Source organism: Mycobacterium sp. NGS35 (assembly GCF_059812855.1).
The window spans coordinates 1-112029 of the sequence record NZ_JCALDL010000009.1; the positions used below are offsets into that span (position 1 = coordinate 1).

Below are 112029 nucleotides of genomic sequence, written 5' to 3' on the forward strand. Positions count from 1 at the left end.
ACCCGCGACCACCGACTCCAGCACTGCCCGCATCGCGTCGGCGCTTTGGCGCCAGGAGAATTCGAGGCTGCGCGCCTGCGCTTTGCGCCCGAGCTCGTCACGCAGCAGCGGATCGGTGAGCAACTCCTCGAGCCGCATCACCAGCTCGTCGCGGTCGTCCACCAGCACGCCGGTGACGCCGTCGACAACCGAGTCCGTGAGGCCGCCGGATGCGCGGTAGCCGATCGTCGGCACCCCATGCTGAGCCGCCTCCGTGACTGCCAGCCCCCAGCCCTCCTTCCGCGAGGGCAGCACATGCACCCAAGCCTGCTGCAGCAGAACATGTTTGGCGGCATCGCAGACATGCCCGCGAAACGTCACCGAATCGGCGATGCCCAGCCGCGCCGCACGGGCCACGAGCCGGTCCTGCCACCAACCGCCGCCCACGACGTCCAGATGCAGGCCCGGGATCCGGCCACGCAGCACTGCAATCGCTTCCAGCGCGTCCTCGATGTGCTTGTGCGGCACCAGCCTTGACAGCACCACCACCCGCGGCGCCGACGAGCGCGGCGCTTGCGGGCCGGGCGGAAGCGGGTCAAGGCCGTTGCGCACCACGGCAATCCGGCCGGCGTCGACGCCGAGGTCGGTCAGGTCACGCGCCGACGGCAGCGACACCGTGACGTATTGATTACGCCGATGCGCCCGCGGCGATACCGTCGACTCGCAGAACCAGCCCAGCCGCCCCATCACCGGGCCGGCCAGCGGCCACTGCTCGCGGTGACAGTGGTGCACCAGCACCATCGCTCTCCGGCCGAACACCAGCCGGGCGAAGAACGGCCATCCGTTCTGCGTGTCGATCACGACGTCGGGCCTCACCCCGCGCAGCGGACCGACACCCAGGCGGGCGCCGATCATCGCCAGCAGCGCCCACAGGTACACGCTGTAGCGTCCGCCGCCGCGGTTGATGCGCACCCCCTCGACCACCTCGTCGCGCGTGGCGCCGGGGTAGCGCGCCGTGCGCAACGTCACCGCGATCCCGTCGGCGGCAAGGTGCGCACCGATGCGTTGCAGATAGGTCTCGCTGCCCCCACCCTGCGGATGCCCGACGTCGCGCCAGCACAGCATCAGCACCGAGCCGACGCGTCCGGATTGGTCAGCGGCGGACGACATCCGGTTCAGCGTAGCCTCAGCGCGATGCCGCCGACCGACGTCTTCGCCAAACGCGCCACGCTGCGGCGGTCGCTGCGACTGCTGACCGAATTCCGCTACGAGCAGCGTGACCCCGACCGCTTCTACGGCGCGCTGGCGGCCGACACCGCAGCGCTTGTCGACGATTTGTGGCGCGGGCTGCACGCCGAGCCGGCGGCGGGCCGGTTGCTGCTGGACGTCGGCGGCGGCCCCGGCTACTTCGCGTCAACGTTCGCCGAGCGTGGCGTGCGGTATCTGGGCGTCGAGCCTGATCCCGCCGAAATGCACACAGCCCCTCGCGGGGACGGCGGCGGCACATTCGTCCGCGCGTCCGGGATGGCCCTGCCCTTCGCCGACGACAGCGTCGACATCTGCCTGTCGTCCAACGTCGCCGAACACGTCCCGCAGCCATGGCGACTCGGCGCCGAGATGCTGCGCGTGACGCGGCCCGGCGGCCTCGCGGTGCTGTCCTACACGGTGTGGCTCGGCCCGTTCGGCGGCCACGAGATGGGGCTGACGCACTACCTCGGCGGCGAGCGCGCCGCGCGCCGCTACATCCGCAAGCACGGTCGCACACCGAAGAATTACTACGGGTCGTCGCTGTTCGACGTCTCGGTGGCCGACGGTCTGCGCTGGGCGCGATCGACGGGCACACTGGCCGCCGCTTTCCCCCGCTACCACCCACGATGGGCGTGGTGGATGACGTCCGTGCCGGTGCTGCGCGAGTTCGTGGTGAGCAATCTGGTGCTGGTCCTGACGCCGTGACGGCGGCAGGACTGGAACAGGTTCTCGTTTGGCCCGCGGCTGGGTAATGTGGGCCACACCATGACAGTGCCGTCCACACTCACCACGTCACTACGCGAGGTCTTCGAACAGTGGCTGGCCGCTCGGCAGGCCGACGCGGCGGTGGCTGTGGCGGCGCTGTCGGCCGAACGCACGGTGCTGGTGGACGCCGGCTGGGGCGGAGAAGCCCACCGGCTGGTGGTGCGCCTCGGGGCGGTTGGCGACTTCGAGACACGCTTGCAATACCTCACGCTGCGCCGGCTGGGCACGCAGCTGTCACGGCCGGCGGTGCCCCCAGCGCTGTGGTACGAAGACGACCCGACCCTGCTGGGCGCGCCGTTCTTTGTGACGGCCCGCGTCGACGGACTCACGACGGCTAGGTACGAGACGCCGTACACCTTCGCCTCGTGGATCACCGATGCAAGCCCCGCCGAACGCGCCCGCATGCAACGAGCGACGGTCGAGCAGCTGGCGCGCGTCCACACCGCCGCGCCCGCCGACTTCACGTTCTTGGACCGGCGCCGTCGCGGCGAATCGGCGTTGGCCACGATCGTGCGGCGCACCGCCGAGCGCTACGAGTCCGTCGCGTCGCGGGGTCTTCGCGCTCCGCTGATCGAGCGCGGATTCGGGTGGCTGCGCGAGCACTGGCCCGTCGAGCGGACGCCGGTGCTGGTGTGGGGCGACGCGCGGATCGACAACATCACCTACCGCGATTTCACGCCGGTGGCGCTGACGAACTGGGAGCGCGCGACGCTGGGCCCGCGGGAGTTGGACTTGGGCGCGCTGGTGTTCCACCACCAGTTCGTCGACGAGCTGGCGTATGCGGCAGCGCGGCCCGGCCTTCCCGACTTTCTGCGGCCCGACGAGGTCGCCGCCACCTACGCCGACGTCACTGGGCATGAGCCTGAGCACCTCGGCTTCTACATCGTGTTCGCCGCGCTGGAGCATGCGATTGAAAAGATCCGAAGCCCGTTGCGCGCCAACGCTTTCAAGGCACTGACCCAGGCCCTCGAGGACACAGGAGAGAGATGACCGCGCAGTACAAGACCGAGTGGGACAAGTTGTTCATCGGCGGCAAGTGGACGGCACCGTCGACTGCCGAGGTGATCGAGGTCCATTCCCCCGCGACCGGCGAGCTGGTGGGCAAGGTGCCGCACGCGGCGGCAGCCGATGTGGATGCGGCCGTAGCTGCCGCCCGCGCGGCGTTCGACTCTGGCCCGTGGCCGTCGACCCCTCCGGCCGAACGCGCAGCGGTGATCCAGGCCGCGACCAAGCTGCTCGAAGACCGCAAGGACTACTTCACCTATCTGCTGACCTGCGAGACGGGACAACCCGTCACCATCATCGAGACGATGCACTGGGCCGGCTCACTGGGCGCGCTCAACTTCTTCGCCACCGGCGCGGACAAGGTGGCGTGGAAGGAAATCCGCAACGGCGCCTACGGCCAGTCGATCGTCACCCGCGAGCCGATGGGCGTGGTCGGGGCGATCATCGCCTGGAACGTGCCGCTGTTCCTGGCGGTCAACAAACTCGGCCCTGCGCTGCTGGCCGGTTGCACCGTGGTGCTCAAGCCCGCCGCGGAAACACCGTTGAGCGCCAACGCACTTGCAGAGGTGTTCGCCGAGGCCGGCCTGCCCGAAGGGGTGCTGTCGGTGGTGCCCGGCGGGATCGAAACCGGCCAGGCCCTGACCGCGAATTCCGACATCGACGCGTTCACGTTCACCGGCAGTTCCGCGGTAGGCAAGGAGGTGGGCAAGCGTGCGGCCGAGATGCTCAAGCCTTGCACGCTGGAGCTGGGCGGCAAGTCGGCGGCGATCGTGCTCGAGGACGTGGACCTCGCCTCGGCGGTGCCGATGATGGTGTTCTCCGGGATCATGAACGCCGGACAGGGTTGCGTGAACCAGACGCGGATCCTGGCACCGCGGTCGCGCTACGACGAAATCGTCGACGCGGTCAAGACTTTCGTCGAGGCGTTGCCGGTGGGTCTGCCGTCGGACCCGGCGGTGCAGATCGGCCCGCTGATCAGTGAGAAGCAGCGCCAGCGCGTCGAGGGCTACATCGCCAAGGGCATCGAGGAGGGCGCGCGGCTGGTGTGCGGCGGCGGCCGACCGGAGGGGCTGGACAGCGGCTACTTCGTGCAGCCAACGGTTTTCGCCGACGTCGACAACAAGATGACGATCGCCCAGGAGGAGATCTTCGGACCCGTGCTCTCGATCATCCCTTACGACACCGAAGAGGACGCGATCAAGATCGCCAACGACTCGGTCTACGGGCTGGCCGGCAGCGTGTGGACCACCGACGTGCCCAAGGGCATCGAGATCTCGCAGAAGATCCGCACCGGTACCTACGGAATCAACTGGTACGCCTTCGATCCGGGCTCACCGTTCGGCGGCTACAAGAACTCCGGTATCGGTCGCGAGAACGGCCCTGAGGGCGTCGAGCACTTCTGCCAGCTCAAGAGCGTCCTGCTGCCGATGGGCTACACGGTCGAGTAGCTCGCGTCTTTACCGCGAGCAGACGCTCAATCGCACGCTCCCGGGTATTGGTGATGCGATTCCGCGTCTGCTCGCGAGAAAAGGTGAGCTAGAAGATCACCCGCACGATGGTCTCCGCCACCGCCGCCGGCTTGTCGGAGCCGTCGAGTTCGATCGTGTGCTTCACCGTTAGGTTGACCATGCTGTCGCCCACCTTGGCGGCGTCGACGAGCTCGGAGCGGGCCCGGATCCGGCCACCCGACGGGACAGCCGCCAGAAAGCGAACCTTGTTGAGCCCGTAGTTGATTGCCATCTTGGCGTTCTCGACGCGGAAGTTGTCCTTGCTCATCGCCGGAATCATCGACAGCGTGAGGAAGCCGTGCGCAATCGTTGTGCCGTAAGGACTTTCGGTCTTGGCACGCTCGACGTCGATGTGGATCCACTGGTGGTCCTCGGTGACGTCGGCGAACGCGTCGATGCGCTTCTGGTCGATCTCTTTCCACTCGCCGACACCAAGCTCCTGGCCGACCAGACCGACGGCGTCGTCGATGGATGAAATCACCTTCATTGGCGTGCTCCCTTGGCTAACGCAGTGTTGACGAGGGTCACGATATCTCTGCGTGCTGCCCGTCGCGCTAGAACGATTCCTCGCGCATCTCCATGATCGTCAGGTCCACGTTCTCGACGATGCTGCGCTCGGCGGACAGCCGCGGCAGCACGTTCTTGGCGAAGAACTTCGCGACCGCAACCTTGCCGAGGTAGAACGCGCGGTCACCCTCGTCGGGGTCGCCGTCGAGGGCCTGCAGCGCAATCTCGGCCTGCCACAACAGCAGCCACCCGATGAGCAGGTCCCCCACCGACAGCAGGAATTTCACCGACTCCAGACCCACGCGATACAGCTCTCGCGCATTGTTCTGAGACTCGATCAGATAGCCGGTGAGTGCGGCGGCCATGCCCTGCAGATCGGTGACCGCAGTGGCCAGCAGTGTCCGGCTCTCGGCCAGCTCCTGACGCGCCCCGTCGTCGTCGAGGAACTTCTGGATGCGGCTCACGACGTGCTGCAGCGCGACGCCGTGGTCGCGCGCGATCTTGCGAAAGAAGAAGTCCTGCGCCTGGATCGCGGTGGTGCCTTCATAGAGGCTGTCGATCTTGCTGTCGCGGATGTACTGCTCGATCGGGTAGTCCTGCAGGAAGCCGGAGCCGCCCAGCGTCTGCAGCGACTCGGTCAGAATTTCGTATGCGCGTTCGGAGCCGACGCCCTTGACGATCGGCAACAGCAGATCGTTGACCCGCTCGGCCAGCTCGGCGTCGGCTCCGGACACCACTGCGGCCACTGCCGGATCCTGATGCGCGGCGGTGTACAGGTACAGCGCCCGCAACCCCTCCGCGTAGGCCTTCTGGGTCATCAAGGCACGACGCACGTCGGGATGGTGGATGATCGTCACCCGAGGCGCGGTCTTGTCGGTCATCTGAGTCATGTCCGCGCCCTGTACCCGGGTCTTGGCGTAGTCGAGAGCGTTGAGGTAACCGGTGGACAGGGTCGCAATTGCCTTGGTCCCCACGAACATTCGCGCGTACTCGATGACTCGGAACATCTGCGCGATGCCGTTGTGGGTGTCGCCGACCAGATAACCGACCGCAGGTTTGCCGTGCTGACCGAAGGTCAGTTCACACGTGGCCGACGCCTTCAGCCCCATCTTGTGCTCCAGGCCGGTGACGTAGACGCCGTTGCGCTCGCCCGGCTCTCCGGTCTGCGGATCGAAGAGGAACTTCGGCACGTAGAACAGGCTCAGCCCCTTTGTGCCCGGGCCTGCGCCCTCGGGCCGGGCCAGCACCAGGTGCTGGATGTTTTCGAACAGGTCGTCGGTGTCCCCGTTGGTGATGAACCGCTTCACTCCGTCGATGTGCCAGGTGCCGTCCGGCTGCTGGGAAGCCTTGGTGCGGCCGGCCCCGACGTCGGAGCCCGCATCCGGTTCGGTGAGCACCATCGTGGCGCCCCAGTTGCGCTCGATGGCGAGCTTGGCCCAGTGCCGCTGCTGCTCGTTGCCTATGTGGTAGACGATGTTGGCCATGATCGGGCCGGCCATGTACATGAACACCGCGGGGTTGGCGCCCAAGACGAACTCGTTGATCGCCCACGCCACCATCGCCGGCGCGGGCACGCCACCGACGTGTTCGTCGAGCCCGACCCGGAACCACTCACCCTGCTGCCAGGCCCGCAGCGACTGCTTGAATGGTTCCGGCAGCCGCACGGCGTGCTCGGCGACGTCGAACGTCGGAGGATGACGGTCGGCTTCGGCGAACGACTCGGCCACCGGACCCTCGGCCAACCGCGACGCTTCGGCAAGCATCTGGCGCACCGACTCGCCGTCGAGGTCGCCGAATCCTCCGCCGGCCAGTGCCTTGTCGAGCTCGAGGACCTCGAAGAGATTGAACTCGAGGTCGCGCACATTGCTCTTGTAGTGACCCATGCCCGGCACCTTCCGTAGTCGCGCGAAGCGCCGGTTTGAGGTGCTTCGCGTGAAGAGCCGAACCGAGCGTAACCCGCGCTAGGTGACCAGGCGCAACGGCCGCGGGTCACGACGCGAGCGGCGGACCCGCTGCAGCGCCTCGGTCGCCGACCGCACGGCGGGAACCAACTGGTCGCGGTCGCCGACCCGCAGCAGCCGGTGCACGGCGTGGCTGCCGATGACCGCCCATCGGGTGTCGGTGCGCATGGACTCGACGTTCCACGCGAACAGGGCGCGCAGTCCGTCGACGCCGATGAAATCCGTGTCGACCATGTCGACGATGAGCGCGCCGTCCTGGGGTATCAGCGCGATCACCCGGTGACGCAGTACGTCGGCATTGGTGGCGTCGATCTCGCCGCTGATGGTGATGACAGTCAGCCAGCTGTAGATCTGGGCCGTCAAATACGCACGGCCACAATCGATTACTGATGTGCCATGCGGCGCGTCAGACCTGGTATCGGTATGCACAGCAGTCATTGACGTACCCTCGTCGAGTCTGTCGCTGATCTTGTCGAAAACGCCTGGCGCGCAAGGGCTCTAATTGAACAACAGGTAAATTATCCGCCGCGCAGCGCTTTCACGGAGGCTGTGATCTCAACCTGCGGTGAGTGTAGCGCGGATCACGTCGAGCACCCGGGTGCTGACCACCGCGGAACCAGTTCTAACGGTTTCTTAACGGTAGCTTTCGCCACCGCGCGTAGACGAAGTCGCCGTTGACCCCGGATTCCACCAGCGACCACTCCGAAGCCGTGGGCAACAGCCGCCCGCCGCGGCCGAGCGTGCACGGGGCGAAGCTGACCACCAGTTCGTCGACAAGCCCCGCTTCGACGAATTGCGCCGCCGCCTCGCCGCCGCCGACGATCCACACGTCCTTGTATCCGGCGGCCTGGGTCGCACCCATGACCAGCGCACCGACCGACCGGATGAACGCTTCGTAGCCGTACGGGCCGGCCGGGTCGATGTCGCGCGACGTCAACCAGTCCAGGCTGTCGTGTTCGTCGACGATGAACCCGTCGAGGCTCGAGCCGGTGAAGTAGATGGTTGACATCGCTCGACCGTCAGCAGGGGGGTTTGGCCGGTTTGGTGGCGGTGACGTACTGCAGCACCCGCTGGGTCTCCTGGCGGACGTCGGTCAGGCCCGCCTCGGTGAACAAGTCGACGAACTCGCGCTCGTCGAACATGCGCAGGCCCACGGCGTCGGCCAGCGGTGCGGTCACCAGCCGCACCGGCGCCACCGTGCTGCGGCAACTGGTGAGGATCGCGATGCGGCCACCGGGCGCCAGCACGCGCACCATGTCCTGCGCGACGCGCAGCGGCTCGGGCATCAAGTACAGGGCGCCGAAGCAACACACCGCGTCGAAGGTTGCGTCGTCGAACGGCAGGTCCCGCGCGTCGGCGCGCACGTAGCAGGTGCGCGGGCCGCTGTTGTCGACCACGGCCCGCGTGAGCATCGGCTCGGAGATGTCCAGCCCGATCGCGATCCCACCGTCCGCCAGCTCGTCGGCCAGACGGCGCGTGAAATTGCCTGGGCCGCAAGCCACATCGAGCAGCTTGGCGGCGCCGACGGGCCGCAGGTCGTCACGGGCGCGGCGTAGCTCGGCGCCCGTGGTGACACCGCTTGCGACGTAGAACGACAGCGGCCGCCACACTCGCTCGTAGACGCCCGCGACGAACCGGCTGTTCATCGCACGCTGGGCGAACGTCGGCGCAGGCGAGCTCACCGATTCGCCGAGGACGTCGAGGTACCCGTGCCGCACATCCGCGTTGCGGTTGAGCAGGCCGCGGGTCACCTCGATCGGCGACATGGGCGCGCTCAGGATCCGGTCCAGCGCGGCGCGCGCTTCTCGGCGAACGCGATCGCCCCCTCCTTGGCGTCGTTCGACGCGAACACCGGCATCAGGATCTTGGTCTGCTCACGCCACATCTCGTCGGGACTCCAGCCTCGGGACTCGACGATGATGCGCTTGGTCGCGGCCACGGCGAGCGGGCCGTTGGCGGTGATCTTCTCCGCCAGCGCCAGCGCACCGTCCAGCGCCTTACCCGGTTCGGTCAGCACGTTGACCAGTCCCAGCGCGTGCGCCCGGTCGGCGGGCAGGTTGTCGCCGGTCAGCGCGAGCTCCATCGCGATCGCATACGGGATGCGCTGCGGCAGCCGCAGCAGCCCGCCGCCCCCCGCGACCAGCCCGCGCTTGACCTCCGGGATGCCGAAGGCGGAATTGTTGGCCGCCACGATCAGGTCGGTCGCCAGCGCGAGCTCGCAGCCGCCGGCCAGGCAGTAGCCCTCGACGGCCGCGATCAGCGGCTTGGCTGGCGGGCGTTCGGTGAAGCCCATGCCGCGGCCCTCGACGACGACGTTCTCGCCGCGGGCGAACGCCTTGAGATCCATGCCCGCGCTGAACGAGCCGCCCGCACCGGTCAGCACCCCCACCGACAGGCCGGCGTCACCGTCGAGGCGGTCCATCGCGTCGGCCAGACCGCGGCTCACGGCCGCGTTGACCGCATTCTTGGCTTCCGGCCGGTTGATGGTGATCAGCAGGATGCGGTCGCGCTGCTCGACGAGGACGGGGGCTGACGATTCGGCTGACGATTCGCTCATGAGTACCTGAAACTACTCCACGGCCCGTCGGTAGGATTCGACCATGGCAGACGCCGACGTCGACCGTGCCGAGATCGAAAAGTGGGATCCCGAGTTCACCGAGCGTGTCGTCGGCATCCTGCGGCCGCTGCTGCGCCGGTACTTCAGGACCGAGGTGCGCGGCCTGGACAACATTCCGCCCGCCGGCGGAGCGCTGCTGGTGTCCAACCACTCCGGCGGTCAGTTCGCGATGGACGTGCCGATCCTGGCCGTCGAGTTCTACGAGAAGTTCGGCTACGACCGGCCGATCCACACGCTCAGCCACGACATGCTGTTCTTCGGGCCGGTGGCCAACGCGCTGCTGCGCACCGGCTTCATTCGGGCGAACCGGGAGAACGCCGCCGAGGCACTGCGGTCGGGTCATCTGGTGGTGGTGTTCCCCGGCGGCGACTACGACGCGATGCGACCCACGGTGTGGGAGAACGTGATCGACTTCGACGGCCGTAAAGGCTACGTGCGCACCGCAATTGAAGCCGGCGTGCCGATTGTCCCCACCGTGTCGATCGGCGGACAGGAAAGCCAGCTGTTCTTGGCCCGCGGAACGGCACTGGCCAAGGCGCTCGGCCCGATCACCCGGGCGGCGCGCACCAAGATCATGCCGGTGTCGATCGGATTCCCGTTCGGCGTAAGCCTTTTCGGTGTCTTTCCGCCGAACCTGCCGCTGCCCACCAAGATCGTCACGCAGGTGCTCGAGCCAATCGACATCGCCGCGGAGTTCGGCGACGACCCCGACATCGACGAAGTCGACGCCCACGTCCGCGAGGTGATGCAGCGAGCGCTGGACCGCCTTGGACGTGAACGCCGGCTGCCGATCATCGGGTAGACGATGGCTGACTGGTTACGGCGCCTGCGGCGGCCGCGCCCACTTGTGCGTGCGGCCGTGGAGACGATCAACGCGCTCAACGGGTTGACGCCCCTGCGACGCACCGGCTTCAGCAGCGTGGTCGTGTTCTGGTTCGGCTGGCACACCTCGGAGCTGCCGCAGCTGTTTCTGGCCGGGTCGGCCCTCGACGCGATCCGGCGCGGGCGCCGGGGCGACTTCGGCGGGCGGCGCGGAAAGATCGCGCTGGCGTTGACCGTTGTTTCGTGGGCCGTGCTGGCGGTGGTCTACCGGCGCAACGTGACGACACCGGGTCCGGTACTGCAATCGGCGTTGCGCGACGGGCTCGGCGACGACTATCCAGAAGTGGTGTCGTCGCTGCCGACGACGCCGTCGCGCTCCGGGCGGCCGGCGGGCGCGCTGCGCACCAGTCAGATCCGTCGTCGCTACGTCGCACGCGACAACGTCGTGCGGTACGGCCCGCACCGGGCGAACGTCGCCGACGTCTGGCGCAAGCGTGATCTACCACGGGACGGGAAAGCGCCTGTGCTGGTTCAGGTTCCGGGCGGTGGGTGGATGATCGGGATGCGCCGGCCGCAGGCTTATCCATTGTTGAGCCACATGGCCGACCGCGGCTGGATCTGCGTGTCGCTGGGCTACCGTGTGTCGCCGCTGCACACCTGGCCGGACCACATCGTGGACGTCAAGCGTGGCCTGGCATGGGTCAAGGAGCACATCGCGGAGTTCGGCGGCGATCCGAATTTCGTTGCAATCACGGGCGGTTCGGCCGGCGGGCATCTGGCTTCGCTGGCCGCGCTGACGCCCAACGACCCGGTGTGGCAGCCGGGCTTCGAGGAGGCCGACACCTCGGTAGCAGCGGCGGTACCGATCTACGGCCGCTACGACTGGTATTCGATCGAGGGCCGGGATCGCCGCGAATTCGTCCGGCTGCTGGAGAAATTCGTGGTGAAGAAGAGCTACCGCGAGCACCGGCAGGTCTACGTCGACGCGTCGTCGATCACCCGCGTGCACTCCGATGCGCCGCCCTTTTTCGTGCTGCACGGGCGCGACGACACGCTGATCCCTGTGCAGGAGGCCCGCGACTTCGTGCACGAACTACGTGACGTGGCAAAGCGCCCGGTGCTCTACGCGGAATTGCCGCACGCTCAGCACGCCTTCGAGATGTACGGGTCTGCGCGGGCGCATCAAACCGCCGACGCGGTGGCGAACTTCCTGTCCTGGGTGTACGTCAAAACCCGCGAGGACCATAGCTGAGGTAGCTGCGGCGAGCAGACGCGGAATCGCCTTATCACCGGCTGGATTGTGCGAGTTGGTGTCTGCTCGCACGGCTCAGCCGGCGCGGTAGCGCTTCTGCCGACCTCATCCCACCCGGGCCGGCGCCATCGCCGTCTCCACCGGTGTGAGCTCGCTGGAAAGCCCTGCCGCAGCTCGTATTTCAGCGAAGGAATGCACCATCGCGGCTGTGGCCTCGTGCGGATCGTCCAAGGTGACGTCGTCGGTGAGCACAGAGATGTTGAGCTGGTCGACATAGCTCCACACGGTGATGTTCATCCCGCTGCCTGCGACCAGTGGTCCCACCGAATAGATTTCGCTGACGGTGGCGCCACCGATGCGGCCGCGCTCGCGCGGGCCCGCCACGTTGGAGATCGGCAGATTCAGCAGCCTGCTCTGCGCTTCACGTTTGGACAGCCAACGGAACACCGGCGGACCGAGGGTGGGTGGCAGGTACGCCGCCCATTGCGCCACCACATCCGAGCCGAGCAGACGGAACTCCTCTTTGGCGATGCCAGCCGACAGCGCGGTCAGCCGCACCCGCTCCAGCGGATCGTCGACGTGTACCGGCAGCGAGACGTTCATTCCCAGAAACTCGTTGCCCGTCAATCGATCCGGCGACGTATCGAGCGCGGCCGGCACCGACGCAATCAGCGGGGCGTCCGCGCGGCCGTCGTACCGCAGCAACAGCTCGCGCAGGGCGCCGGCCGCGGTGGCCAGCACCAGATCGTTGATCGTGATGCCGAGCTGCTTGCTGGTCTGCTTGACGTCGGAGAGCGCGAGCGTAGCGGTGGCGAACCGGCGGCCCGGTGACACCACATGGTTGATGAATGTCGGCGGCGGCGAGAACGGCTTGGCCAGCTCAGGGTGCTCCCCGCGCTCCCTGGCGCGTCTGCGTACCCGTCCGATGCCCGCGGCGGTCTCCTTCGCCAGCCTTGGCAGCTTGCCGAACTGTTGCAGGTGGTCACGCCACGCGGCCGAAAGCAATTCACTGGTGGACGGTGCCGAGTTGGTGGCGTAGAGGTCGCGCTCGTCTTGGATCGGCCCCTTCAGGTCCATCGCCTTGGCCATCAAGTTCGCCGACGCAACCCCGTCAGCCAGCGCGTGATGAACCTTGCCCACCACGGCGAACCGGTTTTCGGCCATGCCCTCGACGAAGTACATCTGCCACAACGGCCGGCTACGATCCAGCGGGGTGCTCGCGATCTCGCCGATCACCTCGTCGAGTTCGCGGCGCCCACCGGGCGAAGCCACCCGCACCCGGCGCAGGTGATGGTTCAGGTCGATCTCCGCCTTCTCCATCCACATCGGGTGATGCAGTTTGAACGGAATGTCGACGAGCTTGTAGCGCAACGGTTCGAGCAGATGCAGGCGGCGGCGCAGTGTGCGCCGGAACAGTTCGAAGGTGAATTCGCCGTCGAAGTCTGACGCGTCGATCACGCCGATTTTCAACGTGTGCGTGTGGATGTTGGCCGTCTCGCTGTACAACAGCATGGCGTCCCAGCCGTTGAGCCGTTTCACAGCCCACCTCTTTCAAGGTCGACCCGACGGGTGTCGTAGCTAGATGACTTCTTTGGCCCTGCTCTGCAGATAGCTTCGGTGAATCTCGTTGAGGAACAACCCGATGACGGTGGCCACGGATCCAGTGCGGGCACCGTCGATCATGTCGAAGCCGTGGCTGGCGCCCGGCAACTCCAGGTAGCCGACCGTCGAACGCGACACGCCGCGCAGCTTTCCGACGAACGCGCGAGCCTGTTCGACCGGGATCACGCTGTCGCCCGAGCCGTGCACCACCAAGAACGGCGGCGCGTCGGGGCGCACCCGGGCGATCGGCGACGCTTTGAGGAACAGGTCGGGGTGCTTGGCCAGCCGTTTCTTGACGACGACGCGTTCCAGGAAGTCGACGAAGCGGTCGCGTTCCGGGGTGGAGCGGTCCACCCAGTCGTAGCGGCCATAGATGCCCACCACGGCGTCGACGGACGTGTCGGCATCTGAGGACAGCTCCATGTGGAATTCGGTGTCGTCGTGGGTCAGGCCGGCGAGCGCCGCCAGATGGCCGCCGGCCGAACAGCCGGCGATCGTGACGAACTCCCGGTCGCCGCCGAACCGGTCGACGTTGGCGCGCGCCCACGCGATCGCCGCCTTCACGTCGGCGATATGCCGCGGCCAGCGGTGATGCGGCGACACCCGGTAGTCGATCGACAGGCAGACCCAGCCCTGCTCCGCGAGGTGGCTGAGCAGCGTGTATCCCTGCAGCAGCCGGCTGCCGTGCACCCACGCACCGCCCGGCACGAACACCAGCACCGGCGCAGGTCCGGACACATCCGGCCGGCGCCACACGTCGAGCACCTGGCCCGGCGCGTCGCCGTACCGAACCGTGCTTCTGTGCAGGTAGCGACGCCGCTGCGAGAGACCCCGCAGCACCGGGGCGACCCGATCCGGCTGCGGGAACTCGACCTTCTGCCGCTCGGGGGACACGAAGTCCTTCAGCGCGGCGGCTGCCACCTCGTGGGTCATCATCCGGTGTTGCCGGCGCTGCTCTGCAGCGGCGCGATTGCGGCTGCGGATCGCTGCGGTGACGAAGTCCGGCGCGTGCCGATACCCCCACACCCCCATGGCGGCGAGCCCACCGAAGGGCTCGAAATACTTGCCGACCAGCGGTAATCCTGCGTACATCTCGCTGAGGGCCAGCAGATAATCGCCAGGACTTGCGCGGAAGAACCACTCTGCCCGGGACTGCAGACTCGGCGTGCGACGCCCCGGATGCTGGGAAACCATTGCCTCACCGTACCCCCGCGGGGTCCGTTGGAAACGGCATTCTCGGCTGTGCGCTAGCTTCCTTTATTTGTGAGCGCTGCGTTCGACTCGGCGGTTCTCGAGGAAAGGCACCTGGGTTATGGCCCGTGACGACGGCTTTCACCCCGAATTGCGCTGGATAGCACGATTTCTGCCGCCCACCGCGGTGACGCCGAGAACGTTGTGGCTCATGCGTGTGTTGGAGCAGTGCCTGCCGGACAAATCGCAGCACGTTGAGGTGCTGACACTGACATCGGGCCGTAAGGTCCGGCTGTATCGGCCCGAGGGCGCCGCCAGCGGCCCGACACCTGCGGTGTTGTGGATTCACGGCGGCGGATATGTCATGGGCAGACCCAAACACAGCGACGACTTCTGCCTGCGGCTCAGCCGCACATTGGGCATCACGGTCGCCGCGCCCCAGTACCGGCTCGCGCCCGAAAACCCTTATCCGGCCGGGGTGCAGGACTGCTATGCGGCCCTGCGATGGCTGGCGTCGCTGCCGTCCGTCGACGCCAGCCGCATCGCGATCGCGGGCGAAAGTGGCGGCGGCGGCCTCGCGGCGGCGCTGGCTTTCGTCACTCGCGATCGCGGCGAGATCAGGCCGGTGCTGCAACTGCTGAGTTACCCGATGCTCGACGACCGGACGGTCGCGAAACATTCTGTGGCGCACTTGTATCGATTGTGGAACGAGCGCACCAACCGGTTCGCGTGGGAGTCCTATCTGCGCGGCGTGGACCGAGACGTCGCCGTTCCCGCACGGCGGACCGATCTCGCCGGACTGCCGCCGGCCTGGATCGGCACCGGGACCGTCGACCTGTTCTACGAAGAAGACATCGCCTACGCCAAACGGCTTCTCGAGGCAGGCGTGCCCTGTGATCTGGAGGTGGTGCAGGGCGCGTTCCACGGCTTCGACCGCATCGCCAGACGCACCTCCGTCGCGCAGAGGTTCTTCGAAAGCCAATGCGAAGCACTGCGAAAAGCGTTCGCGCTCTGAGCCTTTGGTGCGGCTGCTAGAACTGCAGCGCGGTGAACCGCCAATCCAGCACGGCACGCTCGTCGTCGCCGACTGCGGTGACCAACGAACGTAGCCGCAGCAAACCGCCGCTGTGCGGCAGTGGCTCGGTGGACTCCACATGCAGTTCGCTGACCAGCGTGTCACCCTCGTAGACGGGGCCGGTGTGGTCGCACGACTCCCAGGCCAGCACGGTCGCCACATTCGGCAGCAGCCGGGTGGCTTGGGCCAACGCTATCCCGATGGTGTGGCCGCCGTATACCAACCGTCGTCCGTTGACGCGTGAATCATGATGCACCGCAGCGATATTCAACGTCAAGCGGGCCAGCTCCGGAGCGCTGGAAACGACGTCCGCACTGCTGTGCAGCACCGCGCCGGCCAACCCGGGATCGAAATGCGGGCCCGGTACGCGGGCGCGGAACGCGTCGGCGTCCCAACCGTCGGTCGCTCGGGTCAGCGCGACCGCGTCGGCACCGATCGTCGACAAGTCGTCTGCGGGCGGGTCCCGATCCGGGTCGGCGTCGGAGCTCAGCGGCAGCATTGCGCAGCGGTAGAAGTCCAGAACCAGCTGGCCGAGCTGGTCGATGGTGGTCATCCGCAGTGCCGCCATGCCGGTGGGCGGCCGTCCTGGCTTAGGTGAATTCTGGCGCAGCGCAACCACTTCCGTGCGCGTGAACAAACTGTCGCCGATGACCGGAAACCGGTGGAACACCAATCCCCGGTAGAACAGGTTCGCCTTCACGTGGTGGGTGGCCAACGTCGACTGCCCGATCGCCACGTCACACACCAGCTGCGGATGCGCCAGCGCCGCAGTGGATTCCGTGACCGCGTAGGAAAGATGTGCATCCAGAGGCAGTCTGAGCCGGTCACCGACGATCGCCTGGTGCGCGGCTGCCACACCCGAAGTGAGCGTCATCGACGGCGCCGTGTCGAATACCTGGCCGACGTGCAGATCGTCGAAGTATGGGCTCATTGCACATCCTGTTCTACCGAACGGCCAGTCATGCCACGGTTTCCCGGGCTCAAAAGCGTCCGTCAAACCCTACGCTCGAGCGCTGCGCGACCATCTACGTCGGCGGCGGCTCGGCCTGACCCAATTCCCGGGCGCGCCGGCGCGCCGCATAGACCGCCTCCCACAGGGCAGCGCGCACACCTGCTTTCTCCAGCTCATGCAGACCCGCAAGGGTCGCGCCGCCGGCACTCGACACATGGCCGCGAAGCACCGCGGGGTGCTCACCGCTTTGCGTCAGCAACTCGATGCTTCCTCGGAACGTCTGGACAGTGAGCGCCAGCGCCTGCTCATGTGTGAACCCGAGGCTGACGCCGGCCTCGACCAGCGCCTCGACCAGCAAGAAGATGAAGGCCGGCGCCGGACCGGTGAAGCCGGTCGCCATCTCGACGAAGCCTTCGTTGGGCGCCATGAGCTCCAGGCCGGTCGCCGCGAGGATGGTCCGTGTGAGCTCCAGCTGATTGGCGCTGACGTCCTCGCTGGCCGCCCACACCGTCGCACCCATCGAGATCCGGGCCGGCGTGTTGGGCATCGCGCGCACCAGCCGGCGGTGTCGCAGCCCCGTAGCCAGTGTGTCTAGCGTTGCACCTGCGACGATGCTGATCACCAGCGCTTCGGAAGGCAGGTGTCCCCGCAATTCCTGCAGCACGGCAGGAAGCACCTGCGGCTTGACGGCCAACACGATGACGGTGGCGGCGTCGACCGCGGCCCGGTTGTCGTGCGTCACCCGGACCGCGAATTGCTCGCTCAACACCGTGCGGCGGCGCTCGGCGACATCCGAGACGACGATTTGCTGCGGCGCGACGATGTGGCGCGCCAGCATTGCCTCAATCATCGCTTCGGCCATGATCCCCCCGCCCACGACGGCGATTCGCTGGTCTTTCACGGCACCGTCGTCGGGTTCGGTTGGATGATTCCTTTGACGATGCTGCCGAATTCGACGGCGGTGAGAGCACTATCTACCTGGTCGAGCGAATAGCGGCTACTTACCATTTGCTCCCAGCCGGCTCCGCCGACATCTCCGCCGTGGCGCGTGAGCACGTCGATCATCCGGTAGAAATGGCTGAAATCGACCCCCCAGACCCCCCGAATGTCGAGGTGTTTGCGGTTGATGTCGAGATGGGGATTGAGACTGACTTCACCGGTATCGGTGTAGTGCCCCACAATGCAGTACCGGCCTCCGTCGCGGGTCATCCGAACTCCCTCTTTGACGGCGGCCGGCACGCCGGTGGCTTCGATCGTGACGTCGGCTCCGCGTCCGTTCGTCGCGTCGAGCACCGCGTCGACGTGACTGCCGGGCCCGTCGGCGTCGAGTCTCACCGTTGCGTCGGCCCCGAAAACCTCCGCCATCTGCAAGCGGTTCGGATGCTGGTCGACGACGAACACGGCTCCCGCGCCGGACAGCCGTGCCAGAATCGCCGCGCTCAGGCCCACTGGGCCGCCACCCTGGATCACCACGACGTCGCCGAGACGGATCTGCGCGCGATCGATCGCATGCAGCGCGGTGGGAAGTGCGCAGCCGCCGGCGATCACCCGTTCGGGCGACAGCGAATCCGGCACGTTGAGGATCTTCACGCCGGGCTTCAGGTAGATGTACTGCGACCAACCACCGAGCGGCCCATTCGCCGCCGAGTACGTGACGCCGTACACCCGGCGCGACGGGCAGCGATTGGGCGTCTTGGCCACCAAGCAGAACCAGCAGTTGTAGCAGGTCTCGGCGACGTCGAGGAAAGTGACCACCGAGCCGGGTGTGACCGGGGTTCCGTCGACGTCGCGCACGTCGCCGTTGGCGTCCACGACGCGTCCGACCGAAACATGGCCCGGGACAATCGGATACGGCACGCCCGAAAGCCGGCCGTGGCGCAGGTGCACGTCGGTCCCGCACACTTCGGAGAAAATCGTCTCCAGCAGCACTGCGCCGCGCTCGAGCGGCGGAATCTGCAGACTCTGCAGTTCGAGTGACCGGTGGGGCCCGGTCATCACAGCCGCTAGAGAGCTCGTTACCACCTCAGGACCATAGGCCTACCACGTCGTCGTCGAAAATGCCGATCGCCGACGTGAAGGTGGTGCGTCGCCCGCTACTGGGCATCACCTCGTGGTAGTTGCGCGTGTTGAAGATGTACACGTCGCCGCGCGTCGGCGTGAAGGTGGCCCGTCGCACGTCGCCACCCAGCACTTCGCGCCGGTAGCCGTAGGTGTTCGGGATTTTGAAACTCTCATCCTGCGGCACCCACTGCCTCTCGTAGACGTGGGTTTCACCCGCCCCCGTGGGATCGAGTTCGAGGTAGACGTTCCACGAAAGCTGGATGTCGACGTTCGCCACATGCCAGTTCGGCTCTTCAGCCGGGGCGAAGTCGATGTGCAACATCGTGCCGTCTTCGATTCGGCGCACATTGCCCGCGTGATAGGGACCGTGCTTCGGGTCGACCGCAATTCCGACCTTCCCGCTGACTGCGCCGGAAAGGCGATCCATGAATCGCTGCAGCGGGTCGAACGAGGAGCTGAAAATCTGCTCCTGGGTGGCGCGGGCTTTCTCCACTTCGTCGAAATAGCCGGTCACGCTGGTCTTGTCGTACTCGAATACGGTGATACCGACCCGATTGATCGGTGGCACCACTTCCTCGTAGGGTTCGAACCCGATTTTGTTCGCTCGATCGACGAGTCGGGCGCATTCGTCGTCCGAAGCGAATCCGGGGATCACAATTAGCGGAATTTCATTCGCCAGCAGTTGCTTCCAGGTCGTGTCGCTGAGCATCTGCGGCTCGTCCGTAAGCCACTGTCGCACGCGCAAAATCTATACGAGGCCTACAAGCGGTCGCAACGCGTGTAGCGGTGCGCTTTGCTACTCCGGCTGCTTCGGCGGCGTTCGCGAATATTTCTCAACGAGCTGCTGCTTGTAGAGCTTGCCGGTGTCCGTGCGCGGCAGCTGCGCCTCGAACGAGATCGAGCGCGGACACTTGTAGTGCGCCAAGCGTTCGCGCAGCCAGCTCAGCAACTCCTCGGCGAAGGCGTCAGTGGCATCGGCAGGATCGACGGTCTGCACCACCGCTTTCACCGACTGGCCCATCTCGTCGTCGGGAATGCCGAACACCGCCGCGTCGAGCACCTTCGGATGGGTGACCAACAGGTTCTCGGCCTCCTGCGGATAGATGTTCACCCCGCCGGAGATGATCATGTGGTGGCGGCGGTCGGTCAGGTACAGATAGCCGTCCTCGTCGAGATAGCCGATGTCGCCGACGGTCACCCAGCCCTGCTTGCTGCGTGAGGCGGCTGTCTTCTCCGGGTCGCGGTGGTATTCGAACGACACCTGCCCGATGTCGAAGTAGACCTGGCCGGGCTGACCGGGCGGCAGGTCGTCGCCGCTCTCGTCGAGGATGTGGGCCACCCCGAGCAGCGGCTTGCCCACCGAGCCGGGATGGGTCATCCAGTCGTCGGCGGTGATGAACGTGATGCCTGCACCTTCTGACGAGGAGTAGTACTCGTCGACGATCGGCCCCCACCAGTCGATCATCTGCTTCTTGACTTCCACCGGGCACGGCGCGGCCGCATGCACCACCCGCTGCAGGCTCGACACGTCGTACGAATTGCGAACGGCCTCAGGCATTTTCAGCATGCGCACAAACATCGCCGGGACGAACTGGCCGTGGGTGACGCGGTAGCGCTGGATGGCGTCGAGCGTCTGTTCCGGATCGAACTTCTCCATCACCACCGCGGTGGCGCCCATCGCCAGCGCCGACATCGACCACAGGCAGGGTGCCGTGTGATACAGCGGAGCGGGACTCAGATACACCGCGTCGGGCGTCATCCCGATCGCCATCAGCAGTGCGCTGAGCACATTCGGGGCATCCGCGGGGCTTACGTGCGGCAGCGGGCGGCGAATCCCCTTCGGCCGTCCCGTGGTTCCCGACGAATACTGCAGCAGATCGCCTTCGCGTTCGTCGTCGATCGGGGTGTCGGGTTCGTCGGCCACACACTCCGGATAGCGTTTCCAGCCCGGCACGTCGTCGTCCGCGATCATCAACAACTCGGGCAGCTTCACGTGTTCGGCGATCCCCTCGCACACCGCTCGGGTGCGGCGCGAGCCGATCACCGCCTTCGCGCCGCTGTTGTCGACGATGTAGGCCGCCTCGGCGGCGGTGAGATGCGTGCTGATCAGCGCGTAGTACAGCCCAGACCGGCGCGCCGCCCACATCACCGGATGCACGTGCTCGCTGTTCTCCAAGATGACAGCCACGGTGTCGCCTTCCCGCAACCCCGCCTTGCGGAAGTGGTGCGCCAGCCGGTTCGCGCGCGCCTCGAGGTCCGCGAAGGTCACCACGGTGCCGGCCGGGTGCACGATGACGGCCGGTTTGTCTCCGGCATGCTCGCGGATCTGCATGCGCAGCACTGTAGTTGACGGGTGTCGAGAGCCGTCGTGGCTGGGGCATCCGAACCGGAATGTGAACCGCGCCACACGCCGGCGGTCGGATTGGGTATGTCGGCGATTGCCCTGTCACGCTGTTGCACTGGAGGTGTTTGCAGTACCTATGGGCACGCACAAGATTTCCACAGCAAGCGTGGCAGCGATCGTAGGTGCAGCGCTGGCGTGGCTGGTGGCGACGATCGCGGTCGCGGAGTCGACGTCATGGCCGGTGTGGGCCATCGTGCCGCTGACGTTGCTGTTCGGCCTACTCGTCGGCGCGGTGTCCCGCGCGACTGCCAGCGGTCCGGTGCGGGGCTGGTCGGTGGTGGGCCGGGCTGCGGTCGCCGTGCTGGTAGGCGCCGTCGTGGGCGAGCTCGCCGCGCTGGTGCTGTTCGCCGGCTCGATCGACCGCCACATCGACCAACAGGCTGCGCGCACGTCAACGCCCGGGATTGTGCAGGCCGAGGCCGACCTCGCCCGGGCACGAGACGCACGCGCTGCGCTGGACGCCAGGGTCGACCAGGCCCGCATTCAGCGTGACCAGGCGCTCGTCGTCGCCCGGTGCGAGTTCCATCCGACGCCGAGCTGCCCGCAGACCCACATCACCGGTGTTCCCGGCGCTGGACCCGAAACCCGCACGGCCAATGACGTTCTCGCCGACGCTCAGCGGGAACTGGACAACGCGGTCGCCGCCCGGGACCGGCATGCGCCCGCGCTGGACGCGGCGGTCACCGGCGCCCAGCAGCAGTTGGCTGAGCAACGTCACACCGCGGTCGCCGCTGCGGATCGCGGCCTCGGCGCCCGCTGGGCGGCAATGCACGCAGTCACGCTGGCGAGTGCGGGCGCGCTGGTGGTGTGGACGCTGACGATCGCATCCTTCGTGCTGCTGAGCCTGCTGCCGCTGATCCTGACACTGCTGCGCGGCGAGACGAGCGACGAGCGCGGCGCGGCAGCGCAACTGGCGCGAGAGCGGGCCGAGCTGGACGCCGACACCGCGATCGCGGTCAAGCGGGCCGAGGTGCGCGCGGCCATCGAGACGATGTGGGCCGAGCAGCAGCTGGCCAGCGCCCGGCTAGCCGTCGAGGCGCAGCAGGAGATCGACCGGGAGATGCAGCGGCGCCGCGTCGCCGAGGTGCTCGACGAGCCTGCGGCGCAGGCGAGGCTGGAACGAGCCGCCCCACCAGCCGACGACGACGTCTACCTGCCGATCGCCGCCGAGGCCGAAGCCGCCAGCCTGGCGGCACTGTCTGGCCCCACCCAAAACGTGCCGGCAAAAGCGGACGACGACGCTGTTGCCGCCCGCCCGGCGACCCCTAGCATCACCAGGACCGCCGCCCGCTGGATTCGGCCGCTGGTGCCGCCGATCGTCGCGCGTGCGATCGACACCACCGCTCACCCGCTGCGCACCGCGCGGCAGGTTTTCGAAGAGGTCGAGGAGATCACGTTCTCGTTCAAGCGCACCTACCGCGCGACCGTTTCCGACGAGCGCACTGACGAGCGCACGGCCGAGCCTGGCGCGCAAGCCTATTCGCCCGCCGGCGATGCGGGCGAGTCGTTGGAGTGGGTGAGCGCCGAGGAGACCTACCGGCTGGGAGTGCGTGAGAATCAGCCCGAGCTGCGGCACGCGAACGGCCCGGGTCGTCTTCGCAGTCCGGACGCGCCGCGTGAACTACCACCCGGGACGTAGACCACACAAAAGTCCGCGGATCGTCGAGAATCGCTGCCGTGCGCACGTTCGAGATCACGACCTCGCTCGCGGCGCCCGCCGACGCCGTGTGGAAGCGCGTCGTCACTCCTGAGGGCATCAACGACGAACTCATGCCGCTGCTGCGGATGACGATCCCGCCGAGCCTGCGCGGCGCCACGGTCGAGACTGTGCCGGTAGGCGAAAAGCTAGGCCGCAGTTGGATTTTGGCGTTCGGGATTGTTCCGGTCGATTTCGACGATCTCACCATCGCCGAACTGGGTTCGGGTCGCTTTGTTGAAGAATCCCGGATGCTAACGCAGTCGCGGTGGCGTCACGAGCGCGTGGTCGAACCGCACGGCAGCGGTTGCCGCGTCACCGACCGGCTCGCATGGCAGGGCCGCGTCAAAGCGCTCGGCGTGCTGTTCAGCGTGGTCATCCCCGTCGTGTTCCGGCATCGGCACCGCCGCCTGCGCCGCCACTTCGTGTGATTTCGGTGCGTTAACCGGCGCTTAGCGCACGGTATCGCACCGAAATCGCTGGACCGGGAGCGCGGCGGCCGCAGGCGGCGTCCAACGAGAGTGCTCGATGAATATCTGCGTCTCCAGGATGGCGTCATTACTCTTGCTCAAGCCCAACGCTGCGGGCTCAGTCCTGACGCAGTGCGGCGTCGCGTGCGTTCGGGGCACTGGCGTCGATGCGCGCGCGGCGTCTACTTCGTCGACGATCGTCCGTTCACCCATGCCGCACGCGTTCGCGCGGCGGTGTGGGGGCACGGCTCGCAAGCAGCGGCGAGCGGTCTGGCCGCGGCATGGTGGCTGGACCTCACCCAATTCGCCCCGGACACAATCGAAGTCACCGTTCCGAGGAACAGCCATAGTCGCACGCACCCAGGCTCGCGACTTCGACGACGTGATCTTCACCCGTGCGACACTGTCATCCACCGCCGATTGCTCGTGACCGCATTGCCGCTGACGGCCATCGAAGCCGCGGTAAGGCGACGCGGTGGTGCGAAGTTGATGGACGCCGCGCTGCAGCGTCATACGGAGCTGCAGCAGTTATGGCGTGCACACTTACGCAACAAAGGCCGGTATGGCTCGCCTGCAGCCCGCATACTCCTGCAGTCGGCCGGCGACGGCGCGCGGTCCGCGGCCGAACGTCTCTTGGTGAAGCTGCTGAAAGATGGCGGGATGACCGGTTGGCGGGCGAACTACCGGATCGGTCCGTACAAGGTCGACGTCGCGTTCCCAGAGGCCAAGGTCGCTATTGAAGTCGATGGCTGGGCGTTCCACACCGACGAGGAAACCTTTCAGAACGATCGCAGGCGTCAGAATTACATCGCGCTGTGCGGCTGGCAGGTGCTGCGGTTCACCTGGCTGGACCTCGTCGAGTACCCCGACCGGGTCCTCAACCACGTCCGGCAAGCGATTTCGGTGCGTTAACCGGCGCTCACCGCACGGAAACGCACCGAAATCACTCGGCCGAGAGGCGGTGCTTCAGTGCGTCGAACTCGTCTTTGATGCCGGTGGGCAGCTTCTCGCCGACGAACTCGAACCACTCCTCGATCAGCGGCAGTTCCTCGCGCCACTCTTCAGGCCGGACCGCCAGCGCCTCTTCCACGTCGCTGCGGTCGACGTCGAGTCCCTCGAGGTCGAGATCCTCGGCGCTCGGCACGATGCCGATCGGGGTGGACTGGCCGTTGGCCCTGCCCTCGACGCGGTCGATGACCCACTTCAGCACACGGCTGTTCTCGCCGAATCCCGGCCACAGGAAGCGGCCGTCGTCGCCGCGGCGGAACCAGTTGACGAAGAAGATCTTCGGCATCTTCGACTCGTCGGACTGCTTGCCGATGTCGATCCAGTGCGCGAAGTAGTCGCCGACGTTGTAGCCCAGGAACGGCAGCATCGCCATCGGGTCGCGGCGCACGGTGCCGACCTTGCCCTCGGCGGCAGCGGTCTGCTCGGAACCCATTGTCGCGCCAATGAATACGCCGTGCTGCCAGTCATTGGCCTGCGTCACCAGCGGCACCGTGGTCTTGCGGCGGGCACCGAACAGAATGGCCGAAATCGGCACGCCCTGCGGATCGTCCCATTCGGGCGCCAGCGTCGGGCACTGCGACATCGGGGTGCAGTAGCGCGAATTGGGATGCGCCGCTTTCTCTTTCGAGTCAGGCGTCCAGTCGCGGCCCTTCCAGTCGATGAGGTGTTGCGGGTCGCCTTCCAGGCCCTCCCACCACACGTCGCCGTCATCGGTCAGCGCGACATTGGTGAAGACCGTGTTGCCCGCCGCGATCGTCTTCATCGCGTTCGGGTTCGAGTTCCAGTTGGTGCCGGGCGCCACGCCGAAGAAACCGAACTCCGGGTTGACCGCGTAGAGCCGGCCGTCCTTGCCGAACCGCATCCAGGCGATGTCGTCGCCGATGGTTTCGGCACGCCAGCCCGGAATCGTCGGCTGGATCATCGCGAGGTTGGTCTTGCCACACGCCGACGGGAACGCCGCGGCGATGAAGTAGCTCTTGTTCTCCGGCGAGATCAGCTTGAGGATCAGCATGTGCTCGGCGAGCCAGCCCTCGTCGTGGGCCATCGCCGACGCGATCCGCAGCGAGTAGCACTTCTTGCCCAGCAGCGCGTTGCCGCCGTACCCCGAGCCGTAGCTCCAGATCTCACGGGTCTCCGGGAAATGCGTGATGTATTTGGTGTCGTTGCAGGGCCACGGCACGTCCTTTTGGCCTGGCTCGAGCGGGGCGCCGACGGAGTGGAGGCACTTGACGAAGAACCCGTCGCTGCCCATCTTCTCCAGCGCGGCCTTGCCCATGCGGGTCATCGTGCGCATCGAGACCACGACGTACTCGGAGTCGGTGATCTCCACCCCGAGCTTCGGATCCTCGGCCCCCAGCGGCCCCATGCAGAACGGCACCACCCACATCGTGCGGCCGCGCATGCAGCCCCGGTACAGGTCCGTCATGGTCGACCGCATCTTCGCGGGGTCCATCCAGTTGTTGGTGGGGCCGGCGTCGACCTCGCGTTCGGTGCAGATGAAGGTGCGCGATTCCACGCGCGCCACGTCGGACGGGTCGGACTGAGCCAAATACGAGTTGGGCTTCTTGTCCTCGTTGAGCTTGATGAACGTGCCGGCGTCGACGAGGTGCTGGCAGAGCCGGTTGTACTCCTCCTCGGAGCCATCGGCGAACATGACGCGGTCGGGCTCGGTGAGCTCGGCGACTTCCCGCACCCAGGCAAGCAACCCTTCGTGATCTGTCGGGGCGTTGTCCAAACCGGGGATGGTCGCTGCAGTCATCACTCAACTCCTGCTGTCAGGTTCAATGCCAGGACACAGCCACGCTGCGCCGGCACGGCAGCGGCGGACGTCCCTTGAACTTCAGGTTAACGCGACCGCTATCACTCTGGTTAACCGGTGCGGAGCCGAATTACTCACAGGAACGATTCAGTTCGGCATCGACGGCCTCCAACGCGCGCCGCAACGAGGGCAATTCGCGCTCCCGGCGCACCGTCGCCGCCGCGGCGGCCGCGGCATGTTCGCGGAGCTCGTCGTCGATGCCGGCGACCCGCTCGGCGACGGTTGCCGCCTGCTGTTCGTCGCGCTGGGCCTGCTCGGTGGTCAGCGCAGCTTCGGCCTCCAGGACACGGCTGGCCACGTGCTCCTCGACGACCGGGCGCAGCTCGCCCACGACGTCGGCCACCCAGCGCTCCAGCACCGCCCGATCGCGCAGCGTGCGGCGCATGCCGACCACCCATACGGCGACCGCCAGCCCGACCGCAGCGCCGCCGGCAACACCGCCTGCGGTGTACGCCGGGGCCAGGTCGGTGAACACTCGGCTCAGCGTCAGCGCCACGCCGACGCCCAGGACCGCGCCGAGCAACATCATCAGCCGGCCCTCCAGACCGCCCGGCCGCAGCGGTGCCCGGGTGACCAGCGGCGTCGTCGGCCGCATTCCCTCCTGCGGCGGGGTGAGCCCGAACTCGGACGCCAGCTGGCGCAGATGGGTGCCGACGCCGACGTGGACGTCAGTGATCACCTCGTCGATGCGCCCGGCGACGTACTGCTCGAACTGGGGTAGCCGCCGCCGCGTCATCGAAGCGGCGTCCTCGGCCAGTTCGCTGCGCACCGAGGCGCAGCGGTTGCGGGCGAAATACCCGAGTTGCACCCTGGCCTGCTGCAGGCGGCTGCGCAGACCGATCGCGTGCTCGGACTTCTGCAGCCGGCGCTGGCGCAGCGTGTCGGCGCGTTCGCGCCGCAGCGCGGCCATCCTGGCTTCGCGGCCGACGCCAGCGGCAGCGTCGTCGTAGCCCTGCACAGCGCGGCGCAGCCGGTGCTGCCAGCTGCGCAACCGGTTGCGCCGCGGCAGGTCGGCGGCGGCCAGGCCGTCCGCGAGTGCGTCGGCCAGCTCGTCGATGCGACGTTCACCCCGCTGCGGGGCGGCCGCGACGCCCACCCACACCATGTCGGCGTAGCGGGGGTCGTGCGCGGCGGCGGCGGCACGGTCCGCGGTGAGCACGTCGCGCCAGTTGCGGTGCACGTCGACCTTGCTCACCGCGCCGATCACCAGGTCGGTGTTGGCGGCCGCGGCGTCCAGCAGCGCGCAGTCCGACGCCGTGAGCGGCGCGACCGCGGAGGCGACGAACACCACCGCCGCGGGGGCGTCGCCGTCGGCAAGATCCTCGGCCTCGACGAACGTGTGCTCCGGCAGGCGTTCGCGCAGCGCGGCGACGACGCTGGTGACGCCGGCCAGCCACGGCCCGGCGACGAGCACGACGTCGCGGGTGCGGATGCCCGGGTCGGTGCCGGCGCCGACGTGATGGCGCGTCACCAGCGCGTCGACGGCCGCTTCGTCGGTCACGACGCGGCCCGGCGCCACAGCCGCAGCGAGCCGCGCGCGATGTCGGCGCCGCACGAGCGGTGCACCGCGGTGACCGGTCCGCGCTGATAGCGCTGCCACGTCGCGGCCCGCGACAGGTGGGCGGCTGGATCGTCGCCAGGGTCGACAGCCATACCGGCAGCTTCCACCACGTCGACGGCCGCCGCCATGCAGGCGATCACCGTGTCGTCGTCGCGCAGGAATTCAGCCACGCCAGCCGCCTGCTGCGGCCCGGCCGTCACCGCGAACGCCTCCAGCTCATGGCGTGCCCGCACAATGCGCCGGTAAGCGGCCTCGGCGACCAGCGGCGTCAACGCGGCCACCACGCCCTCGACTCCGCTGCGGATCCGCAGCACCCGCCGCAGCGCGGGCGCGTCCGCGCCCGCGCGTACCGCCTGCACGGCATGCTCGAGCCCGTACCAGTCCAGCGTCTCGAGCAGCCGGTCATCAGGTGCTGCCCGCAGCGCGGCGAGCATGGAGTCGTCGACCTGAACGTCTGCCAGGTGCGCGGCCATCGGGACGGCCGGCACCCCGGTCAGCGCGCGGTATCGGTCGCACAGCGCATGCGCGCCGGAAATCAGGTCGGCCTTGTTCAACACGAGCAACACCGGCCCGTGGGATGCCGCGAGCGCGGCCCGGTCCTCGGGTTTGACCACCTCGGCGACGACGTGCACGTCGACGTCTCCGTTGTCGGCGACCCCGATCCCAGCGGCCCGGAGCGCCCGCGCCACGCTGCCGCGGCCCACGCCCGGCCGGCCATGCACCGCCACCGTGACGGCGCCGGCGACGCGTGCGGCGATGGCGTCGACGCCGGGATCGTCCACAGCGGCCGCGAACCGCGTCAGCCGCTCGGCGAAGATCGCGTGTCCCTGTGTGCTCACCCTTGTTCATCGAAGATCCGCCGTGCGCCGCGGGCAAGTCGGATTCCACAAGCCGGATCGCTGGAACCGTGGTGCTGCCGGCGGCGTCTAAGCAAACTTGCGGTCAGCCTGCCGGCCGACCGGAAGTAGGGTTTACCCATGCTGCGAGTCGTTCCTGACGACCTGACCGTGTCCGGGCTGCGCACCCGTGACCATGCCGAGAACGTCGAAGCCGTGCATGCCGCATCCGATAGCCGCATCGCGTCCGCGCTACCGGGATGGTCGGGCTCGTCGCAGGCTGCGCTGGTTGCCAAGGCCGCGCAGTGGCAGGCAACCAGCACGCTGCTGTCCGCCCGCCTCTTCGACCATGCCCACGCACTGCATAGGGCCGGAAGTGATTACCAGACAACCGAATTGGACAACGCCCAATCGGTGAAAAGAGTGGGCGCAGAGGCCGGTCCCGAGGCGGGTTGAGACTTGGTTCTCAACGTCGCCGACATCGAGCGCTGGAATCCCGAGGATGTCCGTGACGTGTTCCACGCTGCTCGCAACCGCGCCGAAGCGGCGCACCTGGCTGCTGACGGGCTGGCTTCTCTGCCGGCTTTCGCCCAGTGGGGCGGCGACGCGGCCGAAGCCGCCCGCCAAGCACTCGGTAAGACGAGAGCCGACCTCGACGCCCACGGCCAAGAGGCGCTGGCCGTGGCGCTGGCCGCGGACCAGGCCGCCGACGGCATCGCCGACGTCAAGAGCCGGCTGGACCGGTTGCGCCAGCAAGCCGCTGGCCTGCACATGTCGATCGACGAGATCACCAACACCGTGCGGCCCGGCCCTGGCTTCCGCGGTGACGCACGCGCCGCCCAGGCCGCCATCGATGTGCTTCAGCCGCAATTGAATTCGATCATCGAGCAGGCGAACCGGGTCGACGACGAGCTCGCGCACGCCATCAACATGGCCGGCGGGAAAGACCCGATTCCACAGGTGGGCCCCCCGGTGGTCAAGGACGGCCTCACGCCCAGCCAGGTGGACAGCGACGCAAGCCAGGAACGGCTGCGCCAGCTGCGCGCCGACACCCAGGCCAGAGTCGACCAGCTGCAGCCGATCGTCGACAAACTGGCCGCCCACACCTACATGACCGGCGAGGAGTTACCGCCGGAGCTCAACGTCATGGTCACCGAGCTGCAGGACGCGAAGAACCGGCTCGCCGATATCGGCTCGATCGAGCAGGCCCTGCGGACCCCGGAGAGCTACCTCACCCAGCTGCGCGTGCCCGACGACCCGAGCAAGCAGCTGCTCGCCGCGATCGCGGTCGGCAACCCGGACACCGCCCAGAACGTGTCGGTGGCGGTGCCGGGCGTTGGGTCGACCACCCGAGACTCTTTGCCCGGCATGGTGACTGAGGCCAACGCGCTGCGCACCGAGGAAATGCGGCAACTGTTCCTGGCGGGCAAGCCGCCGTCGGCCGCCGCGGTGGTCTGGATGGGCTACGACACCCCACCGAACCCGCTCAACGACCAGGCTTTGGACAACGCCGCCATGCACGACGTCTGGCAGACCATGACCGACGGCACCGCACGGGCCGCCGCGCCGGATCTCGCGAACTATCTACAACAGCTGCGCACCAACAACCCCGGCACGCACCTGACCCTGCTCGGCCACTCGTACGGATCGCTGACGTCCTCGCTGGCGCTGCAGGACCTCAACGCGCACGGACTGCATCCGGTCAACGACGCGGTGTTCTATGGTTCGCCGGGCCTGGAGTTGGTCAGCCCGGCGCAGCTCGGACTCGACGGCGGCAGTCCGTACGTGATGCAGGCCGCCCACGACCCGATCACCAACGTCGTCGCGCCGCTGGCGCCGCTGCACGGTTGGGGCGCCGACCCGTACGCGATGCCCGGGATGATCGAGCTCTCCACGGAATCGGGGCTCGACCCCGGGCGCGTTTGGCGCGACGGCGTCTACAGTCACGCGGACTATCCGCGCATGTTCACCGACGCCTCCGGGCAGGAGGTGCTGCGAATGTCGGGCTACAACATGGCCGCGGTGGCCGCGGGCCTTGCTGATAATGAGGTCAAACAGTCACTTCTGCCGCCGATGCTGGGCGGTGGGATGCCCAGTGCGCCCGCTCCGGGAGGTCGTTGATGCGGTGGTCGGCGATCGGCGCGATCGCGCTGGCCTGCGCCGCGGTGGCGGGCTGCGACAGCAGCACAAACGGAGGTCAGCACGTGAGCCCCGAACAAGCTGCAGCGCTGGAGCAACAGCTGCGCGCCAAACCGCCGTTCGAGACCGCACAGGCGCAATACCGCGAGGCCGCCACCCGGCTGGCTAATCAGATCGCGGCGCTGATGCCCGGAACGACGTGGACCTTCGTCCAGGACACCTGGATGGGTTGCGGAGGCGACTTTGTCTGGACCCGCGGTAAAGCGGCGTACTTCATGGTCGGGTTCTCCGCCCCCATCCCCGACGACAAGTGGGATGAGGCCGTCGACATCGTCAAGAAAGGCACCGAGCAGTTCGGTGCCACCCGCTTCGGCGTCATGAAGAACAACGCCGGCGACCATGACGTCTACTTCTCCGGCCCCGACGGCGTCGAATTCAAGCTCGGCACCCAGAAGGCAGCGGTGCTGACCGCGCGCGGGGACTGCCGGATCAGCCGAACCGACACCGCCACCCCGTCGGCCACGCCTGGTCGCTGACGGTCCGTGGTCGAAGGCAACTGTTGGGTATCAATCTGCACCACATGTTCAGGCCAACCAGTTGATGGGCCACCATGGACGGATGCAAACGCAGTGCGACGGGGCGCCAGAGGTGCAGCCACCGCCGCAGCTGCATCGTCGGGTCACCAGCTTTCGGTCCCGCCGCGCCAGCCTTACCGACGCTCAACAGCGGACCTGGGCGCGGCTGTGGCCGCAGCTGGGCACCGAGGCCCGCACCACTGCGGGTGAGCCGATCGACGCGGACCGCTGGTTCGGCCGCGCCGCACCGCTTGTCCTCGAAATCGGTTGTGGCACAGGCGTTTCCACTGCGGCGATGGCCAAAGAGGAGCCGGGCGTCGACGTCATCGCGGTCGAGGTCTACCGCAAGGGCCTGGCACAGCTGCTCGGCGCGATCGACCGCGAGCAGATCACCAACATCAGGCTGATCCGCGGCGACGGCCTCGACGTGCTCGAGCACATGATCGGGCCGCAGACGCTGACCGGCGCGCGGGTCTTCTTCCCCGATCCGTGGCCGAAGGCGCGCCACCACAAGCGCCGGCTGCTGCAGCCCGGCACCGTCGCGCTGATCGCCGACCGGCTCAGGCCCGGCGGCGTCTTGCACGTCGCGACCGACCACGCCGGCTACGCCGAGCAGATCGCCGCCACCGCTGATGCGGAACCGCTGCTGCAGCGGGTGACCACGGACGCGCCGCTGCCCATTTCGGTGCGACGGCCCGTGACGAAGTACGAGTCCAAAGCTCACCACGCCGGAAGCGCGGTCGCCGAGCTGCTGTGGACCAGGAGGTGAGACGTTGAGCGTCACCGAAGAGATCCGCATCACCACCCCCGCCGACGTCGAAGCGCCGCCGGCGCCGCGGCGGGTGCTGTTGGTATGGGACGCGCCCAACCTCGACATGGGCCTCGGGTCGATTCTCGGTGGCCGCCCCACCGCCGCCTATCGCCCGCGGTTCGACGCGCTGGGGCGCTGGTTGTTGATGCGGACGGCTGAACTTGCCGCCAGGCACCCCGACGTGTCGCTGGAGCCGGAGGCGACCGTGTTCACCAACATCGCGCCCGGCAGCGCCGACGTCGTGCGGCCGTGGGTGGAGGCGCTGCGTAACGTGGGGTTCGCGGTGTTCGCGAAGCCGAAGATCGACGAGGACAGCGACGTCGACACCGACATGCTCGCCCACATTGCCCTGCGGCACAGCGAGGGGCTAGCCGCGGTGCTGGTGGCCTCAGCCGACGGCCAGGCCTTCCGCCAGCCGCTCGAAGAGATCGCCCGCGAGGGCGTCACCGTGCAGGTGCTCGGATTTCGTGAACATGCAAGCTGGGCGCTAGCCTCGGATACCTTGGACTTCGTCGACTTGGAAGACATTCCTGGCGTATTCCGGGAACCCCTGCCGCGGGTGGGCCTAGATTCGTTACCAGACCAGGGCGCGTGGTTGCAGCCGTTCCGGCCGCTGTCGTCGTTGCTGACCGCGCGCGTCTAGGCGACTGTGTAAGAGAGCAGCCCCGGAGGCGGCAAGAAACATATCGAGCGCGGCAATAGAGGCATAAGGAGCATAGGTGTTCGCCTGGTGGGGTCGAATCGTGTACCGCTACCGGTTCATCGTGATCGGGGTGATGGTCGCACTGAGCCTCGGCGGCGGCATCTTCGGGATGAGCCTGGGCAAGCACGTCACCCAGAGCGGCTTCTACGACGACGGCAGCCAGTCCGCCCGCGCCTCGGTCCTCGGCGACGAGGTCTACGGACGTGACCGCACCAGCCACATCGTCGCCACCTTCACCGCGCCGGACGGCAAAACGGTCGACGATCCGGACTGGCAGAAGAAGATCACCGACGAACTGAACAAGCTGCAGACCGACCATCCGGATCAGATTCTGGGCTGGGTCGGCTGGCTCAAGGCCCCGACGACCACCGATGCGACCGTGCAGAAGATGCACACCGCGGATATGCGGCGCACGTTCGTCAGCATCCCCCTCAAGGGCGACAACGACGACGAGATCCTCAACAACTACAAGTCCGTCGAAAGCGCGTTGCGCCAGCTCGACGGCGGCAACGTCGAACTGGCCGGCCTGCAGCCGGTGGCCAGCGAGCTGACCGGCACCATCGCCGAGGACCAGCGGCGCATGGAGGTATTGGCGCTGCCGCTGGTGGCGGTGGTGCTGTTCTTCGTGTTCGGCGGGGTGATCGCGGCCAGCCTGCCGGTGATCGTCGGCGGCCTGTCGATCGCCGGGTCGCTGGGCATCCTGCGTTTCATCGCGATCTTCGGCCCGGTGCACTACTTCGCGCAGCCCGTCGTCACGATGATCGGGCTCGGCATCGCTATCGACTACGGCTTGTTCGTGGTCAGCCGCTTCCGCGAAGAGATCGCCGAGGGCTACGACACCGAAGCGGCGGTGCGGCGCACGGTGATGACGGCCGGGCGCACGGTGGTGTTCTCGGCGGTGATCATCGTCGCGTCGGCGGCGGGTCTGCTGCTGTTCCCGCAGGGCTTCCTCAAATCGCTGACGTACGCGGTGATCGCCGCGGTGATGCTCTCAGCGCTGCTGTCGATCACCGTGCTGCCCGCGGTGCTGGGCATCCTCGGCCGCCACGTCGACGCCCTGGGCGTGCGCACGTTGCTGCGGGTGCCGCTGTTCCGCAACGTCGGCTGGATCAACGCCTACCTGAACTGGTTGGCCGAGCGGCTGCAGCGGACCAAGACCCGCGAAGAAGTGGAGCGCGGCTTCTGGGGCAAGCTGGTCAACCGCGTGATGAAGCGGCCGATCCTGTTCGCGGCCCCGATTCTGGTCATCATGATCCTGCTGATCATCCCGCTCGGAAAGCTGGCGCTGGGCGGCATCAGCGAGAAGTACCTGCCGCCCGACAACTCGGTGCGGGTGGCGCAGGAAGACTTCGACCGCACCTTCCCGGGCTTTCGCACCCAGCAGCTGACGCTGGTGATCCAGAACGCGTCGCCGCCGCAGATCGAGGAGATCGCGAACAAGGCCGCCCAGCTGAGCGGCTTCACCAACCCCACCTGGCAGACCCGGCCCGCGACCAACGAAGGCAACCACGACCCCAAAGTCACGGTGCTGCAGAACGGCTTGGTGAACCAGAACACCGCGGCCGACAAGATCAGTCAGCTTCGGTCGATCCAGCCGCCCAAGGGCGTGACGCTATGGGTCGGCGGCACACCGGCTTTGGAGCAGGACTCGATTCACAGCATCTTCGAGCACATGCCGTTGATGCTGCTGATCCTGATCTCCACCACGACGATCCTGATGTTCTTGGCGTTCGGGTCGATCGTGTTGCCGATCAAGGCGACGGTGATGAGTGCGCTGACGCTGGGCTCGACGCTGGGGATCTTGACGTGGATCTTCGTCGACGGCCACGGTTCGAGCGTGCTGAACTTCACCGCGACGCCGCTGACCGCGCCGGTGATCGGATTGATCATCGCGGTGGTGTACGGCTTGTCCACCGACTACGAGGTGTTCCTGGTCTCGCGCATGGTCGAGGCCCGTGAGCGCGGCATGTCGACAGCCGAGGCGATCCGGATGGGCACCGCGCAGACCGGCCGCATCATCACCGCAGCCGCGCTGATCCTGATGGTGGTCGGCGGCGCGTTCATCTTCTCGGACCTCGTGATGATGAAGTACCTGGCGTTCGGTTTGGTGGCCGCGCTGCTGCTGGACGCCACCGTGGTCCGGATGTTCTTGGTGCCGGCGATCATGAAGCTGCTCGGCGACGACTGCTGGTGGGCGCCACGCTGGATGAAGCGGCTGCAGAACCGCATCGGGCTGGGCGAGATCCACCTGCCCGACGAACGCAAGCGGCCCGCGGTGCGTGAACCCGAAGAGGCACTGGCGGGTGTCGGCGCCCCGGTGCTGCCGCCTCCGCGGCGCCCGCACGACCCGACCCATCCGGCAGTCGAGGCGCCGGCCCGCCCTGGTGCCGCACAGCCCGCGCCGAGGCCCGGCCGTCCGCCGCAGGCGCAGCCGCCGTCGGTGGCCGGGACCACGAGGATGCCGGGCGCTGCGCCGGCCGCCTCCTCTGAGCCGCCCACCACGCGGCTGTCGACAGCCGCAAAGAACGCAGCCAAGGCCGTCATCAACAACGCCGCCGCGATCACCCAGCGCACACAGCGCGCCGCTCCGACGCCGCCACCACCGCGCGAGGAGCGTGAGATCGAGTCGTGGCTCGGCGAACTGCGCGGCACTTCCCCTGGTTCCGCAGCGCCGGCGGAGCGCCCGCCGACACCGCCCTCGGCCGACGCCACCCGTGCGATGCCGGAGGCTGGCGCCGCCGCAGACGACAGCGCTGAGGAAACCACCGCGATCCCGGCGCACAGGCCCGACCCTGAGTCCACCGAGAAGCTGCCCGCGCCGGGTCAAAAGCCCGACGAGCGTCGGCGCGGCGGAGTGAGCGCCCAGGATCTGCTGCGGCGTGAAGGCCGCAGGCTGTAGTTAGTCGTCTGCGGTAGACGGGACCTCGTCGGGTTCGGCGGTGATGCCCACCGGCTCGTCGTAGTCCGATGTTTCTCCCGGCCCGCCTACGTCGTCGTGCCGTTCCAGCAGCACGCGCACGGCGCTGTTGAGGAACGCGATCGTGGGCACGGCCAGCAGCGCGCCGACGATCCCGGCCAGCACCCCACCCGTCGAGATCCCGAGCACCACGGCAAGCGGGTGGATCTGCACCGCACGGCCCATCACCAGCGGCTGCAGCACATGGCCCTCCAATTGCTGCACCGCGATGATCAACCCCAGCGTGATCAGGGCGTAGATGAAGCCCTTCGACAGCAGAGCCACCACCACAGCCAGGAACCCGGCGATCACCGCACCGACCAGCGGGATGAACGCCCCGAGAAACACCAGCGAGGCCAGCGGCAGCGCCAGCGGCACACCCATGATGGCCAGGCCGGTGCCGATGCCGGTGGCGTCGACCAGTGCGACCAGAAACGTCGCGCGCACGTAGCCGATGAGCGAGCCGAACCCGGCCTTGCCGGCGTCGCGCACCTTCTCCCGGACGCTGGCCGGGAAGATGCGGGTGACGAACTCGTAGATGTTGCGGCCGCCGTACAGGAAGAAGATCAGCGTGAACAGCACGACGAACGCGCCGGTGACGATCTCGGTGATCGTGCTGGCGGTCGACAGCGCCCCGCTGGTCAGCTTCTCCTGGTTGTTGCGCAGCGCGTCGACCGCCGACTTCCCGGCGTTGTCGATCTGCTGATTGTTCAAGTGCGCCGGCCCGTGGATCAGCCAGTTCTTGGCCGTGTCGATGCTGTGGGTGACCTGGTCCACCAGCCCGGGCAGGCCCTCGATGAACTGGCTGACGACGAACGCGAGCACCCCGCCGACCAGCGCGATACCGAACAACAGCAGCAGGAAAACGCCCCAGCCGCGTGGCACGCCGTGCCGGTCCAGCCAGTCGACGCCGGGCAGAAACAGCGCGGCGAGCATGGTCGCGATGGCCACCGGTACGAAGATCACCTCGAGGTGCTTGAACAACCACAACCCGGCCAGGACCAGGCCGAAGATGACCAGTAGGCGCCACGACCAGGCGGCCCCCTTGCGCACCAGGGGCGGGACGGCTGAGTCTTCGGGCGCTGGCATTTCCGTAGCGTAACCACCACCGCCGCCGCGAAACCGCGTCGACGTGTGCCGCGAGCCGTGGCCGTCGTGGCGGGTCTGCGGTCTTAACCTGTAGCACGTGTCGCACGACGCCCCGGTCAGCGATGCCTGTAGCGGCGAAGGTCAGTCCCGCGGCAAGTACTGGTGGTTGCGCTGGGCGATCATCGGAATCGCCGCGGTGGTGCTGTTCGTCGAGATCGTGCTCGTGCGTGACCAGCTCGCTCAGGCGTTTCGCAGCATCTCGGCGGCGAAGTGGTGGTGGGTGGCCGCCGCGGCCGCCGCTGCACTGGCGTCGATGCACAGTTTCGCGCAGATCCAGCGCACACTGCTGAGGTCGGCCGGGGTGGTGGTCAAACAGTGGCGTTCGGAGACCGCGTTCTACGCCGGCAACGCGCTGAGCACCACACTGCCGGGCGGACCGGTACTGTCGGCGACGTTCATCTACCGCCAGCAGCGACTGTGGGGCGCCTCGCCGATGGTGGCCTCGTGGCAGCTGGTGATGTCGGGCGCACTACAGGTGGCCGGGCTGGCGCTGCTCGGGCTTGGCGGCGCGTTCCTGTTGGGCGCCAAGAACAACCCGTTCTCGCTGATCTTCACGCTCGGCGGCTTCCTGCTGCTGCTGATGCTGGCGCAAGCAGTGGCGTCACGCCCGGAACTGATCGACGGCATCGGTGTGCGGGCGCTGTCGTGGGTGAATTCGGTTCGCGGCAAACCGTATGACGTCGGGCTCGACAAGTGGCGCGCCATGCTGAGCCAACTCGAGTCGGTGAGCCTGAGCCGCCGCGACCTGTCGGTCGCCTTCGGCTGGTCGTTGTTCAACTGGGTGGCCGACGTGGGCTGCTTGCTGTTCGCGACGTTCGCCGCGGGCGGCCACCCGTCGCTGGCCGGATTGACCGTCGCCTACGCCGCCGCGCGGGCCGTCGGGTCGATACCGCTGATGCCCGGCGGGCTGCTGGTGGTGGAGGCAGTGCTGGTACCGGGCCTGGTGACCAGCGGGGTGTCGCTGCCCGACGCGATCTCGGCGATGCTGATCTACCGGCTGATCAGCTGGATCTTCATCGCGGTCATCGGGTGGGTGCTGTTCTTCTTTCTGTTCCGCACCGAAAGCCAGATCGACCCGGACGCCGCCGAACGCGGCGGCATCGACGCCGAGCCCAAGCCGGCAGGCGGCGACTCCGACGGCGACGGCGCGTCGTGACGCCGTGCTTGGATGTCCGCATGCGACAACGTGTTTGGGCGACGGTGCTCTGCGCAGTCCTGGTCGCCACGTCGTGCGGCACCGGATCGCGGTCAAGTCCTTCGCCCGCCCCGTCGACCGTCACCGTCACCACGGGTCCACCACCGGCGGCACTCGCACCCGCCGGCCCCGCGGCCGCCACACCGGTGATCGGGTCGGTGCTGGCGCCGCCGATGCCCGTGACCGGCAGCGACGGCAAGACGCACCTGGCTTACGAACTGCTGCTGACCAACACGACGGCGCAAGACGTCACCCTGACGTCGGTGGCAGCGACCGCGGACGGCAAACCGCTGCTGAACCTCGACGGTGACGCGGTGGCGGCATGGACGCGGGTGCTGGGCAATCCGGCGCCTACCGCGACGATCGGGCCGGCCCAGACCGCGGCGGTGTGGTTCGACGTGGCGCTCGACGAGGGCGCGAGCATTCCCGCCGCGGTCAGCCACACCGTGTCGCTGTCGCTGCCCCAGCCCCAACCGCCGCTCACCGAGGCGACGATGAGCGAGACCATCGCGCCGACGACCGTGGACAACCGCAAGCCGGTGACCGTCTCGGCGCCGCTGGCCGGGGACGGCTGGGTTGCCGCGAACGGCTGCTGTGACATGAACCCGCACCGGATGGCGCTCAACCCGATCAGCGGTGCCCTGTGGGCGGGCGAGCGGTATGCGATCGACTACGTCCAGCTGACGCCCGACGGCCGGCTGTTCAACGGCGACAAAGGCGACCCCGCGAGCTATGCCTACTTCGGTGCCGACGTGCACGCCGTCGCCGACGGCCAGGTGGTCGCCGTCGTCAACGACCAGCCCGAGCAGGTTCCGGGCGTCCGGCCGACCGGCCTGGCGCTGCAGCAGTATCCGGGCAACCACGTGGTGGTCGACATCGGCGGCGGCAACTATGTCCTGTACGCACACCTGAAGACGGGCAGCGTCAAGGTCACTCCGGGCGAGCGCATCATCACCGGCCAGAGCATCGCCTCGGTGGGCAACACCGGCAACACCGACGCGCCACATCTGCACTTCCAGGTGATGAATACGCCAGATCCGTTGCGCTCCAACGGAGTACCGTTCATGCTCGACAAGTTCCGGCTGACCGGCCGATTGACGTCGCTCAGCGACGAGTTGGTGAGCACCGGCGGACCGGCACCGTTGCAGCAGGGCTTCGCGGCCACAGACAAGACGTATGCGATGCCGCTGGACCTCGACGTGATGAGCTACCCGGGCCGCTGACAGGCTAGCCTCACCAGGTGGCTGTGATGCGGGTGCCGTGGGCGCTGGCCGCCGATGCGGCGTGCGTGCTGGTGTTCTGCGCGGTCGGCCGGCGAAGCCATGCCGAGGGCGTGACCGTGACCGGCGTCGCCGAGACGGCATGGCCGTTCCTCGCCGGGGCGGCGGTCGGCTGGCTACTCAGCCGCGGCTGGCGGGCTCCGCTGGCCGTTGTGCCCACGGGCGTGACCGTCTGGGTGTGTACGGTCGCGGTGGGAATGCTGCTGCGCAGAGTCAACTCGGCAAGTGTGGCAGTCACTTTCGTGATCGTCGCTTCACTGGTGACCGGCGTCCTGCTGCTGGGCTGGCGGGGCCTTGCAACGGCGCGTCGGACGACGGCGCGCCCGCGGTAGCGACCGTCAGCGTCGCCCGTAACCCGCCGAGCGGTCCGTCGCACAACTCGATGCTGCCGCCATGCAGCGCGGCCTGCTGCGCGACCAGCGCGAGCCCGAGCCCGGACCCACCTGTCGCGGCCGTGCTGCCCCGGGTGAACCGGCCCAGCACCGCGCGGTGTTCCTCGGCGGGCAGCCCGCGCCCGTTGTCGTCGACCACGATGTCGAGTCGCTCGCCGTGCCGGAGTGCGGTCAGCACCACGCGGCTGGCCTCGCCATGCGTGATCGCATTGCGCACGAGGTTGTCCACCGCGAGCCGCAGCCCGCTGGGCCAACCGACGATCGCGCCCGCGTCGTCGGCGCGCACCTCGATCTGCACAGGCGGCGACTGTCGCATGTTGTCGCGGGCCACCCGCTCCAAAAGGTCTGCCACATCGATCGTTTCGCGGTCTTCGGCGCGGGCCAGCTGCCCGGACGCCAACTGACCCAGGGCGGTGATGATCGCCTCGACCCTGCGCTGCGCCCGCGACAGGTCGGCGACCACCTCCTCACGCTCTTCGGCGGGCAGGTCGTGGATGCGCAGTGTGTCGAGGTCGGCGCGCATCGCGGTCAGCGGAGTCCGCAGTTCATGCGCCGCGTTCGCGGCGAAGTCCTGCGCTGTCTGCAGCGAATTGGTGGTCGATTCCTGCGCGGCGGCGAGCCGTTGCAGCATGTCCGTCATCGCATCCGAAAGGTCCTCGGCCTCTCGGATGCCCCGCACCGGCGGCAGCGTGTCACTCCCCTTGCCCAGCCTGCGCGTGTGTGCGGTCAGCCGCCGCAGCGGGCCCACCGCAGGCCCGGCGAAAAGCCAGCCCAGCCCGGCCGCCACCAGCACCGCGGCTCCACCCATCAACAGGTACAACGGGATTCGCGTGCGGTCCAGCAGGATGCTGTCGACCCGGATGCCGATGGACACCAGCACGTCGCCGTCCGGGCGGGCCTGTTCGACGGTGCGCACCCGGTAGTTCACCCCGTTCACGCTGACCGTCGTGGTGCCCACCGGTAGCGGTGGCAACTGAAAACCATTGCGGTACAACACTTCTTGTGTGTTCTTTGACCGGATCGTCTGCAGGATCGCGCGCGGTTCAGCTGTGTTGCGGTTCGGCTCGATGCTGGTCTCGATGATCGCGTCGAGCCGCCGGTCCAGCTGGGCCGCATCGTTGTTCACCAACAGCACCGACGTCACGATCGCGAACAACGCGACCACCGCAGCCGCCGCCAGCGCGGCGGCGATGGCCACCCGGGTGCGCAGCGACACCGACCGCAGCCGAATCCGCCTCACGGCTCGCGATCCTCTGGTCGCCTCACGGCTCGCGATCCTCTGGTCGCCTCACGGCTCGCGATCCTCTGGTCGCCTCACGGCTCCGTCCGCAGCACGTATCCGATCCCGCGCACCGTGTGGATCACCCGCGGCACTCCGTCGCGCTCGAGCTTGCGCCGCAGATAGCTGATGAACACGTCGGCGACGTTGGTGTCGACGTCGAAGTCGTACCCCCAGACCAGTTCGAGCAGCCGCTGACGGGTGAGCACCACCCCGGCGTTCTCGGCGAGCACTGCCAGCAGGTCGAACTCCCGCTTGGTCAGCTCCACTCGCTCGCCGTCGACGAACACCAGCCGGCGCGCGGTGTCGATGGTCAACGGGCCGACCGTGATCGCGTCGGAGCGCTCGTCCTCGCTGCGTTGCGCCGAGTGCGACGATCGTCGCAGCAGGGCATGCAGCCGCGCGACCAGCTCACCGAGGTCGAACGGCTTGGTCAGGTAGTCGTCGGCCCCGGCCTCCAGCCCGAGGATCCGGTCGTTGACGGTGTCGCGGGCCGACAGCACGCAGATCGGGATGTCGTTGCCCAGCGCGCGCAGTGCCGTCACCACCGCGACGCCGTCCAACTCGGGCATCTGCACGTCGAGCACCAACGCGTCGTGGGTCTCGCTGGACAACAGGCGCAACGCTTCTTTGCCGGTCGCGGCGACCCGGACGTCGAAGCCCCAATGCCGCAATCCGCGCGCCACCGAGGTCCGCACATCCGGGTCGTCGTCGACCATCAACACCAGGGGGCCCGTGCCGCCGTTACGCGCGGGCGGTTGACCGCCGCCGGGGAGATTGGTTCCCAGCTCGGGCCGCACCGGCTACTGGCAGCGGTTCTTCAGGTCGACGAGCGGTTGGCGGATGCCCTGCAGGTCGGCCCGCACGGTGGGGTTGGCGTCGAGGTAGTTCTGCACGTCGTCGCGGATCTCGCTCTTGGGCTGACCTTTGAGACCGGTGAAGAACGCGTTGACGTCCGGATGGGTGAACAGATAGGCCGACGTGGACGCCGCGACGCCCGACGCCACACCAGCGAGGTCAGCCGCGGTGCAACCTGGCGGTGGGTCGGCCAGCGCGGTGGGAGCGGCGGCCAGCAGCACTGCGCCGGTGATGGCACCGGCACCCAGCAGGCCTGCAACCGCGCGGCGCGCGGCACAACGGGAGAGCGTCATCAGATAGCTCCTTCAGTCACGTGGCAAGTGAACCGTAACCATTGATGGTCATCGACATAGTCAAGCTAAGCAGAATCGACGTCCACTTTCTTGGCTTGCCGCCAAGCTGACGAAGAAAGCCGGCGGTCAGTGACTAGTCGGGCTGGTGGCGCCGCTGCTCGGTGCGCTGACCGGCGATACCGGCGCGGTGGCTGCCGGTCCCGGCAGTGGCCCGGGCGCGGTCGGCGCGCCCGCCGGCAAGCCGGCCCCGTTCTGAGCTGCCTGCACGAATTGCAGCAGCTGCGGGAACGAGATCGGCAGCCGGCACTTGCCGGCCAGCGCCTGCAGCGGTTGTTGAAGCGCCTGCAGATCCTTGCTGACCTGCGGGTTGGCGTCCATGTACGTTTTGACCGCGGCGACGGCCTGCGGCCCCTGCTGCTGCGCAGCAGCGCTCAGCGCGGTGTTGGTGGCCGGATGCGCGTCCAGATAGTTGCCGGTGTTCGTCGCCACCGACCCGATGGTCCGCGCGATCTCGCTCGCCGCACACGGATCGTTGGCGGCGGTGGCCGACGGAACCGTGCTCGCCGCCACGACACCACCGCTCAGGCAGGCCGCGAAGACGCCGGCAAGGGCACGGCGCACAGTCGGGGAAGCCGGGTTCATGGGACAGCTCCTCACAGTTCGCGGACATTCGGGGCAATGCGCATCGCTGCGACGCCGCCGTCGATGACCGCTGCCAGCAAACGACCGATCCACATGGTGCCACCTGCGGTGGGCTGGCCGCCAATCGAAGGACATACGCCCACGTCATGGCAGTCTCCCCCGCGTCGGCCCGGCCGCAGAAAACCCACGTGCGAAGCGTCCAAGCGCAGGTCAGAGTCGCAGTCGCCGCACAGCATCCTGTTGTAGGCTCACGACCACGGGAGAAAGCGGGGGACAGCCATCCAGCAGTTCATGATGCGCTTGAGCAGCAACCTGCGCCGCTACCGCTGGGCGGTGTTCACCACGTGGCTGCTCGTCCTGGTTCCCGCCGTGCTGATCGCGTTGCAACAGTCCAGCAACCTCACCGGCGGCGGGTTCGAGGTCGCCGGCTCGCAGTCGCTGCGGGTGCAGCGGGAACTCGAGAGTCACTTCCCCGACCAGGGCGCGTCGCCGCTTGCGCTGGTCGCCGCCCCGCGTCCCGGCGCCACCGCCGAGGACATGAAAGCCGCCGTGGCTCTGCTGGAGCAGAAGGCCGCCGAAGTGCCCAGCGTGACGGTGGTGCCCAACCCGGCGCAGCCGCCGCCGCGGCCGGACCGGCCCTATGTGGTCTCGCTCAAGCTCGGCTTCGGCAACTCCGGCGCCGTCGACGTCGCCAAGCAGCTGCGCAGCAAAGTCGGCGTCCACGGCGACAGACCAGGTCAACTGAACAACGGCAGAGTCGAATTGTTCGTGATCGGCCAGGGCGCGCTCGGCGCTGCCGCGCAGGCCAACACCAAACACGACATCGCCGAGGCCGAGCGGTGGAACCTGCCGATCATCCTGGTGGTGCTGCTTGCGGTGTTCGGGTCGCTGGCGGCGGCGGCCATGCCGCTGATCCTTGGCATCGTCACGGTGGCCGTCAGCATGGGGCTGATCTATCTGCTGTCGATGTTCACCACGATGTCGGTGTTCGTCACGCCGACTGTCTCGATGTTCGGCATCGCGCTGGCCGTGGACTATTCGCTGTTCATCCTGATGCGCTACCGCGAGGAACTGCGCGCCGGACGTGACGCAAAGCAGGCCACCGACGCCGCGATGGCCACCTCGGGCCTTGCCGTGGTGTTGTCGGGGTTGACGGTGATCGCGTCGGTTACCGGCATCTACCTGATCAACACCCCGGTGCTGCGGTCGATGGCCACCGGCGCGGTGCTGACGGTCGCGGTCGCGGTGCTGACGTCCACGACCCTGATTCCGGCGGTGCTGGCGACGTTCGGCCGGGCTGCCGCGCGGCGGTCCTGGCTGCTGCAATGGTCGCGGCGCCCGGAGTCCACCCAATCGCCGTTCTGGTCACGCTGGGTCGGCTTCGTCATGCGCCGGCCCTGGGCGTCGGCGCTGGCCGCCGCGGTGGTGTTGCTGACCCTGGCCGCTCCGGCGTTGTCGATGACGTTGTCCAACAGCATGCAGCGCCAGTTCTCGCCCGAACACGAGATCCGCGGCGGCGTCAACGCGGCCGCGGCCGCGCTCGGACCCGGGGCGCTCGGCCCGATCCGCGTGCTGGTGACGTTCCCCGACGGGGCCGCCACCAGCGCCGAGCACCGGCAGGCCGTCGACGCGGTCGGCCTGCGGATGCGCGAGGCGCCGAACATCGTCACCGTGCAGCCGCCGGTGTTCGCCGACGACAACCGCAGCGCGCTGCTGTCAGCCGTGCTGGCAGTGGATCCGGAGGACATGTCCGCCCGCGAGACCGTCGACTGGATGCGCGATCGGCTTCCACAGGTGCCCGGTGCTGCCGACGCGCGGATCGACGTCGGCGGCCCCACCGCACTGATCAAGGACTTCGACGACCGCGTGGAAAAGACCCAGCCGTGGGTGTTCCTGTTCGTCTCGACGATCGCGTTCGTGATGCTGCTGATCTCGATCCGGTCGGTGTTCTTGGCGTTCAAGGGCGTGCTGATGACCGTGCTCTCGGTCGCGGCCGCTTACGGCAGCATCGTGATGGTGTTCCAGTGGGGTTGGCTCAAAGACCTTGGCTTTCAACCGATTTCGTCGCTCGACAGCTCGGTGCCGCCGCTGGTGCTGGCGATCACCTTCGGTTTGTCGATGGACTACGAGATCTTCTTGCTGACCCGCATCCGCGAACGTTTCCTGCAGACCAACAACACCCGTGACGCGGTCGCATGGGGTGTGAGCACCAGCGCCCGGACCATCACCAGTGCGGCGCTGATCATGATCGCGGTCTACATCGGGTTCGCGTTCGCGGGCATGCCGCTGGTAGCCGAACTCGGGGTGGCGTGCGCGGTGGCGATCGCGGTGGACGCGACAGTGGTGCGGCTGGTGCTGGTGCCGGCGCTGATGGCGATGTTCGCCCAGTGGAACTGGTGGCTGCCGGCCTGGCTGGCGCGGATCCTGCCGTCGGTGGACTTCGAGCGGCCGCTGCCCAAGGTCGACATCGGCGACGTCGTCGTCATTCCCGACGACATCTCCGCGCTCGGCGTGCCCAACTCCGACATGCGGATGGTGGTCAAGTCCGCCGCCAAGTTCAAAGACCTCGCGCCCGACGTCGTCTGTGTGGCCGACCCGTTGGCGTTCAGCGGGTGCGGCCGCCGCGACGAGGCGCCCGACGAGCCAGCACCCGACGCCGGCCACAGCGGGCTGCGGCGAAACGGTTCAGTGCCGTTGTCGCTGCGGCACCGCGGCAGCCGCAAACGCATGCCGTGGGCCGGTCGCGGCGTGCATCCGGTCACGATGTGGCGGGACAGATTGTCGGTGGCGTTGGACGCGCTGGAGGTCGACGCCCACACCGAGGCCCCGCCCGTCGCGCGGCGCAGCCCGGTGGAGACCACCAACGTCCAGTTGCCGACGGGCGATCGGCTGCAGATTCCGACGGGCGCGGAGACGCTGCGCATGAAGGGTTTTCTGCTGATGTGCCGCAACAGCCGCCGCGACTACGCGGAGTTTGCCGAATTGGTGGACGCCATCGACACCAGCACGGCTGCATCAGTGCTGGCCGGGATGGATAAGTACTACTGTGGGCAACAACCCAGGACGCAATGGGTTGCCACGCAATTGGTGCGCCGGCTGGCCGACCCCCGGCCGGCGGACGACGAGCTGGATCCCGACGTGGACTGGGCGGAAGTCAAGAAGCGATGCCTGTCGGTGGCCGTGGCGATGCTGGAGGAGGCGAGGTGACGTTGGCCCTGGATGCGCATGACGACGCGGCGACCACCATTCGCCTGCCCGGAGCAGCGCAGGCGTCGCCGCTGGCCGCCTACCAGAGCAAGCCCGTCGAGTTCTGGCCCACCGCGGCGATCCGGACCGCGGTGGAAAGCGGCGATCTGGCGATCTGGCAGCGCATCGTGGTGGCGCTCAAACGAGATCCGTTCGGCCGGACCGCGCGGCAGGTCGAGGAGGTGCTCGAAACGACGTCGTCATATGGCATCAACAACGCGCTCGCCGAGGTGCTGGCCCGCAGCCGGGCGCAGCTGGAGGCCGACGAACGCGCAGAGGTGGCCCGCCAGATCCGGGCGTTGATCGACCGCTCCGGACTTTCGGCCCGCGAGTTCGCGTCCCGCATCGGTGTCAGCGGCGACGACCTTGCCGCCTACCTCGCCGGCGAGGTCAGCCCGTCGGCGTCGCAGATGGTCCGGATGCGCCGGCTCGCCGACCGGTTCGCGAAGATGAGGACTCACCGCCCCACCCACCCGCAGTGATTCCGTCGGCTCCGCCCATACGATGTCCGAATGTGGACTGAGCCCGACGACGACGCACTGCGCGAGCTTCTGCAGGACACCCGCACGATCGCCGTGGTCGGGGTGTCGCCCGATCCGTTGCGTCCCAGCAACGGTGTCTACCGCTACCTGAGATCGGCCACCGACTACCAGCTCTATCCGGTGAACCCCACGATCGACGAGCTCGACGGGCAACCGGTGTACCCGGATCTGGCGGCGCTGCCCGTGGTGCCGGACATGGTCGACGTATTCCGCCGTCCGGATCAGCTACGCGGGGTGCTCGACGCCGCGATCGCGGTGGGCGCCAAGAGCATCTGGCTGCAGCAGGGCCTGTGGGACGAGCAGCTGGCCCGCGACGCGGAGGCCGCCGGCATGCGGGTGGTCATGGACCGCTGCCTGAAGGTGGACCACGCGCGGCTCATCCGCCCGGGCCGGCCGGGGCGGGGTTGATCGGCGTGAAATCGAGCACACGCCACTGATCATCGCTGTGCGACAACGTAATTCGCAGTGCGATCACCGCCTTGTCGGCGGGCTGGTTCGGCACGCTGCGGGTCGCACGCATCACCACCGCGACGCTGGCGTCGTCGGAGCTGATCGCTTCGACACCCGCGGAAATCGTCTGCGCTTGCGTCGTCACCTTCTTCGCCGCCTCGTCGGCGACGGTCTTGGCTGACGCGTCACGGAACCGTGTCGCCCGGTCCTGCTCCATCAGGTCGGCGGCCTTGTTGACCGATCCCATCGGATCCTGCGGCGAGAACGTCATCACCGCCTCGGCGAACCTCGATCCCAGCCGTGCCGCCTGGTCCATGCTGGCGGCCAGGTCACGGTCGGGCCGGGTCCACTGCGAGTAGGTCACCAGCATCGCGGCGACCAGCGCCGCGGTGGTCAGCCCTGCCACCGCCAAACGCAATCCGGGCCCGTCGTCGTCGGTGCCCAACGTCACCCGGTCGCGCCGGAACAGGACGAAGTTGACGATCATGGCTTCGACGATCAGCGTGCACAGCACCGCGCACACCGCCACCCACCAGACCCGCCAGTCCAAGGCGTAGCCGATCACCAGCAGCGCTGCGATGGCCGCCAGCGGAGCCGCGATGTCGAACGCGAGCACGCGCCACGCGTTTCTCATCGCAGCAGCTCCAGGTGGGAGACCAAGAGCTGGCCGTCGACGTTCGACACGCTCACCCGCAGGTTCCAGTGCACGGTCTGCGGTTTGGCGCCGGCGTTCTCACTGACCGAGGTGGCGACAATCAGCACGGTGTCGGTGCGCGACGCCACATCCGTCGGCAGCGGTTCGGAGCGGGGCGGGGTCCCGGGCTGACGGTCCAGGTCGTGGTAGAACGCCTCGATCGACGCCGAGTTGATCTGTCCGGTCGTCTTGGACTGCAGCGTCTTCACCAGGTTGGTGTAGGGCTGGATGGCCTTGTCGAATTCGGTGTTGAGCTCCCCGACGGTGCCGTCATGCAGCTTCTGCAGGCTGGCGTCGATGTTGTCCTTGTTCATGTTGATCAGCACGCCCGCCCATGAGGCGGCCACCTGCATGACCCGGGCCTTGTACGCGAGCTCGCCTTCGTCGTCGCGATGGTTGGACCAGATCAGCGACGTCAGCACGATCGCGGCGACGCAGAGCACACCGAGCCCGGCCGATGCGAGGCCCAGCGGCGTGAACACCGGGGCACGGCCGAGCGGGGCCGGTGCCTTCTCGGGAGGGTTCTCGGAAGCGTCGGACTCCTCTGGCACGAAGGCGAGGTTACTTCAGTCGTCTGGAAGGATGGTCCGGTGAACTCCGGTATTGATCTTTCGTACGTGGATTCGGCGACTCGCCCGCAAGACGACCTGTTCGGCCATGTCAACGGACGCTGGCTGGCCGCCTACGAGATTCCGGCCGACCGGGCCACCGACGGCGCGTTCCGCGAGTTGTTCGACCGGGCCGAGGAGCAGGTGCGCGACATCATCACCCAAGCCGCGGCCTCGGACCCCCGGCCGGACACCGACGAGCAGCGGATCGGGGATCTGTACGCCAGCTTCATGGACGAAGACACCGTGGCGCGGGTCGGGTTGGCGCCGCTGCGTGACGAGCTGGCGCTCATCGACCAGGCCGGCGATCCCGCGGCACTGGCGGCGCTGGTCGGGCGGCTGCAGCGCACCGGCGTTGGTGGCGGCGCCGGGGTGTACGTCGACACCGACTCCAAGGACTCCACGCGCTATCTGTTGCACGTCAGCCAGTCCGGGCTGGGCCTGCCCGACGAGTCCTACTACCGCGACGAGCAGCACGCGCAGATCCTGGCCGCCTACCCGCGGCACATCGCCGCGATGTTCGCGCTGGTGTATGGCGGTAGCGCCGACGATCACGCCGACACCGCCGCGCGGATCGTAGCGCTGGAATCCAAACTGGCAGCAGCACATTGGGACGTGGTCAAGCGCCGCGACGCCGACCTGTCCTACAACTTGCGTGCGTTCTCCGATCTGCCCGACGAAGCGCCTGGCTTCGACTGGGCCGGCTGGGTTCGCGCGTTGGGCACCACACCGGAGGCGACCGCGGAACTCGTTGTGCGCCAACCGGATTACCTCACGGCATTTGCGGCGCTGTGGGCGGGCGAGGACATCGAGGATTGGCGGGCGTGGCTGCGCTGGCGGCTGATCCATGCTCGCGCCTTCCTACTCACCGACGAGCTCGTCGCCGAGGACTTCGCGTTCTACGGGCGCACCTTGAGCGGCACCGAGCAGATCCGCGACCGGTGGAAGCGTGGCGTGTCGTTGGTGGAAAACCTGATGGGCGATGCCGTCGGCCGGCTCTACGTCGAGCGGCACTTTCCCCCGGAAGCCAAGGCGCGCATGGACGTTCTGGTGGACAACCTGCGCAGGGCATACCGGGTGAGCATCGAGTCGCTGGACTGGATGACGCCGCAGACCCGTCAGCGCGCGCTGGCGAAACTGGAGAAGTTCACCCCCAAGATCGGCTATCCGAACAAGTGGCGGGACTACTCGGCCCTGCGTGTGGACCGCTCGGATCTGTACGGCAACTTCCGTCGTGGCTACACGGTGAATTACGACCGCGAGCTGGCCAAGCTGGGCTCGCCCGTGGACCGTGACGAATGGTTCATGACGCCGCAGACCGTCAACGCCTACTACAACCCGGGCATGAACGAAATCGTGTTTCCCGCAGCGATTCTGCAGCCGCCGTTCTTCGACGCCAACGCTGACGACGCCGCCAACTACGGAGGCATCGGCGCGGTGATCGGCCACGAGATCGGGCACGGGTTCGACGACCAGGGCTCCAAATACGACGGCGACGGCAACCTCGTCGACTGGTGGACCGACGAGGACCGCGCTGAATTCAGCGCGCGCACAAAGGTTTTGATCGAGCAGTACGACGCCTACACGCCGCGCCAGCTGAGCGGCACCGGACATCACGTCAACGGCGCATTCACCGTCGGCGAGAACATCGGCGACCTCGGTGGGCTGTCGATCGCGCTGCTCGCTTACCAGCTGTCGCTGAGCGGCGCGCAGCCGCCGGTGATCGACGGGCTGACAGGCGTGCAGCGCGTGTTCTTCGGTTGGGCACAGGTGTGGCGCACGAAGTCACGTGACGCCGAGGCCATCCGCCGGCTGGCGATCGACCCGCACAGTCCGCCGGAGTTCCGGTGCAACGGCGTGGTCCGCAATATCGACGCGTTCTACGACGCGTTCGACGTCAGCGAGTCCGACGCGCTCTACCTCGAGCCCGAGCAGCGGGTGCACATCTGGAACTAGCGCGTCGGCGCGCGTCTAGAACAGCTGCCAGTCGTTGGCCCCGTCGGGCTTCTGCGTGCCCACGGAATTCTTGACGACGATCGGGTCGCCGCTGCCGAAGTTGTCGTAGAACCACTTCGCGTTGTCAGGGCTGATGTTGATGCAGCCGTGGCTGACGTTGCGCTTGCCCTGATCGCTCACTGACCACGGCGCACTGTGCACGAAGTTGCCGCTGTTGTCGAAACGCACCGCGAGTTGCACGTGCACCTTGTAGCCCTGCGGCGAGGTGTTGGGCACGCCGTAGGTCGCCGAGTCCATCACGATGTCGGGGAACTTCTCGAGCACGTAGTAGGTGCCGTTCGGGGTGTCGTGACCTGGCATGCCCATCGAGATCGGCATGGTCTTCTCGACCTTGCCGTTGCGGGTGATGGTCATTTGGTGGGTGGCATTGTCAGCCGTCGCCACCAGCTCGTCACCAGTGCGGAAGCTGGACTTGGTGCCCGCCGCGTCGATGTTCACGGTCGCGCGCGCGGGCCAGAACTTCAGCGGCCGCCACCGCACCTGGCTGTCGTTCATCCAGTAGAACCGGCCGGGCACAGGCGGGTTCGACGAGATGTGGATCGCCTGCTCAGCCATCGGGCGGTCGGCGATCGGCACCGCGAAGTTGATGATGATCGGCTTGGCCACGCCGACCATCGCGCCGTTGACGGGGTTGAACGTCGGCGGCCGGAACGGCGGCGTACCGGTGAACGGCGTCGGATTCTGGCCGGCGGGCGTGCCCTCGGGGATCGCGGCGGGTGGCGCGAGCGGGTCAACCGGCGGCGGGGTGGCCGACTCGCCCGGCGGCGGCGCGGGCGCTGCCAGCGGATCGGCCGGCGGCGCTGCCGGCAGCGCGGCTGCGGGCGGATCGGCCGGCGGAGGTCCAGGATCGACGGGGGCGGCGTCCACGGGTTGCGGAGGCGGAGGCAGATTGGGATCCGGCTCGGCCAGCGCCGACGGCGTCGCGACGAGCACCGCGCCAGCCACACCGGCCACGCAAAACACCGAGGTCAAGGTCTTTCTCACGCCCTGCCATGACGCCCAGCGCCCTACGGCTCCGGCTCGTCTACTCATCAACCCTCCAGACCTTCAGGTGCCCCCAGTGTGGCACAGCGGGCGGGGCCGTCCGGATCACTCGCCGGTCCCCCGTCGCTCGACAGCTATCTAGCCCATCCGCGTGAGCTGGGATTTCGTTACACCCGCGAGCTCAGGACCGCACCAGCCTGGCGATCGCCGCCGACGCTTCGGCCAGTTTCGCGTCGGCCTCCTCCCCTCCGGCCGCGACGGCATTGCTGACGCAGTGGCTGAGGTGTTCGTCGAGCAGACCCAGGGCGACGGCCTGCAGCGCGCTGTTGACCGCGCTGATCTGGGTGAGCACGTCGATGCAGTACTTGTCGTCCTCGATCATCTTCGCGATGCCGCGGACCTGACCCTCGATCCGGCGCAGCCGTTTGGCGTAGTCGTCCTTGCGCTCCGAATACCCTTGTGCTGCAGCCATTCACCCTCCCAGCATCTGCTTCATCTGGTCGATCTCGGCCTGCTGCGCGGTGACGATCGACCGAGCCAGATAGATGACGTCCGGGTTCTTTCCGTGCGCGATCTCGTCTTGGGCCATGGCGATCGCGCCGCGGTGGTGGTCGATCATCGACGTCAGCCAGAGCCGGTCGAAGTCGGCACCCCTGGCAGCTTTCAACTTGTCGATCGTGTCCGCCGCGACCATGCCGGGCATCGGCGCGCTGTGGTTGTCGTGGGCGGAGGCGCTGTCACCGGGGGCGTCCCACTGCATCAGCCACGCCCGGAACGCCTGGATTTCCGGTAGCTGGCTGGTGGTGATCCGGTTGGCCAGCTCGATGAGCTGCTGGTTGGAGGTGTTGGTGGGCACCATCTGCGTCATCAGCAGCGCCTGCTCGTGGTGGGCGATCATGTCGCGCGCGAACCTGAGGTCGTTGGCGTTGTGGTCCTGCTCGGCGGCGGCCTGCGAGGTGGTGGAGGTGGCGTGCTGGTTCCCGCCGCAGCCCGTGACGAGGGCGAGCGTCAGCAACCCCAGCCACAGCGCCGTCATCACCCTCATGTTCCCACTCTAACCGGTACCCCCGAGGGGTATGGGCTGCGTCTGGCATGCGCGTCGTCGAAGGCATACTTGAACGCATGCCGGACATCAAGCCTCGCAGCCGCGACGTCACCGACGGGTTGGAGAAGGCCGCCGCCCGCGGCATGCTGCGGGCCGTCGGCATGGACGACGACGACTTCGCCAAACCGCAGATCGGTGTCGCGTCGTCGTGGAACGAGATCACCCCGTGCAACCTGTCGCTGGACCGGCTCGCCAAGGCCGCCAAGGACGGGGTGTTCGCCGCCGGCGGCTACCCGATGGAGTTCGGCACGATCTCGGTGTCCGACGGCATCTCGATGGGCCACGAGGGCATGCACTTCTCGCTGGTGAGCCGTGAGGTGATCGCCGACAGCGTCGAGACCGTGATGCAGGCCGAGCGGCTCGACGGCTCGGTGCTGCTGGCCGGGTGCGACAAGTCCCTGCCCGGCATGCTGATGGCCGCCGCGCGCCTCGACCTGGCGTCGGTGTTCCTCTACGCCGGCTCGATCCTGCCGGGCCGCGCGAAATTGTCCGACGGCACCGAGCGCGACGTCACGATCATCGACGCGTTCGAGGCCGTCGGCGCGTGCGCCCGCGGACTGATGTCGCGCGAAGACGTCGACGCGATCGAGCGGGCCATCTGCCCCGGCGAGGGGGCCTGCGGCGGCATGTTCACCGCGAACACCATGGCCAGCGCGGCCGAGGCGCTGGGGATGTCGCTGCCCGGCAGCGCCGCCCCGCCGGCCACCGACCGGCGCCGCGACGGGTTCGCCCGCCGCAGCGGCCAGGCCGTCGTCGAGCTGCTGCGCCGCGGCATCACCGCCCGCGACATCCTCACCAAAGAGGCGTTCGAGAACGCGATCGCCGTGGTGATGGCGTTCGGCGGATCCACCAACGCCGTGCTGCACCTGCTCGCCATCGCCTTCGAGGCCAACGTGAAGCTGACGCTGGACGACTTCACCCGGATCGGCGCCAAGGTGCCGCATTTGGCCGACGTCAAACCGTTCGGCAAGCACGTGATGTTCGACGTCGACCGCATCGGCGGGGTGCCCGTGGTGATGAAGGCATTGTTGGATGCCGGGCTGCTGCACGGCGATTGCCTGACCGTCACCGGTCAGACTCTGGCGGAGAACCTGCGGCACATCGACCCGCCCGACCCCGACGGCAAGGTGCTGCGCGCCCTCGACAACCCGATCCATCCGACCGGCGGCATCACGATCCTGCACGGCTCGCTCGCTCCGGATGGTGCGGTGGTCAAGTCGGCCGGGTTCGACTCCGACGTGTTCGAAGGCACCGCAAGGGTTTTCGAGCGTGAGCGGGCGGCGCTGGATGCTTTGGAGGACGGCACGATCCAGGCCGGCGACGTCGTGGTGATCCGCTACGAAGGCCCGAAGGGCGGCCCGGGCATGCGCGAGATGCTCGCGATCACCGGTGCCATCAAGGGTGCCGGGCTGGGTAAGGACGTGCTGCTGATCACCGATGGCCGGTTCTCCGGCGGCACCACTGGCCTGTGCGTCGGTCACATCGCCCCCGAGGCCGTCGACGCCGGCCCGATCGCGTTCGTGCGCGACGGCGACAGGATTCGCCTCGACGTGCCCAACGCCACGCTCGACCTGCTCGTCGACCCTGACGAATTCGCTTCTCGCCAGCAGGGCTTCACGCCGCTGCCGCCTCGCTACACCAGCGGGGTGCTGGCCAAGTACGTCAAGCTGGTCGGCTCGGCAGCCCAAGGCGCCGTCTGCACCTAGCCCGCTTGCCTCCCGCTCGCCCCCGCGAGCGGGCGTGTCTGCGCACCGACACGCCGCGAATCAGTGTGCAACTGTGCACCCTCGCGCCGAAGTGAGCGCGTCGCCGTCGCGCCGGCGCGACCACACGTACAGCGCCCACAGCACGATCGGCACCACAATGTCCGCCCACAACGGCACCCCGATGTTGTACGGCTTGGTGTCGTGCTCAGCCACCCAGAAGTAGATGTGCCCGGCCGCGTCGCCGACGTACTGCACCGTCACGACGACAATTGTGGCCAGCCAGAAGTGCCCGCGAAACCAGTAGGCCATCACCCCGACGACACCAATTGCCAAGTCTCCCATCGCGTTTTCCCATTGGAATCCACCGTCGCCGCGGGTGTAGCCGATCAGCTCCGCGGTTCGCGGGCCGTCGAAGATGTGATAACCCGCGCCGACGATCGACGCGATGCCCACGACCCACACCATCCACCACACCATGTGGACGTCGGCAGCCAGCCGGTGCTTGTGCCGTCGACTCGCAACGAGTCCGCCGATCAGCGCAATAACAGCCGCGATGACAGTGCTCACCGCTACAACTCCTTCCTCACGAGAGCCACCAGAAACCCGTCCCAACCCTTGACGCCGACGGTCTGGATGGCCGCCGCGTCCAGCTGCGGATGCTCGGCGATCATCGTGAGCATGTCGACCACACCTTGGGCCTGTCGGTCCTCGGCGGCCGGGGCGAGCACGCGCCCGAACCGAACGACGTTGTCCACCACGATCATCGAGCCGGCAGCACTCAGCTGCACAGCCCACTGCACGTATGCGGAGTTGTTCTCCTTGTCCGCGTCGATGAATACCAGGTCGAACGGCTCGGAACCGGCCAACCGCGGCAGCGTGTCCAGGGCAGCGCCGACTATCACCTCGACTCGGTCGGCGACACCGGCCCGCTCGAGGTTGGTCCGTGCCACGTCGGCATGCCTGGGGTCGTACTCCAAGGTGACGACGCGCCCGGCCGGTCCGACAGCGCGGGCCAGCCAGATTGTGCTGAACCCGCCCAGCGTGCCGATCTCGAGGATGCGCCGTGCCTGCATTGCCGACGCCAGCAGGTACAGCAGCTTGCCGTGCTGCGCCGACACTTCGATCGCCGGCATGCCCGCGGCCGCGGTGGCCGCCCGGGTGGCGTCGAGCACTGGGTCGGCGCCGATCAGCAATCGGTCGAACATCGCGTCCACGTCCGCTGGATCGGGCTCACTCACGGTGCCACGCTAGCCGCGCACGCCTTCTTTCATGTACACGACGCGCAAGACGTGTTCGACCTCCGGCCCCATCACGATGCCGGCGAGCGCACAGAACGCGCCGACGAATGGCGGACCGTGCGCCGGCGTCACGTCGCACAGATGGTGTGCGATCTCATGCAGCACAACGAGTTCCCGTAAGGCCCAGCGGTCGCGGGCAGGCACTGCTATCACCGCGTCGGCACCACGGTGTTCATAGTGCGCGGCGGTCTCACCGCGCCGGGGCCGCACGGACACCACACGTGTATCCGGCCAATGATGTTGCACCGCAGGGTGATTCAGAACAGAGTCGACGTAGCTCTGCACCGACTCCACGGACGCGAACCGCGCTTCGGGCGGAAGCGTCAGCGCGGCGCCGAAGAACTCCACCGACCGTGACCCCCGCTCCTCGGCTCGGTCGAACAGCGTGCGCACGAACTGTTCGGCCGCATAGACCTTGGCCCGCTGGCTGTCTCGAGTCATCGCCTCTGCAGCGGAGTGCGCCCATTGGGCAATTCGCTGCTGCCGCCGAGCCGGGCGCGTCGGCCCGCCTTGTCGCCCGCCCGCCTGGCCGCCGACGAGTAGCCGGCCGACGCCCGGTGAGCCTGCCAGGTACCGCGCGCCTTCGACTCCCGGCCGTAGAAGTCGGTCAGCTCGATCTCTTTGTTGCGCAACGCAAGTGCGGTGCCAGGCCGGGACGAGGCACTGTTTCGCACCTCGCGCGTCGCCTCATCCCGCGCCTGCGCCAGCCGCTGGCCGATGCGGGCGCCGAACGCCAGCTGGAAATTCAGCCTGGCGGTGATGGTGGGCGTCGGCCGGTGTGCACCACTTGCCAGGTACGCCTCGGACGCACGCACCATCTGCATCACCAGGCTGGCGTACAGCGCATGGCTGGCGTCGATGTCCTCGGGGAAGCCGTACGCGTAGACGAACGAGGAGTTGCTGGCAACGTCGACCTTCACGTCGTTTGCGGCGGCGATCACGGCGAACAGCTGAACATAAGTGCGCAGTCCCTTCGTGCCGGCCGCCCCGATGGTGATGGTGCGCTGCACCGGGGCTTGAGCTTTGGTGCGGGTGGCCGCATGCGCGCGCGCGACGGCCAGATCGATGGATGTCGCGGTGGCGAGCCGTTGCGCCGCGGCCATGAACGCCTCGGCTTCGTGCGGATTGTCGGTGCCCTCGGCCTGGCGCAGCAGGGCGGCGATGCGCCCCAGCATCTTGTCGTCGGTCATGGACGCCACGCTAAGCGACCGATCCGACAAAAGCGTTCAGCGCGCTGACCACCTGCGCCGACAGCGGCTGGCCGTTGGCGTAGTCGGTGATGCTGTCGGTGGGGTCGTCCTTGAGCACGTGGTTGACGCCGTGCAGTTCGGCGAAGGTCAGGCGGGTGTGCGCCAACGCGACGGCCAGCGGCCGCATCGCGTCGCATCGGGCCTGCGCGTCGGAGTCGCTGCACGTCAGCAACACGGCGGTGCCGGACGGGACGCGCGCCGCCAGCGCCATCGGGTCGATCGCGTCGGTCGCCAGCACCGCCCTGACGTTGCCGGGGTTGAGGATCGCGCCCAGCCCGTTGGGTAGCTGCGCCGGCACGGTGCCGTCGGCTCGCGCCGACGCGACAGCCGCCGTCCACGCCGCGATCACGTCCTGGCCCTGCTGCGGTGTGGCGCGGCCGGCCTTCACTTGGGCGTCCACGTCCGCCCGCACCCGCACGCTGATCAGGTCGAGGTAGCGGCCGGCCAGCGGTGCAAACAGCCCGAGCGCGTGGATCTTCGGTGCGCCGGAGGCGGTGTCGGAGGTCAGCATCATCGCGTGGACGGCGCCCTCGCCATGCCCGTACACCGCGATCCGGTTCGGGTCGACGTCCCGCTGAGCCGCCAAGAACCGAACCGCGGCCTTGGCGCCGGCGGTGTAAACCGCGCTGTCGACGTCGGCCGGGCGGCCCGCATACGGCCCCAGCCCTGTGCGGCCGCCCACCTTGTCGTATCGCAGACTGGCCACACCCCGATCGGACAGCAGGCTGGCGAGGGTGCGCTGGGTGCCGATCTTTCCGGCGACCGCGTTGTCGCCGTTGCGGTCGGTGTTGCCGCTCTCGGAGATCAGCAGCGCCGCCGGGCCCGACGGCGCGTCAGCGCGGTGCCGGTAGGTGCCGTAGATCGTCAAGCCGTCGGCGACGAAGCTCACCTCGTCGTCCACCCAAACCGGCGCCGGGTGCGTCGACGAGCAGCCGCCCACCCACACCAGCGCCACGATCAGCCAGGAAAGGCCAAGTCTCGCAACCGCTTTCACAAATGCGTTTCGATCCACGCGGTCACGTCGTCGAGCACGCGCTCTTTCTCGGGTTCGTTGAAGACCTCGTGGTACAAGCCGGGGTAGACCTTGAGCACCACCTGCGGCGAGGCAACATGCTCGATCAGCATGCGGCTGCCTTCCACACTGATCAGCCGGTCGTCTTCGCCGTGCACGATCAGCAGCGGAGCCGTCACCTTGGCGGCCAACTGCGGCTGGCGTTCGCCCACCTGCAGCAGCGCGCGGGTGATCCCGGCGGGCAGCCAGCCGTGGTACACCAGCGGGTCGGACTCGTAGGCGGCCACCACCTCGGGGTCGCGTGACACGGCGTCGGCGGGAAGCTTGCGCATCGGCAGCCCCGGGAAGAGCCTGCCCAGCGCCTTGCCGAGGACGGCCAGCGGTTTGGGCGCCTCCAGATGCGCCGCGACCGCCGGTCCCGACAGCACCATCGCGGTGTAGGTGTCCGGGTACTGGGCGCCGTACGCGAACACGATTCCACCGCCCATGCTGTGCCCGACCACCACTCGCGGCAGGCCCGGATAGTCCGACGCCGCAATCGCGACGAGCTTCGCGAAGTCCTCGGTGTAGTGCGACAGGTCTTTGAGCCACGCCCGCTTGCCGCCGGAGCGGCCGTGGCCGCGGTGGTCGAGCGCGTAGGTGACCAGGCCCGCATCGCCGAAACGCTGGGCGACGTGGTCGTAGCGGCGTGCGTGTTCGGCGTATCCGTGGGAGAGCACCACGACGCCGCGTGGACTGGTCTGCGGCGTCCACACGTCGTAGACGATTCGCACCCCGTCGACGCCGTCGAACGACCGCTCGGTTCGGGTGGTGAGCATGGGGCGAGCGTAATGGCGCGCGTAAGCTCGGCGCCGTGAGCGTCCTCGCCCGCGAGTCTGACGACGAGTTCTTGGTCCGTGCGGAGCCACACCGGCGTGAGCTGCTGGCGCACTGCTACCGGATGACCGGATCCCTGCACGACGCGGAGGACCTGGTGCAGGAGACCTACCTGCGGGCGTGGAAGGCGTACTCGGGTTTCCAGGGCAAGTCGTCGCTGCGCACCTGGCTGTACCGGATCGCGACGAACACGTGCCTGACGTCGCTGGAGGGACGGCAGCGACGGCCGCTGCCGAGCGGACTGGGCGGCCCCGACGCCGATCCGGCCGACGAGCTCGTCGAACGCCGCGAGGTGCCCTGGCTGGAGCCGCTGCCCGCCGACCCGTCGGAGGTCGTGGAGAACCGGGAGTCGGTACGGCTGGCGTTCGTCGCCGCGCTGCAGCACCTTTCGCCGCGGCAGCGGGCCGTGCTGGTGCTGCGCGACGTGCTGCAGTGGAAAGCCGCCGAGGTGGCCGAGGCGATCGGAACGTCGACGGCGGCGGTGAACAGTCTGCTGCAGCGGGCACGGGCTCAGCTCGATGCCGTCGGCCCCGACGATGCGCTGGCTGCCCCCGATTCCCCTGAGGCACAGGACCAGCTGGCGCGTTACATCGCGGCGTTCGAGAAGTACGACATCGACGCGTTGGTGGAAATGTTCACCGCCGAAGCAGTTTGGGAGATGCCGCCGTTCGTCAACTGGTACCGCGGACCGCAGGCCATCGGCTCACTCATCCACCTGCAGTGCCCCGCCGAGCAACCCGGCGACATGCGGCTGATTCCTGTCACCGCCAACGGACAGCCGGCCGCCGCAATGTACATGCGCGAGGGCGACAAGCATGTGCCGTTTCAGCTGCATGTCGTGGACTTCACGGCCGACGGGGTGGCACATGTGGTGGCGTTCCTCGACACCACGCTGTTCGCGAAGTTCGGCTTGCCCGACTCCCTGTAGCGACGACGAGGCCGGCGACGACGGAGTCGTTCTACCCTGGGCAGCGTGAGCCCAGACGTGCGCCGCGCTGCCGACCGTGCCGTCACCACGACCGACTGGCTGACCTCACGACACTCGTTCTCGTTCGGCGATTACTACGATCCCGCCAACACCCATCACGGCCTGCTGCTGGTCAACAACGACGACATCGTCAAACCCGGCGCAGGGTTCGACACCCACCCGCACCGCGACATGGAGATCGTCACATGGGTGCTCAGCGGGTCGCTGGCCCACCGCGACTCCGCGGGAAACGCGGGCGTGATCCGGCCCGGTCTCGCGCAGCGCATGTCGGCCGGCACCGGGATTCTGCACTCCGAGAAGAACGGATCGGCAACGGAGCCCGTGCACTTCGTGCAGATGTGGGTGGTGCCCGACGAGGCCGGCATCGAGCCCGGATACCAACAACACGAAGTGGACATCACCGGAAGCTTGGTGCCCATCGCCTCCGGCAAGAACGCCGACGCTGCGGTCGCCATCCACAATCGCCACGCCACCCTGCACGGTGCGCGGCTGAAGCCCGGCGACGCCGTCACGCTGCCGCAGGCGCCCTACCTGCACCTTTTCGTGGCCCGAGGTGCCGTGACGCTGGAAGCAACCGGCGCGCTGGAGGAAGGCGACGCCGTGCGACTCACCGCGTCGGGCGGCCAGCGGATCACCGCGACCGCACCGGCGGAGATTCTGGTCTGGGAGATGCATGCGGGCCTGGCGGCGTAGCGCGGTAGCCATCGCGCTCACCGCAATCGCGGCCGGATGTTCGACGGCGCCGACGCCGCCCGCGGCGCCGGGGCAGAACCCCGCGGGTTTGGTCCGGGTGACGGTGCAGGTTCCACCGCAACTGGCGCAAGCTCCGTTCGATGTCGCCCGCCAAGCGCTCGTACCGCCCGGCTGGACGATGGCGTTGTGGGCCCGGGTCCCCAAGGCGCGGCTGGCCGCGTGGGCTCCGGACGGCGCGCTGCTGGTTTCGGTGCCGGCCGACCGCAAGGTGCTCACGTTGACACCGGGACACCAAGAGGTGTTACTCGACGACTTGTCCGGACCGCACGGGCTCGCGTTTCGCGGGTCGACGCTGTATGTCGCGGAGAGCAACCAGATCGATGCCTACACCTATGCCGACGGCAGGGCCGCTGGTCGACGCGTGGTCGCCGCCGGACTGCCCGACATCAGCAGCCCCGAGCTGCACGGCGCCTACGAGCACACGCTGAAAAGCGTTGCGGTGGGCCCAGACGGCGCCGTGTACTTCTCGATCGGCTCCACCGGCAACGTCTCGGTCGAGGACCGCTCGGCGACCCCGGAGCGGGCGACGATCAACCGGATCCCGCCGCAGGGCGGTCCTTTCGAGGTGTTCTCGCGTGGAGTGCGCAACGGCACGGGGCTGGCGATCGCGCCGGACGGCTCGGTGTGGACGGCGGTGAACAACCGTGACAATGTCGCCGACCCGCGCCCCGGACCGTCGTACGCAAAGGTGATCCAGGACTACGTCGACGACCATCCACCGGAGTCGTTCGCGCGCCTGCGCGCCGGTCGCGACCTGGGTTGGCCGTTCTGCAACCCGGACGGCGAGGGCGGCCCGGTGCCGCTGATACGCGATGTCCAGACCAATCCCGATGGCCGGCAACTGGATTGCGCGCGGCTGCCTGCGATCGAGCAGACGCTCGGCGCGCACGCGGCGCCGCTGGGATTGTCCTTCGTCGACGGGGGCTTGCCGGCGCCGTACTCGTCCGGCGCGCTGGTCGGCGTGCACGGATCGTGGAATCGGCAGTCGCCACGTGCCCCGGAGGTGTCATTCTTTGCGTGGCAGAACGGCACTTTGGGCCGCCAGCAGACTCTGGTCGGCGGATTTCAGGCGCCGGACGGCTCGCGTTGGGGCCGTCCGGTCGCCGCGGTGGTGGGACCCGACGGCGCGGTGTACATCACCGACGACGACGCTGGCGCGGTGTACCGTGTCGCGCCGCCGGGTCGCTGACTGACTACGCGCGCGGCGTTCGAGCGCCGCGACCGGTGACCCCGACGTAGATCGCGATCAGCACGATGGCCGCGATGATCCCGACGAAGAATGGAATCCACTCGAAGCCCGCATTGCTGTTGGAGTACCCGACGGCATGGGTGACCCACGAGCCGATCAGCCCGCCGACGATGCCGAGCACGATCGTCATCAGCACGCCGATGTTCTGCTTACCCGGCATGATCAGCCGCGCCAGTGCACCGATGATGATTCCCACGATGATGGCACCGATTATCGATCCGAACACTGTTGCTCCTTTGCCCGGGCGTCGGGTTGACGCCGACGTCAACGTGTTCCCTTCGCAGCGCCACTTCTAACCCCACGGGCACGCGATCGCGCCACCGGGACCAGACCGTGACGGTTTCGTTACTGAAGTGGCGACTGTTGCTGTTGGGATGGACGCGTGCCGATGTCCACAGCAATCCCGCTGCGCCTGGCGGCCGCCTTCGCCGCGACGACGCTGTTCACGATGCTGTCTGTGACGCCCATTGCGCGCGCTGACGAAGCCCGCTCGGTACTGCTGGCCGCGATCGCCAACACCAAAGGGTCGTATCTGGTCTACAACTTCGGCGGGGATTTCGCGGCCCCGTTCCGCAGCGCCGGCGGTTCGGAGTACACGCTCAGCAACGGCGGGCATCTGATGATCGTCAAGAACGCCTCGACACGCCTGAACCCGCGGCTTCTCGTGGACACCCACCAGGGTTTCCAGGCCCGCTGTGAACGCGACCCCCGGGCGCGCACCAACGAAGGACTGTGGCAGGCGTCGGAAACCTATCCGCCGCTGCAGGCGTGGCAAGTGCTGGGCCGGCCGGTCATCGCCGTCAACGCCAACTTCTTCGACGTGCGCGGCCAGAAAGGCGGGTCGTGGAAGCAGACGAACTGCAGCTCGCCGCTGGGCGCGTACGTCGACAACACCAGCGGGCTCGGCCGCGCGAACGCCGCGGTCACCGGCACCGTCGCGTACGCAGGTAAGCAGGCGCTGTCCGGCGGCGACGAGGTCTGGACGGCGCTGGCCACCATGATCCTTCCGGTGGGCGGCGCCCCGTACGTCGTGATGCCGAAGAACGACCAGGACTACGACGCCGCCTCCCCGGAGATTCAGCGCCTGCTGGACGCAGGCACACGGTTCGTCGCGGTGAGCGGCATCGGCCTACTGGCCCCCGGCGCCACGGGACAGCTGGGCGACAGCGGTCCGAGCGCAGCGCGAACAGCGCTGGGCTACAACCGAACTCGCGACGAACTCTACGTGTTCCAGGGCGGCAGCTACACGCCCGACAACATGCAGGATCTGTTCCGCGGTCTGGGCGCCGACAGCGCACTGCTACTCGACGGCGGTGGATCGTCGGCGATCGTGCTGCGCCGCGACACCGGCGGCATGTGGTCAGGGGCCGGATCACCCAGAGGAAACTGCGATACTCAGCAGGTGCTCTGCGACTCTCACGAGCGCGCGCTGCCGAGCTGGCTGGCGTTCAACCTCTGAGCGCGTCTTTCGCCGCCGCTTCCGCCTGCGCGCGATAGCCGCCACCGAACAGCACGACGTGCGCCAGAAGCGGATACAGCTGATGCAGTCCGACGCGCTCACGCCATCCCGCAGCCAGTGGCCGCACGGACTGATACCCGTCCAGAACGGCGTCGAGATGCGGGCATCCGAACAGCGCGAGCATGGCCAAATCGGTTTCGCGATGGCCGCCGTGTGCCGCGGGATCGATCAGAACAGCGCCGCCGGACGTCCACATCACGTTGCCGCTCCACAGATCGCCGTGCAGCCGTGCCGGGCGGCTGTCGTCGTCGAATTCGCCTGCACCGCAGCGCTTTACGACCTCGGCGACCGCTGCACGGCCAGTGCCCGACAATCGCGGCGCCGCCACCTCCGCCATCGGCGTCAGCCGTTCGTGCGCATAAAAGACTCCCCAGCTGTCGTGCGGTGTCAACGACATCGGCAGCGGGTGTGTCAGCGGCCCGAAGAAGCCCGGCCCGCTCCAGCCGTCAGGCGGGGCGCCGAACGCGGGGGCACCGGCGTCGTGGGTGACCGCAAGCCGGGCGCCGAATTCGCGGGCCGCCGCGCGGGTGGGTGGCGTCGTGTCGAGTCGGCGCAGCGTCAGGCTGGTGTCGTCGTAATCGAGCACCTGCGCGCACGGCACCCCACCGTCGACGGCTGCGAGCCAGCGCAGCCCGGCGGCTTCACACGCGATAAACCCCTGCGGCGCAGCGGGATTGCGTTTGACGAACTCGCCGCTCACCCCCGGCTCAGGGCGCCAGGCGGGTCAGGTCTTTCGAGGTGATCCACGGCATCTTGGTGATCACCCAGTCAGATCCTTCGCGCTGCATGCTCAGTCGGTACGAAACCAAGAAGAGCTTCGGCACATCCTTGGTGCTGGCACTGGTGTAGCTGATGTTGGCGTACACCATTGCGGTGGCATCGCTGCCGTCCACGGACTCCACTGCCGTGCCGACGACTTCGGCGCTGCGCTTGACCTGGTTCTGCTTGTTGGTGGCGGCCAATGCGTCGATCTGCTTGGCGTACGCGTCTTTCAGCTCGCCGCCGAGGTATTTCGACGACCGCGCCGGCAGCTGATCCATGTCGTCGGGGGTGTACGTGAACAGGGTCGTGATCGCATCGGTGGCGGTGCGCGCGATCGTCATCTTGGTCGCGGCCGCCGCACGGTCGGCGAGGTAGGGCTGCAGCATCGAGCCGGCGAACGCTCCGGCGATCACGAACAACACGGCGGCCACGGCTACGGCGATCGTGATCCGCCGGCCGGCGGGCTTGCGCTCGACGAACTCGACGGGCTCGTCGTCGCCTTCTCCTTCGCCCGCGGCCTTGGCCTCAGCCTCGGCCTCAGCCGGCGGTTCAGCATCCGATGCGACCCTGCGTCGGCGAAACCATCTGCGGCCCGTGGCTTCTGGTGAAATCTGCGGATACGCGTCGGATGCCGGCTCCTCGACCGCGGTGCTCTCGGGTTGCTGTGCCGACGGTTCGACGTCACTGGTCGGCGAGCCCTCCTCAACGGAGGTCGGCTCGTCCGCCGATGCCCCGGTGGCCGCAGTGGCCGCCGGTGTGACCGTGCGCGCCCGCAAGTATCTGTGCCGGCCGCCGCGCTTGCCCGTCGGCACCCGACGTGCGGTCGGCTCGCCACCGTCGGTCGCCGACTGGTCGCCGGCGTCGGCGTCGGTCAGATCACTTGTGTCAGTTGGCTGATCTTCCACTGCTGCCCTTCCTTGACGGCCGTGACCACCCACCGGTTGCCGCTTTCGACCGGCTTCCTCGGCTCGCCGGCGGTGGTGTCGATCTTCGTCGCCACCAAAACGCTGACGCTGCCGTCGTCGTGCCACTTCTCGATGCCGGCCTCGATGACCGTGCCCTTGGTCGGTTCGGCCCTGGCAACCTGAATCAGGATTTCGTTCTGCTTGTCCTTGAACTCCTTGGCGAACTGGCCTGTCGCCTCCGCGAGGATGCGGTCCCCGTAGTCGTTCGCGTGGAACGGGTCCAGGCTGGTGTACTCGGTCATGAAGTGCCCCACATAGCCGAGCGCGTCGGCGTCGCGCGCATTGGCCCTCTCGTCGGATACGTGCGACCACAGCATCAGCCCGCCCGCCGTGATCGCGGCCGCCACCACCAGTGATGCCAGCACGCTCAAGCCCGCCAGCCCCAAGACATGGCCGAGCCAGTTCCGGCGGCCGCGCGTGACAAGAGGAACAGCGACCGTCTCTACACCCGGCTCGATCCTGCGCCGCGGACTCATCGCGGACCTCTGTTCAGTGCCGGCTGCGGCAACACGGTCAGCTCCGAGACCCGCCAGGTGCCGTCGCGCGATTTCTCGAACGCCACCTTCGCGGTGGCGGTGATGAAGCGGACTTCCTGCTGCTGGGCTTGCCGCTGCCCCTGCAGGAACACCAGCATTGTCGCGTGGTCCGGTGTGGTGCCGGGAAGAACAGAACTGGTCACGGCCCAGTATTCGTTGTTCGCGGCCGCGTTCTTCTCGACGACGTGCTGCTGCTTCACCAATTCGTCTCGGTAGCTGTCAGTCACCAGGTTCTGCGCGCGCGCGAAGTCGTCCTTCATGGAGCCGGCGTTGTAGGTCAGGATCTGCTCGACGATGTGCGGGCCCTGATCGGCAATCTGACTTCGAGCCGTGTCCACGGCCTTGTCGTGCCGGTACACCGTGAGATACGTCAGCCCGGCGCCGGCCGCGGCGAGCAGCGCTCCGACGGTCAGCACGGCCCCGACGGCGCGGCGCACCCTGGGCTGCTCGCCGACGCGACGGACTTCGGTGCGCAGCAACAGGTCTGCGAACGTGCGGTTGCGTGAATCCCACAGCGGCCAGAGCCAGCCGACGAACAGCGCGGCCGTATCCAGGAGATGGGCCACATCGCGCACCACCAGCCGGCCGATTCCAGCAGCGTCACCGTCGCGGCGCACCACCCTGATGCCCAGCAATGCCCGGCCCAGCGTCCAGCCGGTGACGGCCGGCACCACCAGACGGTTCAGCAGCATCGCCACCAGAACCAATCCGCCGACGACGATCGACCCCCACCACGCCCAGCTGTACATCTGTGCCGTCGTCACCGCCAAGGCCACCGCGGCGACGACGCCCAACGGAAACAGCACGTCGAGCGCGAAAGCGCCCGCGCGCGACCACCACGACGCGACGGACGGGCTTTCGATCTGTTCGGTGACCGACTGCGCGCGCGTCTCCTCGGCGACGAGCACGGTCAAGTCATCACCGGGTCGAGCTTGGCGATTTTGTAACGGCCGTCCTCCGGAGCCATCTGCGCACGCAGCCGCATCCCGGTTTCCTGGTTCTGCGCGTCGGGGTTGGACGGCACCTTGAACCGGAACGCCACCAGCACGTCGATGGTGCCGTCGTCGTTGTGCCGTTCGACCGCCGCCCGCATGTTGGTCACCTCGACCTTGACGTTGGCCGCCTGATACGCCTCGACCATCATCGGGGCCATCATCTTGGCGTACGCGCCGAAGTCCCCGGTGGAGCAGTCGATGATTTTCTGCACGCTGGCGGCCATCGTCGCGGGGTCCGGCGCGTTGGTCGCCGACACGCAGTCCTTGGCGGCGTTCACCGCCTCCTGCTCGGCTCGCGCCGACGCCTCGGCGTTGTCATGCGAGCGCAACGCCAGGTAGCCGCCCGTCGCCACGCAGGCCGCCAAGACGATCAGGGTTGCGAACATTGCGACGAACCAGCCGCGGGTGAGCCGAGACGGTCGATCATCGGACGGGTCCAGCGCTTCGGGAGATTCGGGAGCCGAATCGGCCGCTGCCTCGGTGACGTGCTCTTCGGTCTCGTCGGCCTCGATGTTTGTCGGGTTCAGCTGGCTGGTGCCAGCATCTCCTTCCATCCGTCGTCTCCTGTGTTCGTCGAATCCTTCACGCTGTAGCGCGAGCCGTCGGGCGCTACCACCTCGCCGTTCTGCGGGTTGTAGATCGCTGTGGGCACCTGCGCGGGCGTGTAGGTGCACGGGTTGGGCTGTTGGCCGCTGCAGGTCACCGTACCCTGCCCTGGGCGCGACGGTGCGTCGCTGACCGGCGGAATGGGTGGTGGCAGCAAGTTGGCCGGCAGCGGGTTCATGCCGTTGTTGATGCTCGGTGCCGGGATCACCCGTCCCGGATCCACCGGCTGGTCGCAACGGGCGGCCGGCGCCGGGCAGGTCAGGATCTGGTTCGGGTCGCCGTACCACGGGTTGGTGCCCATCGGCACATACGGCTCGTTGCTGTGGCACTCCTGCGGCGTCGCGGCCCGCTTGCCCGGCACGTCGGCGCACGGATAGTTGCGCGCACCGCGAACGACGTTACCTTGGAAGTCCTTCGGGATCTTGCAATAGGTGCCCGACGGCAACGGCGCTGGCGAGGTGTCGGCAGGCGCGCGCCACTGCGACGGCGGCAAAAAGCCGGTCAGGCACGGCGGCGGACTGTTGAGGGCAGCACCGAAACCCGGCGGCACAGCCTGCAGGGTCAACGCAGAGGCACCGATTCCGACGAACAGGGGACCGAGCGCGAAATTGATGATGCCGTAACCCGGAAAGATGGAGCCGGCCTCTAGCTGTGCTGCGCCTTGCGGGAAGATGACGAGAGACTGTTCGACGCCCTTGTGGTAGCGCTTGAGCATGTCGATGACGATCTCGAGGTTGGCCAGCGTCTGCGGCAGTGAATCGCGCACATCGGAGAACACCGCGTTGAGCTGATCGGCGGTGGGAGCAGCCTGCTGCAAACCGCTGCGCAGCGCCGCGTCCTGCTCAGCGGCCTGGGTGCCGATCGAGTTGAGGTTGGCCGCCCACGTCGAGATGTTGTCGCGCGAGTTCACCTGCGAATCCAGAATCGGCGACGAGTTGGCGACGATGTCGTTGACCGGAGTCAAGTTGTCACGGAAATCGCTGGCGATGTTCGTCGTCGAATCCACCAGCCTCTGCAGCGCCGGCCCCAGGCCGCCAACCGCTTGTGACGTCTCGTTGAGCAGCGTCGCGATCTTGTCCTTGGGCAACGCGTTGAGTCCACGGTTGGTCGCGTCCAGGGCCGGGCCCACGTCCGACGGCACGGTGCTGCGGGTGATGGTCTGCCCGTCGTGCAGGTATTGCTTGACGTTGCCGGTGGACACCAGGTCCAGGTACTGCTCACCGACCGCCGACACCGAGTGCACGTTGGCCGACGCGTCCGCCGGAATCTTGTACCGGTCGTCGATGCTCAACGTGGCGCGCGCCCCGCGCTCGGTGGGCTCCACTGCGGTCACCTTGCCGATGGTGATGCCCCGGTAGGTGACGTTGGCGGTCTCGTACAGGCCGCCGGACCGCGGCAGATCGGCGTGCAGTGTGTACTGGCCGATCCCGATCAACCGCGGGATCCGCAGGTAGTACCAGCCGAGCACCACCAAGGCGATGACGGTCAGCACCGTGAACAGAATCAGCTGGATGCGGATTAACCGAGTGATCATCTCTCACTCATGCCTTTCCACCAGCGGCCCGTTCGGCGCGTCGTGCGGGTTCGGGGTGAACCGCACGTCCGGGATCATCGTCGCCGGATCGCGGCCCCACGACTGCTCGAGCGCGCGCAGCATGCCCGAGATGCCGGTGCCCGACAACTGACCGTTGTCGATCGCGCTGAGCGTCAGGTCGGCGAGGATCGACACGTTGATGTAGTCGCCCCGCACGACTTTCGGCACGTTCTCGATGTTGAACGGCGCGGTGAGCATCAGCTTCAGCGCCCCGATCAGATACGGCGACGCCTTACCCAGCTCACGCAGCGGCCGTTGCAACAGCTGCAGGTTGGTGTGCAGGTTCTCGCGCGCGGGCGTCAGTGTGTTGTCGGCTGCCCTGCTGATCCGGCCGAGTGCCACCACCGCGTCGGCGAACAGACCCTGGGTGTCGTTGAAATGCTTGATCAGCGGCGGGAATTCGGTCAGCACGCGATCCAGCGTCTCGTTGTTGTCGGCGACGATGGTCAAAAGCCGGTTCGACTGGTCGATCGCGCGGGTCAGATCGTCGCGCTGTTGGTTCAGCTCGTTGGTGAAGGTGTCGAGTTTGTTGAGGAACTCGCGGATCTGGGGCGCGCGACCCGTGAGGACGTTGTTGATCTCGGTCTGGATGACCTCCAGGTCCGGAATGCCGCCGCCGCGCAGGATCATCGAGATCGCGGCCAGCACACGTTCGGTACTCGGATACGCCTCCGAGCGCGACAGCGGGATCACGTCGCCGCTCTTCAGGGGCTGCTTCGACGGGTTGGGCGGCACGTCCAGTTCGACGTGCTGAGATCCCAGCAAGCTGGTCTGGCCGATCTTCGCGGTCGCATTGGCGGGTAGCTTCACGCCCGGCTGCAGGTCGAGCGTCAGCCGGGGCACCCAGTTGCGCAGCTCGATTGCCTTGACCGAACCCACGTACACGTCTTTGACGCGGACCCGGCTGTTGACGTTGAGCGCCAACGTATCCGGCATGTCGACGTAGACGGTCATGTGGTCCGGCCCGGAGCCGGGGCCGCCCGGCAGCGGGACGTTGGCGATGCCCCGCCAGGAGCCGCAGGCCGTCAGCGTCAACGCCGTCGCCAGCAGCGCCACACCCCGGCGGCCGAGCCGGGTGATCCGAATACGTGTCATCGGCCGGCCCCCTCAGCTGGATAGCCGCCGGGCGGTGGCGGCGCAGCGGGCGCGGCCACCGGGGCCGGTGCGACCATCGGCACCTGAGACACACCGGGCGCGGGCGCCGGCGGCGGACCGGGCTGCGGATACCACGGCGGCGGCAGCGGTGTGTTCTCGCTGTAGGCGTTCGGCGGACCGGGCAGGTTACCGCCCGGCGGCGCGCCGAACGTCGGCGGCGCGGCCGGCGGCACGATGTCGGGACCGCCCATCAGCTCGGCCAGCGACTCCGGCGTCAGCATGTTCGCGGTGAACGGCTGCACGTCAACACCCTGCATCCCCGGAGCCACCACCCAGCCCGGCTCATGGTTGCCGTGCGAGAACAGGGTGTCGCGCGAGAAGATGCCGGGCACGGTCGTGTCCTTGTAGCCGGGCGGCGGCCGCAGCCGGTCCTCGGAGTAGGCGACCATCTTCGGCAACGTTTCGGCCGTATAGGCCGTGTTCACGCCGAACGGCAGATAGTTGAACTTGATCGCGTCGAGGATCGGTGCCAGGTACTGGGCACACAACTCAGCCGACTCTTGGTAGCCCAGCCGGCTGCCGGCCTGAATCGCACTGCAGATGAACTGCATCGGGTTCGCGAAGTTCGCCAGCACCGGTAGCCCGACGATGCCGCCGGAGATCGGCGACGAGATGTTGACGATGTTGGACGCCAGGTTGGGGAACACGTGCAGACCTGTCTCCAGGCCGTTGCGGGGCTCCGGCTGCAAGATCGCGGTGGTGACATCGGCGAGATTGTTGATGTCATGCACCAGCACTTCGCTGTTCTTGTCCAGGAATGAGCGAGTGGTGGTCAGCAGCTGATTGATGTCGCGCAACGCGTTGGCGACTTCGCGGTCGGTGTTGTTGAACTTGTTGGTGATGCTGGCCAGATCGTTGTTCAGTGCGACGAACTGCTGATCGCTCTTGTACAGCGCATTGACGAACAGCGCCAGACTGCGCACCACGCTGAAGAAGTCACCGCGTCCGGAGTTCAGTGTGGTGAGCGCCTCCGAAAGGCTGTTGAGCGTCTTGTTGATCTGCTCACCCTTGCCGGACAGTCCGTCGGCGAACGACTCGATGACGTCACCGAATGGACCCTTGGGCTGCTGGTCAGTGGGACCCAGCCCGCTGAGGATTCGGTCGATCGCGTTGCGTAGTTCGTCGTATTCGACCGGCACCTGGGTGCGCTCCAGCGGAATGACGGCACCGTCTTTGAGCACCGGTCCCCCGGTGTAGGGGGGCGACAGCTGGATCACTCGGGACGCGACCAGTGTCGGGTTGAGGATCGACGCAGTGGCGTTCGCCGGCACCTTGTACTTGTTCTGGTAGTGGAACGTCACCTTCATCTTGTCGCCGGCCGGCTCGATCTTGTCGATCGTGCCGACGCGAACGCCCATGATCTGCACCTTGTCCCCCGGGTACAGGGCGAGGGCCTGGGTGAAATACGCGACGACGGTGTTGTTGGTCAGCTTCTTGTAGACCTGGAACCCGATGACGGCCGCGACGATCGCCAGCACGATCACCACCGCACCGATAACCAGTGCAGCCCGAGAGACATTGGGCAGCTTGAGATTTCGGATGTTGAAGATCGTCGACATCGGTCAGTGACCTCCAATGTCTACGGGTCCGGGCATGCCAGGCGGGGGACCGTCGGGCACCTGCGGCCCGGGTCCGGCAGGAGGCGGCGGCCCGGGCAGGTCAGCGGGCGGAACCGGCTGCGCCGGGAACGGATTCGACACCGGCCCAAGGGGTTCGGTACGTGCACCCGGCGGTGCCGGCGGCAACGGAACCGGCACACCCTGCAACTCCGGCGGCGTCTGTCCCGGCACACCAGCACTGGTGATGCCCGGCGTGTAGCCCGGGCCGTTCGGATTCGGCGGCGAGGTGGCCACATTCGGTCCGGTGTAGTTCGGGCCGTAGGGGTTGTCGCCGTACGGGCCGACACTCAGGTGCGAGCAGGGCAGCGGATTGGCGGCGGTCGGAATCCCGTCTGCCGGCGGCGTGTACGAGCAGGGTGAGCCGGGCGGCACTGCCGGACCCGGGAAGTCGGGAGTGCCCTCCAATGGGGTCGGCGCCGGCGGCGGTGCACCGTTGGGGAACCGGGCGCCGTTGGGGTCGGGCCAGCGGAATGCCGGCAGACCGGCACCGCGCCAGAAGTTCTCCGGATCGATGCCGCGCTTCTTGAAGGCGGCGTCGACGAACGGCTGAAGGATCTGGTACGGCAGCAGGTTGACCAGCATGACCTTGAAGTAGGGACCCGATGCGATCGCCTCGCCCAGCGACGCGGTGAACTTGCTCAGCGTGGTCAGTGAGTCGGCCAGATCCATCTTCCGCTGGACCAGCAGATCGCTGACTGTGCGCAATTGTTCGAGCACGTGGTTGAGGTTCGGGTTCTCGTCGATGAACGCCTTCACCTGTTCGGAGAACGCCGACACGTTCTCGAGCAGGTAGGTGATCGCCTGTCCCCGTTCGTTGACCGCTGCCAGCAGGGTCTGCGCGTTGACCAGCAGGGCGTTGATCTGCCCGCCGCGGTTACCCAGGATCCCGGCGATCTTGTTGGCGTTGGCCAGCAGCTGCTTGATCTGGTCGTCGCGCTTGCCGATGGTGTCGGAGAACCGTTCGACGCCCTTGAGCGCATCGCTCAGATGCGGGTAGGTCTGGTCGATGGTCTGCGACAGAACATTGAGCGACTGCTTGACGGTGTCGATGTCCCAGCCGGACGCCGCCTTCGTGACGTCGAACACCGCGTCATAGATCTGGTACGGCGTGCTGGTCTGCCCGACCGGCAGAACTCCGTTGGCGCGCAGCCGTTCTGAGCCGCGCGGCTCGATCGAGATGTTCTTGCGGCCCAGGATCGTGTCGGTCCGAATGGCAGCGCGGCTGTCCTTGCCGATCTGGTTGGGACCCAACGTGAAGCCGACGACGATGTGGTCACCCTGGATTTGCAGAGAACGCACCTGGCCCACCGCAACGCCGGCGACTTGGATCTTGTCGCCGGGTTTGATACCGCCCGCATCCTTGAACTGCGCATAGTACGTCGGCTGGGCGAACAACTGCGGAATGCTGACGAAGGTCTGGCCGACGGCCACCACAAGCAGCACCACGATGATGCCCATCAGGCCGACGCGTACGCGGTTTGAGCCCTCCAACGTTCTCATTGCGGTGTGCACCTGCCTGTGGGCTGCGTGGTGATGCGCACAGTGCGCACCGGACCGCCGGGCTGTAATCCGTTGAGCTTCAACGAGATATCGCAGGCGTAGAAGTTGAAGAAGTCGCCGTACACGCCACCGGCCCGGCCGATGATCTTCAGCGACGTAGGCAGCCGCACCAGGATGTCGTTGAGCTGATCCTTCTGGTCGATCAGCGGCCCCTGGATGGTTTCCAGATGCTGCAGCGTGTCGTGCAGCAACGGCCGGTTGTCCGACAGTATCCCGGCGAGTGTGCCTGCGGCATTACTGATTTCAGCGGTCGAGTCGGCGATCGGATCGGCGCGATTCTTCAGACCGGTGATCAGCTTCTCGAAGTTGTCGACGGTCTCGTCGAGTTGCTTCTGGTGGCGCACCGTGGTGTCGAGCACCGTGTTGAGGTTCTTGATCACATCGCCGATGGCCTGGTCACGCTCGGCCAGGGTCGACGTCAATTGTGCGGTCTGATCGAGGATGTCGTTGATGGTGCCGCCCTGTCCCTGGAACACGGTGATGATCGACTGCGCGATGTTGTTGACCTTCTGCGGGTCCAGTGCACGAAACAGCGGACGGAAGCTACCGATCAGCGCGTCGAGATCGAGTGCGGGCTTGGTCCTTTCGATGGGGATGGTGCTGCCGACCGGCATGCGCTTGTTGCCGTCACCGCGCTGCAGATCGAGGTAGCGGTCGCCGATCAGGTTCAGATAGCGGATCGATGCGGTGGTGCCTTCGTACAGCGGCAGCGACCGGTCGATCCGGAAGTTCACCAGCGCCCGCCGGCCGCCGTCGATCAACTGGACGTCGGCGACCTTGCCCACTTCCACGCCGGATGCCCGGACGAACTGGCCGCTGCGCAGGCCGCTGGCGTTGGAGAAGATCGCCGAGTAGCCGTTGGTGCGGTCGAAGCGCATCTGACCGAACACCACGATGATGATCACACTGAAGAGCAGGAGCACCACCGAGAATGCTCCGAGCTTGATCGCGGTCCCTCTGATGCTCATGGGTTTATCGTGTACTCCCCGATTTGCCGGCCCCACACGTACTCGATGGCGAACGGCGAGCCGAGTTCGAAGTGGTTGTACGGCGCAAGCGATGCACCGGTGTCCATCACCAGATAGGGCGCGGGCCACAGGTCACGGTTGACCTCCTGCCAGCAGCCCGGCTTGCCTTCCGGCCCGCCGTGGGCGTTGACCCGCGGCAGATTGTCGGGATAGACGTACGGGTTGCCGGCGCCCACGACTTCTGAGTGGGTCCGCAGCGAATATCCGTTTCCGCCAAGCGAATCGGCGATCTTCGGCGCGACGTCGTGGAACTTGCGGATCGTGCAGAACAGCGCGGGGCTGTACTCGTCGAGCAGCTGTGACGTCGGGATCAGGTCCTCGGCGCCGCGGGTCAGGTAGGGCCCACCGCGTTCGAAGATGTCGGCGCCCGTGTTCCCGAAGCCGATCGAGGCGGTCAGCGCCGCGTCGAGATTGGCTTGCTGCTCGTTGAACGTGTGCGCGGTGGTGACCGCACCGCGCAGGAACGCCCACAGGTCCGGTGACGCGTCGGCGTACACCTCGGCCAGATCTCCCAGCCGCTGAACGTCATAGCGAATCTGCGGCATCTTCGGATTCAGGTCGGCGAGGATGTCGTTGCCGTGGATGATGGACTGCCCAAACCGATCTCCCAAGCCGGACAACCCCTGCGCGGCCGCCGACAGCGTCTCGTTGAGCTTGACCGGATCGACTTTCTCCGAGATCGACAGCAACGTCTCGAACAGCGTGTTGAACTCTGTCGTCACCTGCGATGCCTGGATCACGTCGTTGGACGAAATACGCTGCTTCACAGGGTTTTTCGGCGAAGAGAACGACACGTACTTGTTGCCGAACACCGTGGTGGCCTGGATGGTGGCGTCGACGTTGGCCGGGATCAGGCGGACGTACTTGGGTTTGACGTCCAACGTCAACTTCGCCTTCGGTTCACCGTTGACCGTGGTCTCGGTGACGTCGGCGACCCGTCCGATTTCCACTCCGTTGTAGGTCACCTTGGAACCCGGGTCCATCACCAAGCCGGCCCGCTCGGACATCATGGTCAGCTGCGTCTTCGGCTCGAACTTGCCGCGGAACTGCAGACCGACCAGCACCACGATCAACACGAACGCGAGCACGAAAACGATCCCCGCCACTTTGTACGGCGGGGTGCGGCTGGAGTTCAGGGGTGCTGTCATGGTGCTACACCGTGAGGTTGAAGTTCGGGTTGGTGCCGTAGAGCGCCAACGAGGCGAACAGGACGACGAGCACGATCGCCACCAGCGATGCCCGCATGGATCGGCCCACGGCTTCTCCCACGCCGACGGGACCGCCGCTGGCGTTGTATCCGAAGTAGCAGTGGTTGAGCATCACGATGATCGAGATGATCACCGCCTGAATGAACGACCAGAACACGTCGTCGGGCCGCAGGAAGGTGCGGAAGTAGTGCTCGTAGGTGCCCGTCGACTGGCCGTAGAAGAGCGTGGTGGTGAGCTGTGCGGACAAGAAGGACAGGATGATCGCCATCGAGTACAGCGGCACGATCACCACCAGCCCGGCCAGGATGCGCGTCGAGACCAGATAGCAGACGGACCTGATGCCCATCACCTCGAGCGCATCGATCTCCTCGCTGATGCGCATCGCGCCCAGCTCGGCGGTCGCGCCTGCACCCACCGTGGCGGCCAGCGCCTGGCCGGCGACCAGGGGTGCGACGACGCGGACGTTCACCAGTGCGGCGACGAAGCCGGTGAACGCCTCCACACCGATGTTGCCCAGCGATGCGTAGCCCTGGATCGCAATCAGCGAGCCGCCCGACAGCGTCACGAAACCGACGATCGCGGTGGTGCCGCCTACCACCGCCATTGCGCCTGTGCCCATGCCGATTTCGGCCACCAGCCGCAGCATCGCGCGGCGGTAGTGCAGGATTGCGTTCGGGATCTGGCCGATCGCGGTGACGATGAACCAGGCGAGCCGGCCGGTGCTGTCCAGGAACCTGCCCGGAGCGCTGCCCCACCGGGTCGCGCGGTCGAAGGTCCGCGGGAACCGGCTGCGAAGGACGGTTGCAGTACTCACGTCAGCGCCCCGTTCCGTAGCGGACGCCGATGGTGGTCAGCACCACGTTGACGGCGAACAACGCCACCACCGACAGCACCAGCGTCTCGTTGACGGCGGTGCCCAATCCCTTGGAGCCACCGGACACGGTCAGGCCGCGGTAACAGCCGACCAGCCCGGCGATCAGGCCGAAGGTCAGAGCTTTGACGATCGAGATCACCACTTCGGGCAGGCCCGTGACCAGCGTCAAGGTGGACAGGTAGGCGCCTGCGGAGACGTTCTGGAAATAGACGCCGAAGACGAAGCCGCCGACCAGCCCGATGATGATCACGGCACCGTTGAGCAGGACTGCGACGGCGGTCGCGGCGACCACACGCGGGACCACCAGCCGGTGGATCGGATCGATGCCCAGCACTTCGAGCGCGTCGATCTCCTCGCGGATGGTGCGTGCACCCAGGTCGGCGCAGATGGCGGTCGAGCCGGCACCGGCGACCACCAGCACGGTCACGATCGGCCCGAGCTGGGTGACGGCCGCCAGGCCGGCGCCGGCCCCGGACACGTCGGCCGCGCCGAACTCGACCAGCAACAGGTTGAGCGTGAAGATGATCAGCACCGTGTCCGGTATCGCGAGCGCGACGGTCGGAAGGAACGTCACCCGCATCAAGAACCAGGACTGAAGGATGAATTCCTTGAACTCGAACGGCCATTTCGTCGTCGCTTTGGCCGTCAGCACGCACATCCGGAAGAAGCCACCGACTGCCTCCAGCGGTGGGCCGGCCCGATCCCGCAAATAACCAGTGAACCCGGTCGTTGCGGTCATCAGCGCACCCGCACGTCGGAGCCGCGTGTCCCGCGGCGCAACGGCAGATCCTGTTGCACGCCCCCTCCTAGCCCAGCACCCACGTGATCCCCGTCTCCCTACCGGTTGGTAGTAAGACGGACCACAGGACTGTACCCGATGGATTCTCGGCAGTACACCGCATCCGCGCGATTGACGCTGTATCCGTTAGCAAACAAGTCTCCCTTGCTCAACTGTCCGTCGCCCCGGCAGAAACTGTTGGCGCAGAGTCGCTTTGGCCGGCGACGCCGGCCGCCGCCCCGCCGAACCTTACGCGCAGTTCGGTTTTGAGCACTTTGCCAGCGGGGTTGCGCGGCAGCGCATCGACGATCTCGAGCGCCTTCGGGTGCTTGTACCGGGCCAGCCGCTCCGTCAGGAATTCGTCAAGATCAGCCAGGGTGATCTTCTCGTCAGCAACGGCCGCAACGGCTACCGGAACCTCACCCCATTTGTCATGGGGACGACCGATGACCGCTACTTCGATGATTGCCGGATGCGCCGCCAGCACGTTCTCCACCTCGGCGCAGTAGATGTTCTCTCCACCGGAGATGATCATGTCTTTCTTGCGGTCGACCACCCAGATGTACCCTTCCTCGTCCTGGCGGACGAGATCACCGGAATGAAACCAGCCACCCGCGAACGCCTCGGCGGTGGCCTCGGGGTTGTTCCAGTAGCCGGCCATCAGAGTGGGTGCCCGGTAGACGATTTCGCCGACCTGCCCGACGGCGACGTCGTTCATGTCGTCGTCGACGATGCGCGCGGCGACCGTCGGAATGACCTTGCCGACTGAGCCGAGTTTGCGAATTGCGTCCTCTCCCAACAACATACAAGTCACAGGCGACATCTCGGTCTGCCCGAAGGCCGCCAGGATCTGCGTGCCCGGGAACGTGTCCGACATCTGGCGCAGCAGCGTATCGGAAGCCGGTGCGGCACCCCAGGACAACACCCGCAGCGCGAGGTTGCGCGGCCTGGCCTGCTGTGCGGCGCATACCGCCTGCCACTGAGCGGGCACCAGGAAGATGCCCGTCACCTTCTCGGCCTCGAGCACGTCGAGCAGCTCGTTGGGGTCGAATGCGCCCAACGGGTAGATGACCGTGGGCCGTCCCAGCAACAATCCCGGAATGGTGTTGCCGATACCGGCGATGTGGAACAGCGGGACGCCGATGAAGCCGACGTCGTGGTTGATGTCGGCGCCGTTGGTGAACAGGAACGTCAGCGCCTGGCCGGCCAGGTTGGTGTGGGTGAGTACCGCGCCCTTGGGCCGTCCGGTGGTGCCGGAGGTGTACATGATCAGCGCCGGCGAATCGTTGGGGATGTCGACGACCGGATGGGCTTCGCCGTCTTCGGCGATCAGGTCCTCGTAGCCCAGTACGCCGTCCTCGGTCGGCGAGCCGGCGACGACGACCGTGGCCAGCGTCGGGTCGATGTCGCGCACGGCAGTGGCTACCTTGGCGAGCACCGATTCGGTGACCACCACGTTGGCCTCGCAGTCGCTCACGAGGAAGGCGATCTCCGCGGGGGTCATCCGGAAATTGACCGGCACGGCGATGGCGCCGAGCGTGTTGGCGGCCAGGTACGACTCGACGAACTCGGGCCGATTGAGCATCAGGATCAGCACCCGATCCCCGAAGCCCACCCCGCGCCGGTGCAGCGCGTCGGCCAGTGCGTCCACCCGCCGCTTCAGCTCAGCCCAGGTAATGGTCTGGCCCAGAAACCGCAGCGCGGTGGCATCGGGCTGCATCAGCGCGTGGCGCGCCAGCTGATTCGTCCAGTTCTGGCGACGGGCCAGATAAGGCTGCTCGGTGGCCAACGAGTGGTCCTGCAAAGAGATTCCGTTTGACGGCTGACTGCTCACCTAATCTGCTCCCGCGGTTTCTCAGGGTTGCGCCGACTTGATATTTGATCAAAAATTCTCGTGCCCGGTCACACTATGGCCTCGGCCGCGGAGGGACAAGCCTCTTGCGAGCGTGCAATCGTCATGCGGGGAGGGGCCGGTGAACGCACCCGCGGTGCCGGGCAAGCCGAAGACCGTACGACGCGAACAGCTTTCCGACGAAGTCGCCGCGCATCTTCGCGCGGAGATCATGGTCGGCGCACTGCTGCCCGGAACTTTCATCCGCCTCGACGAGACCGCGGCGCAGCTGGGTGTCAGCATCACGCCGGTGCGTGAGGCGCTGCGCACCCTGCGCGGCGAGGGCATGGTGCTGCTGGAACCGCACCGCGGTCACGTGGTGGCGCCGCTGTCGCGCCGCGACGTCGAGGACATCTTCTGGCTGCAATCCACGATCGCCAAGGAGCTGGCCGTCAGCGCCACCGAGCGGATCACCGACGCCGAACTCGACGAGCTGGCCCACTGCGCCGACGCCTTGGCCGACGCGGTCGCCGACGCGGACGCAGACGCGGTGGCGACCGCGGAGTTCGCGTTTCACCGCACCTTCAACGTGGCGAGCGGGCGCATCAAGCTGGCGTGGTTCTTGCTGCATGTGGCGCGCTACATGCCGCCGCTGATCTACGCCCGTGACCCGCAGTGGGGCGCGCTGGCGGTGGACAACCACCGCCGGCTGGTGGCGGCGCTGCGTCGTCGCGACACCGCAGAAGTGGTGGCACTGACCACCTGGCAGTTCGACGACGGCGTGCACCGGCTGATCGCGCGCCTGGAGTCGTCGGGGATCTGGGCCTGAGTTGCGCCGAAACGGTATTCCACGCGGCCGCTACTCGAAAGCCCGCGCCAGTTACCGTTTAGGCGCTAGGCGCTCGGCGCTAGGAACTAGGAGCTAGGCGCTGAGCTGCTCGGCACGTTTCTTGAGGTTGTCGGCCAGGTAGTCGAGCGCGTCGTTGACCACCTTCTTGACCATGGTCTTGGGGACCGCCATCTTGGTTTCGACGTCCAGGTCGACGGTCAGCAGCGAGGTCGCGCCCATGCCCACCACCGAGAAATTCTGCTGCTGCTTGGAGAACAGGTCGCCCTGCTGCAGCACCGTGTAGATCTCAGCCGGGCTGGGGTAGTACACCGCGCAGATGTAGGTGCCGTCCATGCCCTGGATCGACACGTCCACCCGCAGCTGGCTGGGCCGCCCGTCGTCGTAGCGGGCCAGCACCCAGCAGCCCTTGACCTCCTCGTTCCATTCGGGATAGGCCTCGAAGTCGGCGACGATCGACATGATCGTCTCCGGTGTGGCTGCCACCTCGACGGTCTTGCTGACGACCGGCATCAGGGCTGCGGCTCCGGCGTCGGCACGGCACCCAGCGGCACACCGAGCGGCGATTCCTCGCGCACGGCCGCGTCTCGGATCAGGCCGCGCAGCAGCGCGGTGCTGAACTCGATCGCGATCTCCTCGGCACTTCGCCGGCCGGTCGGCCGCAGCCAGCGGTAGGCGCCCAGCACCATCCCGATGTAGCCAAGAGCCAGCACGTGGGAGTCGCATTCGTAGAACTCGCCGCTGGCGATTCCCCGGTCGATGACGTCGCGGACGTGCTCGTAGACCGTGGTCTCGGCGGCACGGACGTAGGCCACCTGCTCTTCGGTGAACCACTCCGTGATGTAAGGACTCTCCTGGAAGTAGACCGCCGCGCCTTCGATGTTGTTGGCGATGTTCTCCAGCAGCCGACGGGTGAAGTGGAAGATCGCCTCACGCGCAGACCACCCGGGCTCGTCGTGGACGGCGGCGACCGTGCGGTCGGCGGCTTCGCGGTAGATGTCGAACAGGATCAGCGACTTGCTGGCGTAGTAGTGGTACACGGTGGCCTTGTTGAGGCCGACCACGTCGGCGACGTCGTTGATCCTGGTGCCGTGGTAACCGCGCGCCGCGAACAGCTTGGTGGCGACGGCCAACAGCTCCTCGCGGCGCGAGAGCTCCGCTCCGTTCTCCTGTGGTGAGCTGCTGGATGCTCGCATGGCGATTCACTATATTTCCCGCCGCGAGCCTCAGCTCAATCAACCGGTTGGATTACCCACTTCTTGGCGTCCAGGGTGCGGGCTAGACTCGGCGCAGAAGCCGACGACGAGGGGGTGCTCCGTGGATCCGAACCCGGACTACGACGCCAGCGACGAGATCGAGTACTTCTTCAACTACCTGGGCTGGGCGTTGCGCGGGGCGTCGGGCCCGGGCGGCGGCTACCCCCCGCCGGCCTATCCCCCGGTCTGACGCCACGTCATCCGCGACCGTGAACGTGCTTTACGTTCGCAACCTGACACCTAGCGCAATACGCTCGCGCCGCCGTCGACCGGTATCACCGCTGCGGTGATGTAGGTGCTGGCGCGGCTAGCCAGAAACACTGCGATTCCGGCCATGTCGTCGGGCCGACCGATGCGCCCCAACGGCAGCGCGGCGCCCACCGCCTCGGCGCCCGGCGCCAGGATCGCTTTCGTCATCCGGGATGGGAAGAGGCCAGGCGCAATCGCGTTCACCAAGATGTCGGGCGCGAGCTCGCCCGCAAGGTGCTGGGTGAGCATGTGCACGCCCGCCTTGCTGGCGCTGTAGGAGAAGTTGTCGCGACCTCGGGCCGGTGGCCGGATGCCGTCGATGCTGCCGGTGTTGATCACCCGCGCGGGATCCTCGGGCGTCGACGCCGCCTTCAGCAACGGCACCAGCGCACGGGTGAGCATGAAGACGCCTTTGATATTGACCGCGAGGATCCTGTCGAAGCCCGACTCAGGGAACTCGTCGAATGGGGCGCCCCACGCCATGCCCGCGTTGTTGAACAACGCATGGACCGCCTCCTCGCGATCGGCCAGCGCGGTGGCGAGGGCGTTCACCCCGTCGGCGGTGCCGAGATCGGCCGGGATGGCCGACACCGAACCCAGCGGCGACAACGCCTCGACCGCCGCGTCGAGTTCGTGCGCCTTGCGGCTGGACAGATACACCTTCGCGCCGGCCTCCAACAGTCCTCGCGCGATCATCAGACCGATCCCCCGGCCGCCGCCGGTGACCACGGCGACCTTCCCGTCGAGCCGGAACAGTTCAGCAACCATAGGCACCAGTCTGAGGCCCGGCCGATCCGGCTGACAGACTGGTCCGGTGCGGCAAGAGCCCAAGTGCTGGCTGACCGATATGGACGGCGTGCTGGTTCGCGAAGAGCACACGTTGCCCGGCGCGGCCGAGTTCTTGCAGCGGCTCGTCGACAAGCAGCGCAGATTCCTTGTGCTGACCAACAATTCGATCTTCACGCCGCGTGACCTGGCTGCCCGCTTGGCCCGCTCCGGCTTGCATGTGCCGGAGGAGTCGATATGGACGTCGGCGCTGGCGACCGCGGCCTTCCTCGACGACCAGTTGCACGCAGGGTCGGCGTATGTGATCGGCGAAGCCGGGCTCACCACGGCACTGCACGAGGTGGGCTACACGCTCACCGACATCGACCCCGACTTCGTGGTGCTCGGCGAGACGCGCACGTACTCGTTCGAGGCGATCACGAAGGCGATCCGGCTGATTCTGCGCGGCGCCCGGTTCATCGCGACCAACCCCGACGTGACGGGCCCTTCGGCGGAGGGGCCGCTGCCGGCGACGGGCTCGGTGGCCGCGCTGATCACCAAGGCCACCGGCCGCACCCCGTACTTCGTCGGAAAGCCGAACCCGATGATGTTCCGCAGCGCGCTCAACCGGATCGAAGCCCACTCCGAGAGCACGGTGATGATCGGCGACCGGATGGACACCGACGTGGTAGCCGGGATCGAAGCGGGACTGGAGACCATCCTCGTGCTCACCGGATCGACGACGCTCGAGGACGTCGAGCGCTACCCGTTTCGGCCGAGCCGGATCCTGCAGTCGATCGCCGACGCCATCGAACTGGTCTAGGCGGGTTGCGCGACCGCGGGCCGCGGCCACGTTCTATGGTGGGCTGTGCCCGAATTGAATCGCCGTCGCATGATGCTGATGACCGGGATGGGACTGCTGGGAGTCGCCGCGACCCCGTTGCCGAACGTCCTGCCCACCGCCAAGGCTGCGCCCTCCAGCGGCCAGTCGGGGAACTACATCTTCCATGACGAGTTCGACGGACCGGCCGGCTCAGCCCCCGATCCGTCGAAGTGGATGATCGCCAAGGCACGCGAAACCATGAAGGACCCGACGTACTGGGAGCTGCCGGAGAACGTCGGGCAATACCGCGACGACCGCCGCAACGTGTTCCTCGACGGCAACGGCAACCTCGTCATCAAAGCCTTCAAGGAAGGCAACACCTACTACGGCGGCAAGGTCAACACCACCTGGGAAGGCGGCATCGGCCACACCTGGGAAGCCCGCATGAAGCTCGACTGCCTGACGGCGGGTGCCTGGCCGGCTTTCTGGCTGTCCAGTGACGCCGACGGCGAGATCGATGTCGTCGAGTGGTACGGCAACGGCAACTGGCCGTCGGCGACCACCGTCCACGCGAAGGCGAACGGCTCCGAGTGGGCGACGCAGAACATCGCGATCGACAACGCCTGGCACACCTGGCGCGTCCAGTGGGACGAGTCCGGGATGCGGTTCTGGAAGGACTACACCGACGGAGCCCAGCCGTACTTCACCGTTGCGGCGCACTCGCTGGCGGACTGGCCGTTCAACAACCCCGGCTACAAGGTGTACCCGATCTTCAACCTTGCGGTCGCCGGTTCCGGCGGCGGTGATCCCCGGCCGGGCACCTACCCGGCCCAGATGCTGGTCGACTACATCCGGGTCTGGTAGCCGCTACAGCGCTTTCAGTTCTTCGGTGACCTCGCTGACGGACTTCTTCGCGTCCCCGAACAGCATCGTGGTGCCCTCGCTGTAGAACAGCGGGTTGTCGATGCCGGCGAAGCCTGAATTCATCGACCGCTTCAGCACGATCACCGACTTGGCCTTGTCGACGTTGAGAATCGGCATGCCGTAGATCGGCGAGCTCGGCTCGTTGCGGGCCGCCGGGTTGGTGACGTCGTTGGCGCCGATGACGAGCGCGACGTCTGTGCGGGCGAACTCGTCGTTGATGTCGTCCATCTCTTTCATCGCGTCGTACTCGACGTCGGCCTCAGCCAGCAGCACGTTCATGTGCCCGGGCATCCGGCCCGCGACGGGATGGATCGCATACTTCACCGGCACACCTTTGTCCTCCAGCAGCGAGGCCATGTCCTTGACCGCGTGCTGCGCCTGCGCCACCGCCATGCCGTAGCCAGGGACCACGATCACCTGGTTGGCGTAGGCCATTTGAATTGCCGCGTCGGCCGCGGACGTCGACTTGACCGTGCGGTCCACGCCCTCTCCGCCGCCGACGGCCACTCCGCCGCCGCCGAATCCGCCGGCGACGATCGCCGGAATGGACCGGTTCATCGCCTTGGCCATCAGGTTGGTCAGGATCGAGCCGGAGGCGCCGACGATCATGCCGGCGACGATCATCGCGGTGTTGTTCAGCGCCAAACCGGCTGCGGCAGCTGACAATCCGGTCATCGCGTTCAGCAGCGAGATCACCACAGGCATGTCGGCACCGCCGATCGGCAGCACCACCATCAGCCCCAGCACTCCGGCGGCGGCCAGCACGCCGATCATCCACCACAGCGGAACGCCGCCGTCGGGATGAGCGCCCAGGCCGACCACGATCGCACAGGCGATGGCCCCCAGCAGCAGCACCGCGTTGAGCACCTGCTGCGCCTTGCCGGGCAGGCCGATCGGCCGCTGCGGCAGAGTTTCCTGCAGTTTGCCGAACGCGATCAGCGAGCCCCAGAACGAGATCGAGCCGATGATCGCGGCGAACAACGACGCCACGACGATGTGCGCCGTCGGCTCCTCATTGTGCGTGAATGCCGAAAAGCCATGCGTCTCAATGAATTCCGACAGCGAGATCAGGGCGACGGTGCCACCGCCGACGCCGTTGAACAGCGCCACCAGCTGCGGCATCGCGGTCATCTTCGTCAGGCGCGCCGGCGGCACGCCCAGCACCACACCCAAGAGCAGCCCGGCGATGATCAGCGGCCAGTTGGTGGTGTGGCGGATCAGGATCAGCGTCGCGAGCACCGCGACGGCCATGCCGGCCGCCGCAATCCAGTTGCCGCGCACGGCGGTTTTCGGCCCGGTCAGTCCCATCAGGCCGTAGATGAACATCGAGAACGCGACGATGTAGAGGACGGCGATCAGGTTGTTCATCGGCCCTGCCCGTTCGTCTCGACCTTCACCGGCTTCTTGCCCTTGAACATGCCCAGCATGCGGTCGGTGACGACGAACCCGCCGATCACGTTCAACGTGCCGAACACCAGCGCGACGAACAAGATGATCTGCAGCGCGATCGACGGGTGTTCGAGATTGCCCAGCACGATCAGCGCGCCGAGCACGACGATGCCGTGGATCGCGTTGGTACCCGACATCAGCGGTGTGTGCAAGGTGTTGGGCACCTTCGAGATCACCGCGAAGCCGACGAACCCGGACAACACCAGGATCGCCAGATTGGCTAGTAGTCCCCCGTACATCAGTTGTCTCCTCGAGTGACACAGGCGGCCGCGACGATCTCGTCGCCGAAGTCGGGCGCCAGCGCGCCGTCCTTGACCAGCAGCTCCAACAGAGCGGTGATGTTCTTCGAATACAACTCGCTGGCATGCTCGGGCATGGTCGCGGGCAGGTTCAGCGGCGAGGCGATGGTCACGTCGTGCTTGACGACGGTGCGGCCCGGCTCGGTCAGCTCACAGTTGCCGCCCGCCTCGCCGGCAAGGTCCACCACCACGCTGCCGGGCGCCATTCCGGCCACCGCTTCGGCGGTCACGAGCCGCGGCGCCGGGCGACCCGGCACCAGCGCGGTGGTGATCACCACGTCGAAGCCCTTGATCGCCTCTTCGAGCTTCTTCTGCTGCTGGGCACGCTCCTCGTCCGTCAGCTCGCGGGCGTAGCCGCCCTCGCCGGCCGCGTCGATCCCCAGGTCCAGCCACTGTGCGCCCACCGACCGCACCTGCTCGGCGACCTCGGGACGCACGTCGTAACCCGTGGTGCGGGCACCGAGGCGCTTGGCAGTGGCCAGCGCCTGCAGGCCTGCCACCCCGACGCCGAGCACCAGCACGGTCGCCGGCTTCACCGTGCCCGCCGCGGTGGTCAGCATCGGGAAGAACCGCGTCGCCTCGTTGGCGGCCACCAGCACCGCCTTGTAACCGGCGACGTTGGCCTGCGACGACAGCGCGTCCATCGCCTGAGCGCGCGAGATGCGCGGGATCGCCTCGAGCGCGAACCCCTGCACACCCGCTTTCTTCAAGGCCTCGACCTGGTTGTCGGCGTCCCGCGGAGCGAGGAACCCGATCAGGGTCTGGCCGCTGTGCAGCCGGCTCACCTCGTCGGCCGTCGGCGGCGCCACCTTCACCACGACGTCGGCGGACCACGCATCGCCGATCGTCGCCCCGGCTTCGGTATACAGGTCGTCGGGAAGCAACGCGCCCTCACCGGCGCCGGCCTCGACCACCACCGCCAGCCCGCGCGCCGCGAGCCCACTGACCGCTTTGGGCACCAGCGCCACTCGGCGCTCGCCCTCGGCCGACTCTCGGACCACCCCGATGCTCAACTGCTGTTCTGTCATGTCGCCCTAATGTTGCTGCATGCCTGTCGACCGCCTGCTGCCGTCCGAGGAGGCGGCTGACCTCATCACACTTGTCCGCGACATTGCCGACAAGGTGCTGGCGCCAGTCGTCGACGCCCACGAGAAAGCGGAATCATATCCCGAGGGCGTGTTCGGCCAACTCGGCGCGGCCGGGTTGCTGAGCCTGCCGCAGCCCGAGGAGTGGGGCGGCGGTGGTCAGCCGTTCGAGGTGTACCTGCAGGTCCTCGAGGAGATCGCCGCCCGCTGGGCCGCCGTCGCGGTGGCCGTCAGCGTGCACAGCTTGGCGTGCCATCCGCTGTTGACGTTCGGCACCGACGAGCAGAAACACCGCTGGTTGCCGGGCATGCTGTCGGGTGCGCAGATCGGCGCGTACAGCCTGTCGGAGCCGCAGGCCGGTTCAGACGCGGCGGCGTTGCGCTGCGCGGCCAAACCCGTCGACGGCGGCTACGTGATCAACGGATCGAAGTCGTGGATCACCCACGGTGGCCGCGCCGACTTCTACGTCCTGTTCGCCCGCACCGCAACGGGTTCACGGGGCGTGTCCTGTTTTCTGGTGCCTGCTGGACTCGAGGGTCTGACGTTCGGCAAACCCGAGGAGAAGATGGGTTTACACGCCGTGCCCACCACGTCGGCGTTCTACGACAACGCCTGCCTCGACGCCGACCGGCTGATCGGCGCGGAGGGCCAAGGCCTGCAGATCGCGTTCTCGGCCTTGGACTCAGGCCGGCTCGGCATCGCCGCGGTCGCGGTGGGTTTGGCGCAGGCGGCGCTGGACGAGGCATGCGCCTATGCCAACGAGCGCACGACGTTCGGGCGCAAGATCATCGACCACCAGGGCCTCGGCTTCGTGCTCGCGGACATGGCCGCCGCGGTGGCCAGCGCGCGGGCGACCTACCTCGACGCGGCCCGCAGACGCGACCAGGGCCGCCCGTATTCCACCCAGGCCAGCGTCGCCAAGCTGATCGCCACCGACGCGGCGATGAAAGTCACTACGGACGCGGTGCAGGTGTTCGGTGGCGTCGGCTACACCCGCGACTACCGGGTCGAGCGGTACATGCGCGAAGCCAAGATCATGCAGATCTTCGAAGGCACCAATCAGATCCAGCGTCTGGTCATCGCCCGCGCGCTGACCAGGAGCTAGCGGACGTCACTCCAACAGCTTGCGGCGCATCGCCTCGGCGACCGCGGCCGCCCGGTCGCCGACGCCCAGCTTGTCGTAGAGCCTCTGCACATGGGTCTTCACGGTCGACGGCGCCAGATACAGCTGCTTGGCGATCGCGGGAATGGTCAACCCGTCGGCGATCAGCCGAAGCACTTCCCGCTCGCGAGCGGTGAGCGTGGGCCCGGCCGGCTCGGCGCGGCGGCGGATCTCCGCGGCCAGGCCCTCCGCGAGTTCCGGCGGCACCACGTCGCGACCCTTCGCACAGTTGAGGACCGCGGCGAGAATCTGTGACCGGGACGACTCTTTCGGCAAGAAGCCGGCCGCGCCTGCGGACAGCGCGTGGTAGACGACCGCGGACTCGTCATGGGCGGACAACAGCAGCACCCGCGTCGGAAGCTCGTCGCGGCGCACCGCCGCTGCGACCTGGACACCGTCCATGTTGGGCATGCGGTAGTCCAGCAGCGCGACATCGGGCTGGTGTTGCTTGATCAGGTTCAGCGCCGCCGCGCCGTCGTCGGCCTCGCCCACCACGTCCACTTCACCGCTGGTCACCAGCGCCCGCACCACGCCTTCGCGGAACATCGGGTGGTCGTCGCCCACCACCAGCCGCACCTTGGGTGTCATGCGAAAAAGCTTGGCACAGCGCCGGCGCGACGAGCCGCCGAATACGAAGGCGGCACGGCGAGCTATTGCAGCAGCCCCCGGCGCATTGCCTCCGCGACCGCTGCGCCGCGGTCGCTGACGTTGAGTTTCTCGTAGAGCCGCTGGACGTGGGTCTTGACGGTCGACGGCGCGACGTAGAGCGTCCGCGCCATCACCGCGATGCTGGTGCCTTTGGCGATCATTTCCAGCACCTCGCGTTCACGGGAGGTGAGCGATGCAGAAGTGTCTTCGTTGCGCCGCCGGATCTCGGCGACCAGACCCGTGGCCAGTGCGGGCGCCAGCACATCGAGCCCTCTGGCGCAGTCGAGCACCGCGTTGACCATCTCGCTTCTGCTGCTCTCCTTCGCCAGGAAACCCGCGGCGCCTTGTTGCAGCGCGTGGTAGACGATCGGCGGGTCGTCGAATGCCGATACCAACAGCACGCGGGTGCTTAGGTTTTCGCGTCGGACCGCCGCCGCCACCTGGGCGCCGTTGAGCACCGGCATCCGGAAGTCGAGCACGGCCACGTCGGGTCCGAGGCTTCTGATGAGGTCCAGTGCCGACGACCCATCGGCGACTTCGGCCACGACTTCCACGGCGCCGCTGGACACCAAGGCGCGCACGACTCCGTCTCGGTAGAGCGGGTGATCGTCGCCGACGATTACCCGTACCAACTCGTTCACCGGGGAGCAGCTGATCGTAGGATGCGGACAGTTTCCCACCGCCGTCGTCTCTGCCGCAAACGAATGTCTGAGACGGCCAGGAATACTTTCGGCCCGAACTGCAGGCCGCTTATTCCACCAATCCGCGCCGCATGGCCTCCGCGACGGCCGACCCGCGATCGCTGACGTTGAGCTTCTCGTACAAGCGCTGGATGTGCGTCTTGACCGTCGACGGCGCCAAGAACAGGTCCTCGGCTATTCCGGCGATACTGCGGCCACGCGCAATCAGGTCGAGCACCTCCCGCTCGCGCGAACTCAGCAGCATCTGCGGCTCGCCGCGCCGGCGTATCTCCCCCACCAGACCGCTGGCCAGGGCTGGCGTCAAGACGTTGAGGCCCTTCGCGCAGTGCAGCACCGCATTGACCATCTCCGTTCTGCCGGTTTCCTTTGCCAGAAACCCTGCCGCGCCCTGTTGCAGCGCGTGGTAGACGACGGGCGGCTCGTCGTACGCGGAAACCAGCAACACCCGCGTCCGCAGCTGCTCACGCCTTACCGCCGAGGCAACCTGGGTGCCGTCCAGAATGGGCATCCGATAACCCAGCACGGCGACGTCGGGCTCGTGCAGCTTGATCAGCTCGAGCGCCAAAGCGCCGTCACCCGCCTCAGCAACGACGTCCACGGCACCGCATGCTTCCAGCGCGCGCACGACACCATCGCGGTACAAGGGATGATCGTCAGCGACCAGGACCCGCACCATCACGTGACTAACGGTAGTAGCAAATTGTTCCCCTGGCAGTCCACCGATCGGCCACTACCGCTATCCGTTCGGTGGACGAGGAGTACTCCTCTTGTGGAAAAAGTCGACTGTTTGCGTTCAGCAAAAGCACAGAAATCCATCGGGTCGTCTCGGAAAACGCCTGCTGGGCTTGTGGGGTCGCGCAGCAAATGCCGTGACCGGAGAACCCGCGAAAAGCCCCGATCGACCAAACGGCTAACCCGGATTCATCCTGTCCGTCAGCCGTTTGCCGACAGACAGGGCCGTAGCGATCCCCGAAAGTGAACACAACGATCTGGACCGGCACCGAGGCCGAGCCGGTACGGCTCGTCCCGCCGCATTGCGGCCGAACGCGAAGGACCCGATCATGGTTGACATTGCGGCGCCCCCACGAGGCGATCGACGCACCGACGGCATACAACTCGGCGGCCGCGAGGCCAGAGATCGGCCGGCCAGCCCTGCCGACGGCAGGCTGCGGTCGGCGGGCATCCTGCATCACCAAACCGTCGGCCTGGATGCGCGTTCGGCCTCCGACCATCGGGTTGCGTCCAACTCCACACCCGAGCGCCCGCACGTCGACACGGGCGTTCTGATCGTCGACGACTGCATACTGCACCTCGACTCCCTCGCGGCCAAATTCACCGAAAATTCAGGCGTCCCACCGGTACTCGCGTGGAACGTGTGGTCGACGCTCGCCGCTCTCGAAGAATGCGAGCCCGCTGTCGTCCTTCTGAACATCGACACTCACGAAAGCGTCCGACTGCTGCGCCAGATTCTCGAGGTCCGGCAGAGCACACGGGTGATCGTGCTCGGAGTGTCCGAAGACGACGAAGCACAGATCGTGGCCTGCGCGGAGGCCGGTGCCGCCGGCTACCACCTGCGCACGGAGTCATTCGAGGACCTAGTGGCGCTGATGCGCAGGGTTGCCGCCGGAGAGTCGTCGGTTTCGCCGCGGGTATCGGCGATTCTGCTTCGCCGGCTGTCGGCGCTGGCCGCGAAGGGGCAGCCGCTCGGCAAGCACACCGTCCTGACAGCGCGGGAAGCCGAGATTCTGCGCATGCTGGAAATGGGCCTGTCGAACCGGGATATCGCAGATCGACTGTGCATCGCCGTCCACACCGTCAAGAACCACGTGCACAGCCTGTTGACCAAACTCGGGGTCAGCAGCCGCGCTGAGGCGGCGGCGCTGTCCCGGACCACCGACCGGCACTTCCCCGTCGCCGACCCTGTGGGGGCGTAGCCCCGCCTGCGACCGCCGGTCCGAAGGCCGGCACCGAGTGGCCTATCGTTGGGCCGGACGGGTGCAGGTGAAGGGGTGGCGATGGACTTCGCAATGTCGGCCAAGGCTCAGGACTATCACGACCGGTTGACGGCCTTCATGACCGAGTTCGTGTTTCCCGCCGAAGCCGAGTACGAGCGATTTCGCCTGGACAAAGGGCCCGACGATCACACCGTTCCGCCGGTCGTCGAGGACCTGAAGAAGCTCGCCCGTGAGCGGGGGCTGTGGAACCTGTTCCTGCCCTCGGTGTCCGGTCTGTCGAACACCGACTACGCGCCGCTGGCGGAGATCACCGGCTGGAGCATGGAACTCGCCCCGGAGGCCACCAACTGCGCCGCCCCCGACACCGGCAACATGGAGACCCTGCACCTGTTCGCCACCGAACAACAGCGCAAACAGTGGCTGGAGCCGCTGCTGAACGGTGAGATCCGCAGCGCGTTCTCGATGACGGAGCCCGCGGTCGCCTCCAGCGATGCCCGCAACATCGAGACCTCCATCGTTCGCGACGGCAGCGACTACGTCATCAACGGGCGCAAGTGGTGGACATCGGGCGCATCGGACCCACGCTGCAAGCTGCTGATCGTGATGGGCCGCACCAACCCCGACGCCGCAAGCCATCAACAGCAGTCCATGGTGCTGGTGCCCATCGACACCCCGGGCGTGCGCATCGTGCGGGACCTGCCGGTGTTCGGCTGGCACGACCAACACGGTCATGCCGAAGTGAGCTACGACAACGTGCGGGTGCCGGTCGAGAACCTGCTCGGCGAGGAGGGATCCGGATTCGCGATCGCGCAGGCGCGACTCGGCCCGGGGCGTATTCACCACTGCATGCGGGCGCTGGGTGCCGCCGAGCGCGCGCTGGCGCTGATGGTGGATCGGGCCCGCAAGCGCGTGGCATTCGGCAAGCCGCTCGCGGAGCAAGGTGTGGTCCGAGAGTCGATTGCCAAGTCGCGCAACGAGATCGACCAAGCGAGGCTGCTGTGTCACAAGGCGGCGTGGACCATCGACCAGTACGGCAACAAGGCCGCGCACCTGTTGGTCAGCCAGATCAAGGCCGTCGCACCGAAAGTGGCTTGCGACGTGATCGACCGCGCGATCCAGGTGTACGGCGGCGCCGGTGTCAGCGACGACACGCCGCTGGCTCGCCTCTACAGCTGGCACCGGGCGATGCGGATCTTCGACGGTCCGGACGAGGTGCACATGCGCACCGTGGCGCGCGCCGAGATCGGCCGCGAAAAGAGCCCGTTGGCGGCGGCGGTCACCTGAGGATGGCAGAACTAAAGGGCGCCTGGAACTTTCGCGACGTGGCCGAGGCCACCGGCATTCGCCCGGGTCTGTTCTTCCGGTCCAGTGAACTGAGCGCGCTGGAAGACGACGGCCAGAAGGTCCTGCGACAGCTGGGGATCTTCGACGTCGCCGACCTGCGCTCGCCGCGAGAGGTTCAGCGCCGCGGTCCCGGCCGCTTACCCGACGACGTCGCAGTCCACCTGCTGCCGTTTCCGGATCTGGCCGAATCCCCGGACAGTGAAGCGCCACATGAACATTCGTTCACGCGCATGCTCACCGAACCACCGGGCGACGAGCCGCCGGAGGAGTCGGCGGTGCGCTACATGAGCGAGGAGTACCGCCGCTTCCCCACCCTCGGTGGGGCCAAAAGGGCTGTCCGCCAAGTGGTCTCGGTGCTGGCCAGCGGCCGGCCGGTGATCACCCACTGCTTCGCCGGTAAGGACCGCACCGGATTCACCGTCGCCGTCGTGCTCGAATCCATCGGCGTGGACCGCGACGCGGTGACCGCCGACTATCTGCGCAGCAACGACGCGGTACCCGAATTGCGGCAACGCATCCTCGACATGGTCCACGAACGTGCCGGCTCCGAGGTGACGCCCGAAGCGGCGATGTGGGCGGAAGCCAAGCTCACCGACGAAGTCCTCGGCGTGCGTGAAGAGTACCTGCACGCCGCCCGCAAGGGCATCTCCGAGACGTACGGGTCGCTGCAGGGCTTTCTGCACGACGCGGGCGTTTCCCCGGCCGACCTCGACGCGTTGCGGGCGGCACTGCTCAGCTGACCAGGACGGCGAGAAGCCAGATCGCCGCGGCGACGAGCGCACCCACCAACTCGATCCCCATCGACAGAGCCACCGCCTTGACCGCGTGCACCGTCGACCGCCATGCGGCTCGGCCATCGCGCCACCGGCCGATCTCCGCCAGATACACGCCGAGGACGAATCCCGCCGCCAGCCCGACCACCGGGATCACGAAGAAGCCGACCACGCCGAGTGTTCCGCCCACCAGCAACGCCGTCGCCGGCACGTGGGCCCGGCGCATCCGGCGCGCGGGCCACAGATACTTGACGGCGGTGGCCGCACTCACCACCAGGGTGACGATGGCCAACGTCACCCATGACACGACGGTGTGCTCAGCCACCGCCCACACCAGGATCGCGGCGTACACCAGCAGCAGGCCGGGCAGCAGCGGCACAACGATTCCGACGATCCCCACCGCGATGGCCAGCGCCACCAGCAGTGTGCCTGTGGCATCCACCAAATCAGGTTAGACGCAGTCAAGCGCGAGCAGCTCTGACCGGAACGTGGTTTCCAGCCAGCGCAGCGTTCGGTGGATTCCTTGGGCTAGGTCGGTGGTGGGCGCCCAGCCCAGTTCGGCTGTGACACAGAGATTTTGAGTCGACGTCCTTTCGGTGACAGGGGACGGGACGGGGGCGTCGTCGAGCACAGCGGAGATCGTCTCGCGCGCCTCGGTGACCGACACAAACCGGCCGGTACCGATCGGGTAGGTCCCGCCGGTCGTCGACGAGGCGGCGCCTGCTCGCACGAAGGCGTCGACCACGTCGTCGATGTAGACGAAATCGTGGGCGGTCACGCCGTCGCGATACACGGTGAAGGGCTGGCCGGTGACCATGGCGCCGCACAGTGCCGCGATGACACCTGCGGCACCGTGCGGCTTCTGGCGAGGCCCGTAAACTTCGGCAAGCTCCAAGCAGATGGGCGCAAGGCCGTACTTGTCGCCGTAGGCGCGCACGTACAGGGCACCGGCGATCTTCGCCACCGCATGCGGCGAAAGCGGTTCACGATCGTTTCCACCCGACGTGGCGTAGACGATGCGACGTATTCCGTTGTGCCGGCACGCTTCGCAGAGGTTGATCGTGCCGAGGACGTTGTTGCGGGCATCGGATTGAGGATCACTGAAGGATGCCGCGATGTCGGCTTGGGCCGCCAGGTGATAGACGGCGTCCGGATTGGTGCCGGCGACCAGATCGGTCAGTTCCGGCGCCTGCACGTCGCACTGGAAGAAGCTGAAGCGGTCGGGGTAGCGGAACGCATTGTCGAGATTGGTGACGACGCCTGTGCTGAGATTGTCGATGCCCACCACAAGGTGGCCGTCGGCCAGCAACCGGTCGACCAGCGAGGAGCCGATGAATCCGGCCGCCCCCGTGACAAAGACCCTCATGATCGACCGCCCCTGGCTCGCCTATGGCCGCTGACCGCGGAAATAGCTGGCCGCCAACCGACCAGGCGAATCCCGGTAGCACCAGATCACTATCGCGAACGTCCAGCGGTTGCGCATGAACCGTTGGAGCGATCTTTTGGAACTAGTTCGGTCAGCCGGCCGGCTCCAGCACCAACTTGCCGAACACCCCACCGTCAGCCAGCAGCTGCAGCGCCTCAGCCGCCTTGGACAGCGGATAGCGGACCGGCGGCGGAGGCCGAAGCCCCGCTTGCACCAGTCGGCTGACACCCCAGCCGAACAGCTGCTCGGCGCCGGGATGGGTGAGGAAGTACTCTCCCCACCCCACCCCGAGCACACCGACGTTGCGCATCAGCAGCCGGTTGACCTTGACCGTCGGGATGCGCCCTGCGGCAAAGCCGATCACCAGCAGCCGGCCCTCGGGCGCCAGCACGCGAACCGCGTCGTCGAACACGTCACCGCCGACCGGATCGACCACCACGTCCACGCCGCGGCCGCCGGTGTGTTCACGCACGGCTTGCGGCCATCCGTCGGTCAACGGCAGCACCGCGTCGGCGCCCAGCGATCCGACGTAGCCGGCGGCCTCCGCGCGGTGATACGCGGCGATCACATTGGCGCCCAAGGCCTTTGCGACCTGGACCGCCGCTGTGCCCACGCCGCCCGCCGACCCCAGCACCAGCACCGTCTCCCCCGGCCGCAGCGCCCCACGCCGCGCCAGCGCGAAGTACATGGTGTGGTAGTTGCGCAGCAGCGCAACGGCTTCCGCGTCGTCGAGCACCGCCGGCGTCGGGAACACGCTTTCCGGCGCAACGGCGATCCGCTCCGCGTAACCGCCGTTCATGGTCACCGCCGCGACCCGGTCACCCGGCGTAAGGCTCGACTCCTCCGGAGCAGAGACCACCACACCGGCGACCTCCGCGCCCGGTATGAAGCCCGCCGGCGCCTTCATCTGGTACTCGCCGCGGATCACCAACAGGTCCGGATACAGCACACCGGCCGCCCGCACGTCGATCACCACCGCGCCGTCGACGTAGTCCGCGATGTCGTCGACGTCGCGGTAGACCAGCCCAGACGGACCCGAAAGCTCCTCGGCGACAATCGCTTTCACGCGATGCTAGCCAAGGGAGAAGTTGGCCTGCTTCGCCGCGGACAAATCGTCGATCTCGTTCCAGTGGGCGGCCACCTCGTCGACCGACGGCACGTGGTCGAACGTCACGCCGTCGTTCTGGAACAGCGCCACCCGCTGCACCTTGCCGCCGCCGACGATGTACACCGACGCGGTGTCGGGCACTTCCTCGGTCATCAGGTAGGCCACGATCGGCGCGACATACTCGGGCGTGAGCTTCTCGAACACCTCGGGCGGCAGGATGTCCTGCGTCATGCGGGTGGCGGCGATCGGCGCCACCGCATTGGTCTTGATGTTGTACTTCGCGCCCTCCTGGGCCAGCGTGTTGATCAGCCCGACGAGTCCGAGCTTGGCCGCGCTGTAGTTGGCCTGCCCGAAGTTGCCGAAGAGCCCGCTGGTGGACGTGGCCACCACCACGCGCCCAAAGCTCTGCTCGCGAAAGTGCGGCCAGGCCGCCCGGATCACGTTGTAGCCGCCGTAGAGGTGCACTTTCAGCACCGCGTCCCAGTTCTCGAACGGCATCTTGTGGAACGTGCCGTCGCGCAGGATGCCGGCGTTGCTCACGACGCCGTCGATCTTGCCGAACTCGTCGAGCGCGGTCTTGATGATGTTCGCGGCGCCGTCGGAGTCGGCGACGCTGTCGTAGTTGGCTACCGCCCGGCCGCCGGCTTCTTTGATCTCGTTGACCACCTGATCGGCCATCGAGTGGCCGGCACCGGTGCCGTCACGCGCGCCGCCGAGGTCGTTGACCACGACGCTGGCGCCCTCGCGGGCGAGCGTGAGCGCGTACTCGCGGCCCAGCCCGCCTCCGGCTCCGGTGACGACGATGACCCGGTCCTGCACTCCTGGCATGAGTATCCTTTCGTGATTACGTGCGTCAGAACAGCTTTCGTGCGAGCTTCCACGCCTTGTCGGTGTACGGCGGGTAGATCATGGCCGTGAGGTCGGGGCGGGTGGGCTTGGTCATCACCGCCTTGCGGTGGCTGAATTCCTCGAAGCCGAACCTACCGTGGTAGGCGCCCATTCCGGACGGACCGACGCCGCCGAACGGCAGCTTGTTGGTGGCGAAGTGGAAGACCAGGTGGTTGACCAGCATGCCGCCCGCCGACACCTCCTTGATCACCCGCTCGCGCACCGCCTTGGCCTTGGTGAACAGGTAGGCGGCCAGCGGCTTGGGCCGCGAGTTCACGAATTCGATTGCCTCGTCGAGTGATTGGACGGTCAGCACCGGCAGGATCGGGCCGAAGATCTCGTCGGTCATCAGCGGCTCGGCCGGGTCGGGATCGACGACGACGGTCGGCTCGATGCGGCACGCAGCGGCGTCCGCGCCGCCACCGACTGCGACCTTGCCCTTGGTGGCGGCCAGCGCCGTGGTCAGGCGGTCGAAGTGCCGTTGGTTCACGATCGGTTTGCCGCTCTCGCCGGCCTCGAATGTCATGACGGCGTCTTTGATCTTGTCGACGAGTTCGTCGCGGATCTTCGCGTCGGCGAGCACGTAGTCCGGAGCGATGCAGATTTGTCCGGAGTTCAGCAGCTTGGTCCATGCGATCCGCTTGGCGGCCACGTCGAGGTCGGCATCGGCCGACACGATCACCGGGCTCTTGCCGCCCAGCTCCAGCGTGACCGGCGTCAGGTGCGGCGCCGCGCTCTCGTACACCTTGCGGCCGATCTCCGTGCCGCCCGTGAAGAGCAGGTGGTCGAAGCCTTGCGCGATGAGTTCCTGGCTCACCGAGCCGTCGCCCTCGATCACGGCGATCGCATCGTTGTCCAGGTATCGGGCCACCAGCTCTGCCATCAACCGCGATGAAGCCGGCGCCACCTCGGATGGCTTGAGCACCACGGTGTTTCCCGCCGCGATCGCGCCGACGGCAGGACCCAGCGTCAGCGCGAACGGGAAGTTCCACGCGCCGATGATCAGCACCGTGCCGTACGGTTCGTACTCGACCCAGCCGCGGCCCGGCAGCTGCGAGAGCTCCAGCAACCGGTACCGGCGCCGCATCCACTTGCGGACGTTCTTGGCGGCGTCCTTCGCTTCGCCGGCCACGCTGGCGACGTCGGCGAGCCAGGCCTCGAACGGTTTGCGGCCGAGGTCAGCGGCCAGCGCGTCGGCGATGGCGGGCTCGTTTTCGACCATCAGTTTCTCGAGCTGGCGTAGCTGGTCCTGACGCCACTGGACCGGACGGGTCCGGCCGCTGGCAAAGGTGCGACGAAGCCGGGCGACGGTCTGGGCGATTTCGGAGCTGGCAGGTGCCGCTTGTTGCGCGGACGCGACGGAATCGGTGGTCATGCCCGGTCCTTCCTGGAAGGGATGAGCGCGATCCTAACCAACCGGTTGGCGCAGCGTTTCGGCGCGGCATAGGCCGCTGACGTCGCTCTAGTTCTGTGCCGACGGGTTCGCCCGCTGGGCGGTGACAAACGTGGAGAACGCGTCGCCGTCGTTGCCCGCGAGCTCGACGTGGCGACCGAGCCGGCGCTGGACGTCGTCTGACGCCTCGGCGGTTGCGGTCCACCCGTGGCTGTCGAGCCACTGCGCGACGTCGGCGCGGTCGGGATCGTCATAGGTGAGGTCCGAGATGTCCGGACCCTCCGGCATGCCTAGCTGCTCGCGCACCCGCTCGAAGCGCTCGCGCATCTGGGCACGCCGCTCGGGCGCGTGCCGGCCGGCGGTCTCGACCGCGATCCGGCTGCCCGGCGCGGACAGCTCGGTGACCTGCTCGAAAAGCCGGTCCTGAGCGGCGGCGGGCAGATACATCAGCAGCCCCTCGGCCAGCCACGCGGTGGGCTTCGACGGGTCGAAGCCGGCGTCGCGCAACGCTGCCGGCCAGTCGTAGCGCAGGTCCACCGGCACTTCGTGGCGCTGTGCGGCCGGCTGGGCGCCGTGTGCCGCCAGCGTCGCGGACTTGTACTCGAGGACCTTGGGCTGGTCGATCTCGAACACGACGGTGCCCGCCGGCCAGTCCAGCCGGTATGCGCGGGAATCCAGACCCGATGCCAGGATCACGATCTGGCGGATGCCGGCGCGCGAGGCATCGGCGAAGAACTCGTCGAAGAAGTGCGTGCGCACTGCCTGATAGCTGCGCATGTGCTCGAAGACGGCGGCGACTTCCGGATCGGCTTCGGCCAGCTTGGCCGGCACCGACTCGTCGAGCATCAACTCCCAGATTCCCGTGCCGGCGCCGGCAACCAGCACCTCGGCATACGGGTCGTCGATCAGCCGGTCGGGCCGGGCGGTCTCGGCGGCACGCGCGGCGGCGACCATCACCGCGGTGCTGCCCACGCTGGTGGCGATGTCCCAGGTGTCGTCGTCGGTGCGCAATGCGCTCATCGGGTCTCTCCTGAATTGTCTTGTCTGAAGCGGGATTTACCCGTCACAGCCGGGCGGTAAGCAGCGTGCTGGACACGCTGTCGTCGACTAGCTCCTCGGGGACCGGACGACCAAGCCGGGCCATTTCATCGTGACTGTCGACGACGTCTACCCGCCACCCGTTTTCGGCCAGCCACTGCGCGGCGTCGGTGCGGTCTGGTTCCTGGTAGATCAGCGCCTCGAAGTCGGTGTCCAAGCCCAGTTGGCGACGCAGCCGCGCGGTGCGTTCCCGCCAGGCGGCACGTTGCTCCTCGGTCTGCGACGCGTGCGGGCGGAACGCCTCGACCGCGATCCGGCTGCCCGGCGCACTGAGCGCTGACACGTTCTCGAACAACCGGTCCGCAGCATCGGCGGGAAGGTAGGGCAGGAGCCCTTCGGCGAGCCATGCGGTCGGCTGACCAGGCTCGAAGCCGGCCGCGATCAGTGCAGCAGGCCAGTCGTCACGCAGGTCGACGGGCACCGCGCAGCGCGTCGCGGTTGGCACCGCTCCGTGAGCGTCGAGGGTGTTCTCCTTGTAGGCCAGCACTTTGGGTTGGTCGATCTCGAACACGACGGTGCCGGACGGCCAGGTCAGCCGGTACGCCCGCGAGTCCAGGCCTGCCGCGAGGATCACGACCTGCCGGATGCCGTCGCGGGACGCGGCACCGAAGTACTCGTCGAAGTAGTGCGTCCGGACGGCCTGGTAGCTGCGCGACATCTGGTCGATCGCGCGACCGCGTTCGTCGTCGCCGTACATCGTCGCCGTCCCGGCGGCGAGCTCGGCCCACGCCGGGCCGGCGGCCGACACCAGCAGATAGGCGAACGGGTCGCGGATCAGCGGATCGGGTTGAGCCGTTTCTGCGGCCCGTGCTGCCGCGACACCCAGTGCAGTTGCGCCGACGCTCTCAGTGATGTCCCAGCTGTCGCCGGGCGCGCGTGCTGACGAGACGATGTCGGCGGGCGTCTGCAGCTCAGTCATTTGGTAGACATACTACACAACAAGTTAGGCAACCTATGGGGTGTGTGCCCCAGATCACCCGCCTACGAGGTGGGGTTCCAGTTCCACAGCTTTCCGACGAGCAGCTTCTTGAACTCGTCGGTGATCATGTCCAATTCGTCGTGGCTGCCCACGAAACCGGAATAGAAGCCCAGGCCCCAGAACATGGCCACCATCATTTCGACGAGCGGGCCGACCGGGGTATCGGTGGTGAGCTCGCCACGTTCGATGGCGCCGGTGATCGCCCACGTCAGGAACTGTCGCGTACCCCGCAGCGCGTCGTGGTCGTCGCGACGAAGTTCCGGGTGGCGTTGCGACTCGAGCACCGACGTGACCAGGAACGCCGCCGCGGAGCGGTCTTCTGAATCGGCGCCCACGGCGGCACTGATGAAACTGTCGAGCTGACCGATCAACGTCGTCGCGTCGACCGCCTTTTTCATGCTTTCGACGACGATCATTTCGTTGGTCCGCTCGACGACTTCGCGGTAGAGCAGCTTTTTGCTCTTGAAATAGTGGTTGATTGCCGGGCGCGTCAGGTCGGCACGGACCGCGATTTCCTGGAACGTCGCCGCGTCATAACCCAGTTCGCTGAAGACCTCTCGCGCTGCACGCACAATGCGGTCACGCGTATCGGCGGCTTTCGCCGCCGGGGGTCTGCCCGGCCCCCTGGATGCCTTCGGCACCCACGCATTCTCGCATACGGTCTTTTGCAAACTTCGCCGGTCGAACATGGGATTTACCTTGCTGCCAATCCCATGCCGACGCGCAGGAAATTGCCAGAATCAGCTGGTTTTCTGTGCGGCACCAGTTGCGTTTCGTTTGCCAGGCCGCCACCCGGGGTGCGGCATCAGTGCGTTCGACGGGATCTCACCGAACCGGCGGTCAGCCGAGAACGTGCAACGCTGCCGCTCGCGCGGCAGTCGGATCGTCGGTGGCCAGCACGGCGTGGGCGGCATCTCTGCACTGCTGCAGCGACACCGAGGCGAGCTTGGCGCCGACGCCCGAAACGGCCGCGGCGGCCGCCGAGAGCGACGTGACGCCCAGCCCAACCAGCACACAAGCCAATAGCGGATCGGCCGCGGCTTCTCCACACACTCCGACCGGCTTGCCCGCCCGCGCGCCCGCGCGCGCAGTGCCGGCCACGAGCGTCAGCACGGCCGGCTGCCACGGATCGGTGAGCGTCGCCAGGTCGGCCGACATCCGGTCTGCGGCCATCGTGTACTGGGCCAGGTCGTTGGTGCCGATCGACACGAAGTCGACGTGCTCGAGGATCTTGTCGGCCAACAGTGCGGCCGCGGGCACCTCGATCATCACCCCGGGCGTCAACCCGTGCGACTGGGCCAGCCTGGCGAACGATGCGGCCTCCTGCGCGGTGGCGATCATCGGCGCCATCACCCAGGGCGAGCAGCCGGTCTGCGCGCCCGCGGCCGCGATCGCCTCCAGCTGGCGCTCCAGCAAGCCGGGATTGCCGCGCCCGATCCGGAACCCTCGAACGCCCAGCGCCGGGTTGGCCTCCTTGGGGTGCCGGACGAACTTCAGGGGCTTGTCGGATCCGGCGTCCAGCGTGCGCACCACCACCTTGAGCCCCGAAAAAGCTTGCAGCACATCGGCGTAAACGGCGGTCTGCTCGGCCACCGAAGGCTCGCGGTCGCGATTGAGAAAGCACAACTCCGTGCGGAAAAGCCCGACACCTTCGGCGGGGGTCTGCCGCGCGGCACGTGCGGTGGCGCCATCCTGCACGTTGGCCAGCACCGCGGTCCGATGTCCGTCGACCGTCGCGCCGGGGCCCGACCAGGCGGCAAGGAGGTCCGCCTCGCGGCGGGCCTTCTCGACGGCCGCAGCGGCCACCGCCTCGTCCGGTGACAGCGTCACGGTGCCCAGGGTGCCGTCGACCAGAGCCATTGCCCCGGCAGCGACGTCGTCGAGGCCGTCGACTGCTACCACGCACGGAATGCCCAGCTGCCGCGCGATGATCGCGGTGTGGCTGGTCGGACCACCCAGTTTGGTGGCCAGCCCGACGATCAGCGACGGGTCGAGTCCGGCGGTGTCGACGGGCGCGAGGTCCTCGGCGCACAGGATGGACGGCTGCGCCGGCTGCGGCACGCCGGGTTCGGGGAGCCCGGACAGCTCCGCGACGACGCGGTCGCGGATGTCGCGCAGGTCGGTCACCCGCTCGGCCATCAGGCCGCCGATTTGGGTGAACAGGTCGACGAACTGCTCGACGGCTTGCACGGTGGCCCGCACTGCGGGAGCGCCCGCGGCGATGCGCTTCTCCGCCGCGGCCAGCCACGCGCGGTCCTGGGCCAGCGCTGCGGTAGCCGCCAGCACCTCTGCCGCCGCGCCACTGGCATGCTGCGAGCGATCACGCAACCGGCGGGCCACGGCGGCCGCCGCGGCGGTGAACCGCTCGCCCTCGGCTGGCCGGTCGGCTTCGTCGATGTCAGGGAGCGTGTCGACGTCGCGCAGCACCGGCAACCGCCCAGGTCGGATCACCGGCCCGTATGCGACTCCGCCCACCACCGGAACACCTCTGAGGACCGTGTGTGACGTGGGCGGTGAAGAAGCGGTCATGTGAACCACGTTACGAACTAACCGTTGACAAGTCAACACAAACAGGCGTAAAACCACATATATCCAAGTTGATCGCAGACGACCCCACAGGGAACGCAGGTGTATCCGGAAGAACGGCAGCAGGCCATCGCCTCGCTGGTGATGAGTAGGGGGCGGGCGTCAGTGGCCGACCTGGCCCAGGCCTACGACGTCACCACCGAGACCGTGCGTCGCGACCTCGCCGCGCTGGACCGCGCCGGCATCCTGCGCCGGGTCCACGGCGGCGCGGTCCCCGCCCGCGCCCTGCATGTGGTGGAGCCCGGCGTCGTGGAACGCGAAACCACCCGCGCCGGCCACAAGGACGCGATCGCGCGCGCCGCGCTCGACTATCTGCCGGCCACCGGCGGCAGCGTGCTGCTCGACGCCGGGACCACCACCGGCCGGATCGCCGCGCAGATGCCCACAGACCGCGAGTTCGTCGTCGTCACCAACTCGGTACCCATCGCAGCCCGGCTGGCCGCCATGCCGTCGGTCACGCTGCAGCTACTCGGCGGCCGGGTCCGCGGCCTCACCCAGGCTGCGGTCGGGGAGCCGACGTTGCGGCTGCTGGACACGCTGCGCGTCGACGTCGCGTTCATCGGCACCAACGGCATCACCGTCGAGCATGGGCTTTCCACCCCCGACAGCGACGAGGCGGCAGTCAAGCGGGCGATGATCCGCGCCGCGAACTACGTCGTCGTGGTGGCCGACTCCTCGAAGATCGGCCGGGAAGACCTGATGAGCTTCGCGCCGATCGACCGGGTCGACGTGCTCGTCACCGACGCCGAGCTGTCCGACGCCGACCGCACCCGGTTCGTCGACCGGGGAGTCGAGGTCGTCGTCGCATGATCGTCACCGTCACCCCGAACCCGAGCATCGACCGGACCGTCACGGTCGACTCGCCACTGGTCCGCGGCGCCGTGCACCGGGTGGCATCGGTAACGGTCGAACCGGGCGGCAAGGGCGTCAACGTCGCGCGGACACTGACGCTGGCCGGTGTCGACGCGCTCGCGGTGCTGCCGGCCGCCGCCGGCGATCCTCTGCTGGCGGCACTGGACGCAATCGGCCTGAGCTACCGCGCGATCCCCTGTGGCGCGGCAGTGCGGATGAACGTGGCCGTGACCGAATTCGACGGCACCACAACCAAACTCAACGAACGCGGGCCAACCCTGGACGCCGCGACGGTCGACGCGTTGACCGCAGCCGTCGTGCAGGCCGCCGAGCGGGCATCGTGGGTGGTGTTGTCCGGGTCGCTGCCGCCGGGCGTGCCGCCCGGCTGGTATGCCGATGTCGTCTCGCTGTTGGCGCCGCTGGCCTGCCGCGTCGCCGTCGACACCTCCGACGAGCCGCTGGCCGCGTTGGCGTCCGCGTTCGCAAGTGCTGCGCCAGATCTGGTGAAGCCGAACGCCGAGGAACTCGCGAGCATCACAGGGTCATCCGCTGTGGCGATGGAAGACGCTGCGGCACAAGGCAATTTAGAGCCGGTGGTCGCGGCTGCCTGCCAGATCGTCGACCACAGCGGGTGCGCGGTGCTCGCGACCCTTGGCGCTGCCGGCGCGGTGCTGGTCGACCAGACCGGCGCCTGGGTGGCCGCTGCTCCCCCGATCGCCGTGCGCAGCACGGTGGGTGCCGGCGACGCCTCGCTCGCCGGTTATCTCTACGCCGACGCGGCCGGGGCCGACGCACCGGACCGGTTGCGCACCGCCGTCGCCTACGGCAGCGCGGCCGCGTCGCTGCCCGGGTCTGCATTGCCGGCACCGAACGACGTCGACGTCGACGCGGTGACCGTGCACCCGATCGCCCGTCAGCCCGTCAACTAGCACCGAAGGTATCGCTATGCCCGAATCGATCATCAGCCCCGACCTGGTGTTGCTCGACGCCGACGCCGGCGCGGACAAGGAGGCGGTGATCGGCCGGCTCGCCCGGCAACTCGCCGACACCGGGCGCGCCACCGACGCTGACGGTCTGGTCACCGCGATCATGGCCCGCGAGGCGCAGTCGGCGACCGGCTTGCCCGGCGGCATCGCGATCCCGCACGCCCGTTCGCCACACGTGGGCACCGCGTCGATCGGTTTCGCGCGGCTGCAGCCGCCGGTGGACTTCGGCGCTCCCGACGGTCCGGCAGATCTTGTGTTCATGATCGCCGCGCCGGAGGCGGGCGGTTCGGAGCACATGAAGCTGCTGTCCAGCCTGGCTCGCGCGCTGGTGCGGCCTGAGTTCGTCGAGTCGCTGCGCGGGGCATCGAGCCGCGACGACGTGGTGCGGCTCGTCGAGAGTGTGGTGAAGCCGGCACCAGCTGCCGCGGCTCCACCCACCGAACAGCCTGCGGCACAACGCAAGTCGGTCGTCGCCGTGACGGCGTGCCCCACCGGCATCGCGCACACGTACATGGCCGCCGACGCGTTGTCCGCCGCCGCCAAGCGGGCCGGTGTGACGCTGTCTGTGGAGACGCAGGGCTCATCCGGCAGCACCCCGCTGTCGTCCCAGGAGATCGCCGACGCCGACGCGGTCATCTTCGCCACCGATGTCGGCGTCAAAGACCGGCAGCGGTTCGCCGGCAAGCCGGTCGTCGCCTCCGGCGTCAAGCGGGCGATCAACGAACCGGACCGGATGATCGCCGAAGCAGTCTCGGCTGCAGCCAACCCCGCCGCCGCACGGGTGCAGGCCGCCCCCGGTGACGGAACACCTGAAGCCGCTGCGGCGGGCGGTGTCGGGTGGGGCACCCGCACCCGGCAGATCTTGCTCACCGGGGTGAGCTACATGATTCCGTTCGTCGCCGCGGGCGGTCTGCTGATCGCGTTGGGCTTTTTGTTCGGCGGCTACGAAATCGCCAATACACCAAGCGGTGCCACCGACACGCTCGGCAACATCATCGCCAGAACCAACTCGCTGACCGATCTTCCCGACGGCGGGCTGCTGAAGTATCTGGGCGCTGTGCTCTTCGCGCTCGGCAAACTGGCGTTCGCATTCCTGGTCCCCGCGCTCGCGGGCTACATCGCGTTCGCGATCGCCGACCGGCCTGGGCTGGCCCCTGGTTTCACCGCGGGCGCGGTCGCAGTGTTCGTGGGCGCCGGGTTCATCGGCGGTATCGTCGGCGGGCTGATCGCCGGGTTCGTCGCGCTGTGGATCAGCAGGCTCACTGTGCCGGAATGGTTTCGCGGCCTGATGCCGGTCGTGGTCATCCCGCTGTTCGCGACGATGATCGTCGGGCTGTCGATGTTCCTGCTTCTCGGCCGGCCGCTGGCGTGGGTCACCACGAGCCTGACCAACTGGCTCAACGGAATGTCTGGAACGTCGGTGATCATCCTCGGCATCATCCTCGGGCTGATGATGTGCTTCGACCTCGGCGGCCCGGTCAACAAGGCCGCATACGCGTTCGCGACCGCAGGGCTCAACGTCGCCGACCCGGCCACCTTGCGGATCATGGCGGCCGTGATGGCCGCGGGAATGGTGCCGCCACTGGCGATGGCACTGGCATCGACCGTGCGGCCTGGATTGTTCACCGAGCCGGAACGCGAAAACGGCAGGGCCGCATGGCTTCTCGGTGCGTCGTTCATCTCCGAAGGTGCGATCCCGTTCGCGGCGGCCGACCCGTTGCGGGTGATTCCGTCGATGATGGCCGGCGGAGCGGTCACCGGTGCCCTCGTGATGGCGTTCGACGTGACGCTCAAGGCGCCGCACGGCGGCATCTTCGTGTTCTTCGCGATCGGCAACCTGGTGTGGTTCTTGGTCGCGCTGGCCGCCGGCACCGCTGTGGGTGGCGTCGCAGTGATCTTCGCCAAGCAGTTCATCGGCGCCAAACCGCAGCCGTCGGCGGCCGAACCCGCATTGGCCGCCGCCTGAATCCCCCTGCAAATCAAGGAGAATCGCTCATGTACACGAAGACCGTGATCGTCGGCTCAGCCATCGGGCTGCACGCCCGGCCCGCGGCGATCATCGCCGATGCCGCCGTGAAAGCCGGTGCGCCCGTGACGCTGTCTGTCGACGGCGGCGAACCCGTGGACGCGGGTTCGGCGCTGATGATCATGACGCTGGGCGCGGGCAACGGCGCGCAGGTGACCGTGGCATCCGACGACGAGCAGGCCGTGCAGACCATCGCCGAGCTCGTGGCGCAGGACCTCGACGCCTGACGCTGTTTCATCGCGCCGGCGACGGGTATGCCGGTACGCACCGAGAGGAGATCGCCATGGGTGCCGCCGACAAAGTCCGCAACAAGATCGACCGATTCGCCGGCCGGGCCAAGGAAGCCCTCGGCCGCGCCAGCGGGGACCGCGACATGGAAACGCGCGGCCGCGGCCAGCAGTCGAAATCGCACTTGAAGGACGCTGGCGAGAAGATCAAAGACGCGTTCCGCCCGAAGCGTTAGCTCGCAGCGTCACCTCGCCGAAACAGGCGCCTCCGTGCTGGTTTCGCGCGAGCCACGACCCACCGTTTCACCACGGTCGGCGACGGCCGAATCACCCAGTACCGCACGCACACTCGCGTCGGGCCTCAGGTCCAACCGGCGCAGCAGCTGGGCATTGACGGCCACCACCACGGTGGACATCGACATCAGCAGCGCACCCACCGACATCGGCATCACAAAACCCACCGGCGCCAGCACACCGGCTGCCAGCGGTACCGACAGCAGGTTGTATCCCGCTGCCCACCACAGGTTCTGCTTCATCTTGCGGTAGGTGGCCTTCGACAGTTCGATCACCGACAGCACCGAGCGCGGGTCGGAGCTGGCCAGAATGACGCCCGCCGAGGCGATCGCAACGTCGGTGCCCGCACCGATCGCGATCCCGACATCGGCCTGCGCCAGCGCCGGTGCGTCGTTGACACCGTCGCCCACCATCGCGACGGTGTATCCCTCGCTTTGCAGTTCGCTGACTTTCGCGGCCTTGTCTTCGGGCCGCACTCGCGCGAACACCCGGTCGATGCCCAGCTCCGCGGCCACCGCATCGGCGACCGCAGGGGCGTCGCCGGTGATCATCACGACACGCAGGCCGAGCCGGTGCAGCGCGTCGACTGCCTGACGGGATTCCGGCCGGATCTCGTCGGCAAGCGCAAGCGCACCCACCACCTCGCCGTCGACCACCACGTGCAGCACGATCGCGCCTTCGTCGTGCCAGGCCGCCGCCTCCGGCAGTTCGTCGAGGCCTGCTTCCTCGAGCATGCGCGGCCCACCGACGCGGACGGTCCGCCCGTCGACCGTCGCGGTGACGCCGACCGCAGGCGCGGACGTGAAGTCGGTCCACCGGGGCAGTGACAACTCACGGCGGCGGGCCTCGTCGACGATCGCGCGGGCCAGCGGGTGCTCGCTGTCGGATTCGGCGGCCGCGGCAAGCGCCAGCACCTGCTCCGCGCTGCCGACCGCCGCAGCGATGCCCGTGACGGCCGGCTCCCCCCTGGTCAGGGTGCCGGTCTTGTCGAACAGCACCGCATCCACCGTGCGCATGCTCTCCAGCGCCAGCCGGTCCTTGACCAGCACGCCGCCGCGCGCCGCGCGCTCGGTGGCGATCGACACCACCAGCGGAATCGCCAGGCCCAGCGCGTGCGGGCAGGCGATCACCAGCACCGTGATGGTCCGGATCACCGCCTGGTCGGGGTGCCCGATGAAACCCCACACGATAGCGGTGATGATCGCCGAGCCCAGCGCGAACCAGAACAGCCAGCCGGCCGCGGTGTCGGCCAGCCGCTGGGCCCGCGACGACGAGTTCTGCGCCTCGGTGACCAGGCGCTGGATGCCGGCGAGTGCGGTGTCGTCGCCGACCGCCGTCACGCGGATGCGCAGACCGGAATCGGTCGCGACGGTGCCGGCCACCACCCGCTCGCCCGGTCCCCGGGTGACCGGGCGGGATTCGCCGGTCACCATCGACTCGTCGATCGCGGCGACTCCTTCGACGATTTCGCCGTCGGCCGGCACGCTGCCGCCCGGTCGCACGATCACCAGGTCGCCGACGCGAAGCTCTGCCGGCGCCACCCGTACGGTCGCGTCGCCGTCGACGCGCTCGGCTTCGTCGGGCAGCAGGGCGGCCAGCGAGTCGAGCGCCGAACTGGTTTGCGCCAACGACCGCATCTCGATCCAGTGGCCCAGCAGCATGATCACGATCAGCAGCGCGAGTTCCCACCAGAAATCGAGTTGATGGCCGAGCACCCCGAGGCTCGCACCCCAGGACGAGATGAACGCCACGGCGATCGCCAACCCGATCAGCAGCATCATTCCCGGTGCGCGCGACCGGATTTCGCTGACCGCGCCGGTGAGGAACGGCCGGCCACCCCAGACGAAGATGACCGTGCCGAGCACGGGCGACACCCAGCGCAGGCAGGGAAGCTCAGGAAGTGAGTAGCCGAGGATCATCGCGAACATGCCCGAGGCGGCAACCGTCGGGATGGCGAGCAGCAGCATGAGCCAGAACAGCCGCCGGTATTGCGCGACGTGATCGCTGTGGTCGCCGTGGCCGCCACCGCAGTGGCCGGCCGAGGCCGCGTTCTCGTGGTGCCCGTGATGCTCGGTCATGCGGTTCACTATACCCCTAGGGGGTATCAGCGCCCGGCGCTGCCGGGCAAGGGCGCATTGCCGGTCAGTAGATGATCGGACCGCTGCCCGTCGAGGTGGGCGGTTTCACCGGCCCCACGGTCGGCCGAGAGATCGTCGGCTTGGAGGGTTTGACAGGACCAGCCGACGGCGACGGCGGCGTGGTGGACACAGGCGGCTCCTCGATCACCGACGGCGTGGTGGTCACGGGCGCCGGCGGCTCCGGCTGTTCCGGCGTCGTGGACGGGGTGAAGACCGGAGCGGCCGATGTCCCCGACGACGGGCCGGCCGGCGGTGGGGCGACGGACGCGGTCGTCGTGACGGCGGGCGGCGCTTCCGATGGCTGCGCCGTCGGCGGAAGCGTGGTCACGGCGGGGATCGTCGTGGTGAGTTCGTCCGACGGCGGCGGTGCCGCCGGAGGGCCGGGTGGTGACGGCGTGACGACGCGCGGAGCCTGGAGTTGCCCGGTGGGCGGCGGCGCGGGCTTGGTGAGGTTCGCCGGCGCAATGTGCTCGTTGCGCTGGTGAAGCCACGCGATGGTCAGCCCGAGCACCAGAAGCAGCGCCAGCGCGGCAAGCGCGGCGGGAAGCGCCGTGCGCCGCGAGAAGAGTGTCGGCTCCTCGCCTGCACCGGCTTCGGCGAGTTCCGTCGGCTCGTCGCCGTCAGTGAGCGGCGTGCTGGCGCAAGTGAGGTTGACGTGGTCCAGTGTGCGGTCGCGCAACCATGCCGGCGCAGGAATGAACACCGGAACAGCACCCAGCAGCGCGACAGGGTTGACCATTCGCCGCCGCTCCTCGTCGCACACCGGGCACGACTCGATATGGCGCGCAACCCGTTTGCGCATCAGCACCGTGAACTGGCCGTCCCAGCCGGCCAGGATCTCACCCAACTCGGGGCATGCGTCCGGATTGCTGCGCACGCCACGCGACACCAGCAGCGCACCCAGTGAGCGTTCGATGGTGTCACGCAGCCGCTGCGCCATCTTCTTCGCGTTGGCGGCGCTGACGCCCAGTGCCTCGGCAAGTTCGGGACCGTCCAGCCCGTGGCGGTAGGCCAGCTCCAGCACCGCACGGTCACGGTCGGACAGCCCTCCGGCCGCCTCCGCGATCAGGTCCGCGAGCTCACTGCGGGCGGCCAGGGTGTCCGGGCCGGCATCCGTCGACTCGACCTCCGGCAAGTCGTCCGACGCACGTTCGCGGCTGCGCGCGCGGATGCAGCGCAGGCACTCGTTGCGGGCGATCGCATACAGCCACGGCCGCAGCTTGTCGGCCTCCCGAAGTTGTGGAAGCCGCGTGGCCGCTGCACAGAACACGTCCTGCACGCAGTCCGCAGCGGCGTCGCGGTCGCGCAGCATGCCGATGCAGAAGTCGTGCAGCCGGTTGGCGTACCGGTCGTAGATCGTCGCGAACGCGCCACGGTCACCGCCCGCCGCAGCAGACGCCAGTTCGGCGTCGCTGACGAGGTCCCAATCGGGCAGAGCGGTCATCGCGGTGGTCCCCTCTGACTGCGCTTTGATCGTAGTTCGCGACAAGGACACGCTGGAGCCATCTGCAGAAGTTCAATCCGGCTAGCATCCGCTGCATGCTGGCCTCGCTGCGCTCGTCCGCCGGCCGAGCCCGGCAGTGGGCCAGCGCCTCGATCAACCGCGCGGGCTATCTGCGCAAGTGGCTGATCCTCGGTGTCGCGATCGGTGTCATCGCCGGACTCGGCGCCGTCGTGTTCTACCTGGCGCTGGACTACGCGGGCCGCGTGCTGCTCGGCTACCTCGCCGACTACCACATCCCCCAACCCGTCGGTGACGGCGCCGACCCCGGCTCAGCGCGCTTCACCCGGCCGTGGGCGATCCCGCTGGTCACGGTCGCCGGAGCGCTGGCGTCGGCGGTGCTGGTGGCCAAGTTCGCGCCGGAAGCCGAAGGACACGGCACCGACAGCGCGATCGCGGCCGTCCACACCGATCCACGCGCGATCCGCGGGCGCGCGATCGTCGTCAAGACCATCGCCAGCGCGCTGACCATCGGCTCCGGCGGATCAGGCGGCCGGGAAGGCCCGGCGGCGCAGATCTCGGCGGGCTTCGGCTCGCTGCTCAGCCGCCAGCTCAACCTGACCGACGAGGACGGTCGCATCGCGGTGTCGCTGGGTATCGGCTCGGGCATCGGAGCGATCTTCGGCGCCCCGCTGGGCGGTGCCGTGCTGGCCGCATCGATCGTCTACCGCGACGACTTCGACTACCGCTCGCTGATTCCGGGCTTCATCACGTCGGCCACCGGTTACGCCGTGTTCGGCTCGATCCTCGGCTTCGAGCCGCTGTTCGGTGACGTGGCGTCGTCCTACCAGTTCCACCAACCGCTGCAGCTGATCTGGTTCGCCGTGTTGGGGATCGTCGCCGCGGCAGTGGGCTACCTGTACGCCAAGACGTTCTACGGCACCGTCGCGCTGACCGCGCGGCTGCCCGGCGGCGCTGTGATCAAGCCGGCAGCCGGCGGGCTGGCCGTCGGGCTCCTCGCGCTGCTGCTGCCCCAGGTGCTGTCCAGCGGCTACGGCTGGGCGCAGAAGGCCGCGGCCGCGCAGACGCTGATGGCGATCCCGCTGTGGGTGGTGCTGTTGCTGCCGATGGCCAAAATCGTGGCCACCTCGCTGTCGATCGGCACCGGCGGCTCGGGCGGCATCTTCGGCCCCGGGGTGGTGATCGGCGCCTTCACCGGCGCGGCGATCTGGCGGCTCGCGGACGCCCTGCATGCTCCCGGCTTACCGACCAACCCAGGCGTGTTCGTCGTCGTCGGCATGATGGCGTGCTTCGGCAGCGTCGCGCATGCTCCGCTCGCGATGATCATCATGGTGGCGGAGATGACGACGTCGTTCTCGGTGCTGCCGGGCGCGATGGTCGCGGTAGGAATCGCCTACCTGCTGATGTCGCGTACCGACGTGTCGATCTACCGGGCGCAGCGGCGCAACCGCGAGACCGCCGGCGAAGAGCGCCGCGCCTAGTTAGGCGCTCTTCTTGGCCGACTTCGCTGCCTGCGCTGCGCCTTGCTCGGTCTTCTCGCCCTCGTGGGTCAGCGTGCCGCCCGCGTTCTCCAGGTGCGCTCGCACGAACCACTGGAACTTCTCCAGCTCACCGGCGTGGTCGATCAGCATGTCCTGGGTGACCAGGTCGAGGTCTTCGAGCTTTTCGATGTTCTTGCGGGTGTCTTCGATCACGCCGTTGTACACGAGGTCGAGCGCGGCCAGGTGCGCCTGCACGGTGTCGCGGTCGACGGAGTAGTCGTCCCATGTGCGGTCGTTGATGATCGCTCCCGGCGTGCCCTTCGGCGAGTGGCCCAACGCGGCGATGCGCTCGGCGACCTCGTCGGCGTAGCCGCGCACCAGCGCCAC

The 112029-nt window shown here is 67.7% G+C and carries 109 protein-coding genes and 1 pseudogene (1 of these 110 only partly in view); 41 read left to right on the forward strand and 69 right to left on the reverse strand.

Annotation, left to right across the window (positions count from 1 at the left end; genetic code table 11):
* Positions 1 to 1149 (reverse strand): glycosyltransferase family 4 protein (locus AC5Y4C_RS15075; RefSeq protein ID WP_500008501.1); only part of this gene is annotated, 1149 nt, incomplete at its 3' end.
* 24 nt (positions 1150 to 1173) lie between these two features.
* On the opposite strand from AC5Y4C_RS15075, the gene AC5Y4C_RS15080 reads away from it, so the two are divergent.
* Genes AC5Y4C_RS15080 through AC5Y4C_RS15090 form a run of 3 tightly spaced genes read left to right on the forward strand, consistent with a single transcriptional unit; the run spans position 1174 to position 4445 of the window.
* A complete protein-coding gene (locus AC5Y4C_RS15080; RefSeq protein WP_499905005.1) occupies positions 1174 to 1932 on the forward strand; it encodes a class I SAM-dependent methyltransferase in 759 nt (252 codons plus the stop codon).
* Positions 1933 to 1992: 60 nt separating this feature from the next.
* The gene (locus AC5Y4C_RS15085; protein WP_499905003.1) at positions 1993 to 2982 is read left to right on the forward strand and encodes a phosphotransferase family protein; all 990 of its coding nucleotides are present in this window, start codon (positions 1993 to 1995) and stop codon (positions 2980 to 2982) included.
* Positions 2979 to 4445: an aldehyde dehydrogenase gene (locus tag AC5Y4C_RS15090; RefSeq protein ID WP_499905001.1), complete on the forward strand. Its 1467-nt coding sequence runs from the start codon at positions 2979 to 2981 to the stop codon at positions 4443 to 4445. The genes AC5Y4C_RS15085 and AC5Y4C_RS15090 overlap by 4 nt, the downstream gene beginning before the upstream one ends.
* Positions 4446 to 4533: 88 nt before the next feature.
* Here the strand turns inward: AC5Y4C_RS15090 and AC5Y4C_RS15095 are convergent, their stop codons facing one another.
* The 6 genes from AC5Y4C_RS15095 to AC5Y4C_RS15120 all read right to left on the reverse strand — a co-directional run bounded on the left by AC5Y4C_RS15095 (position 4534) and on the right by AC5Y4C_RS15120 (position 9530).
* Positions 4534 to 4992 carry a MaoC family dehydratase gene (locus tag AC5Y4C_RS15095; protein ID WP_499904999.1) on the reverse strand — a complete coding sequence of 153 codons (459 nt, stop codon included), beginning with the start codon at positions 4990 to 4992 and terminating at the stop codon, positions 4534 to 4536.
* A 67-nt stretch (positions 4993 to 5059) separates the two neighbouring features.
* Complete coding sequence (locus AC5Y4C_RS15100) at positions 5060 to 6895, reverse strand: acyl-CoA dehydrogenase (RefSeq protein WP_499961859.1); 1836 nt, start codon at positions 6893 to 6895, stop codon at positions 5060 to 5062.
* A 78-nt stretch (positions 6896 to 6973) separates the two neighbouring features.
* A complete protein-coding gene (locus tag AC5Y4C_RS15105) occupies positions 6974 to 7411 on the reverse strand; it encodes an STAS domain-containing protein (RefSeq protein WP_499904995.1) in 438 nt (145 codons plus the stop codon).
* A gap of 184 nt (positions 7412 to 7595) precedes the next feature.
* Positions 7596 to 7982, reverse strand: a complete 387-nt coding sequence (locus AC5Y4C_RS15110; protein ID WP_499904992.1) for a dihydrofolate reductase family protein — start codon at positions 7980 to 7982, stop codon at positions 7596 to 7598.
* A 10-nt stretch (positions 7983 to 7992) separates the two neighbouring features.
* Positions 7993 to 8739, reverse strand: a complete 747-nt coding sequence (locus tag AC5Y4C_RS15115; RefSeq protein ID WP_499904990.1) for a class I SAM-dependent methyltransferase — start codon at positions 8737 to 8739, stop codon at positions 7993 to 7995.
* Positions 8740 to 8747: 8 nt separating this feature from the next.
* Positions 8748 to 9530, reverse strand: coding sequence for a crotonase/enoyl-CoA hydratase family protein (locus AC5Y4C_RS15120; RefSeq protein WP_499961857.1), 783 nt, complete (start codon positions 9528 to 9530; stop codon positions 8748 to 8750).
* Between the two features lie 43 nt (positions 9531 to 9573).
* Here AC5Y4C_RS15120 and AC5Y4C_RS15125 point away from each other — a divergent pair, with 43 nt between their 5' ends.
* The gene (locus AC5Y4C_RS15125) at positions 9574 to 10392 is read left to right on the forward strand and encodes a lysophospholipid acyltransferase family protein (protein ID WP_499904982.1); all 819 of its coding nucleotides are present in this window, start codon (positions 9574 to 9576) and stop codon (positions 10390 to 10392) included.
* A 3-nt stretch (positions 10393 to 10395) separates the two neighbouring features.
* Complete coding sequence (locus AC5Y4C_RS15130; protein WP_499904980.1) at positions 10396 to 11664, forward strand: alpha/beta hydrolase; 1269 nt, start codon at positions 10396 to 10398, stop codon at positions 11662 to 11664.
* 105 nt (positions 11665 to 11769) lie between these two features.
* On the opposite strand, the gene AC5Y4C_RS15135 is transcribed toward AC5Y4C_RS15130, so the two are convergent.
* Positions 11770 to 13203, reverse strand: coding sequence for a WS/DGAT/MGAT family O-acyltransferase (locus AC5Y4C_RS15135; protein ID WP_499961855.1), 1434 nt, complete (start codon positions 13201 to 13203; stop codon positions 11770 to 11772).
* A 39-nt stretch (positions 13204 to 13242) separates the two neighbouring features.
* Positions 13243 to 14460: an alpha/beta hydrolase fold domain-containing protein gene (locus AC5Y4C_RS15140; RefSeq protein WP_499961854.1), complete on the reverse strand. Its 1218-nt coding sequence runs from the start codon at positions 14458 to 14460 to the stop codon at positions 13243 to 13245.
* Positions 14461 to 14578: 118 nt separating this feature from the next.
* Here AC5Y4C_RS15140 and AC5Y4C_RS15145 point away from each other — a divergent pair, with 118 nt between their 5' ends.
* On the forward strand, positions 14579 to 15472 hold the full coding sequence (locus AC5Y4C_RS15145) for an alpha/beta hydrolase (RefSeq protein ID WP_499904973.1): 894 nt from the start codon (positions 14579 to 14581) through the stop codon (positions 15470 to 15472).
* 16 nt (positions 15473 to 15488) lie between these two features.
* Here AC5Y4C_RS15145 and AC5Y4C_RS15150 read toward each other — a convergent pair whose 3' ends face one another.
* The 5 genes from AC5Y4C_RS15150 to fadD4 form a co-directional block, all read right to left on the reverse strand.
* Entirely contained in the window at positions 15489 to 16463 is a 975-nt protein-coding gene (locus AC5Y4C_RS15150; RefSeq protein WP_499961853.1) for a MaoC family dehydratase, read from the reverse strand.
* Between the two features lie 94 nt (positions 16464 to 16557).
* The gene (gene proC / locus AC5Y4C_RS15155) at positions 16558 to 17385 is read right to left on the reverse strand and encodes a pyrroline-5-carboxylate reductase (RefSeq protein WP_499913471.1); all 828 of its coding nucleotides are present in this window, start codon (positions 17383 to 17385) and stop codon (positions 16558 to 16560) included.
* Positions 17382 to 18479, reverse strand: coding sequence for a zinc-binding dehydrogenase (locus tag AC5Y4C_RS15160; protein WP_499913469.1), 1098 nt, complete (start codon positions 18477 to 18479; stop codon positions 17382 to 17384). Before AC5Y4C_RS15160 ends, proC begins: the two co-directional genes overlap by 4 nt.
* A gap of 28 nt (positions 18480 to 18507) precedes the next feature.
* Positions 18508 to 19284 (reverse strand): 2OG-Fe(II)-dependent halogenase WelO5 family protein, encoded by a 777-nt coding sequence (locus AC5Y4C_RS15165; RefSeq protein ID WP_499913467.1) that lies wholly within the window; start codon positions 19282 to 19284, stop codon positions 18508 to 18510.
* A gap of 57 nt (positions 19285 to 19341) precedes the next feature.
* Positions 19342 to 20877, reverse strand: coding sequence for a fatty-acid--CoA ligase FadD4 (gene fadD4 / locus AC5Y4C_RS15170; protein ID WP_499961851.1), 1536 nt, complete (start codon positions 20875 to 20877; stop codon positions 19342 to 19344).
* 148 nt (positions 20878 to 21025) lie between these two features.
* Between fadD4 and AC5Y4C_RS15175 the strand changes: the two genes are divergently transcribed.
* The 3 genes from AC5Y4C_RS15175 (at position 21026) to AC5Y4C_RS15185 (ending at position 24027) form a co-directional block, all read left to right on the forward strand.
* Positions 21026 to 22588, forward strand: a complete 1563-nt coding sequence (locus AC5Y4C_RS15175; RefSeq protein WP_499961849.1) for a DUF4407 domain-containing protein — start codon at positions 21026 to 21028, stop codon at positions 22586 to 22588.
* A gap of 38 nt (positions 22589 to 22626) precedes the next feature.
* Entirely contained in the window at positions 22627 to 23076 is a 450-nt protein-coding gene (locus tag AC5Y4C_RS15180; RefSeq protein ID WP_499961848.1) for an Rv1443c family protein, read from the forward strand.
* Between the two features lie 90 nt (positions 23077 to 23166).
* The gene (locus tag AC5Y4C_RS15185; protein WP_499961846.1) at positions 23167 to 24027 is read left to right on the forward strand and encodes a PDDEXK-like endonuclease domain-containing protein; all 861 of its coding nucleotides are present in this window, start codon (positions 23167 to 23169) and stop codon (positions 24025 to 24027) included.
* A gap of 31 nt (positions 24028 to 24058) precedes the next feature.
* Here AC5Y4C_RS15185 and AC5Y4C_RS15190 read toward each other — a convergent pair whose 3' ends face one another.
* The 3 genes from AC5Y4C_RS15190 to AC5Y4C_RS15200 all read right to left on the reverse strand — a co-directional run bounded on the left by AC5Y4C_RS15190 (position 24059) and on the right by AC5Y4C_RS15200 (position 28342).
* Entirely contained in the window at positions 24059 to 25882 is a 1824-nt protein-coding gene (locus tag AC5Y4C_RS15190) for a phosphoenolpyruvate carboxykinase (GTP) (RefSeq protein WP_499904961.1), read from the reverse strand.
* A 130-nt stretch (positions 25883 to 26012) separates the two neighbouring features.
* Positions 26013 to 27443: a hypothetical protein gene (locus AC5Y4C_RS15195; RefSeq protein ID WP_499904959.1), complete on the reverse strand. Its 1431-nt coding sequence runs from the start codon at positions 27441 to 27443 to the stop codon at positions 26013 to 26015.
* Positions 27440 to 28342 (reverse strand): hypothetical protein, encoded by a 903-nt coding sequence (locus AC5Y4C_RS15200; RefSeq protein WP_499961844.1) that lies wholly within the window; start codon positions 28340 to 28342, stop codon positions 27440 to 27442. Before AC5Y4C_RS15200 ends, AC5Y4C_RS15195 begins: the two co-directional genes overlap by 4 nt.
* 138 nt (positions 28343 to 28480) lie before the next feature.
* Here AC5Y4C_RS15200 and AC5Y4C_RS15205 point away from each other — a divergent pair, with 138 nt between their 5' ends.
* The 6 genes from AC5Y4C_RS15205 (at position 28481) to mmpL3 (ending at position 35466) form a co-directional block, all read left to right on the forward strand.
* Positions 28481 to 28795 (forward strand): WXG100 family type VII secretion target, encoded by a 315-nt coding sequence (locus tag AC5Y4C_RS15205; RefSeq protein ID WP_499961842.1) that lies wholly within the window; start codon positions 28481 to 28483, stop codon positions 28793 to 28795.
* A gap of 3 nt (positions 28796 to 28798) precedes the next feature.
* On the forward strand, positions 28799 to 30460 hold the full coding sequence (locus AC5Y4C_RS15210) for an alpha/beta hydrolase (RefSeq protein ID WP_499961840.1): 1662 nt from the start codon (positions 28799 to 28801) through the stop codon (positions 30458 to 30460).
* Positions 30460 to 31014 carry an LppA family lipoprotein gene (locus tag AC5Y4C_RS15215; protein WP_499961839.1) on the forward strand — a complete coding sequence of 185 codons (555 nt, stop codon included), beginning with the start codon at positions 30460 to 30462 and terminating at the stop codon, positions 31012 to 31014. Before AC5Y4C_RS15210 ends, AC5Y4C_RS15215 begins: the two co-directional genes overlap by 1 nt.
* An 82-nt stretch (positions 31015 to 31096) precedes the next feature.
* Complete coding sequence (gene trmB / locus AC5Y4C_RS15220; RefSeq protein WP_499904946.1) at positions 31097 to 31822, forward strand: tRNA (guanosine(46)-N7)-methyltransferase TrmB; 726 nt, start codon at positions 31097 to 31099, stop codon at positions 31820 to 31822.
* Between the two features lie 22 nt (positions 31823 to 31844).
* Positions 31845 to 32507 carry an NYN domain-containing protein gene (locus tag AC5Y4C_RS15225; RefSeq protein WP_499906288.1) on the forward strand — a complete coding sequence of 221 codons (663 nt, stop codon included), beginning with the start codon at positions 31845 to 31847 and terminating at the stop codon, positions 32505 to 32507.
* A 76-nt stretch (positions 32508 to 32583) separates the two neighbouring features.
* Positions 32584 to 35466 carry a trehalose monomycolate exporter MmpL3 gene (mmpL3, locus tag AC5Y4C_RS15230; protein WP_499961837.1) on the forward strand — a complete coding sequence of 961 codons (2883 nt, stop codon included), beginning with the start codon at positions 32584 to 32586 and terminating at the stop codon, positions 35464 to 35466.
* Here the strand turns inward: mmpL3 and AC5Y4C_RS15235 are convergent, their stop codons facing one another.
* On the reverse strand, positions 35467 to 36612 hold the full coding sequence (locus AC5Y4C_RS15235; RefSeq protein ID WP_499961835.1) for an AI-2E family transporter: 1146 nt from the start codon (positions 36610 to 36612) through the stop codon (positions 35467 to 35469).
* Between the two features lie 97 nt (positions 36613 to 36709).
* Between AC5Y4C_RS15235 and AC5Y4C_RS15240 the strand changes: the two genes are divergently transcribed.
* The 3 genes from AC5Y4C_RS15240 to AC5Y4C_RS15250 are packed head-to-tail and all read left to right on the forward strand — an operon-like array spanning position 36710 to position 39479.
* On the forward strand, positions 36710 to 37828 hold the full coding sequence (locus AC5Y4C_RS15240) for a lysylphosphatidylglycerol synthase transmembrane domain-containing protein (RefSeq protein ID WP_499961833.1): 1119 nt from the start codon (positions 36710 to 36712) through the stop codon (positions 37826 to 37828).
* A 20-nt stretch (positions 37829 to 37848) separates the two neighbouring features.
* Positions 37849 to 39090, forward strand: a complete 1242-nt coding sequence (locus AC5Y4C_RS15245) for a M23 family metallopeptidase (protein ID WP_499961831.1) — start codon at positions 37849 to 37851, stop codon at positions 39088 to 39090.
* Positions 39091 to 39116: 26 nt separating this feature from the next.
* The gene (locus AC5Y4C_RS15250; protein WP_499962049.1) at positions 39117 to 39479 is read left to right on the forward strand and encodes a DUF3054 domain-containing protein; all 363 of its coding nucleotides are present in this window, start codon (positions 39117 to 39119) and stop codon (positions 39477 to 39479) included.
* Here AC5Y4C_RS15250 and AC5Y4C_RS15255 read toward each other — a convergent pair.
* From AC5Y4C_RS15255 to AC5Y4C_RS15270, 4 genes are all read right to left on the reverse strand, one after another.
* On the reverse strand, positions 39382 to 40779 hold the full coding sequence (locus tag AC5Y4C_RS15255) for a sensor histidine kinase (RefSeq protein WP_499961829.1): 1398 nt from the start codon (positions 40777 to 40779) through the stop codon (positions 39382 to 39384). The genes AC5Y4C_RS15250 and AC5Y4C_RS15255 overlap by 98 nt on opposite strands.
* Positions 40780 to 40853: 74 nt before the next feature.
* The gene (locus tag AC5Y4C_RS15260) at positions 40854 to 41537 is read right to left on the reverse strand and encodes a response regulator transcription factor (RefSeq protein WP_499906284.1); all 684 of its coding nucleotides are present in this window, start codon (positions 41535 to 41537) and stop codon (positions 40854 to 40856) included.
* Between the two features lie 84 nt (positions 41538 to 41621).
* Positions 41622 to 41969 carry a heme-binding protein gene (locus AC5Y4C_RS15265; protein ID WP_499904931.1) on the reverse strand — a complete coding sequence of 116 codons (348 nt, stop codon included), beginning with the start codon at positions 41967 to 41969 and terminating at the stop codon, positions 41622 to 41624.
* A gap of 126 nt (positions 41970 to 42095) precedes the next feature.
* Positions 42096 to 42611 carry a hemophore gene (locus AC5Y4C_RS15270; RefSeq protein ID WP_499961827.1) on the reverse strand — a complete coding sequence of 172 codons (516 nt, stop codon included), beginning with the start codon at positions 42609 to 42611 and terminating at the stop codon, positions 42096 to 42098.
* 291 nt (positions 42612 to 42902) lie between these two features.
* Here AC5Y4C_RS15270 and AC5Y4C_RS15275 point away from each other — a divergent pair, with 291 nt between their 5' ends.
* The 3 genes from AC5Y4C_RS15275 to AC5Y4C_RS15285 are packed head-to-tail and all read left to right on the forward strand — an operon-like array spanning position 42903 to position 46807.
* Complete coding sequence (locus tag AC5Y4C_RS15275; RefSeq protein ID WP_500008502.1) at positions 42903 to 45818, forward strand: MMPL family transporter; 2916 nt, start codon at positions 42903 to 42905, stop codon at positions 45816 to 45818.
* A complete protein-coding gene (locus AC5Y4C_RS15280) occupies positions 45815 to 46339 on the forward strand; it encodes a helix-turn-helix domain-containing protein (RefSeq protein ID WP_499904914.1) in 525 nt (174 codons plus the stop codon). The genes AC5Y4C_RS15275 and AC5Y4C_RS15280 overlap by 4 nt, the downstream gene beginning before the upstream one ends.
* A 30-nt stretch (positions 46340 to 46369) precedes the next feature.
* Positions 46370 to 46807 (forward strand): CoA-binding protein, encoded by a 438-nt coding sequence (locus AC5Y4C_RS15285; RefSeq protein ID WP_499961824.1) that lies wholly within the window; start codon positions 46370 to 46372, stop codon positions 46805 to 46807.
* Here AC5Y4C_RS15285 and AC5Y4C_RS15290 read toward each other — a convergent pair.
* Together AC5Y4C_RS15290 and AC5Y4C_RS15295 are read right to left on the reverse strand one after the other, a co-directional pair.
* Positions 46776 to 47483 carry a hypothetical protein gene (locus AC5Y4C_RS15290; protein WP_499961822.1) on the reverse strand — a complete coding sequence of 236 codons (708 nt, stop codon included), beginning with the start codon at positions 47481 to 47483 and terminating at the stop codon, positions 46776 to 46778. The two genes, AC5Y4C_RS15285 and AC5Y4C_RS15290, sit on opposite strands and share 32 nt — an antisense overlap.
* Positions 47480 to 48094, reverse strand: a complete 615-nt coding sequence (locus AC5Y4C_RS15295) for a hypothetical protein (protein WP_499961820.1) — start codon at positions 48092 to 48094, stop codon at positions 47480 to 47482. Before AC5Y4C_RS15295 ends, AC5Y4C_RS15290 begins: the two co-directional genes overlap by 4 nt.
* A 39-nt stretch (positions 48095 to 48133) precedes the next feature.
* On the opposite strand from AC5Y4C_RS15295, the gene AC5Y4C_RS15300 reads away from it, so the two are divergent.
* Positions 48134 to 50107, forward strand: a complete 1974-nt coding sequence (locus AC5Y4C_RS15300) for a M13 family metallopeptidase (protein ID WP_499961818.1) — start codon at positions 48134 to 48136, stop codon at positions 50105 to 50107.
* 15 nt (positions 50108 to 50122) lie between these two features.
* Here AC5Y4C_RS15300 and AC5Y4C_RS15305 read toward each other — a convergent pair whose 3' ends face one another.
* From AC5Y4C_RS15305 to AC5Y4C_RS15315, 3 genes are all read right to left on the reverse strand, one after another.
* Positions 50123 to 51199 (reverse strand): L,D-transpeptidase, encoded by a 1077-nt coding sequence (locus AC5Y4C_RS15305; protein ID WP_499961816.1) that lies wholly within the window; start codon positions 51197 to 51199, stop codon positions 50123 to 50125.
* Positions 51200 to 51332: 133 nt separating this feature from the next.
* Positions 51333 to 51623 (reverse strand): copper-sensing transcriptional repressor RicR, encoded by a 291-nt coding sequence (gene ricR / locus AC5Y4C_RS15310; protein ID WP_499904894.1) that lies wholly within the window; start codon positions 51621 to 51623, stop codon positions 51333 to 51335.
* A complete protein-coding gene (locus tag AC5Y4C_RS15315; RefSeq protein ID WP_499904890.1) occupies positions 51624 to 52196 on the reverse strand; it encodes a DUF305 domain-containing protein in 573 nt (190 codons plus the stop codon).
* Positions 52197 to 52243: 47 nt separating this feature from the next.
* On the opposite strand from AC5Y4C_RS15315, the gene ilvD reads away from it, so the two are divergent.
* Positions 52244 to 53962 carry a dihydroxy-acid dehydratase gene (gene ilvD / locus AC5Y4C_RS15320; RefSeq protein WP_499904888.1) on the forward strand — a complete coding sequence of 573 codons (1719 nt, stop codon included), beginning with the start codon at positions 52244 to 52246 and terminating at the stop codon, positions 53960 to 53962.
* 60 nt (positions 53963 to 54022) lie between these two features.
* Here ilvD and AC5Y4C_RS15325 read toward each other — a convergent pair whose 3' ends face one another.
* Genes AC5Y4C_RS15325 through AC5Y4C_RS15350 form a run of 6 tightly spaced genes read right to left on the reverse strand, consistent with a single transcriptional unit; the run spans position 54023 to position 58340 of the window.
* On the reverse strand, positions 54023 to 54529 hold the full coding sequence (locus tag AC5Y4C_RS15325; RefSeq protein WP_499904886.1) for a DUF6790 family protein: 507 nt from the start codon (positions 54527 to 54529) through the stop codon (positions 54023 to 54025).
* A 2-nt stretch (positions 54530 to 54531) separates the two neighbouring features.
* A complete protein-coding gene (locus AC5Y4C_RS15330; RefSeq protein ID WP_499962048.1) occupies positions 54532 to 55167 on the reverse strand; it encodes an O-methyltransferase in 636 nt (211 codons plus the stop codon).
* 42 nt (positions 55168 to 55209) lie between these two features.
* Positions 55210 to 55701 carry a TIGR04338 family metallohydrolase gene (locus AC5Y4C_RS15335; RefSeq protein ID WP_499961815.1) on the reverse strand — a complete coding sequence of 164 codons (492 nt, stop codon included), beginning with the start codon at positions 55699 to 55701 and terminating at the stop codon, positions 55210 to 55212.
* Entirely contained in the window at positions 55698 to 56450 is a 753-nt protein-coding gene (locus tag AC5Y4C_RS15340) for a DUF2786 domain-containing protein (protein WP_499961814.1), read from the reverse strand. The genes AC5Y4C_RS15335 and AC5Y4C_RS15340 overlap by 4 nt, the downstream gene beginning before the upstream one ends.
* Before the next feature lie 10 nt (positions 56451 to 56460).
* Positions 56461 to 57504 carry an alpha/beta hydrolase family protein gene (locus AC5Y4C_RS15345; protein WP_499961812.1) on the reverse strand — a complete coding sequence of 348 codons (1044 nt, stop codon included), beginning with the start codon at positions 57502 to 57504 and terminating at the stop codon, positions 56461 to 56463.
* Positions 57501 to 58340: an alpha/beta hydrolase gene (locus AC5Y4C_RS15350; protein ID WP_499961810.1), complete on the reverse strand. Its 840-nt coding sequence runs from the start codon at positions 58338 to 58340 to the stop codon at positions 57501 to 57503. The genes AC5Y4C_RS15345 and AC5Y4C_RS15350 overlap by 4 nt, the downstream gene beginning before the upstream one ends.
* Here AC5Y4C_RS15350 and AC5Y4C_RS15355 point away from each other — a divergent pair.
* The 3 genes and pseudogenes from AC5Y4C_RS15355 (at position 58288) to AC5Y4C_RS15365 (ending at position 61328) form a co-directional block, all read left to right on the forward strand.
* Positions 58288 to 59326, forward strand: a pseudogene (locus AC5Y4C_RS15355) (sigma-70 family RNA polymerase sigma factor). The gene AC5Y4C_RS15350 and the pseudogene AC5Y4C_RS15355 overlap by 53 nt on opposite strands.
* 45 nt (positions 59327 to 59371) lie before the next feature.
* A complete protein-coding gene (locus tag AC5Y4C_RS15360) occupies positions 59372 to 60079 on the forward strand; it encodes a pirin family protein (RefSeq protein WP_499961808.1) in 708 nt (235 codons plus the stop codon).
* Positions 60060 to 61328, forward strand: a complete 1269-nt coding sequence (locus AC5Y4C_RS15365) for a PQQ-dependent sugar dehydrogenase (protein WP_499961806.1) — start codon at positions 60060 to 60062, stop codon at positions 61326 to 61328. The genes AC5Y4C_RS15360 and AC5Y4C_RS15365 overlap by 20 nt, the downstream gene beginning before the upstream one ends.
* A gap of 4 nt (positions 61329 to 61332) precedes the next feature.
* On the opposite strand, the gene AC5Y4C_RS15370 is transcribed toward AC5Y4C_RS15365, so the two are convergent.
* A complete protein-coding gene (locus tag AC5Y4C_RS15370) occupies positions 61333 to 61614 on the reverse strand; it encodes a GlsB/YeaQ/YmgE family stress response membrane protein (RefSeq protein ID WP_499904868.1) in 282 nt (93 codons plus the stop codon).
* A gap of 162 nt (positions 61615 to 61776) precedes the next feature.
* Here AC5Y4C_RS15370 and AC5Y4C_RS15375 point away from each other — a divergent pair, with 162 nt between their 5' ends.
* Positions 61777 to 62847: a phosphodiester glycosidase family protein gene (locus tag AC5Y4C_RS15375; protein ID WP_499961805.1), complete on the forward strand. Its 1071-nt coding sequence runs from the start codon at positions 61777 to 61779 to the stop codon at positions 62845 to 62847.
* On the opposite strand, the gene AC5Y4C_RS15380 is transcribed toward AC5Y4C_RS15375, so the two are convergent.
* From AC5Y4C_RS15380 to fadD5, 14 genes are all read right to left on the reverse strand, one after another.
* On the reverse strand, positions 62837 to 63607 hold the full coding sequence (locus AC5Y4C_RS15380) for a fructosamine kinase family protein (protein WP_499961803.1): 771 nt from the start codon (positions 63605 to 63607) through the stop codon (positions 62837 to 62839). The two genes, AC5Y4C_RS15375 and AC5Y4C_RS15380, sit on opposite strands and share 11 nt — an antisense overlap.
* 7 nt (positions 63608 to 63614) lie before the next feature.
* Entirely contained in the window at positions 63615 to 64574 is a 960-nt protein-coding gene (locus AC5Y4C_RS15385) for a mammalian cell entry protein (RefSeq protein ID WP_499961801.1), read from the reverse strand.
* Positions 64541 to 65110, reverse strand: a complete 570-nt coding sequence (locus tag AC5Y4C_RS15390; protein WP_499961799.1) for an Rv1363c family protein — start codon at positions 65108 to 65110, stop codon at positions 64541 to 64543. Before AC5Y4C_RS15390 ends, AC5Y4C_RS15385 begins: the two co-directional genes overlap by 34 nt.
* The gene (locus tag AC5Y4C_RS15395; protein ID WP_499904856.1) at positions 65107 to 66084 is read right to left on the reverse strand and encodes an RDD family protein; all 978 of its coding nucleotides are present in this window, start codon (positions 66082 to 66084) and stop codon (positions 65107 to 65109) included. Before AC5Y4C_RS15395 ends, AC5Y4C_RS15390 begins: the two co-directional genes overlap by 4 nt.
* Entirely contained in the window at positions 66081 to 66719 is a 639-nt protein-coding gene (locus AC5Y4C_RS15400) for an Rv1363c family protein (RefSeq protein ID WP_499904852.1), read from the reverse strand. The genes AC5Y4C_RS15395 and AC5Y4C_RS15400 overlap by 4 nt, the downstream gene beginning before the upstream one ends.
* Positions 66689 to 68305: an MCE family protein gene (locus AC5Y4C_RS15405; RefSeq protein WP_499961798.1), complete on the reverse strand. Its 1617-nt coding sequence runs from the start codon at positions 68303 to 68305 to the stop codon at positions 66689 to 66691. Before AC5Y4C_RS15405 ends, AC5Y4C_RS15400 begins: the two co-directional genes overlap by 31 nt.
* A 3-nt stretch (positions 68306 to 68308) precedes the next feature.
* Positions 68309 to 69460 carry a virulence factor Mce family protein gene (locus AC5Y4C_RS15410; RefSeq protein WP_499904844.1) on the reverse strand — a complete coding sequence of 384 codons (1152 nt, stop codon included), beginning with the start codon at positions 69458 to 69460 and terminating at the stop codon, positions 68309 to 68311.
* A complete protein-coding gene (locus tag AC5Y4C_RS15415) occupies positions 69457 to 71079 on the reverse strand; it encodes a virulence factor Mce family protein (RefSeq protein ID WP_499904841.1) in 1623 nt (540 codons plus the stop codon). Before AC5Y4C_RS15415 ends, AC5Y4C_RS15410 begins: the two co-directional genes overlap by 4 nt.
* Before the next feature lie 3 nt (positions 71080 to 71082).
* Positions 71083 to 72639 carry a virulence factor Mce family protein gene (locus AC5Y4C_RS15420; protein ID WP_499951744.1) on the reverse strand — a complete coding sequence of 519 codons (1557 nt, stop codon included), beginning with the start codon at positions 72637 to 72639 and terminating at the stop codon, positions 71083 to 71085.
* Complete coding sequence (locus AC5Y4C_RS15425; RefSeq protein WP_499904836.1) at positions 72636 to 73667, reverse strand: virulence factor Mce family protein; 1032 nt, start codon at positions 73665 to 73667, stop codon at positions 72636 to 72638. Before AC5Y4C_RS15425 ends, AC5Y4C_RS15420 begins: the two co-directional genes overlap by 4 nt.
* On the reverse strand, positions 73664 to 74875 hold the full coding sequence (locus AC5Y4C_RS15430; RefSeq protein WP_499904834.1) for an MCE family protein: 1212 nt from the start codon (positions 74873 to 74875) through the stop codon (positions 73664 to 73666). The genes AC5Y4C_RS15425 and AC5Y4C_RS15430 overlap by 4 nt, the downstream gene beginning before the upstream one ends.
* A gap of 4 nt (positions 74876 to 74879) precedes the next feature.
* Positions 74880 to 75749 carry an MlaE family ABC transporter permease gene (locus AC5Y4C_RS15435; protein WP_499904831.1) on the reverse strand — a complete coding sequence of 290 codons (870 nt, stop codon included), beginning with the start codon at positions 75747 to 75749 and terminating at the stop codon, positions 74880 to 74882.
* A gap of 1 nt (position 75750) precedes the next feature.
* Positions 75751 to 76548 (reverse strand): MlaE family ABC transporter permease, encoded by a 798-nt coding sequence (locus AC5Y4C_RS15440; RefSeq protein WP_499904829.1) that lies wholly within the window; start codon positions 76546 to 76548, stop codon positions 75751 to 75753.
* A 208-nt stretch (positions 76549 to 76756) separates the two neighbouring features.
* Positions 76757 to 78397, reverse strand: coding sequence for a fatty-acid--CoA ligase FadD5 (gene fadD5, locus AC5Y4C_RS15445; RefSeq protein ID WP_499906278.1), 1641 nt, complete (start codon positions 78395 to 78397; stop codon positions 76757 to 76759).
* A gap of 163 nt (positions 78398 to 78560) precedes the next feature.
* Between fadD5 and AC5Y4C_RS15450 the strand changes: the two genes are divergently transcribed.
* On the forward strand, positions 78561 to 79247 hold the full coding sequence (locus tag AC5Y4C_RS15450) for a GntR family transcriptional regulator (protein WP_499904826.1): 687 nt from the start codon (positions 78561 to 78563) through the stop codon (positions 79245 to 79247).
* Positions 79248 to 79340: 93 nt separating this feature from the next.
* Here AC5Y4C_RS15450 and AC5Y4C_RS15455 read toward each other — a convergent pair whose 3' ends face one another.
* A complete protein-coding gene (locus AC5Y4C_RS15455; protein ID WP_499951742.1) occupies positions 79341 to 79778 on the reverse strand; it encodes an SRPBCC family protein in 438 nt (145 codons plus the stop codon).
* Positions 79778 to 80461 (reverse strand): TetR/AcrR family transcriptional regulator, encoded by a 684-nt coding sequence (locus AC5Y4C_RS15460; protein ID WP_499904822.1) that lies wholly within the window; start codon positions 80459 to 80461, stop codon positions 79778 to 79780. Before AC5Y4C_RS15460 ends, AC5Y4C_RS15455 begins: the two co-directional genes overlap by 1 nt.
* 121 nt (positions 80462 to 80582) lie before the next feature.
* Here AC5Y4C_RS15460 and AC5Y4C_RS15465 point away from each other — a divergent pair, with 121 nt between their 5' ends.
* Positions 80583 to 80711, forward strand: coding sequence for a hypothetical protein (locus AC5Y4C_RS15465; RefSeq protein WP_500008503.1), 129 nt, complete (start codon positions 80583 to 80585; stop codon positions 80709 to 80711).
* A gap of 50 nt (positions 80712 to 80761) precedes the next feature.
* Here the strand turns inward: AC5Y4C_RS15465 and AC5Y4C_RS15470 are convergent, their stop codons facing one another.
* A complete protein-coding gene (locus AC5Y4C_RS15470; protein WP_499904816.1) occupies positions 80762 to 81538 on the reverse strand; it encodes an SDR family oxidoreductase in 777 nt (258 codons plus the stop codon).
* A 79-nt stretch (positions 81539 to 81617) separates the two neighbouring features.
* Here AC5Y4C_RS15470 and AC5Y4C_RS15475 point away from each other — a divergent pair, with 79 nt between their 5' ends.
* Positions 81618 to 82358: an HAD-IIA family hydrolase gene (locus tag AC5Y4C_RS15475; RefSeq protein ID WP_499906276.1), complete on the forward strand. Its 741-nt coding sequence runs from the start codon at positions 81618 to 81620 to the stop codon at positions 82356 to 82358.
* Between the two features lie 45 nt (positions 82359 to 82403).
* Complete coding sequence (locus AC5Y4C_RS15480) at positions 82404 to 83222, forward strand: glycoside hydrolase family 16 protein (RefSeq protein WP_499904813.1); 819 nt, start codon at positions 82404 to 82406, stop codon at positions 83220 to 83222.
* Positions 83223 to 83225: 3 nt separating this feature from the next.
* Here AC5Y4C_RS15480 and AC5Y4C_RS15485 read toward each other — a convergent pair whose 3' ends face one another.
* From AC5Y4C_RS15485 to AC5Y4C_RS15495, 3 genes are read right to left on the reverse strand one after another with little or no spacing between them, the layout of a single operon-like run.
* On the reverse strand, positions 83226 to 84650 hold the full coding sequence (locus AC5Y4C_RS15485; protein WP_499961797.1) for an NAD(P)(+) transhydrogenase (Re/Si-specific) subunit beta: 1425 nt from the start codon (positions 84648 to 84650) through the stop codon (positions 83226 to 83228).
* Positions 84647 to 84970 carry an NAD(P) transhydrogenase subunit alpha part 2 gene (locus AC5Y4C_RS15490; protein ID WP_499913449.1) on the reverse strand — a complete coding sequence of 108 codons (324 nt, stop codon included), beginning with the start codon at positions 84968 to 84970 and terminating at the stop codon, positions 84647 to 84649. Before AC5Y4C_RS15490 ends, AC5Y4C_RS15485 begins: the two co-directional genes overlap by 4 nt.
* On the reverse strand, positions 84970 to 86058 hold the full coding sequence (locus tag AC5Y4C_RS15495; RefSeq protein ID WP_499961796.1) for a Re/Si-specific NAD(P)(+) transhydrogenase subunit alpha: 1089 nt from the start codon (positions 86056 to 86058) through the stop codon (positions 84970 to 84972). The genes AC5Y4C_RS15490 and AC5Y4C_RS15495 overlap by 1 nt, the downstream gene beginning before the upstream one ends.
* Before the next feature lie 19 nt (positions 86059 to 86077).
* Between AC5Y4C_RS15495 and AC5Y4C_RS15500 the strand changes: the two genes are divergently transcribed.
* The gene (locus AC5Y4C_RS15500) at positions 86078 to 87220 is read left to right on the forward strand and encodes an acyl-CoA dehydrogenase family protein (protein ID WP_499904802.1); all 1143 of its coding nucleotides are present in this window, start codon (positions 86078 to 86080) and stop codon (positions 87218 to 87220) included.
* Between the two features lie 6 nt (positions 87221 to 87226).
* On the opposite strand, the gene AC5Y4C_RS15505 is transcribed toward AC5Y4C_RS15500, so the two are convergent.
* The 3 genes from AC5Y4C_RS15505 to AC5Y4C_RS15515 all read right to left on the reverse strand — a co-directional run bounded on the left by AC5Y4C_RS15505 (position 87227) and on the right by AC5Y4C_RS15515 (position 89302).
* Positions 87227 to 87865: a response regulator gene (locus AC5Y4C_RS15505; RefSeq protein ID WP_499904799.1), complete on the reverse strand. Its 639-nt coding sequence runs from the start codon at positions 87863 to 87865 to the stop codon at positions 87227 to 87229.
* Positions 87866 to 87927: 62 nt separating this feature from the next.
* Complete coding sequence (locus AC5Y4C_RS15510; protein WP_499913442.1) at positions 87928 to 88566, reverse strand: response regulator; 639 nt, start codon at positions 88564 to 88566, stop codon at positions 87928 to 87930.
* Positions 88567 to 88675: 109 nt separating this feature from the next.
* Positions 88676 to 89302 carry a response regulator transcription factor gene (locus AC5Y4C_RS15515; protein ID WP_499906274.1) on the reverse strand — a complete coding sequence of 209 codons (627 nt, stop codon included), beginning with the start codon at positions 89300 to 89302 and terminating at the stop codon, positions 88676 to 88678.
* A gap of 385 nt (positions 89303 to 89687) precedes the next feature.
* Here AC5Y4C_RS15515 and AC5Y4C_RS15520 point away from each other — a divergent pair, with 385 nt between their 5' ends.
* The 3 genes from AC5Y4C_RS15520 (at position 89688) to AC5Y4C_RS15530 (ending at position 92665) form a co-directional block, all read left to right on the forward strand.
* Positions 89688 to 90560, forward strand: a complete 873-nt coding sequence (locus AC5Y4C_RS15520; protein WP_499904793.1) for a LuxR C-terminal-related transcriptional regulator — start codon at positions 89688 to 89690, stop codon at positions 90558 to 90560.
* Between the two features lie 93 nt (positions 90561 to 90653).
* Positions 90654 to 91865 (forward strand): acyl-CoA dehydrogenase family protein, encoded by a 1212-nt coding sequence (locus AC5Y4C_RS15525; protein ID WP_499913616.1) that lies wholly within the window; start codon positions 90654 to 90656, stop codon positions 91863 to 91865.
* Entirely contained in the window at positions 91862 to 92665 is an 804-nt protein-coding gene (locus AC5Y4C_RS15530; protein WP_499962046.1) for a tyrosine-protein phosphatase, read from the forward strand. The genes AC5Y4C_RS15525 and AC5Y4C_RS15530 overlap by 4 nt, the downstream gene beginning before the upstream one ends.
* Here the strand turns inward: AC5Y4C_RS15530 and AC5Y4C_RS15535 are convergent.
* The 9 genes from AC5Y4C_RS15535 to AC5Y4C_RS15575 all read right to left on the reverse strand — a co-directional run bounded on the left by AC5Y4C_RS15535 (position 92658) and on the right by AC5Y4C_RS15575 (position 102119).
* On the reverse strand, positions 92658 to 93140 hold the full coding sequence (locus tag AC5Y4C_RS15535; RefSeq protein WP_499904789.1) for a DUF456 domain-containing protein: 483 nt from the start codon (positions 93138 to 93140) through the stop codon (positions 92658 to 92660). The two genes, AC5Y4C_RS15530 and AC5Y4C_RS15535, sit on opposite strands and share 8 nt — an antisense overlap.
* A gap of 9 nt (positions 93141 to 93149) precedes the next feature.
* A complete protein-coding gene (locus tag AC5Y4C_RS15540; protein ID WP_499961794.1) occupies positions 93150 to 94064 on the reverse strand; it encodes an NAD-dependent epimerase/dehydratase family protein in 915 nt (304 codons plus the stop codon).
* Positions 94065 to 94215: 151 nt separating this feature from the next.
* Positions 94216 to 95190 carry an NADPH:quinone oxidoreductase family protein gene (locus AC5Y4C_RS15545; protein ID WP_499913438.1) on the reverse strand — a complete coding sequence of 325 codons (975 nt, stop codon included), beginning with the start codon at positions 95188 to 95190 and terminating at the stop codon, positions 94216 to 94218.
* A gap of 6 nt (positions 95191 to 95196) precedes the next feature.
* On the reverse strand, positions 95197 to 96060 hold the full coding sequence (locus AC5Y4C_RS15550) for an SDR family oxidoreductase (protein ID WP_499904780.1): 864 nt from the start codon (positions 96058 to 96060) through the stop codon (positions 95197 to 95199).
* 25 nt (positions 96061 to 96085) lie between these two features.
* Positions 96086 to 97495, reverse strand: coding sequence for an aldehyde dehydrogenase family protein (locus tag AC5Y4C_RS15555; RefSeq protein WP_499913437.1), 1410 nt, complete (start codon positions 97493 to 97495; stop codon positions 96086 to 96088).
* Between the two features lie 87 nt (positions 97496 to 97582).
* Positions 97583 to 98533, reverse strand: a complete 951-nt coding sequence (locus tag AC5Y4C_RS15560; protein WP_499961792.1) for a class I SAM-dependent methyltransferase — start codon at positions 98531 to 98533, stop codon at positions 97583 to 97585.
* 43 nt (positions 98534 to 98576) lie between these two features.
* On the reverse strand, positions 98577 to 99530 hold the full coding sequence (locus tag AC5Y4C_RS15565) for a class I SAM-dependent methyltransferase (protein WP_499913434.1): 954 nt from the start codon (positions 99528 to 99530) through the stop codon (positions 98577 to 98579).
* 62 nt (positions 99531 to 99592) lie between these two features.
* A complete protein-coding gene (locus AC5Y4C_RS15570) occupies positions 99593 to 100231 on the reverse strand; it encodes a TetR/AcrR family transcriptional regulator (protein WP_499904772.1) in 639 nt (212 codons plus the stop codon).
* Positions 100232 to 100430: 199 nt separating this feature from the next.
* Positions 100431 to 102119, reverse strand: coding sequence for a putative PEP-binding protein (locus tag AC5Y4C_RS15575; RefSeq protein WP_499961790.1), 1689 nt, complete (start codon positions 102117 to 102119; stop codon positions 100431 to 100433).
* A 99-nt stretch (positions 102120 to 102218) separates the two neighbouring features.
* Between AC5Y4C_RS15575 and AC5Y4C_RS15580 the strand changes: the two genes are divergently transcribed.
* From AC5Y4C_RS15580 to AC5Y4C_RS15600, 5 genes are read left to right on the forward strand one after another with little or no spacing between them, the layout of a single operon-like run.
* Positions 102219 to 102986 (forward strand): DeoR/GlpR family DNA-binding transcription regulator, encoded by a 768-nt coding sequence (locus AC5Y4C_RS15580; protein WP_499913430.1) that lies wholly within the window; start codon positions 102219 to 102221, stop codon positions 102984 to 102986.
* Positions 102983 to 103957: a 1-phosphofructokinase family hexose kinase gene (locus AC5Y4C_RS15585; RefSeq protein ID WP_499961789.1), complete on the forward strand. Its 975-nt coding sequence runs from the start codon at positions 102983 to 102985 to the stop codon at positions 103955 to 103957. The genes AC5Y4C_RS15580 and AC5Y4C_RS15585 overlap by 4 nt, the downstream gene beginning before the upstream one ends.
* Before the next feature lie 16 nt (positions 103958 to 103973).
* A complete protein-coding gene (locus tag AC5Y4C_RS15590; protein WP_499961787.1) occupies positions 103974 to 105980 on the forward strand; it encodes a PTS fructose transporter subunit IIABC in 2007 nt (668 codons plus the stop codon).
* A 29-nt stretch (positions 105981 to 106009) separates the two neighbouring features.
* On the forward strand, positions 106010 to 106267 hold the full coding sequence (locus AC5Y4C_RS15595) for an HPr family phosphocarrier protein (RefSeq protein ID WP_499904755.1): 258 nt from the start codon (positions 106010 to 106012) through the stop codon (positions 106265 to 106267).
* A 56-nt stretch (positions 106268 to 106323) separates the two neighbouring features.
* Positions 106324 to 106503 (forward strand): CsbD family protein, encoded by a 180-nt coding sequence (locus AC5Y4C_RS15600; RefSeq protein ID WP_499904752.1) that lies wholly within the window; start codon positions 106324 to 106326, stop codon positions 106501 to 106503.
* A gap of 9 nt (positions 106504 to 106512) precedes the next feature.
* Here the strand turns inward: AC5Y4C_RS15600 and AC5Y4C_RS15605 are convergent, their stop codons facing one another.
* Together AC5Y4C_RS15605 and AC5Y4C_RS15610 are read right to left on the reverse strand one after the other, a co-directional pair.
* A complete protein-coding gene (locus AC5Y4C_RS15605) occupies positions 106513 to 108639 on the reverse strand; it encodes a heavy metal translocating P-type ATPase (protein ID WP_499961785.1) in 2127 nt (708 codons plus the stop codon).
* Positions 108640 to 108703: 64 nt separating this feature from the next.
* Positions 108704 to 110143 (reverse strand): RNA polymerase sigma factor, encoded by a 1440-nt coding sequence (locus AC5Y4C_RS15610; RefSeq protein WP_499961783.1) that lies wholly within the window; start codon positions 110141 to 110143, stop codon positions 108704 to 108706.
* A 95-nt stretch (positions 110144 to 110238) separates the two neighbouring features.
* On the opposite strand from AC5Y4C_RS15610, the gene AC5Y4C_RS15615 reads away from it, so the two are divergent.
* Entirely contained in the window at positions 110239 to 111642 is a 1404-nt protein-coding gene (locus AC5Y4C_RS15615) for a chloride channel protein (protein WP_499961782.1), read from the forward strand.
* Here AC5Y4C_RS15615 and AC5Y4C_RS15620 read toward each other — a convergent pair whose 3' ends face one another.
* Positions 111643 to 112029 carry the 3' portion of a Dps family protein gene (locus tag AC5Y4C_RS15620; RefSeq protein WP_499904740.1) on the reverse strand. The gene runs 171 nt beyond the window's last position, so only the last 387 of its 558 coding nucleotides appear in the window; its start codon lies beyond the right edge, outside the window — the gene reads right to left on this strand; its stop codon occupies positions 111643 to 111645.

Excerpts from the sequence above, each read along its gene's own strand:
- fadD4 (WP_499961851.1), bottom strand. The coding sequence starts at position 20,877 with ATGCAGATCCGCGAGCATGCCGGAGACAAACCGGCCGTCATCGTGCAC.
- AC5Y4C_RS15290 (WP_499961822.1), bottom strand. The coding sequence starts at position 47,483 with ATGAGAAACGCGTGGCGCGTGCTCGCGTTCGACATCGCGGCTCCGCTG.
- AC5Y4C_RS15455 (WP_499951742.1), bottom strand. The coding sequence starts at position 79,778 with ATGCCGGTCGTCAGCAAGACCGTCGAGGTGGCAGCCACACCGGAGACG.
- AC5Y4C_RS15330 (WP_499962048.1), bottom strand. The coding sequence starts at position 55,167 with ATGTTCGACCGATTGCTGATCGGCGCCGACCCAGTGCTCGACGCCACC.
- AC5Y4C_RS15260 (WP_499906284.1), bottom strand. The coding sequence starts at position 41,537 with ATGGTCGACGACGACCCGGATGTGCGGACCTCGGTGGCGCGCGGATTG.
- AC5Y4C_RS15375 (WP_499961805.1), top strand. The coding sequence starts at position 61,777 with ATGTCCACAGCAATCCCGCTGCGCCTGGCGGCCGCCTTCGCCGCGACG.
- AC5Y4C_RS15250 (WP_499962049.1), top strand. The coding sequence starts at position 39,117 with ATGCGGGTGCCGTGGGCGCTGGCCGCCGATGCGGCGTGCGTGCTGGTG.
- AC5Y4C_RS15270 (WP_499961827.1), bottom strand. The coding sequence starts at position 42,611 with ATGAACCCGGCTTCCCCGACTGTGCGCCGTGCCCTTGCCGGCGTCTTC.
- AC5Y4C_RS15145 (WP_499904973.1), top strand. The coding sequence starts at position 14,579 with ATGGCCCGTGACGACGGCTTTCACCCCGAATTGCGCTGGATAGCACGA.
- AC5Y4C_RS15555 (WP_499913437.1), bottom strand. The coding sequence starts at position 97,495 with ATGACCACCGATTCCGTCGCGTCCGCGCAACAAGCGGCACCTGCCAGC.
- AC5Y4C_RS15565 (WP_499913434.1), bottom strand. The coding sequence starts at position 99,530 with ATGACTGAGCTGCAGACGCCCGCCGACATCGTCTCGTCAGCACGCGCG.
- AC5Y4C_RS15205 (WP_499961842.1), top strand. The coding sequence starts at position 28,481 with ATGCTGCGAGTCGTTCCTGACGACCTGACCGTGTCCGGGCTGCGCACC.
- AC5Y4C_RS15605 (WP_499961785.1), bottom strand. The coding sequence starts at position 108,639 with ATGACCGAGCATCACGGGCACCACGAGAACGCGGCCTCGGCCGGCCAC.
- AC5Y4C_RS15410 (WP_499904844.1), bottom strand. The coding sequence starts at position 69,460 with ATGACACGTATTCGGATCACCCGGCTCGGCCGCCGGGGTGTGGCGCTG.
- AC5Y4C_RS15420 (WP_499951744.1), bottom strand. The coding sequence starts at position 72,639 with ATGAGAACGTTGGAGGGCTCAAACCGCGTACGCGTCGGCCTGATGGGC.
- AC5Y4C_RS15105 (WP_499904995.1), bottom strand. The coding sequence starts at position 7,411 with ATGACTGCTGTGCATACCGATACCAGGTCTGACGCGCCGCATGGCACA.
- AC5Y4C_RS15095 (WP_499904999.1), bottom strand. The coding sequence starts at position 4,992 with ATGAAGGTGATTTCATCCATCGACGACGCCGTCGGTCTGGTCGGCCAG.
- AC5Y4C_RS15485 (WP_499961797.1), bottom strand. The coding sequence starts at position 84,650 with ATGAACAACCTGATCGCCGTCCTCTACATCGTCGCGTTCTCGATGTTC.
- AC5Y4C_RS15365 (WP_499961806.1), top strand. The coding sequence starts at position 60,060 with ATGCGGGCCTGGCGGCGTAGCGCGGTAGCCATCGCGCTCACCGCAATC.
- AC5Y4C_RS15515 (WP_499906274.1), bottom strand. The coding sequence starts at position 89,302 with ATGGTGCGGGTCCTGGTCGCTGACGATCATCCCTTGTACCGCGATGGT.
- AC5Y4C_RS15235 (WP_499961835.1), bottom strand. The coding sequence starts at position 36,612 with ATGCCAGCGCCCGAAGACTCAGCCGTCCCGCCCCTGGTGCGCAAGGGG.
- AC5Y4C_RS15265 (WP_499904931.1), bottom strand. The coding sequence starts at position 41,969 with ATGACGCTCTCCCGTTGTGCCGCGCGCCGCGCGGTTGCAGGCCTGCTG.
- AC5Y4C_RS15415 (WP_499904841.1), bottom strand. The coding sequence starts at position 71,079 with ATGTCGACGATCTTCAACATCCGAAATCTCAAGCTGCCCAATGTCTCT.
- AC5Y4C_RS15460 (WP_499904822.1), bottom strand. The coding sequence starts at position 80,461 with ATGCGAGCATCCAGCAGCTCACCACAGGAGAACGGAGCGGAGCTCTCG.
- AC5Y4C_RS15540 (WP_499961794.1), bottom strand. The coding sequence starts at position 94,064 with ATGAGGGTCTTTGTCACGGGGGCGGCCGGATTCATCGGCTCCTCGCTG.
- AC5Y4C_RS15470 (WP_499904816.1), bottom strand. The coding sequence starts at position 81,538 with ATGGTTGCTGAACTGTTCCGGCTCGACGGGAAGGTCGCCGTGGTCACC.
- AC5Y4C_RS15560 (WP_499961792.1), bottom strand. The coding sequence starts at position 98,533 with ATGAGCGCATTGCGCACCGACGACGACACCTGGGACATCGCCACCAGC.
- AC5Y4C_RS15140 (WP_499961854.1), bottom strand. The coding sequence starts at position 14,460 with ATGGTTTCCCAGCATCCGGGGCGTCGCACGCCGAGTCTGCAGTCCCGG.
- AC5Y4C_RS15390 (WP_499961799.1), bottom strand. The coding sequence starts at position 65,110 with ATGAGTCCGCGGCGCAGGATCGAGCCGGGTGTAGAGACGGTCGCTGTT.
- AC5Y4C_RS15115 (WP_499904990.1), bottom strand. The coding sequence starts at position 8,739 with ATGTCGCCGATCGAGGTGACCCGCGGCCTGCTCAACCGCAACGCGGAT.
- AC5Y4C_RS15120 (WP_499961857.1), bottom strand. The coding sequence starts at position 9,530 with ATGAGCGAATCGTCAGCCGAATCGTCAGCCCCCGTCCTCGTCGAGCAG.
- AC5Y4C_RS15335 (WP_499961815.1), bottom strand. The coding sequence starts at position 55,701 with ATGACTCGAGACAGCCAGCGGGCCAAGGTCTATGCGGCCGAACAGTTC.
- AC5Y4C_RS15175 (WP_499961849.1), top strand. The coding sequence starts at position 21,026 with ATGGGCACGCACAAGATTTCCACAGCAAGCGTGGCAGCGATCGTAGGT.
- AC5Y4C_RS15500 (WP_499904802.1), top strand. The coding sequence starts at position 86,078 with ATGCCTGTCGACCGCCTGCTGCCGTCCGAGGAGGCGGCTGACCTCATC.
- ilvD (WP_499904888.1), top strand. The coding sequence starts at position 52,244 with ATGCGCGTCGTCGAAGGCATACTTGAACGCATGCCGGACATCAAGCCT.
- AC5Y4C_RS15305 (WP_499961816.1), bottom strand. The coding sequence starts at position 51,199 with ATGAGTAGACGAGCCGGAGCCGTAGGGCGCTGGGCGTCATGGCAGGGC.
- AC5Y4C_RS15085 (WP_499905003.1), top strand. The coding sequence starts at position 1,993 with ATGACAGTGCCGTCCACACTCACCACGTCACTACGCGAGGTCTTCGAA.
- trmB (WP_499904946.1), top strand. The coding sequence starts at position 31,097 with ATGCAAACGCAGTGCGACGGGGCGCCAGAGGTGCAGCCACCGCCGCAG.
- AC5Y4C_RS15350 (WP_499961810.1), bottom strand. The coding sequence starts at position 58,340 with ATGCTCACCACCCGAACCGAGCGGTCGTTCGACGGCGTCGACGGGGTG.
- AC5Y4C_RS15245 (WP_499961831.1), top strand. The coding sequence starts at position 37,849 with ATGCGACAACGTGTTTGGGCGACGGTGCTCTGCGCAGTCCTGGTCGCC.
- AC5Y4C_RS15520 (WP_499904793.1), top strand. The coding sequence starts at position 89,688 with ATGGTTGACATTGCGGCGCCCCCACGAGGCGATCGACGCACCGACGGC.
- AC5Y4C_RS15285 (WP_499961824.1), top strand. The coding sequence starts at position 46,370 with ATGTGGACTGAGCCCGACGACGACGCACTGCGCGAGCTTCTGCAGGAC.
- AC5Y4C_RS15615 (WP_499961782.1), top strand. The coding sequence starts at position 110,239 with ATGCTGGCCTCGCTGCGCTCGTCCGCCGGCCGAGCCCGGCAGTGGGCC.
- AC5Y4C_RS15590 (WP_499961787.1), top strand. The coding sequence starts at position 103,974 with ATGCCCGAATCGATCATCAGCCCCGACCTGGTGTTGCTCGACGCCGAC.
- AC5Y4C_RS15215 (WP_499961839.1), top strand. The coding sequence starts at position 30,460 with ATGCGGTGGTCGGCGATCGGCGCGATCGCGCTGGCCTGCGCCGCGGTG.
- AC5Y4C_RS15100 (WP_499961859.1), bottom strand. The coding sequence starts at position 6,895 with ATGGGTCACTACAAGAGCAATGTGCGCGACCTCGAGTTCAATCTCTTC.
- AC5Y4C_RS15475 (WP_499906276.1), top strand. The coding sequence starts at position 81,618 with ATGGACGGCGTGCTGGTTCGCGAAGAGCACACGTTGCCCGGCGCGGCC.
- AC5Y4C_RS15430 (WP_499904834.1), bottom strand. The coding sequence starts at position 74,875 with ATGACAGCACCCCTGAACTCCAGCCGCACCCCGCCGTACAAAGTGGCG.
- AC5Y4C_RS15610 (WP_499961783.1), bottom strand. The coding sequence starts at position 110,143 with ATGACCGCTCTGCCCGATTGGGACCTCGTCAGCGACGCCGAACTGGCG.
- AC5Y4C_RS15150 (WP_499961853.1), bottom strand. The coding sequence starts at position 16,463 with ATGAGCCCATACTTCGACGATCTGCACGTCGGCCAGGTATTCGACACG.
- AC5Y4C_RS15575 (WP_499961790.1), bottom strand. The coding sequence starts at position 102,119 with ATGACCGCTTCTTCACCGCCCACGTCACACACGGTCCTCAGAGGTGTT.
- AC5Y4C_RS15440 (WP_499904829.1), bottom strand. The coding sequence starts at position 76,548 with ATGACCGCAACGACCGGGTTCACTGGTTATTTGCGGGATCGGGCCGGC.
- AC5Y4C_RS15130 (WP_499904980.1), top strand. The coding sequence starts at position 10,396 with ATGGCTGACTGGTTACGGCGCCTGCGGCGGCCGCGCCCACTTGTGCGT.
- AC5Y4C_RS15405 (WP_499961798.1), bottom strand. The coding sequence starts at position 68,305 with ATGATCACTCGGTTAATCCGCATCCAGCTGATTCTGTTCACGGTGCTG.
- AC5Y4C_RS15490 (WP_499913449.1), bottom strand. The coding sequence starts at position 84,970 with ATGTACGGGGGACTACTAGCCAATCTGGCGATCCTGGTGTTGTCCGGG.
- AC5Y4C_RS15090 (WP_499905001.1), top strand. The coding sequence starts at position 2,979 with ATGACCGCGCAGTACAAGACCGAGTGGGACAAGTTGTTCATCGGCGGC.
- AC5Y4C_RS15340 (WP_499961814.1), bottom strand. The coding sequence starts at position 56,450 with ATGACCGACGACAAGATGCTGGGGCGCATCGCCGCCCTGCTGCGCCAG.
- AC5Y4C_RS15315 (WP_499904890.1), bottom strand. The coding sequence starts at position 52,196 with ATGAGGGTGATGACGGCGCTGTGGCTGGGGTTGCTGACGCTCGCCCTC.
- AC5Y4C_RS15160 (WP_499913469.1), bottom strand. The coding sequence starts at position 18,479 with ATGACCGGGCCCCACCGGTCACTCGAACTGCAGAGTCTGCAGATTCCG.
- AC5Y4C_RS15400 (WP_499904852.1), bottom strand. The coding sequence starts at position 66,719 with ATGGAAGGAGATGCTGGCACCAGCCAGCTGAACCCGACAAACATCGAG.
- AC5Y4C_RS15585 (WP_499961789.1), top strand. The coding sequence starts at position 102,983 with ATGATCGTCACCGTCACCCCGAACCCGAGCATCGACCGGACCGTCACG.
- AC5Y4C_RS15505 (WP_499904799.1), bottom strand. The coding sequence starts at position 87,865 with ATGACACCCAAGGTGCGGCTGGTGGTGGGCGACGACCACCCGATGTTC.
- AC5Y4C_RS15080 (WP_499905005.1), top strand. The coding sequence starts at position 1,174 with ATGCCGCCGACCGACGTCTTCGCCAAACGCGCCACGCTGCGGCGGTCG.
- AC5Y4C_RS15550 (WP_499904780.1), bottom strand. The coding sequence starts at position 96,060 with ATGCCAGGAGTGCAGGACCGGGTCATCGTCGTCACCGGAGCCGGAGGC.
- AC5Y4C_RS15495 (WP_499961796.1), bottom strand. The coding sequence starts at position 86,058 with ATGACAGAACAGCAGTTGAGCATCGGGGTGGTCCGAGAGTCGGCCGAG.
- AC5Y4C_RS15125 (WP_499904982.1), top strand. The coding sequence starts at position 9,574 with ATGGCAGACGCCGACGTCGACCGTGCCGAGATCGAAAAGTGGGATCCC.
- AC5Y4C_RS15595 (WP_499904755.1), top strand. The coding sequence starts at position 106,010 with ATGTACACGAAGACCGTGATCGTCGGCTCAGCCATCGGGCTGCACGCC.
- AC5Y4C_RS15600 (WP_499904752.1), top strand. The coding sequence starts at position 106,324 with ATGGGTGCCGCCGACAAAGTCCGCAACAAGATCGACCGATTCGCCGGC.
- AC5Y4C_RS15110 (WP_499904992.1), bottom strand. The coding sequence starts at position 7,982 with ATGTCAACCATCTACTTCACCGGCTCGAGCCTCGACGGGTTCATCGTC.
- AC5Y4C_RS15190 (WP_499904961.1), bottom strand. The coding sequence starts at position 25,882 with ATGACTGCAGCGACCATCCCCGGTTTGGACAACGCCCCGACAGATCAC.
- AC5Y4C_RS15275 (WP_500008502.1), top strand. The coding sequence starts at position 42,903 with ATGATGCGCTTGAGCAGCAACCTGCGCCGCTACCGCTGGGCGGTGTTC.
- AC5Y4C_RS15425 (WP_499904836.1), bottom strand. The coding sequence starts at position 73,667 with ATGAGCATCAGAGGGACCGCGATCAAGCTCGGAGCATTCTCGGTGGTG.
- AC5Y4C_RS15525 (WP_499913616.1), top strand. The coding sequence starts at position 90,654 with ATGTCGGCCAAGGCTCAGGACTATCACGACCGGTTGACGGCCTTCATG.
- ricR (WP_499904894.1), bottom strand. The coding sequence starts at position 51,623 with ATGGCTGCAGCACAAGGGTATTCGGAGCGCAAGGACGACTACGCCAAA.